The sequence below is a fragment of the Streptomyces sp. MAR4 CNX-425 genome (assembly GCF_048656465.1).
Classification (GTDB): domain Bacteria; phylum Actinomycetota; class Actinomycetes; order Streptomycetales; family Streptomycetaceae; genus Streptomyces.
The window spans coordinates 225,213-340,555 of the sequence record NZ_JBMDLF010000003.1; the positions used below are offsets into that span (position 1 = coordinate 225,213).

Sequence of the window (115,343 nt, forward strand, 5' to 3'; positions counted from 1 at the left end):
AGGTCAACACCCGCCCCACTCTGGCCGCCACGGCGGGCGGAACGCGCGGCTTCGCGAATATTTCGCCCCCGGGAGCCCGGGGCACCAGAGGTCAGGGCAACAGCCCGTGCGTCGGGAACACCGCCCGCCGCGCGGCCCGCACGGCACGGTCCAGCGCCGACCCCGGGTCGTAACCCGCGTCCCAGTCCGCCCAGGCGGCCTCACGCCCGTCCGTCATACGGAACGGCGCCTGCTGCCCGGTCCGCCGCAACGCCTCGGCCCGCCACTCCTCCGGCACCTCCGTCGCCGGAGCCACCGGCCGGCCCGCGGCGATGGCGCACAGATGGGCCCAGGAGCGCGGCACGACGTCCACGACGGCATAGCCGCCCCCGCCCAGGGCCAGCCAGCGCCCGTCCGCGTGCTCGTGCGCGAGAGCGTGACACGTCTCCATCACCGCACGCTGCGCGTCGAGGCTCACCGCGAGGTGCGCCAGAGGATCCTCGGCGTGCGTGTCGGCCCCGTGCTGCGACACGAGCACCTGAGGCCCCCAGGCGCCCAACAGCTCCGGCACGACGGCATGGAACGCCCGCAGCCACCCCTCGTCCCCGGTCCCGGCCGGCAGCGCCACGTTCACCGACTGCCCCTCGGCCGCGTCGCCACCGGTCTCCTCGGGCCAGCCGGTCTGGGGGAAGAGCGTGCGGGGGTGCTCGTGGACGGAGATGGTCAGCACCCGTGGGTCATCCCAGAACGCCGCCTGTACGCCATCACCGTGATGCACGTCCACATCGACGTACGCCACCCGCTCTACGCCCATCTCCAACAGCCGGGCGATGGCCAGGGCGGCGTCGTTGTAGACGCAGAACCCCGAAGCGGCCCCCGGCATCGCGTGATGGAGCCCGCCGGCGAAGTTCACGGCGTGCACCGCCGCCCCCTCCCACACGGCCTCCGCCCCCGCCACCGACTGCCCGGCGATCAGCGCGGACGTCTCGTGCATCCCCGCGAACGCCGGATCGTCCACCGTCCCCAGCCCGTACGTGGGATCGGCGTCCTCCGGCACCGCCGACGCCCGCCGCACGGCATCGATGTAGTCCTGCCGGTGCACAAGCCGCAACGTCGACTCCCCGGCCGCCGGCGCCGCGACAACCTTCAGGCCGTCGGCTCCATCGGCCCCGTCGATCCCCAGCTCCTCGACGAGACGCATGGTCAGCGCCAACCGAACGGGATCCATGGGGTGTTCGGGACCGAAGTCGTACGCGGTCATCGCCTGGTCCCACATCAGGTGCGCGCGGCCACTCATATCGGTCACCGTAACGCACGAAAGCCGCCCCCGGCGAAGAGCCAGGGACGGCTTTCATGAAGAATTGTTCGGCGGTGACCTACTCTCCCACACGGTCCCCCGTGCAGTACCATCGGCGCGGTCGGGCTTAGCTTCCGGGTTCGGAATGAGACCGGGCGTTTCCCCAACGCTATGACCACCGAAACACCATGAAACACACAACACGATGCCTCAAAACATCGGGTTGTTGTCTCAGAACCTACACAGTGGACGCAAGCAGCTATGGACAAGCCCTCGGCCTATTAGTACCGGTCACCTCCACCCCTCACAGGGCTTCCAGATCCGGCCTATCAACCCCGTCGTCTACAGGGGGCCTTAACCCCTACAAGGGGGTGGGAGTCCTCATCTCGAAGCAGGCTTCCCGCTTAGATGCTTTCAGCGGTTATCCCTCCCGAACGTAGCCAACCAGCCATGCCCTTGGCAGAACAACTGGCACACCAGAGGTCCGTCCGTCCCGGTCCTCTCGTACTAGGGACAGCCCTTCTCAAGACTCCTACGCGCGCAGCGGATAGGGACCGAACTGTCTCACGACGTTCTAAACCCAGCTCGCGTGCCGCTTTAATGGGCGAACAGCCCAACCCTTGGGACCGACTCCAGCCCCAGGATGCGACGAGCCGACATCGAGGTGCCAAACCATCCCGTCGATATGGACTCTTGGGGAAGATCAGCCTGTTATCCCCGGGGTACCTTTTATCCGTTGAGCGACGGCGCTCCCACAAGCCACCGCCGGATCACTAGTCCCTGCTTTCGCACCTGCTCGACCCGTCAGTCTCGCAGTCAAGCTCCCTTGTGCACTTACACTCACCACCTGATGACCAACCAGGCTGAGGGAACCTTTGGGCGCCTCCGTTACACTTTAGGAGGCAACCGCCCCAGTTAAACTACCCACCAGACACTGTCCCCGATCCGGATCACGGACCCAGGTTAGACATCCAACACGACCAGAGTGGTATTTCAACGACGACTCCACAACCACTGGCGTGGCCGCTTCACAGTCTCCCACCTATCCTACACAAGCCGAACCGAACACCAATATCAAGCTGTAGTAAAGGTCCCGGGGTCTTTCCGTCCTGCTGCGCGAAACGAGCATCTTTACTCGTACTGCAATTTCACCGGGCCTATGGTTGAGACAGCCGAGAAGTCGTTACGCCATTCGTGCAGGTCGGAACTTACCCGACAAGGAATTTCGCTACCTTAGGATGGTTATAGTTACCACCGCCGTTTACTGGCGCTTAAGTTCTCAGCTTCGCCACCCCAAAGGAATGACTAACCGGTCCCCTTAACGTTCCAGCACCGGGCAGGCGTCAGTCCGTATACATCGCCTTACAGCTTCGCACGGACCTGTGTTTTTAGTAAACAGTCGCTTCTCGCTGGTCTCTGCGGCCACCCCCAGCTCCGGCCGTAAAAGCCATCACCAGAAGCGGCCCCCCTTCTCCCGAAGTTACGGGGGCATTTTGCCGAGTTCCTTAACCATAGTTCACCCGAACGCCTCGGTATACTCTACCTGACCACCTGAGTCGGTTTCGGGTACGGGCCGCCATGAAACATCGCTAGAGGCTTTTCTCGACAGCATAGGATCATCCACTTCACCACAATCGGCTCGGCATCAGGTCTCACCCTCATGTTGCACGGATTTACCTGCACAACGGGCCACACCCTTACCCCGGGACAACCACCGCCCGGGCTGGACTACCTTCCTGCGTCACCCCATCACTCACCTACTACAAGCTCGGGTCACCGGCTCCACCACACCCCGCATCACCCGAAGGATCAACGAGGGGGCTTCACGGGCTTAGCATCACCTGATTCAATGCTGGGCGCTTCACAGCGGGTACCGGAATATCAACCGGTTATCCATCGACTACGCCTGTCGGCCTCGCCTTAGGCCCCGACTTACCCTGGGCAGATCAACTTGACCCAGGAACCCTTAGTCAATCGGCGCACACGTTTCCCACGTGTGTATCGCTACTCATGCCTGCATTCTCACTCGCGAACCGTCCACCACTACCTTCCAGTGCGGCTTCACCCGGCACACGACGCTCCCCTACCCACCCACACACCCGTTAAGGCTCTAGTGTGAGTGACACGACTTCGGCGGTACGCTTGAGCCCCGCTACATTGTCGGCGCGGAATCACTTGACCAGTGAGCTATTACGCACTCTTTCAAGGATGGCTGCTTCTAAGCCAACCTCCTGGTTGTCTCTGCGACTCCACATCCTTTCCCACTTAGCATACGCTTAGGGGCCTTAGTCGATGCTCTGGGCTGTTTCCCTCTCGACCACGGAGCTTATCCCCCGCAGTCTCACTGCCGCGCTCAACTTACCGGCATTCGGAGTTTGGCTAAGGTCAGTAACCCGGTAAGGCCCATCGCCTATCCAGTAGCTCTACCTCCGGCAAGCAACACACGACGCTGCACCTAAATGCATTTCGGGGAGAACCAGCTATCACGGAGTTTGATTGGCCTTTCACCCCTAACCACAGGTCATCCCCCAGGTTTTCAACCCTGGTGGGTTCGGGCCTCCACGACCTCTTACAGCCGCTTCACCCTGCCCATGGCTAGATCACCCCGCTTCGGGTCTAGAGCGTGCAACTCAACGCCCAGCTAGGACTCGCTTTCGCTACGGCTACCCCACACGGGTTAACCTCGCTACACACCGCTAACTCGCAGGCTCATTCTTCAAAAGGCACGCAGTCACGACCGAAGTCCCCAAAGGAACAACGGCGACGCTCCCACGGCTTGTAGGCACACGGTTTCAGGTACTCTTTCACTCCGCTCCCGCGGTACTTTTCACCATTCCCTCACGGTACTATCCGCTATCGGTCACCAGGGAATATTTAGGCTTAGCGGGTGGTCCCGCCAGATTCACACGGGATTTCTCGGGCCCCGTGCTACTTGGGTGGTTCACAACGAGCCGTACACGTTTCGACTACGGGGGTCTTACCCTCTACGCCGGGCCTTTCGCATGCCCTTCGCCTACACGTACGGTTTCTCACTCGCCGACCAGCCGGCAGACCGGTCACGTAAACTCCCACAACCCCGCATGCGCAACCCCTGCCGGGTATCACACACACACGGTTTAGCCTCATCCAGTTTCGCTCGCCACTACTCCCGGAATCACTGTTGTTTTCTCTTCCTGCGGGTACTGAGATGTTTCACTTCCCCGCGTTCCCTCCCAACTGCCTATACATTCAGCAGCGGGTGACAGCCCATGACGACTGCCGGGTTTCCCCATTCGGACACCCCCGGATCACAGCTCGGTTGACAGCTCCCCGGGGCCTATCGCGGCCTCCCACGTCCTTCATCGGTTCCTGGTGCCAAGGCATCCACCATGCGCCCTTAAAAACTTGGCCACAGATGCTCGCGTCCACTGTGCAGTTCTCAAACAACAACCCATAAGAGAAACAGACACTTGCGTGCCCGCGCTCTCAGATACCCAACAGTGTGCCGTGACGCGTAATCGATGTTCCACCCATGAGCTGGCCGTGCGGGACACTTGCCCGCATGCGGCACGGTGCTCCTTAGAAAGGAGGTGATCCAGCCGCACCTTCCGGTACGGCTACCTTGTTACGACTTCGTCCCAATCGCCAGTCCCACCTTCGACGGCTCCCTCCCACAAGGGGTTAGGCCACCGGCTTCGGGTGTTACCGACTTTCGTGACGTGACGGGCGGTGTGTACAAGGCCCGGGAACGTATTCACCGCAGCAATGCTGATCTGCGATTACTAGCGACTCCGACTTCATGGGGTCGAGTTGCAGACCCCAATCCGAACTGAGACCGGCTTTTTGAGATTCGCTCCACCTCACGGCATCGCAGCTCATTGTACCGGCCATTGTAGCACGTGTGCAGCCCAAGACATAAGGGGCATGATGACTTGACGTCGTCCCCACCTTCCTCCGAGTTGACCCCGGCAGTCTCCCGTGAGTCCCCACCACCCCGAAGGGCGTGCTGGCAACACAGGACAAGGGTTGCGCTCGTTGCGGGACTTAACCCAACATCTCACGACACGAGCTGACGACAGCCATGCACCACCTGTACACCGACCACAAGGGGGACCGTGTCTCCACGGTTTTCCGGTGTATGTCAAGCCTTGGTAAGGTTCTTCGCGTTGCGTCGAATTAAGCCACATGCTCCGCCGCTTGTGCGGGCCCCCGTCAATTCCTTTGAGTTTTAGCCTTGCGGCCGTACTCCCCAGGCGGGGCACTTAATGCGTTAGCTACGGCACGGACGACGTGGAATGCCGCCCACACCTAGTGCCCACCGTTTACGGCGTGGACTACCAGGGTATCTAATCCTGTTCGCTCCCCACGCTTTCGCTCCTCAGCGTCAGTATCGGCCCAGAGATCCGCCTTCGCCACCGGTGTTCCTCCTGATATCTGCGCATTCCACCGCTACACCAGGAATTCCGATCTCCCCTACCGAACTCCAGCCTGCCCGTATCGAATGCAGACCCGGGGTTAAGCCCCGGGCTTTCACATCCGACGCGACAAGCCGCCTACGAGCTCTTTACGCCCAATAATTCCGGACAACGCTTGCGCCCTACGTATTACCGCGGCTGCTGGCACGTAGTTAGCCGGCGCTTCTTCTGCAGGTACCGTCACCCCAAGGAGCTTCTTCCCTGCTGAAAGAGGTTTACAACCCGAAGGCCGTCATCCCTCACGCGGCGTCGCTGCATCAGGCTTGCGCCCATTGTGCAATATTCCCCACTGCTGCCTCCCGTAGGAGTCTGGGCCGTGTCTCAGTCCCAGTGTGGCCGGTCGCCCTCTCAGGCCGGCTACCCGTCGTCGCCTTGGTAGGCCATCACCCCACCAACAAGCTGATAGGCCGCGGGCTCATCCTGCACCGCCGGAGCTTTCCACCCCCAGGCATGCGCCCAGAGGTGAACATCCGGTATTAGACCCCGTTTCCAGGGCTTGTCCCAGAGTGCAGGGCAGATTGCCCACGTGTTACTCACCCGTTCGCCACTAATCCACCCCCGAAAGGGCTTCATCGTTCGACTTGCATGTGTTAAGCACGCCGCCAGCGTTCGTCCTGAGCCAGGATCAAACTCTCCGTAAATGCTTCAACAGAATCAAAGCACCACAGAACGAGTCTGCCTCGCTACTGCTGTAATGCTGTGTTTCACAAACACTTGGCATCGACTACTTGGCACACTGTTGAGTTCTCAAAGAACGGACACTTCCTTCAAAACCCTCACGGGCCTCTCCGGGCGTTTCCCTTCGGTATGCCTTAACCGTAGCGGATTGTTCCCGCGGCGCAAAATCCGGCCGCCCGCCGAAAAGAAACGGGCACACCGCTTCTGCCCCGGCGAAAGGGAGTCGATCACACGTCAGGTAGATGGCAGGAGCCGCCCCTCCGGGACGGCCACCGTCGCGCTGCGGAACCGAACGGCCCCGTGGCAACCCGAAGAACGTTACGGATCCGCTTGCCCCGTGTCAAGCGCGATCACGGGTCACTCCAGGTCGGACAGGCGTCCGCTCGCGTCGGGCTGGGCGTCCTCCACGCGGCGGAGGAGGCGGGTCAGGAGCTCGCCGAGGAGGGTGCGTTCGGCGGGGGTGAGGTCCTGGAGCAGGTCGGCCTCCCAGTCCGTGCCCATGCGCATGCCCGCGAACCACTTCTCGCGGCCCAGCTCGGTGATGCCGACGATGACGCGGACGCGGTTGGCCTCGTCGCGTTCGCGGGTGACCAGGCCCTCGGTGACCATGCGGTCGATGCGGTGGGTCATGGCGGCCGGGGTGAGGCCGAGGCGCTTGGCGAGGTCGCCGGGGCCGAGCTGGTAGGGGGCGCCGGCGAGGACGAGGGACTTGAGGACCTCCCACTCGGTGCCGTTGATGCCGATGTCGGAGAGGTGGCGGCCGTAGGCGACGGTCATGCGGCGGTTGAGGCGGCTGAGGGCCGAGACGATCTGCTCGACCTGGGGGTCGAGGTCGTGGAACTCCCGCTGGTAGAGGGCGATCTGCTCGTCGAGCGGGCTGAGTTCCTGCGTGGGCGTCCGGTCGGGGCCGGCGGCCGGGGCGTCGCTGTCGGACATGGCGCGCAGTATCCCACCTCTCTCGTTCGCGTCGAACTTCTCAGTCGTGTACTCTTTAGGTCTGAACTTTAGCTTCTAAGTCTTCGATCCGGTAGCTCGACGAGCCGCCGGGTCGCACGTGTGTATGGGTGGTGAGTAGTGACGCGCGAGACGGGCACCGTGGCTCTGCGCCGTATCCAGGTGGGCAACGCTCTGAGTGCCTTCGGCAACGGCTTCACGGTGCCGTACACGTTCCTGTACGTGTCCCAGGTGCGGGACCTGGGGTCGGCGACGGCGGGTGTCGCGCTCGCCGGGTTCGCCATGGCGGCGCTGCTGGTGCTGCCGTTCACCGGGCGGGTCATCGACCGGCGCGGGCCGCTGCCGGTGGCGTTGGCGGGGGCGGTCGCCGCGGCCGCCGGGGCGCTGTCGCTGGGGCTGGCCGCGACGGCTCCGATGGTGCTCGCGTCGACGCTGGTCATGGGGGCGGGGATAGCCGTCATCCAGCCGGCGCTGGCGACGATGATCGTGTGGTGCTCGACGCCGGCGACGCGGTCGCGGGCGTTCGCGACGCAGTTCTTCCTGAACAACCTCGGGCTCGGTGTCGGCGGTCTGCTGGGCGGGCTGCTCGTGGACGAGGAGCACGCCGGGTCGTTCGTGCGGCTCTTCGCCATCGAGGCGGCCATGTTCCTGGTGCTCGGCGCGGTGGTCGCCACGGCGCGGATGCCGCGGGGGGCGCGGACGGCGGCGGGCGACGTGCCCGGGGGCGAAGGGGCCCGGGGGCGGTGGCGGGTGCTGCTCGCGGACCGGGCGATGGTGTGGCTGTGCGTGCTGGGCTTCGTGATGTTCTTCGCCTGCTACGGGCAGTTCGAGTCGGGTCTGTCGGCGTTCGCGATCGAGGTCTCGGGGATATCCCCGGCGACGCTCGGGGTGGCGCTGGCGGCGAACACCGCGGTGATCGTCGTGGCGCAGTTCGCCGTGCTGCGGCTGGTGGAGCGGCGGCGGCGCAGCCGGGTCATCGCCGCGGTCGGGCTCATCTGGACGTTCGCGTGGCTGGTGGCCGGGGCGTCCGGGTGGGTCGCCGGCGGGCAGGCGATGGCGACGGCGGCGATCATCTCCACGTACGCGCTCTTCGGGCTCGGCGAGGCGATGCTGTCGCCGACCGTGGCGCCGCTGGTGGCCGACCTGGCGCCCAGTGCGCACATCGGTCAGTACAACTCGGTGTTCGCGCTGGTCAAGCAGCTCGCGCTGGCCATCGGGCCAGCCGTCGGCGGGCTGCTCGCCGGGGCCGGGGCGTACGGGGCGTACATCGCGATGCTCGTCGTGTGCTCGCTCGGCATCACGGCGATGGGGCTGCGGCTGGGGCGGCGGCTGACGCCGGTGCAGGACTGCCCGCGGCTCGCGGGCAGCGTGCCGGTGGCGGCGCACAAGCCGGCGGCGGCCACCGCGGCCGCCGCGGACTCCGCTCCCGTGCCCGCCGCCTGACGCGCGCCCGCGCGCGGCGGGTCCCGGCGGGCCGCGGCGGGACGGGTCAGCGGTTCGCCCCGCCCGGCAGGGCGAACTCGCACCACACCGCCTTGCCGCCGCCCAGCGTGCGGCGTGAGCCCCAGCTGGAGGCGATCGTGGCCACGATCGAGATGCCCCGGCCGTTCTCGTCGCCCGGCGCCGCCTGGCGGCGCCGGGGCAGGCGGTCGTCGCCGTCGGTGACCTCGACGATCAGCCTCCGGTCCGTACGCCGCAGCCGCAGCCGCATCGGCGGGGAGCCGTGCTGGAGGGAGTTGGCGACCAGCTCGCTGGCCGCCAGCACGCCCAGCTCGCGCAGCTCCGCCGGGAAGCGCCAGCTCGCCAGGACGCCGTCCGCGAACGCGCGGGCGCGCGGGGCCGCCTCGACGCCGCCGAGGAGATCCAGGGCCGCGCCGCGGAACAGTTCGGCCTCGCCGTCGTCGCGCAGCGGGTGCTCCAGCACCAGCACGGCGACGTCGTCGTCGTGCTCCGCGGTGACGCCGAGGGAGCGGATGAGCCGGTCGCAGACGACGCCGGGGGCGCCGGTGGCGCCGGCGAAGGCGGTCGCGAGCGCGGAGACGCCCTCGTAGATGTCCTGGCCGCGGCGTTCGATGAGGCCGTCGGTGTAGAGGACGGCGGTCGAGCCGGGCGGGAAGGGCAGTTCGGCGGAGGTGTGCGACCAGCCGCCGGCGCCGAGCGGCGGGCCGTTGGGCTCGTCGACGCGGCGGACGGTGCCCTCCGCGTCGCGGACGAGGATCGGCACGTGCCCGGCGGAGGCGTGCACCAGGCGGCCCTCGTGCGGGTCGTGGACGGCGTACGCGCAGGTGGCGATCTGGTTCGGGTCGATCTCGGCGGCGAGGCCGTCGAGGAGTTGCAGCACCTCGTGCGGCGGGAGGTCCAGGCGCGCGTACGCCCGTACGGCGGTGCGCAGCTGGCCCATGACGGCGGCGGCGCGGACGCCGCGACCCATGACGTCGCCGATGACCATCGCGGTGCGGCCGGCGCCGAGGGTGATGACGTCGTACCAGTCGCCGCCGACGGCGGCGTCGGTGCCGCCGGGCTGGTACTTGGCGGCGACCCGGAGGTCGTCCGGGTGCTCCAGCTTCTCCGGCAGCAGGCTGCGCTGGAGCGCGACCGCCGCCTCGCGCTGGAGCCGCTCGCCGGCGCGCAGCCGCTCCGCGGCCTCCACCTGGTCGGTGACGTCGGCGGCGGAGACGAGGACGCCGCCGCTCTCGCCGACGTCGATGGGGCTGCAGGTGAACGTGTACGAGCGGGTGTCGGGCGCGCGGCGGGCCTTGACGGTGCGCGGGGTGCCGCTGCGCAGCACCTGGTCCATCAGCGGCAGCAGGCCCAGCTCGGCCAGTTCGGGGAGGGCGTCGCGGGCGGGGGCGCCCGGGGAGCGGGCGCCGAAGACGGCGGCGTACGCGTCGTTGACGTAGGCGATGCGGTGGTCCGGGCCGTGGACGACGGCGACGGGGGCGGGCAGCCGGCCGAGGGTGGCGCTCACGGGCAGTTCCACGCCGGGGTCGACGCCGCGGTCGGCGCCGGGGTTCGCGGCGGGTGCCGTATCGGGTTCCGGGCCCGGGGCGTCCCCGCCGCCACCGCCGCGGCCCGCCGGGCCGGCGGGGTCGGCGTCCGGGTCGACGCCCGGGGGCGGTTCGGCCGCGGCGCGGCGGCCCTGCCGCCGGGCGGTGGGGACGGCACCGCGAAACCCCCGCGCGGCGGCGGTGCGGCGCGGGGATCCGGGGAGCCGGGGGCTCCAGCGCGTGAAGTTCAAGCGTGCCAGTCCCAGGTCCACTCGTTCGTCGTTCGTTTCGCTCCGTGCCGTTTCGTGCCCGTCCATGGTCACATGCCCCGGCTCAGTCGCCGTCAGGGCCGTGACCCGGCCGGGTGGCGAGTTCGCGCGCCGCCCGGGGGCGCCCGACCGGCCCGAGGGCGACGGTCTCCCGCTGGAACGGTCCGGCGAGCGTCCGCCCGGCGGGCCCGCGGGCCTTGCGGTCCGCGGAGAGCAGCTCGCCGGGGCGGTACGGACGATGCACGAGCCAGGCAGGGTAGCCCTTCGGGCGACGGCCGTACACAGAGGCGATGCCGCGGTGGCGGCCGGGGGAGGCGGCGGAGCCGGCGTGGCGGTGCCGGTGGCCGGGAGCCGGGCCGCCGCGCCGCCCGGCGCCCTCGGCGGGGATCCGGCGCAGGTCCGCGGGGCGTACGCCGGTGCGGGAACGGGTGGTGCGGCGCGCCATGTCTCCGCGCCCGGCGGGGGCTTGCGCGCCGGCGTGGCCGCCCCCCGTGAAGACGGGCGTGGGTACGGCCTCGCGGAGGGCGGGGCCGCGGGCCGCGGGGGCGGTGTCGCGCTGTTGGGGGATGTGGTTGCGCAGGCCGACCGCCTCCTCGGCGTAGGCGGTGCGGATGGGGTGGTCGACGGACGTCACCCGGGCGGCGATCAGCACGCGCGCCGGATCCGTCATGGCAACCTCCTGCGCTGGGGTCGGCGGCCTCGGAGCGCTCGGAACGCCCGGAACACCCATGACGCACCGCGTACGGACTTTTGTCCACAGGCGCGGGAAGGATTTCCGGCGCCGGGGGGGTCCGACCCGCGGCGGATCCTTATCCACAGCCCCTTCTCTCTTGACTTCTGCTGAACTATGTTCGTACGAGCCGGAGTGGCCCGACCAGACGCGCTCCGGTAAGCAGGGTGGGGAGTCTCCGGGGGGAGACTGTCATAACCGGGGGATACAGAGATGCAGGTTCAGAGCAGTCGTCTGTCAGCAAACATGACCGGATCGGGCACTTCGGGCGAACTGCCGCCCAACGGCCGGTCGGCGCTGCGAGTCGACGCGCAGCGCAATCTGGAGCACGTTCTGCGGGCCGCGCGCGAGGTCTTCGGCGAGCTGGGTTACGGCGCCCCGATGGAGGACGTCGCCCGCCGCGCCAGGGTCGGCGTCGGCACCGTGTACCGCCGCTTCCCGAGCAAAGAGGTGCTGGTCAAGCGCATCGCCGAGGCGGAGACCGCGCGGCTGACCGAGCAGGCTCGGGCGGCGCTCCAGCAGGAGGACGAGCCGTGGGCCGCGCTGGCCCGGTTCCTCCGCGCCTCCGTCGACTCGGGCGCCGGGCGGCTGCTGCCGCCGCAGGTGCTCGGCGTGACGGCGCACCCGCCGGAGGCGGGCGAGGAGGAGCCGCGGGTGCCGCAGCAGCGGCCCTCGCCGGACGGCACGGCGGCGCAGGTCGGCGCGCCGACGCAGGGCGGTCCGCAGGCGACCGCACTCGGCGGGCCGGGCTCGGCGGGGGTGGCCGCGGGCGCACCGGACGGCCTGGGCGCGGACGCCGCGAGCGTCGGCGGTACGGACGCGGCGGCCCTGCTCGACGTGGTCGGGCAGCTGGTCGCGCGCGCCCGGGACGCGGGGTCGCTGCGCGCGGACGTGTCGGTGTCGGACGTGCTGCTGGTGATAGCCACCGCGGCGCCGTCCCTGCCGGACCCGGCGCAGCAGGCGGTCGCGTCGGCGCGGCTGCTGGACATCCTGCTGGACGGGCTGCGGCCGCACGCGGAGGGGTGAGCACCGGCCGCCGGGCGGGGCTCTCGCTGCGCGGGGCGCCGCGCCCGGGGGTGCTGTGGCGTGCCGGGGCGTGCCCGGGGGTGTCCTCACGGGCGTCCCGGCGGGCTCCGGTGCGGTTCCCCTTGACGGGTGGCCCCGGCGGCGGTGGTGTGTGTTGACGGGGTCGCTCGTCAGGGTGCCTCGCCGCCCGGGGGCCGGGACGGGCCGGTGCGCCCGCCGCCCCGTCAAGCGAAAGGGACCCTTACCCCGAATGCGTGAACGTTAGTACGGGCCGTCCGCGAAAACCCTCCAACGGGTGGTTGGCCGTTCAACGCAGACGGCGGGCCGGTCCCGCTGTGGCACGCTCACCCGGACAACGGGGCGGACGAGTGTCTAACGGGAGCTTGCGGCATGGCAGTTGACGATCAAGACGATCGCGGGCGCGCCATGGACGACGGGACCTCCGGCGACTCGCCGCCCCCGGCGGGGCCTCCCGGCGGCGACGCCGACGGTGCCGGCGGTGCCGGCGGTGCCGACGAGGCCGTGGGCGCCATCCCGAGGCAGCGCGAACGGCGGGACGAGGGCGTCACCGGCGCGCTGCCCTCCGACACCGAGCTCGTCTCCCGGATGCGTACCGGCGACGACAGCGCGTACGAGGAGCTGTACGAGCGGCACGCCCCGGCGGTCCGCCGGTACGCCCGCACCTGCTGCCGCGACTCGCACACCGCCGACGACCTCACCGCCGAGGTCTTCGCCCGCACGCTGCAGGCGGTCCGCGGCGGCGCCGGGCCGGAGACGGCCGTACGGGCGTACCTGCTGACCACCGTGCGGCGGGTCGCCGCCGCCTGGACGAAGACCGCCAAGCGCGAGCAGCTCGTCGACGACTTCGCCGTCTTCGCCACCCAGGCGGCCCGGCCCGCCTCCGACGACGACACCCTCGACCTCGGCGCCGACGTACGGGCCATGCACGAGGCCGAGCAGTCGATGGCGGTGCAGGCGTTCCGCAGTCTGCCCGAGCGCTGGCAGACGGTGCTGTGGCACACGACGGTGGAGGACGAGTCGCCCAGCGAGGTCGCGCCGCTGCTCGGGCTCACCGCCAACGCCACCGCCGTGCTCGCCCACCGCGCCCGCGAGGGGCTCAAGCAGGCGTACCTCCAGGCGCACGTGTCCACCGCGCTCACCGCCGGCGGCGACTGCGCCCGCTACGCGGACCGGCTCGGCGCGTACGCGCGCGGCGGGCTGCGGATGCGCGCCGAGCGAGGGCTGCGCAAGCACCTCGACGACTGCGTGCGGTGCCGGATGGCGGCCGTGGAGGTCGCGGACGTCAACTCGCAGCTCAGCACGCTGCTCCCGGTCGCGGTCGTCGGCTGGTTCGCCTCGGCGGCGGCGGCGAAGGCCGCGGGGTTCGCGGGCGTGGGCGCGGGTGCGGGCGCGGCGGGTGCCGCCGGCGCGGGGGCCGCGGCGGCGGCGGGCGGCGCGGGAATCGGCACAGGGTCCGGCGCGGCGGGCGGCGCGGCCGGTGCGGCGGGCGAGGGCGTCGGGGCGCCGGTCAAGATCGCGGCGGCGGCGGGCATCGTCGTAGCGGCGGCGGCCGCCGCCCTGGCGCTGGCGCTGTCCGGCGGCGGCGGTGAGAAGGAGCCGGTCGCCAAGCCGCCCGCCACCGCGGCCCCGGCGCCGCCGCCGGAGTCGTCGCCGCCCCCCGAGGAGCCCGAGCCGGCTCCCCCGCCGCCGGCCCCGGAGCCGCCGGAACCCACGCCCACCCCGACCCCGGCACCCACGCCCAGCCCGACGCCCGAGGAGCCCTCCCCCACCCCGACACCGACCCCGACCCCGACGCCCACCCCGCCGCCTCCGCCGCCCGCCCCCGAGCCGTACCGCGTGGCCGGCCTCGACGCGGACGCCTTCGGCGACGGCACGGACCCGGAGATCGTGATAAACCGCAGCGGCTGGTGGTGGCAGCGCGACGGGCTGTCCATCGGCGGCCGGACGTACGGCCACGGCGTGACGGTGCACGCGAAGTCGTCGCTGCTGATCGAGCTGAACCGATCCTGCACGCACTACCGGGCGGCGGCCGGGATCGACGACACGATGCGCCGGCTGGGCGCGGCCAGGTTCAGCGTCTACGGCGACGGCACCCGGCTGTGGCGCTCGGACTGGGTCCGCGCGGGCGAGGAGGCGGCCGTGGTCGACGTGGGCCTGCCGGACGGCACCGAGACGATCCGGCTCGTGGCCGAGCCGGAGCACCCCATGTACACCGCGATGCTGACGGACTGGGCGGACTCGGTCATCAACTGCCGCTAGTCGCGGGGCCGCTCGTCACGGATACGCAGCCGTACGCCGGTCGTCAGCTTCTCCAGCAGCGCGATGAGCACGTCGCGTTCGCCCGCCGGCAGGTCGCCGACGAGGGCGGCCTCGCGGCCGAGGACGGCGTCGACGGACCGCTCGATGAGCGCGTGCCCGTCGGCGGTCAGCGCCACCTCCACCGTCCGGCGGCCGGTGTCCCCGCGGGCGCGGCGGACGAGGCCCTCGCGTTCGGCCCGGGCGACGCGCTGGGAGATCGCTCCGGCGGTCACCAGGGTGCGCGCGGTGATCTCCCGGGTGCTGAGCCGGTACGGCGGCCCGGAGCGGCGGATGACGGCCAGCAGGTCGAGGGTGGCCGCGTCGATCCCCGCCTCGCGCAGCACCCGGGCGCGGTCGTCGGCGAACAGCTTCGCCAGCCGCCAGATGGGCGTGACGATCTCGATGGACTCGGTGGGGGTGCCGGGGCGTTCGCGCCGCCAGGCCGCGGCGATCTCCGCGGCCGGATACGAGGGCGGGGCGTCCCCGGCCGCGGTGTCCCTGGCCGCGGCGGTGTCGTCGGTCATGGCGCGGTCCCCCTGCGATGGAGTACGTTTAGACCTAAACGTAGCAGGAGGAGGACCCTTGCCCCGCACCGTGCTCGTCACCGGAGGAACCAGCGGCATAGGCCGCGCCATCGCCGCCCGCTTCGCCGCCGACCGGGCCGACGTCCTCATCACCGGACGCCGTCCCGGCACCGTCGGCGAGGCCGCCGCGGAGCTGGGCGTGCGGGGCGTGGCCTGCGACGCGACCGACCCCGGCCAGGTCGCCGCACTCGCCGCCGAGGTCACCGCACTCGACGTCCTGGTCAACGCCGCCGGCGGCCTGCCCGCGCCGGCGCCCGACGGCGTACCGCCCCTGGAGGCCGTGCTGGCCCAGTGGCACGACAGCCTCGCCCAGAACCTGCTCGGCGCGGTCCTGACCACCGCCTCGGTACGGGACAGGCTCGCCCCGGGCGGATCCGTCATCAGCATCGGGTCGATCGGCGCCGAGCGCCGCGGCGGCTCGTACGGCGCGGCGAAGGCGGCCCTGGCCGCCTGGAGCGCCGCGCTGTCCGGTGAACTCGGCCCGCACGGCATCACCAGCAACGTCATCTCCGCGGGCTACGTCGCCGGCACCGGCTTCTTCCGCGGCGGGATGACCGACGCGCGCCACGACGCGCTCGTGGAGGAGACGCACAACAAGCGGCCGGGCGCGGTCGAGGACATCGCCGAGACGGCGTACTTCCTCGCGTCCCCGGGCGCCCGGCACCTCACCGGCCAGACCGTGCACGTCAACGGAGGCGCCTTCACCACCCGCTGACCCCGCCCCGGACCCGTCCCGCCCCGGACCCGCACCGTCCCGGTCCCGCACCGTCCCGGTCCCGTACCGCCCCCGACCCGTCCCCGGAGCGCGTCACGCGGGCGCGACCAGCAGCGGCCGCGCCCGCTCCCGCAGCTCCGCCACCATCGGCTCGTCCCCGTACGGCTCCAGCCGCGCCAGCAGGTCCTTCACGTACTCCGTCGTCCGCGCCGACGAGATCCGCCCCGCGACCTCCACCGCCCGCGTCCCCTGGGCGCACGCCGCGTCCAGGTTCCCCGACTCCAGCTCCGCGACCGCCGCCACGATCAGCCGCAGCCCGTGCGACCGTACGAACTCCTCCGTCGGCCGCGCGAGCGCCTGCTCCGTGAACCGCCGCACCTGCCGCGGCACCCGCAGGTCGCGGTAGCACTCGGCGGCGTCGGCGGCGAGCCGGTCGTACGCGTAGAAGCCGAGCCAGGCCGGGTCCGGGTCGCCCGCGCGCGCCCGCTCCAGCCAGCTCTCCGCCGCCGCCAGCGCCGTCCCGCACGACGCCTCGTCCTGCGCGCGGGCGTGCGACCGCGCCTCGACGAGGTGGAAGAAACTCATCGTGCGCGCCGTCGCGAGCCCCCTGTTGCGCTCGATCGCGGCCTGGGCGAGGTCCACGCCCTCGTCGGCGAAGCCGCGGTACGTGGCCTGCAACGACATCGACGCCAGCACGTACCCCCCGAGCGGCACGTCCGCCGCGGCCCGCGCGAGCCGCAGCGCCTGGATGTAGTACCGCTGGGCGGCCTCCTGCTGGCCGGTGTCGAAGGCCATCCAGCCGGCGAGCCGCGTCAGTTCGGCGGTGGCGCCGAAGAGCGAGCGCCCCACCTCGTCGGTGTACGCGCCGAGCAGCAGCGGCGTCGCGTCCACGCGCAGGCACTCCGGCACCATCGACGCCCGCCAGTCGCCGCCCCCGTACTTGGAGTCCCAGCGCCGCGCCTCCTCCGCCGCGTCGCGCAGCTTGGCGACGTCGCTGTGCCCCACCCGGCGGGGCCCGGAGGCGTCGTCGGCCGCGGCGGCGAGCGCGTGCTGCGGGTCGGCGGCGTCGAGGCCGTCGAGCCCGCCGGCCGCGCCGACGCCGTCGAGCCCACGGGCGACCGAGCCGTCGGCCGGCGTGATCAGCCACCGGGAGGCGGGCGTGGCGTACGCGCTGACGGCGAAGGACCCGGCGAGGCTCTGCCAGATGCCGCCGCTGCCGGCCCGCCGCCCGGCGAGGTCGAGCCGGTACAGCTCGGTGGCCGAGCGCACCGCCTCGCCCACGTCGCGCGGGAAGGCGAGGCCGACCTCGGGCGCCGGGTCGGTGTCGGCGAGACCTATCTCGTGCAGCGGCACGGGGCGGCCGAGCTTGCCCGCGATGGCGGTCGCGATCAGGTGGGGCGCGGCGCCCTGCGGCACCATCCCCTTCGTCACCCAGCGGGCGACGGACGTCTTGTCGTACCGGAGGGTCATCCCTCGCTGCGCGCCTAGGTCGTTGACCCGGCGGGCGAGTCCGGCGTTGCTGATCCCGGCGAGCGCGAGCATGTGGCCCAGCTTCTCGTTCGGCCCGCGTGGCGTCCTGGACATGCACACCCCTCGACCACCGACGGCTCCCGTCCGGCAGGTGGGGATCCGGCCGGGTCGCATATGCACCCAGCGTAGTTCGCTGGATCCCGACCGTTAAGGGGAATGTTTCCGGATGGCGGGATTACAGCGCGCGTGCTCCGGGGTCGTGTGGCGGTGCGCCGTACGTGCGCTCTGCCCGCGAAGGGCCCCGCACGCTTGGCTGGTTGTCCGTGGGTCGGCTCGCCGCGCGTGGGAAACCGGCGGGCCTGGGGAACTCCGCCGTCATTCATCCCCGCGGGCGGCGGCCTACGGTCCGGGGAGCGCGGGACGCTTCCCGGACCGCACAAGGGCCCCCGAGGGCCCGAAATCGGCCGGGATCGGGCCCGTCGAGAATGGCTGAATGACGCCCCTTGCTACGGGCGTAGATCCGGGCGTACGGGGCGGTTGCCCCGGAGTCCGGGCGCCCGGGCCGGGTTCCGGACGCCGGCCGGCGCCCCATCGGCCCGGCCCGTGCGGCCCGTCCGCGGCCGTGCCCGCGCGGACTCCTGCGCTCCCGCATCCACTCACACGCGCCCCTCTCGTGGCAGCATGGTCCTGACGAAGCGGCAGTACGCCCTGTGCGTGGCGGAGTTGACGCCGATCGCCCGGCTCCGCCCGGCTCGCCCGGCTCGCCCGGCTCGGCTTGGCATATGCCGGTACGTCCCCTGTTGCCCACGAGGAGGCGCGCATGCGGTGGTTGGTGGGGTGGAGCAGTTCCGCCGCCGCGCCGTCGTTCCTCGACGGCGCCCAGACGGCCGACGACTACGACCTCCACCCCGTCGGCGCCCAGCTCGTCTGGGGCGGCCCCGACCCGCTGTGGGCGGTCGGCGACTGGCGGCCGGACGAGATCCGGGTCGTCGGCGTCGCCCCGCTGATCCGGCTCGCGGTCTTCGGCGTCTGCGGCGCCGGCGACGAGCAGTTGCGGGTGGGCCTGCTCGCCGCCCGCGGCGGCGCCGTACGGCACCTGACCGCCTGGTCCGGCGGGTACACCGCGGTCGCCCAGGTCGGCCGCCGCACCACCGTCCTCGGCGACCTCGCCGGCGCCCGCCCCGTCTTCCACACCGCCTGGGACGGCGGCACCGCGTACGCCACCGCCGCGCTCCCCCTCGCCGACCTCGTCGAAGCCGAGCTGGACGTTCCCCACCTCGCCGCCCAACTCGCCTGCCCCGACGTGCCGGAGGCCCTCGGCGACGGCACGCCGTACGCCGGCGTGCACCGGGTGCCGCCCGGCCACGCGCTCACCCTCCGCGAGGGCGCGAAGGAGATCACCGGCTACGAACCGCGCGCCTCCCTCGCCGTCGCCGCGCCGTCCCTGGACACCGAACCGGCGGTGGAGGGCGTACGCGACGCGCTGGTGGAGTCCGTACGCGCCCGCCTGGCCGCCCCGCGGCACGCGCCCGAACCCGGCTTCGGCGGCCTCGACCCCGGCCCCGTACCCGGCATGGGCCCCGCCGACCGGCGCGCCGCCCGCGGCCCGGCGCCCGGCATCGGCGCCGACCTCTCCGGCGGCATCGCCTCCGGCACCCTCGCGCTGCTGGCCGCCGGGCTGCCCGGAGCGCCCGGCACGCCGCCGGGGCTGGGCCCCGGACAGGGCGAGCGGCTGCTCGCGGTGACGTTCAACGACCTGACGGCGCGCGCCGACGAGGCCGAGCTGGAGCGGGCCCGCACCATCGCCGCCAACCCGCGGCTGCACCACGTGGTGGTCGCCGCCGGCGAGTCGGCGCTGCCGTACGCGGACCTGGAGAGCATGCCGCTGACCGACGAGCCCGGCCCCTCGCTCGTCGCCGCCGCCCGGCACCGCCGCCGGCTGACCGCCGGCGGCGCCGATCACCTGGTGGGCGTCGGCGCCCGCGAGGTCCTCGACGCCCACCCGGCCCGGCTCGCGGACCTGCTGCTGGACCGGCGGCGGCGCTCGCTGTTCCGGCCCGTGACGGCGCTGGCGCGCGCGGAGGGGTCGGTACGGACGCCGCTGACCGTCTACCGCGCGGCCCGGCGGCTGGCCCGTACGCCCTACCCCGCGGGCATCGCCGAGGGCGCCGAGGCGCTCCTCGACGACCCCGCGGGCGGCCTCGGCGCAGACGGGGCGCACCGGGGCGGGCGGGGCGCGCTGGACGCCTCCCTGGCCGCGCTGAGCTGGTGCCGGCCCGGGCCCGCGGCGCGCTGGCTGACCGGCGAGGCGCTCGCCGAGGTGGCGGTGCGGCTGCGCGGCTCCGCGGGCACCGCCAACGGCGACGGCACCGGCCGCCCCGGCGAGCGCCGCGCCGCCGCCGCGCTGGCGCAGTCCGGCGCCGACTACCGGGTCTTCGAGCAGGCCGCGGAGGTCCGCTTCCAGCGGCTGCACGCCCCGTTCCTCGACAACCAGGTCGTACGGGCCTGCCGCGCACTCCCCGAGGCGCTGCGCGTCCAGCCGGGGGCGCGCGCCGCGGTGCTGGGCGCCGTGCTGGACGGCGCCGGCATCCGCGGGCTGCCGCCGGGCTGGGGCGCGACCACGGCCGCCGCGGCCGCCGCGGCGTCGGCGGAGCGGATCGGCCTGCGGCGCGCGGCACCGGAGCTGGCCGACCTCTTCCACCGGCCGCTGCTGGCGGACGCGGGGCTGGTGGAGGGCCGGGTGGTGCGCAAGGCGCTGCGGGCGGCGGCGGACGGCGCGGCGCTGCCGCTGGCCGGGCTGGCGGAGCTGGTGTCGGCGGAGCTGTGGCTCCAGCGGCTGATGCTGCGGCGCGGGTCGGTATGGACGGGCGACGCGGCGCCGCGGCAGCGGGCGGTGGCGGGCGGGGTGCCGCCGCGGCTGCCGCTGTAGCGCCGGGCGGGCCCCGGTGGGCGGTGCCCTCGTCTGGCGGTCTCCGGGGTCTGGCGGTGCCCTGATTTGGCGGTCTCCGGGCCGCGCGGGGGATGATGGGGGCTTCCCTGCCGGAGGTGCCATGGCCGACGACTGCGACGTCCTCGTGATCGGAGCCGGCATCGTCGGCCTCTCCACGGCGTACGCCCTCACCCGTGCCGCCCCCGGCACCCGCGTCCTCGTCATGGAGAAGGAACCCGGCCCGGCGCACCACCAGACCGGGCGCAACAGCGGCGTGATCCACAGCGGGCTGTACTACCGGCCGGGCTCGCTCAAGGCGCGGTTCGCGGTGCAGGGCGCCGCCGAGATGGTCGAGTTCTGCGCGGCGCACGGGCTGCCGCACGCCGTCACCGGCAAGATCGTCGTGGCCACGGAGCGGGACGAGCTGCCGCGCCTGCACGCGCTCGCGCAGCGCGGGCGCGAGAACGGCATTCCGGTGCGCGAGCTGGGACCGGCGCAGATCACCGGGTACGAGCCGCACGTGCGCGGGCTCGCGGCGCTGCACGTGGCGACGACGGGCGTGTGCGACTTCCGGGCCGTGGCGCGGACGCTGGCGGAGCTGGCGCGGGAGGCGGGCGCGGAGGTGCGGTACGGGACGGAGGTGCGGGCGATCGCGCGCGGCCCGGGCCGTACGGCTCGTACCGCTCGTACAGCTCGTACGAACCGTGCGCCCCGCGCGCCCCGCACGCCCCGCACGCCCCCGGCGCGCACGACCCGCCCCGCCCCCGCGGCCGCCCGCCCCGCACCGGCGGCACCCGCCGCCCCCGGCCCCGGCATCGCCGTCCGCACCGCCGCCGGGGACGTCGTCCGCGCCCGCGCCCTCGTCAACTGCGCCGGCCTGCACTCCGACCGCGTCGCCCGCCTCGCCGGCGACCGCCCCGGCCTGCGCATCGTCCCCTTCCGCGGCGAGTACTACGAACTCGCCCCGCACGCCGCCGACCTCGTCCGCGGCCTCGTCTACCCCGTCCCCGACCCCGCGTTCCCCTTCCTCGGCGTCCACCTCACCCGCGGCATCGACGGCGCCGTCCACCTCGGCCCCAACGCCGTCCCCGCCCTCGCCCGCGAGGGCTACTCCCGTACGAGCCTCAGCCCCCGCGACGCCGCGGCCACGGTCGCGTACCCCGGCAGCTGGCGCATAGCCCGCCGCCACTGGCGCTACGGCGCCGGTGAGCTGCACCGCTCGTTCTCCCGCCGGGCGTTCACCGAGGCCGTACGGCGGCTGCTGCCCGCGGTCGACGAGCAGGACCTGCGCCCGGCCGCGGCGGGGGTGCGGGCGCAGGCGGTGCTGCCGGACGGCTCACTGGCCGACGACTTCCGCATCGCCACCGGACCGCGGACGGTCCACGTGCTGAACGCGCCGTCCCCGGCGGCGACCGCGTCCCTGCCGATCGGCAGGGAGATCGCCCGCAGAGCGCTGGACCTCCTGTGACGGCGCGGGACGCGTCCTCAGTAAAATAAGGACACTGTGTCCGACCATTCCGATCAGCACGATCGTCCCCAGCCCAGGTTCCCCGACGGCCCCGCCCCCGCGCCCGCCGGGCCGCACCACGAGCGGCGCATCCGCTCCTTCGTCCCGCGCCGCAGCCGCGTGACCCTCGCGCAGGGCGCGGCCCTGGAACGGCTCTGGCCGAAGTGGGGCTTCGACATCGACGGCAAGCGCGTCCTCGACCTCGACGAGCTCTTCGGCGACCGCCCGGTCGTGGTGGAGATCGGCTTCGGCATGGGCGAGGCGACCGCCGAGATGGCCGCGGCCGACCCCGCCACCGGCATCCTCGCCGTCGACGTCCACACCCCCGGCCACGGCAACCTGCTGCGGCTCATCGAACAGCGGGGGCTGACGAACGTACGCATCGGAAACGGCGACGCCGTCATCCTGCTCCGCGAGATGCTCCCCCCGGCCGCGCTCGCGGGGATGCGGGTCTACTTCCCGGACCCGTGGCCGAAGAAGCGGCACCACAAGCGCCGGCTCATCCAGCCGGAGTTCCTGGCGCTGGCCGCGTCGCGGCTGGCGCCGGGCGCGGTGCTGCACTGCGCGACGGACTGGGAGCCGTACGCGGAGTGGATGCTGGAGGCGCTGGAGGCGTCGCCGTACTACGAGAACGCCCACCCCGGCGGCGGCTACGCGCCCCGGCCCGACTTCCGCCCGCGTACCCGCTTCGAAGGCCAGGGCCTCGGAAAAGGCCACGTCGTGAACGATCTGCTCTTCCGCCGCGTCCGCGATGTCGGCGGGAGTGGTTAAGGTCGAGGCGTGGAGGAAGACGGCGGGCAGCTGATGTCCCGGCCGCGGGAGCCCGAGGGGTTCGGTCCGCGCCCGGTGTACGACGACGCGCGCACGCGGCCCGCCGAGCCCGTCGAGCCCGCAGCGCCGCCCCCCGCCCGCCCGCGCTTCTGGCGCCGGAGAGGGCTGCGCCTGGGCGCGGTGGCGACGGTGCTGACGCTGGCGGGCGTGGCGATCCTGGCGCTGGTGTGGTGGGAGACGGGGACGCACGGGATGCTCGTCGGCGGCGGGCTGGCGCTGCTGCCGGTGCCGCTGCTGATCGCCGGCTTCCTGTGGCTGGACCGGGTGGCGCCCGGCCCCTGGCGCTACCGGATCTTCGCCTTCTCCTGGGGCGCCTTCGTCTCCACGCTCGTCGCCATGCTGGCGAACACCTTCGCCGCCCGCTGGATCGCCACCGGCCTGCCGACCTCGTCGTCGCGCGAGGCGGACCTGTGGGGGATGGCGGTCGTGGCGCCGGTGGTGGAGGAGTCGGCGAAGGCGGCCGCGATCCTGCTGCTGTTCCTCTTCCGCAGACACTACTTCTCCGGCCTGGTCGACGGCCTGGTGCTGGCGGGGATCACCGCCACGGGCTTCGCGTTCACCGAGAACATCCTGTACCTGGGCCGGGCGTACGACGAGGAGCAGGCGTTCGGCGACTCCGGACCGCTGGCCACGGTGACCGTCACGTTCGTGGCCCGCGTCGTCTTCTCCCCCTTCGCGCACCCGCTGTTCACGGCGATGGCCGGCATAGGCATCGCCCTGGCCGCGCTGACCTACCCCCACCAGCGAATACGCCGCGTGCTCCTCCCGGTGGCCGGGCTGCTCATGGCGATCGTGATGCACGGGCTGTGGAACGGCTCGGCGGTGATGAACGGCTACGCCTTCCTGGGCGCGTACACCTTCGTGATGGTCCCGGTGTTCGGGCTGCTGGTCTGGCTGGCGGTCTGGTCCCGCGGCGGCAAGCTCCGCACCGTACGGACCCACCTCCCCGCCTACGCCCACGCCGGCTGGCTGGTCCCCGCCGAACCGGTGGCCCTCTCGTCCCTGCGCGCCCGCAAGATAGCCCGCACCCTCGCGGCCCACGCCCACGGCGACGACGCCCGCCGCGCGGTCGCCGCGTACGAGCGCTCGGCGACGTCCCTGGCCCTCCTCCGCGCCCAGGCCGCCCGCGGCCGCCCGGCCCCGGACTTCGCCACCCGCGAACGCGCCCTGCTCACCACGATGTGGACCCACAAGGCGGTGGCCCAACCCGCCCTCACCAGAGCCGCCTACACCACCAACCCACCCCGCCCCCACCCCTGGCCCCCGCCCCACCCGCCACATCAACCGCCCCGGCTTTGATGGAGACATCGAAGACCCGGAAGGATGCCGGTCAGGGCTGCGCCCAGGAAGTACTCCAAGTCTGGAACACTGTCCTTAACAGGACCATGCTGGTCGTCCGCGCGGGCGGTCGGAGAGCAGCTGGTGGTGCCGATCGTTTGGGTCGTCGTGCTGCCGCCACCCCACGCCCCCTTCGGCCACCTGACCGCGACCCGTCGCCTTCGCGCGGGCCTGGCCCAATCCCAGCAGGGAAATCGGCGTCGCTAGACTCCAGAGACAATGAGCACATCCCGACGCAGCCCCGAGCACTGGACCCCGCCCGTAGGTTCGCGAGCCTCATCCCTGGGGAACCTGCGCAGCATGCGTGCCAACCGTGGTCGGGACACCTCCCCGGAGCGGGCCCTTCGCTCTCTGTTGTGGGCGTCAGGGATTCGCGGCTACAGGGTGTCCAAGGCCCCAGTGCGTGGGCTTCGGCGTACTGCGGACCTTGTGTTCGGCCCCTCGCGGGTCGCGGTCTTCGTCGACGGTTGTTACTGGCACCGCTGTCCGCTGCACTACACCGCACCGAAGACGAATGCAGCGGAGTGGCACAAGAAGGTCGAGCGTACTGTCGAACGAGACCGGGAGACAGATGCCAGGTTGAGAGAGGCAGGCTGGCTCGTGCTGCGATTCTGGGAGCACGAGGCGCCGGAGAAATGCGTCCCCATCGTCCGTGATGCCGTGGAGACCCGAAGACCGCGGCGGTCCAGGTGACAGTGGCAGGGAACGACCGCTTACGGTTTTAACCGGCCTGTCGGACCTCCATCAACACCTCATCCAGCAAACCCAGGCCCGGTACGTCGCTTCCGCCAAGGACCAGCTGCCGATCCAACAGTCGGTTTCCCGTCTCGCAGGAGGTCTCGCTCACCAGGCAGCATCCGTGACAAGCCGAGAGGTTCAGCTGTGAGGAGCCTTGTCGGTCACTCTCGATACACACGGGGTCGTTGGAGCAGAAGTCCGCGTCGTCCAGGGCTGCAACCAGGAGGGGGATCATCTTGTCAGGAGCCCCGAGTCTGACGAGGCCGCCCAGGGTCCCCTGTGCGTCGCCCGCTGCGGTGTAGATCAGAATCCCGGCTGTCTTGTCCGCGCGGTCCGAGTTCGCATAGATCCGCTCCTGTAGTGCGGCCGACGCGTAGCCGCTTGCGAACGCCAGTCGACGGATGAGCAGGTGGGCAATTGTATGAAGAGCCACGAACCTCGGCTCCGGCACGTCGAGGCGGTCGGCCCAGGAAGAGTCGGATCTCCGCTGCCTGAGAATTCCGGCCCGCGCTCGTACCTGCGGTTGCCCTTCCCATGCGGCAAGATGCTCCTCGTCGAATCTCAGGAATACTCCCTCGCCGAACAATTCGATCGCCGGGTAGGTAGGCCAACGCCGCCGGTCAGGACCAAGATCGGCATCGATCATGACGGCTTCGGCATGATGCCGCCGGAAGCCGCGTAGGGCACGGACCTCGCGGACGCGACGCACCTGTCCGATTCCGCTGATCTTGTCATGCAGACTCTGCGGGCCTGGGACATCCGCCACGATGCGTCCATCGACGACAAAATCGCCCACCGTACGATCCCGACCACCATCAAGCTTCTTCACGAACGCCGCCCACTCACCGTCCTTGAGATCGAGTAGCATTTCCCCTACGGAAGGCATAGAGCTGGCAGCAACGGCGAGGACCACCTCCAATGTTACACCGAGTTCGTTCGCAATGTGCTCAGCGGCCATCTCGGCCAGGGGGCCGCCGTTATCGGCCACGACCGTTTGAAAGTGTACGTGATCACGGATCTTGTCGGCCGCTCCACGGATTGTGGACGCTCCTCTGGGATATCGAGTGCTGAGATCTTCTCGGCGATGTAGTTCCCAGTGGCCCCACGCTGCACCGCGATCAAGGGGTGTGGACAGGACTTCTTGACCGAATCCTCTGACTGCCATGGCTGCCGACTCGCGCACTTCATCCCGTCACGCCTTAGCGCCCGCTTTTCTACAAGCTCGTTGAGGGGGCGCGAGTGCCCGCAGCCGTGGCACGTGACCACCAGGGATACAAGGCCCTCCCCACGATTGGACTTCTTCCGGAACCGGAGCCCCTTGTAGTCGCGGCAGAAGCGGATCGTATCACTCAGCGCCGCCTCTCGCCCACGATGCGCCCACTGGAACCAGTGGATGTCCTGGATGTGGCTGCCTCCCTCGCAGATGGCAACGAACCGCATCGGCACCAACAACCCTGCGCAGTCGCACCTGTTGGTGAACTTGCCCCGCTTCGTGCCGGTAAGCATCGAGAGCTTGTCGCAGCGCTCACAGAATCGCCACTGAGGGAAGCGCCAGTACAGCAGGGCAGGGGTTTCACTGCGGCTCGATTCGCGTGTGTCGGCGGCTGACGCAGCGAACCAGCGCCCAATCGATCCATCAGCCGGTCACAGCTAAGCGCATGGGCGTACTTCTTATCCCACCAGGACGTATCCGCGGCCATGAGGGATTCGCCCAGCACATCGGTGATTGCGCCGACACCGAAGGGCGAAATCGTCTCGAGAGGCGCAGGTCATGCTTGATCTTATCCACGGTGCACCTCCTCCAACGGCTCCTGGACCTCGACAGCCACGTTGGGCTCAACGGATCGCATGGAATCCGCGACGAGCCAGCCTTCCCCAGGCTGGCCGAATTTCTTCAACAGTGCCCTCTGGTCCTTTCCCGGCCTTCTCTCGTAGTACAACGGTTCCCCCGCTTCACGTGCCAGCGCCGCCCGATGGTCCCACTCGCCCAGCAGGTGCCGAATGGCTTCGCGGGTCTCCTCAGCCTCTACGGGGTCTGCGCGGGTCACATAGCCAAGGAACTTCTCGACGACCCTGTCGACGGCCTCGCGAAGCCGGTCGTCGTCCAGGTCGAAACATCCCGCCGCGTCGTAGGCCGCCAGCGGCGAAAACGACTGTCTCATTAGGGCGACGAGGGCACCCGCAAGTGAGCGATCCCGGGAGGACAGCGACCATGGAGTGACACTTGTGGGCTCAACACTGCGGTAGAGGGCTTCGTGGTAGCCACGGAATGTCTCGAAGTGCGACCGGTCGCGGGCCCTACTCGACCGGAAGAGCGCTACAATCACACCCTTGGTCTCGGATCGCCCGACTCGGCTCGTTGCCTGAATGTATTCGGCCGTGGTTTTCGGCTGTCCCACCATGAGCATCAGGGCGAGCCGCGGGATGTCGATGCCGACGGAGAGCATGTTCGACGAGAGCACGACGTCGACGGCGTCCTCGCCCTTGTCGACTCGGGTGCGCAGCGCGCGTAGGTCGTTCGGCAGCTCTTCCGCGCCACGGCGGCTGGTCAACTCCAAGACTTGGCCGGCTCTCACGGGGCGCATCGGCAGACCAAGCCGGTCGGCGCGCGTCTCCAGCCGGCCGTTAACGTCGTCGACGACCAGTGTCCCGCTACGACCCAGCTCACGAAGGCTGTTGTGGTACATGACCAACGTCCAGTAGGCGTCCCGTGACGTATTGAGGAGCACCTGCGGCAGCTCCAACAACGGTGTTGCTGCAGAGATGACGGCGGAGGGCTGCGAGACGGATTGAGGCATGATGCCGACATACAGCCGACCCTCGCCGCTCTCCACGGGTCGGGAGAAGAAGGTGCGGTCACCGTCAAGTCCCGACGGCGGGTAAAGTGCGACCTCACGCCCATAGAGCCCCGCCACTTGTTCTTCAGAGGCGCGGATCGTTGCCGTTGACGCAACGATCTTGGGGCTGGTACCGGAGCGGCTCAACAGAAGTTGGACGACGGCGTCGAAGAGAGCGGCGGTGGTGCCGAGCGGACCGGAGAGGAGATGCAGCTCATCCTGGATGATCATGGATGGCTGCTCAAACATAGTCCCGATCCCGAGTAGCCTGCCGGCCTCGGGGCGGAATTGCAGCCGCGCAAACTTGTCGACCGTAGCCAGCAGGATCGTGGGCGGCTCCTCGTACAACACCTGGTCCACAACGGCCAGCGGGAGCTCCTCATTGAACGGGCAGGACGCATCAAGGCAATAGAAAACGACGTCGTGTCCGGCAAGCTTCATGCCGTAGTCCTGTGGGCGGTGGCTCTTGGACTCTGGAACCAGCGAACCCAGGCACCACGGGCAGCTCTCCACTTGGAACTGGTTCGCCTCTCGCGGGCGTGCGGCTTTCTGAAGGCGCTCCAGTGCGAATCGGGCATCCGAGCGAGTGCCCGGAGTGACTTCGTTACCCACCCACAAACCGATTGAGAACGGGGCCATACCCTTCGCCCGCTCGTCGGTGAGACGCAGCCGTTCCATGGCACACACCAGGGCAGCGGCCCGCTGAAACTGCTGGGTGGTCAACAGTCGCAAGGTGTAGCGAGTCACTACGGCGGTACCAGCACCGGAAACTCCGTGGACGAGCCTGCGACGAAAGATCTCGATCGCTGCAAGGCCGAGATACGCCTCGGTCTTGCCCCCGCCAGTGGGAAACCAGATGAGGTCAACGCAGTCTCGGTGCTTGTGTCCCCGTCCACCGTGGACGCCAGCGAGATCAACAAAAAGCCGAGTTGGAAGGGACGCCACCGCGGTTCGGCGACCTGCTCCGCACGTGTCCCCTTGTTTATCTCTCCCTGCTGCATCTGTAGTCGCATGGCGGCCATCCCGAGCGCGAAGGCTGTGCGAAGACGCTGCTGTTCCGGCGCGCGAAGCAGGTTCACGCCCTCCCTCATCCGATCAGCCGCCTCCCGGGAACGTTCGGCGATGCGGATCGCCACGGCGCGGTCGGAGCCGAAGGTTTCGGCCTGTTCCAACTGGTCAGTGACCCAGGCGCCAAAGGCATCGACGAAGGCGTCCAGGGAGTGGAGTAGGCGTCGGGGTGCGTGTCGATCTGCTGAAGGTGCTGTAGTGTCAAAGAGCGCGCCTCAGCGGATCCCTTATTGAATCCGGTGGTCTCGATCGTGGGTACAACGAAGGCTGGAACCGGGTCCAGGTAAGCCTTGGTGCAGCGACCTTCGGTGAATTCCCAGTCCGCGGCCATGCCGTGCCCAACTGCGTACACCTTCCGGTTGCGGTACCGCAGGCGCAACTCTGCAGTGTCCGGGTCTACATCGAAGGTGCGGGTCGTGTCGTACTCGAGGATCTGCGCGTGGGGAGCCGGTACGACAGCAAGCTTTACTTGGAACAGCATTCCGGGGATGTCGTTCCTGTCGTCCCCGGTGGAGTCTGTCAGGACTCTGACATGTACCGTGACCAGCGCATCGCCCTTGTAGTGACGCCATCGGGATCCGATTTCGACATCCACATCGCCCACGATCAGTCTCACCGGGCCCTCGCCTCGCCGCATCGCCAGGCGGTCGACAGAGACGGGCTGCGCCGCCACCTCGGTGGTCCGTCCCCGTCGACGAGGACGTATGTGGCGCACGAGAAGTCGACTTCGATTGAGTTGCCGTCGGTGACGAACGAGATCGCAGCGGACGATGGCCGCCAATCCTCGGCGAGCGGGACACCGGCGCCGCCTTCTTCCACATCACCGTCAGGGACATCGGCGGAGACGTCGTCGCTCTTGTCCCGGCCGGCACCCGCAGAATCATGCGGGAACAGCATGCCGACGGAGTATTGCCGGTGCGGCTGGTTCGCCGTGACCTCCTCATCCCCCTGCTCAGGGCCGACATAGGACGCCCTGAGGTGATGTAGGGTCTGCAGCTGGGCCGCGGTGAGGTTCACATGCCCACCTGCTTTAGGATCAGCTCTTGCAACCGTTTCTTGTCATCGCGTGAAGCGACCACATGCAGCGTGACCCGAGCTCGCGTAACGGCCACGTAGAATGCGGCCAGGCCGCGATCGTCATACTGCTGTGGCAGATCGCAGACGACGACGTGCTCCGCTTCCAGCCCTTTGGCGAATCGTGGGCTGGTGACCAGGAAGCCCGCATCGGTTTGGTATGGAACGACGTCTGCGGCGGTGGTGATAATCCAGATATCCGGCCGACGAGCTCCGTTCTCTACTAGTTCGCGCGCCACAGCCTCCGCCGCGGAGATGTCCGCCTTCGGTCGCCAGCACCATTCGACCCTGTCACCGTGCACGATACCCGGGTCGCCCACATCGGCGCCGAGGTACTCCTGCACCACATGGACAATCGCCCTGGTATTGCGGACGTTCCGGTCGAGGTCGTATGAAATCGCCTCCTGTTCGATCAGTTCACAAACGTCGGGATCAAAGTCGCCGTCCACGCGCGCCTGGTTGTTGCGGTCCAGGAACATCCGCCAGCGACCAGCCTCGCGGCCCCCACGGATCACTGCGTCCAGAGTGTCCATACCAGCCGCGTTCATTAGGTCCTGTGCCTCGTCAACAAAGACCACGTCGTACCGCCGCCCTGGGCCAGGTCCGCGAAAGGCAGGAGAGATCGATGCCCCGTCCGGTAATCCGCGGGCGGAAGAAGTCAACCAGTGACGGGGAGTGAAACGTGATCAGAACCGACTTCCCCTCGCCCGCCTCCTGCTTCGCACCTTCCGAAAGCACCAGCGACTTACCGGTGCCAGCTCCGCCGGAGATCAGCATCCGCTGCACACGGGAGAGGCCCGCCAGAATCCGTGCCTGGCCGGCTGTCGCCAGATTCTGCTCCTCTACGACAGCACCGCGCTGCGCGTCGATCACCGGCATTCGTGAGAACTCACCAAACAGGTGATCCCGCAGTTTCTTCTGACTCGCTGGTCTGATCGCGCTGGCGGCGATCCGCGCAAGGGACTTGGTCATCCCGGCGATGCTCATGTGCTCCCTGGCCCACCAGTGGCTGTTCTTCCACTCAACAGCGGGCGGCGGGGCCTCGATGTCCGGGGTGATGACGACGGCCTCCGTCGCAAACCAACCCACGCCGTCTTGACGCATAATCTTCTGCAACGCATACATCGCCGATTGGGCCTGCTCCATCGGAGACTCGCGTAGCTTCTTCCAGTCGTCTCTGCGGTTGATGCTGTACCAGCGGCCCTCATGCTTGGTGACGCCGCCTCCTTTCACCTCCACTACAATCACCACACCATCCCACAGCACCAGGAAGTCCGTCTCCGCTTGCTGTTTGACTGAGTGGCTTCGCAGCTTGACGGAGTGAAAGGCGACAGCGTCCCGTGGGCCATCTACCTTGTCGAGCAGACGCGCCACCCTGCGCTCGGCCTCACTGTTGGTTGACGCCTCGATATCGGGCAGGTCCGGAATGAGGATCACGCTCGCTGCTCCAACCACAGGTGCTCGTACTCACGGTAGCCAAGGAAGTCGTTGCCCGCACCGAAGTTGTCGGCGACGTCGACGATCAGGCACTCCTCACTGCCACCGTTCTGAGGACCGCGCAGGCCACGGCCAGCCATTTGGATGTACGCACTCGGGCTGAACGTCGGCCGGGCGATGTACAGGGCCCGGACCCCTGGTGCATCAAAGCCCTGGATCAGCAGGTCGCAGTTCGCCAGTACTCTGACCTCGCCCTTCTTGAAACGCTCGATGTCGTCTCGGCGCTGCTGCCGCCCGGTCTGTCCACTGACCGCGGCAGCCTCCACATTGCGGTAACGCAGTGTTGCGGCGAGGACTTGGGCGGAGAGGACGTTCGGGGTGAAGACGAGAATGGGCCAGGTTGGATCCTGGGCCAAGATATGCTGTACGAGCGATTGCAAGCGGGATTGGTCGCCGCCGATACGGTCGAGCACTTTAGGCTCGAGTTTGCGCTGGGATTTGACCTTGGCCAGTTCGGCCGGGTTCAAGGCGACATCCGTGCCCGGCAGTACCTCGTGCCGGACCCTGGAGAGGATGCCGAGCCTCGACAGTTCCTCGTATGCGTTCCCCTCGAAAGCTTTGATCATCCTGGAGCCGAACCGAGCAGCTAGTTCCCTTGTTTGTTCGCCTTGCGCGACGTTTCCCTTGAAAGGCGTTGCCGACAGGCCAACAAGCGGCCGTTCCCAGCTGCGGCCGTCCACCCCGAGCCATCGCAGAATGCGGGTATATCGAGGTGATCCGCCAGCACGGTGCGCCTCGTCGACAAAGATGGCCGCGGCCTGCCGAAGCCAAGTGTACGCGGGGAGTCGACCACGCTCTCGTCGAGCTTCGCATCGGTGGCTACGATTACGCTGAATTGAGTATCGGGCTCGTGCACGGTGCTGTTGTCCCAGAGTCTGCCGATCGTCAACGGACGCTCGTCGCTGAGGCCGCGCCAGACAGTCTTGAAGGTCTGCACTGCCTGTTCACACAACTCGGCCGACTGCGCGATCCACAGTACCGTTCCGCTCATTCGCCCCTCGGTGAAAAGTCGCAGCACGGTCTGGGTGGCCACACGCGTCTTCCCGGCCCCAGTCGGCAGTTCGACCAGCCCTTTGAGCGCACGACCGTTGGGCTCCTGAAGCGTCAACACGTCCTCAAGCTGGCGGGAGATGTGTTTCTGGAAGTCATGCAAAGGATTGAGCTTTACGGCACCGGGAACCACGAACTCATTGTCCTGCCGTTGGTTACGCCGTCCCGCGTACTTGACACCGAAACCCATCTTCCTCAACCAGTCGATCGTCGGCGTTCGGCCCGCCCATTCTTCGGGAACGTCCGTGTACCCCTCGGCTTTGAATTCGCCAGCTAGGAATCTGATTGAATCACTGCCGTAGACGGTCAGGAACAGCTCCGCGACAGAGGTGGATCCGTCCACCAACTCCTGGGCTTCGAGCGCCTCCCAGAGCCCTTTCGGCAGGTTCTCCCTGAGGGTATCTGGCCCGAAGAAAACTTCCAGACGCTCGGCATCGGTAGCCGCCGCACGGGCCGCCTGGCGTTGACCTTCCAGTCGTTGGTCATACCCTTCCTGTAGAATCCTTTTCAAATCAGCGTTTGACAATCGGAGCTGAAACGCCTCGTTAAGCTCCGAGAGAATGCGCCGATCGTCGAGGTCGGCACGAACTACAAGCGTCAGCCCGTCCGGATGCGATTCAAGCGACTGGTCCTCGACGCCGTCTTCGGTGGTCACCCGCTTGACGATACGAACGGCTCTCACCACTGTCGCGTTCGTCACCTTGTCCGCTGCGAACGTGCTGCGAAGGCCGGTGTACCAATCGATAACGCGCTCTTCGTCATGACGGCCCTCGACCAGCAGGGAGAAGGAGAAGCTGTCCTCGAAGCGCCGACACCCGACTGCGTCGACAAGGGGACTAACCTGCTGCGGATCCGCTCGGAGGTAGGGCTTTTGCCGTCCTCTAAGGAAGGATTCCTGTTCGTCGGTCGTCGCCACATATACCGTGTCCGGCCGCTTGCTCTCGACAGTCCGCCCCACCCATGCCGGAATCGATCTCGGATGTCCCTGTGGAAACGCAACGCGTGCGGCGGTGACGACGAACGTTGTCAACACAGCGCCCTTGACCGGCTGCGGGAAGGCTGCCGCCTCGAGTGCTTCGCGCAACACCGTAGCAGGTACCTTCTCCAGATCCTTGGGCAGGGACAGCGCAGCTTCCACCGGGCGGGGTCCGCTGAAGAGCGGCAGTAGAGCGGCGTACTCGACGAGGGCCGCGGAGACGACCTGCTCCGGCTTTCGATATCCGCGGTTCGTCCTCAACCGACCTGCTCGCTGCACGGCCCACCGCACCGGGGACATAACCCGCTGGGTCTGGCCGGTGTCGAGATCCTCACAGGTCCAATAGGCGGTCTGGTCTCGCTGAAGGAGCTCGTTCGTCCACGTCTCCCGCACTTGGTCAGGTGCCCCGGCCTCCTCCAGCATGAGGAGCACCGAGAACGGTCCGGGTCCCTCGCCACGGTCCAGCTCGATCCGATCAATGGGACGCTCTCCAGGGCCGAGCCTCCGGTTAAGGTCCTCCTTCACCTCTTGGCAGTAGTCCGCGAAGTAGACCTCGTCCTCGATGGAATACGAGGAGACAGGCGCATGTACGACTCCAGCCGCGTACGCCACCTGCGGAAAGCACCTGTTCCTGTCCAAGAGCCGCTCCGGAGAGCGGTTTCCGATCCCCTCGATATCCAGGACATGACCGGGCAGCGACCAGCCGCCGTCGAGCGTCGGCACCTTGACCCGACCGTCGGAGGCGGCCCGGGCAACCTCCGTCTGCGCCTGCACCACGGGCACCCCAAGGACCGCATCCCAGAAGCTTTCCAACTCAGTGGCTTCGGCTGCGGGTGTCAGCTTGTCCAGCCGGGCTCGGAGGATGGCGAGCGGGTCAAGGTCCCGGAAGCCGAGTTCACGGAGCTTCCGCTCCACCCCCGGTATCGCCAGAAAGCCCGGGCGGACAAAACTTCCCCTTTCGAGGACGACGTCGTCCACACGTTGCAGGTAGACGTCGGTCTTGTCCCTTACAGCCCGCATCCCGTCAGTGGTCGGTACGACCTTCGCCGACCTGATGCCTTCTACCCTCGGATTGTTCAGGACGAAGTCGAGCGCGCTCACGGCCGAGGTCAGATCATCCCCTTCCGCCCACTCCCGCAGCCACGATTGGACGCCTCGCTTGGGCATCCGCGCCAGGGCCCTCATTTCATCCCGGCCCCGCTGATCCAGGGCGAATTGTGAATACCGGTGGACGTAGAGCTGCCGTAGCCGCGCGATGCGCTGGGCGTTGGCATAACAACGCGAGTGCGGAACATCATCGCCTGTGTTTGGCGACCTGCTCCACTCCTCGTAGTCACGCTCTGAGGCAGTGGTGACAGCGAGGTCAAGGGGGCGCAACTCCGTCGGCATGCAGAGCTGGCCGGTCGCATTAGGAATCAGTTCTGACGTGGAGGCGCGTCGGGGAACATGGGAGCAAAGGATCTCGTCGCCGAAGGAGTGCGCCTCGCGACCACGGGCCGGCATATAGTCCAGGTGCCCTGCCGGGTCGTCGACGGTCGAGAGCTTGGGCAGTATCTCGACGAACATCTCCGAGAGAGTGACGAGTATCTCACGGTTGTAAGTGTTCTCCAGCAGGGTCGTGCGGTCGTCGTTCATGCTCCAAGGAGCGTTGAAGAGGGCAGAAGCGGAAGTCCTGTCCTGCAGTGGGAAGTACGACCAGAACTCACCGGTCTTCAGCCGCCCGAAACGAACCGGCACCGCGGCCGTGACCTTCACCGAGTCTCGTGCCACCGCTTCCCCGACCTCGGCCCTCGCCTCGGCGCTCGGAGGGTGCATCCGATCCGCGACGTACCATTCTTCGTTGTCACCGTCCGGGCGCTCTAGACGGAACCTGCCCTCGCCGAGATCTCGGGATACATGCCGGGTCTCGAACCGCTCGCCCTCCCCCACCACACGGAGCCGGATCTCCCGAACTGCGTTCGCAAACAGCAGGAATTCCGAGCGGAACTCCTCGATCCTCCGCTTTAGGTGTTCAAATCTCCGCACCTGCGGCAACTTGACAACCGTCACCGCCCATTGCGCCAGTTCGGCCAGAGTCACATCTCTCTCGAACTCAACGTCAGCGTCAACACGTGTCGGTGTACGCAGCACCGGAAACCGCTTCGCCCGTGCCTCGATTGTTGCAAGCGCCGTCTTTGCCTGCGGCGAGTTGAATTCGAAAGAGATCGACTGGCTGAAGACTTGCGGGGCCTCGGTGACGGCGAGTACCGACTTGAATCCAAGCCCGAACCGCCCGATTTCATCCCCCGTTTACCGCTCAGGTAGGCATGGGCCAGGGCATTTAGGCCGTTTCGTGAAAAGGGGCGGCCTGCGTTGGCGCAGTACAGGGTCTGCCGGTCGACGTCGAGCACGATCTCGACCCGCCCGACGCCTTCGTCGTTCCCCTCGACTCCGGCCATGGCGTCGGCCGCATTCTGCACGAGCTCGAGCAGTGTGCGGTTCGCGTAGCCGCCGACACGGATGGACTCCTCGTGGTTGGCGTGTTCGGTGATCAGGTTCGGATCCTCGCGGTACGCCTTCAGTGTCCGCCCGGTGATCCCATCAACCTCGCTGGCCAACCCCGCATCGGGGACCCAGTCGGTCCACGCACTCGCCATCCGCATCCCCACCTGACCCGGCCCGCGGCTCTACACCGCGCTCCCGGAGGGGAGTCTACGGGGATTATGTACGGCGATCACCCCGTTCGGCGACAGTCCGGACGCATGGTTCGCCATCGATCGGGCGACTCAGAACCCGCCGTAGCCCAGGCGGACATCGTCGCCCGGATGGAGCCCCAGGGCTGCTGTCAGGATGTGGGCGGCGAGGAGCGGAGGGATGGCGTTGCCGATCTGGACACCGACCGAGGTCCCATGCCCCTGCCAAGGGTAGTTGCGAGGAAATGTCTGGAGAAGGGCGGCCTGTTGCGGTGTGACATGATCAATATAGAAGCCAGCGCTGTCGAACAGGCGGTTGCGGTCAAATCTGCTGGTGACAGTGAACGCTGGTTCGTTGTGGGCCCGTTGGCCCCGGTCATGCGGGACGCCGGCGGTGCCGTAGTTGGAGATCACCGTGAAGTCCTTGAGGCTTCTGTGGCTCAGTACACTTCCCATGGAGCGCCACGGCTTCAGCTGCTCCGGATGCTCCTTCCTGGACACCCGGCCGCGTCCCTTGCGGTAGCGCTGGTGAGTGGGCACAGGGAGGGCGGCTTCCTGACCCAGGCGGGCGATGAGGATGGCGCGCCTACGCGTCTGGGGAACGCCGTACTCCTCCGTGTTCAGTACGTCGACAGCAACATCGTAGCCACGTTTGCGCAGCACAGCGGCAACCTCCTCCCAGACGGGGCGGACGGCCACCACTTGTTCCAGGACGATCGCTTCGTAGGGCTCCCGCCTGGCCAGTGCCCAGCGGAGCGGCTCCAACACCAGGCCGGTACGTGGGTCGGAGAGGCAACTTAGGTCGTTGCGGACGTCGTCGCCCTCGGCCATTCGGTGAATGAAGGTCTTGACCTGGTCCAGGTTTCTGCGACCTGCGCCGGAGCCCGCGACGCTGAAGGTCTGGCACGGTGGGCCTGCCGCAAGGACATTGGCGGAGGGGAACTTTTCAGGTTCGAAGTCCCTCACATCACCCTCTTCTGTCGCCAGGGGCGCGGCATCCTCGGCCAGCGTCTTCTCGTAGGCGCGTCGGGTTCGGCAGGCGTCCGCGTCCAGCTCAATGCCGGTGACGGGTATCCCCAGACTGTGCGCGGCAACATCGAGTCCGCCAGGCCCGGCGAACAGGTCGATGATCTCGAAGTCGCCCACATATGCTCCTGTCAGTGCTGAGTCCAGGCTCCTCACCTGCAACATCGGTCGTCAGCCGCGCTAAAGATACCCGGTGGCTGGTTGTGGGAGACCCTCTTGGCGAAAGTGGTGGTGGGTTTTGCCCCCGCTTCCGGGGACGTGGCCGCCCGCGGCGGCCGGCCTCGCTCCGGCGCCACGGCGGGGCTTCGACGGACGTAGATGTTCGGGTTCGCGCGGGAGGCTCGCGCCACTCCATGCGCGAAATCTGCGCCCTATGCTGGGCGTTGACGACCCACAGCAGGGACGGGGTTCCCATGCCAGACTCTGCCCTCCCCGGCGACCGCCTTCGCGAACTCCGCCGGGCCCGAGGACTCACCCAAGAAGCGCTCGCCGAACGCGCCCAACTGAGCCTCGCCGTAGTGAAGAAGGTCGAACGCGGTGGAGGCGCCCGCCTGTCCACCTACCACTCCCTGGCGCGTGCCTTGCGGGTGACGACATCTGCCCTCTTCGACTCTGCCGGGCCCCACCAGCGACGCCGTGACGACGACGACAACATCGACCTCATGCCGCTCCGGCAGGCTCTTGCCCCGCCAGCCACCTTCACCGGTCGGCTGGAAGCGCCGGCAGCGGCCGACGTGCCGGACCTTGAAGACCTTCGCGCGGGTGAGCAGCGTCTTGCCGTGGCTTACCACCGCGACGACTACGACGAGGTCGCCGAACTGCTGCCTGGCATGGTCCACGCCGCGCACACCGCGGTCAGCTTCTTCGACAACGGTCCCGAACACACCGCCGCACTCCGGGTGCGCGCGAACGTGCTGCAGATGGTCGGCCGGTACCTGACTCAGGTGCGCGCATATGACCTCGCGCATCTGGCACTGCGCGACGCGGTCGACGACGCACGGGCTGCCGGCGCTCGCGACGTGGTCGCCGGCGCCGTGTACCAGCAGGGCTGGCTCCTTATGCGGCAAGGTCGCTTGGACGAAGCCGAGCAGGTCAGCGTGAGCACTGCGGAGGAGATCGAACCGCGGATCTCCCGCGCCACCTCGGCCGGCCTCGGCGCGTGGGGCAAGTTGCTGGTGCACTCCAGCGCCGCCGCGGCGCGCAACAACAGGCCCCTTGAGGCGCGCGAGATGCTGCGCATGGCCCGTACCGCTGGCACTGCGCTCGGTGGCACGACTGCGGTGGAGATGTCGAGCTGGGGCCGCTTCGACTGGCGCACCGTCGCCTACCAGGGCATCGAGAACCATCTCGTAGCCGAGCACCCGCACCGTGTGCTGCGCCTGTCGGAGCGGATGCCGACGCCGGAGGACCGGTCGTTCGAACGGCGCCATCTGCTGGACGTCGCACAGGCACACGCCATGCTGAAACAGCCGAGCGAGGCAACGGCCATTCTCGGCAGGCTGCTCTCGGACACCCCTGAGTGGCTGCGGCATCAGCGCATGGCGGGCGAGACATTCCGTGACGTGCTCAAGATCGGCGGGCGTCGGCTGACCCGTCAGCAACGGGACTTGGCGACGTTCTTCGGCGTCGCCTAGGTCGACGGAACGTAGCCCACACACCTGCCGCGTCCCGTGAAGGCTACGTTCCGTACCTGTTTCCCCCATGCCGCTCACTTACGGTCAGTGACGACCCGATCACCGACCATTTGGGAAGCGTCATGGACACTCCCGCCCCCGCGGCCTCACCCGGCCCACGCTGGCGTTCATCTACGACCGGCACGTCACCGTCACCACCGTCGCCCTCGGCGAGCGTATACAGCGGTGCCGCCGGTACGCCGTTGAGCACGGATGGGTGGTCGCTGGAGAGTGGGTGGACCGTGGGGATCACGCGCTCACGAGGCCGCGGCCGCAGTGGGAGGCCCTCACCTACGCCATGCGGCAGGCCGCCGCCCGCCCCGTGTGCCTCATCGACACGTGGGACCGCATCAGCCGGGAACGCGACGCGTCGGCGATGCTGCGCATGGCCGTCCACCAGGCCGGCGGGTATTGCGTCACCACCGCCGGGGAGGAGGACGTCGACGTGGGCTACGGGCAGGCCAGCGCCGCCGCCCCGCTGGCGCTCAGGGGGCAGCGGTGACCGCCGTCAGGCCGCCGGTGCCGTACGTGACCGCCTGGACCGGTGAGAACCGGCCTGCCGACCCCGTCGTGATCCGCACCGCGCGCGGAATCGCCTACCCGCACGAGCACCCCCACGACCGCGACACGATGGGCGTGCTGTGGTCCCGTCGGCCGCTGCGTCCGGGGATCGGCCGTCCCCGATTCGGCCATGTCCACCCCCAGCGGCAGCGCCGCGCGATGCTTCAGCTGCTCTGCCAGGTCTGCGGCCTGCCGTCGTACGAGGACGAGCTTGGCACGCTGTGGCTCCTGGAAGACCACCGAGCAGACGTGCCCGGCTGGCCAGAGGGCGCGGTGACCGTCCACCCTCCGGTGTGCGTCCGCTGCGCCGCGAAGTCACCGCAGTGGTGCCCGCACCTGCGCGGCACGGGCGCGGTCCTGGTCCAGGTGCGGTACCCGGACATCGACGGGGTGCACGGCCTGCGCTACCGCCCGGGCGGGCCGCTCGCGGTGCCGGCCGGGGCGGTGACCCTGGCGTACGACGATCACGCGATGCCCTGGGTCCTGGCGGCCCACCTGACGCGGGAGCTGCGCGGCTGCACCGTCGTCGAGCCCGGCCAGGTCGGCCGGCTCCGATCCTGAACTCCCGCCTCTGGCCGTTGCGACGGAAGGCGGCGGCCACGGGCGCGGCCGACGACGGGGCGTTTCCGTGTGGGATAGCAAGGCCCGGCGAGGAGTCCTCTGAGCGCGGGCTGACCTGGTGGGTAGCTCGTGGGGGTGAGAGTTATCCACAGGGGGAAGCGGAGGTGGGGGATCCGCGAGAGGGTGGGGGCATGACGGGGGAACGGAGGCCGCTGGGTGAGTTGGCGGCGCGGAACGGTGGCGTGTTGGTGTGTGCCGAGGCGGTGGCGGCGGGGTGGCCGGCTGAGGCGTTGCGGCGGAGGTTGCGGGGCGCGGGGTGGCGGAAGGTGCGGGCCGGGGTGTGGGTGGAGCCCGGGCGGGGGGATGATCTGCGGCTGCGGTTGCGGTTGGCGCAGGCGGGGCGGGCGGAGTTGGTCGTGAGCCACAGTGCGGCCGCCTATCTGTTCGGGATCGAGCTGCCGGCCGTGCGGCCCGAGTTCACCCACGTGCGGGGGCGCGGGCGGGCGCCTGAGGGGGCTGTGCTGCACCGGACCCCGGTGGGTGAGGGCGAGATCACGAGCGTCGCCGGGCTGCGGGTGACGACCGTTCACCGGACCCTGGTCGACCTGCTGCTCACCGCCGAGCGGGACGCGGCGATGGTGGCGGTGGAATCGGCGCTGACGCGGCGGCCGTTGGTGTTCGGGGAGGGGGAGCCGCGGCGGTGGCGGGAGCAGGTGACCGATCTGCACGCGGTCTCCGAGGCCCTCGCCGGCACCGGGCAGCGGCGGGGGGTGGTTCAGGCGCGGGAGCGGCTGGCGCTGGTCGATCCCCGCTCCGGGTCGCCCGCGGAGACGATCGCGCGGCTGCGGATGTACGACGCCGGGCTGCGGCCGCTCACTCAAGCGCCGTTCACCGCGCCGGGCGGGCGGCGGATACGGGTGGACTTCTTCTTCCCGGCGGCGGGGCTGGTCGTGGAGATCGAGGGGTACGGCTTCCACGGCGGCCGGGCGGCGCCCCTGGCCGACATCGAGCGCTTCAACGACCTCGGGAGCTGCCCCGACGTGCGGCGCATACTGCGGTTCACCGCCGTCGACGTCTTCAAGCGGCCCCAGCGGATGCTGCACACCATCCAGGCCGTCCTCGGCGAGATCGCCGACGGGGAGAACGTGGGGGTGGGGATGGTTCCCGAGCCTTCCGCCGCCGGGGACATCACCGCGGCCGCTTGAACGGGCGGGGGTCGCTCCCCCGGTTGTCCGCGTCCTGCGGTCTCCCGGGCTCCGGGTGTCGGTCGGCCGTGGCACCGTGACCGCATGGACGCCTATATCCGCAACATCGTGCTCGACTGCGCGGACGCCCGCGAGCTCGCCGACTTCTACACCCGGCTGCTCGGTATGCGGATCATCCGCGAGGACTGGATGGTGATCGCCAAGGACGAGGACAGCTTTCCACGGCTGGCGTTCGAGGAGGTGCCGGGCTACCGCCCGCCGCTCTGGCCCGACCTCGACCGCGCGTACCCCCAGCAGATGCACCTCTGCTTCGGCGTCGACGACTCCGCCGCCGCCGGCGAGCTGGCGCTGCGGCTCGGCGCCACGCGGCTCTCCGAGGAAGGGGGCAGCTGCCCGGTGTTCGCGGATCCGGCGGGGCATCCGTTCTGCCTCTGCGGGCCCGGGGAGTAATCCCGCCCCCGCCTCTCCCGGGAGTGGGCCGGTCTTCCTCTCCGGGCACGGAGCGGGCCCGGGGAGGGATCCGCCTCCCCGGGGGCGGGAGTGCGGTCCTCGCGGGGTGGAAAAGGCCGACGGCCCTGGTGTCGGGGGGTCGGCCACCAGGGCCGCCGGCGGTCTCGGCGCGCGCGCCCGGACGCCACGGGGGAAGGTGCGTACGGGCACGCCGGAGACGTGGGAGGTGGGCTTATGGGGGCTTGCGGTCCGTCGGGCGGCGGGGGGTTCCGTCCCGGCCGGTGGCGGCCGGGGGTCCCGCCGGCGTCAGACCGGGGCGCCGTTGTTGCGCAGCCAGGCCAGCGGGTCTATCGCGTCCCCGCCGCCGGGTCGTACTTCGAGGTGCAGGTGCGGGCCGGTGACGTTGCCGGTGGCGCCTACGCGCCCGATGACGTCGGCGGTCGTCACCTCGCCGGAGGACTGGATGATGGAGGACAGATGGCAGTACCAGATCTCGGTGCCGTCTTCGAGCGTGAGGACGATGCGGTAGCCGTACGAGCCGGCCCAGCCGGCCTCGGTGATGGTGCCGCCGTGCACGGCCTTGACCGGGGTGCCGGTGGAGGCGGCGAAGTCCTGCCCGGTGTGGCCCGCGGCCCACATGTCGCCGGACTCGCCGAAGGTCGAGGTGAGGGTGTAGCTGTCGAGCGGGGAGACGTAGCTGGCGGCGAGCTTCGCGAGGCGCTCGGCCTCCGCCTTGCGGCGGGCCTCCTCCTCGGCCTTGCGGCGGCGCTCCTCCTCCAGGCGACGCTGCCGCTCCTCCTCCGCCGCCTTCGCCTCGGCGGCCTCCTCGGCCGCCTGCTGGGCGGCCTCGGCCTCCGCCGCCGCGCGGGCCGAGGCGTCGGCCTGGGCCTGCTGCTGGTCGGCCTGCTCCAGGATGCGGGCCCGCAGGGCCTCGCCGGAGTCGGCGGCCGGGGTGGCGGTGTCCGAGCCGGAGGTGGCGGCGTAGCTCACCTGGGTGAGCGGCGCCGTGGTGACGACGGCGTCGTCGGTGGCGGGCTCTTCCTCGGTGGGCATCAGTTCGCCGACGCCCGGCAGGCTCTCGGCGTCCGGCAGTTGCGCGCTTATCTCGTTCGCGACGGCGTCGACCTGGTCGGGCATGGATATCGCGACCGGCGGCTTCTCCTGCGCCGTGGCCACGCTGCCCGCGCCGACGGCGGCGAAGACGCCCACGCCCAGGACGGCGCCGCTGCGCGCCATGCTGCCGCCGCGCTGCTTGGCGAGACGCCGGCGGCCGCGGGAGGGAAGGTCGTCCTCGGGAAAGACTTCGTCGACCGGCTCTTCGGCGGCGTAGCCCGGGGGCGCATATCCGTCGGGGGCGGTGCCGCCCGACGCATAGCCGTCGTAGCCGTAATCGTCATAGCCATGGCCGTAGCCAGGCCCAGGCCTGTAGGACGCCACGAAGGCGTACTCCTTTCCTTCCTTCTCGCCTACCGGGTTAGCTGACGGGTTCGGAGCAGGAAGGTCTCCTACGGGTCGCCCCCTGTGGGAGGTTGGCCCGATTCACCCCAAGGTGGTGGTTCCCCGGTTCCCTCGGTGTTTCCGTTGCTGCAGTTGTTCCACGTGCGGGATTCGGCGACGGCGCACGGAGCCGCCTCTTGCGGCGGCAGTGACGACCGCGCTGCGTTACCGCACGCTAGCGGACGTCGGCGTTCGATTCCAAGTCGTTCCCGTTATTCAGTTGTGCTTTGCCGCGGACGATACGGGCATGTACCAGCGGAATCGGACAAGTTGACGCGACGGCTACGCGGGGAGAGGTCCGGTCGTTAGCTGATCGTGCATCAGTTGTTATGCGGAGTGGCGCTGTTTCATTACGGAGCGTGTGCATCGGGAGGGGCGGCCGGAAGCCGGCGGAAGGAGGTGCCCGAGCGGGAGCGGGAGAGGGCGAACAGCGCCATGTCGTCCGCGACGCGCCCGCCGGTGTAGCGGGTCACGTCGTCCAGGAGCGTGTCCAGCAGCGCGTGCGGACCGTCGAAGACGCGGCCGTCCATCCGCGCCAGCGGGTCGTAGAAGACACCGGCGGCGTCCCGGGCCTCCGTCACGCCGTCCGTGTACAGCAGGAGCGACGCGCCCGGCGGGAACGCCACCTCCAGCAGCTCGTCCGGCCACGTGCCCAGGTCGCCCATGCCGAGCGGCAGCGCGTGCTCCCGCGGCTGGAGCAGCCGCGCCGCGCCGTCCGAGCCCAGCAGCAGGGGCGCCGGGTGGCCGCGGTTGAGCAGCCGCAGCGCGCCGCCGTCGCGGTCCGCCTCCGCCAGCACCGCCGTCGTGAACCCCTCCACCCGGTCCACCCCGCTGCGCCCCGTCTCCTCACGCTGAAGCGCCCGCTCCAGCCGCCGCGCGACCCCGTCGAGCCGCGCCTCCTGCTCGGCCGCCTCCCGGAAGCAGCCGACGACCACGGCGACGGACTCCACCGCCTCCAGCCCCTTGCCGCGTACGTCCCCGACGATGCAGCGCACGCCGTACGGGCCCTCCTGGACGGCGTAGAGGTCGCCGCCGATCCGGGCGTCGACGTCGGCAGCCTGGTAGCGGGCGGCGATCCGCAGGCCGCCGAAGCCGTCCGGCGGGTTCGGCAGCAGCGCGCGCTGCGCGGCGACGGCAACGTGGCGGGCGGAGGTGAACCGGCGGTAGTTGCGCTGGATGAGCACGTTCATGCCGATCGCCACGACGCTGAGCACGAGCTGCGACACCATCTGGATGACCGACCCGGAGTGCGTGACGGTGCCGTTGAGGACCTCCAGCATGACGAACACGAACAGCGCGGTGACCGCGACCGTCACGGTGCCGCGCAGGGTGAGCAGCACGGCGGCGACCATCGGGATGCTCTCGAAGACCGGTGACGCCCGCAAACCCTCCGGCGTGAACCCGTAGAACACCGCGGCGGCGACGATGAGCCCGGCCGGCAGCCAGCGCAGCACCGGCCCGACGCGCCGCTCGGCGGTGCCGGTCACCTCGTCGATCCGCGGCCGGGTGTCGCGCGCCGGGGCGCTGCTGCCGACCCGGTAGCCGCGGCCGTCCTTGTACGGCCCGGACCACCGGTTCCGGGCCGTACGAGGACCGCCGCGGCGGTCCGGCCGGCCGCCCCTCCCCGGGCCCCGCGCGCTGCCGCCCTGCTCTCCCGCATCATCCCGCACCGGCGGCACCTGCCCTCTCCAGCGCTGTCCCTCCTGCACGGCCGGCATGCGGGCCTCGCCGTCGTTCCCAGACTCCCGGGTGCCGGGCGGCGGGGCGACCGCACGAGGCCGGGCGGGTGACGGCGGGACCCGGGGAGGCGGGAGGCGGGCGGCGGGAGGTGGGCGGCGGGCGGTGGGCAGCGGGCAGGGGTCGGCTACCGGGGCCGTGGGCCCGTGGGCGTGCAGGCGCAGCACGCGCGGCAGACGCCGTACGCGCCGCACGCGCGGGCGCACCCGGCAGCGGCGGGCGCACCCGGCATCCGCGGGCAGCGCCTCCCGCCCGACGGGCGGGTCGGCTCAGGGCGCGGGCCGGGATGCCGCCGCCCCGGGCACGCCCCGCCGGGGCCGCGCCCGCCGCCCCGCCCCGCCCGCCGCCCCGCCGCCGTCAGGCGAGACGGACCGGGAAGGACGCCAGGTCGTTCTGGGTCAGCACCGGCAGGTTCCGGATCTCCTCCACCGGCACCGCCGCCCGCAGCCCCGGGAACCGCGCGAAGAGCGCCGGCAGCGCCACCCCCGCCTCCAGCCGCGACAGCGCCGCGCCCGGGCAGATGTGCGGGCCGTGCCCGAACGTCATGTGCCGGATCGGCGTCGGCCGCGTCACGTCGAAGGCATCCGCGTCCGTCCCGTGGTGCCCGGCGTCCCGCCCGATCGCGCGGTACGAGATGACGACTCCCTCGCCCTTCTCGATCACCGTGCCGGCGATCTCGATGTCGTCCGTCGCGAACCGCATCAGCAGGTGGGTCACCGGCGGGTCGTAGCGCAGCGCCTCCTCGATCGCCGTTTCCCACGTCACCGTGCCCTCGCGGACCAGGTCGAGCTGCCCGGGGTGCGTCAGCAGCCCGCGCACGGTGGTGAGGAGGAGCGAGATCGTGGTCTCATGCCCGGCCGCGATCATCGACTTCAGGTTGCCGACGACCTCCTCCTCGGTCAGCGGCTCGCCGCCCTCGTCGGCGAGGATCAGCGCGCTCGTCAGGTCGTCGACGGGCTCGGCGGCCTTCTGCCGCACCATGTCCGTGAACACGCGGTCCAGCTCCGCCATCACCGCGAGCCGCTCGTCCTGCGGGGTGAGCATGGAGAAGAACGCCTTCCACAGCCGCATCTGCCGCGGTATCTCCGATTCGGCGACGCCCATCAGCGCGCACACCACCCGCATCGGCAGCGGCTGCGCGAAGACCTCCTTGAGGTCCACCACGCCGTCGCCCGCGGCCGCCGCCGACTCCAGCGCGTCGAGCAGCTCCGCCGTCACCCGCTCGACCACCGGCCGCAGCGCGTCGAGCCGCCGCGGCGTGATGGCCTGGGCCGTCTTGGTACGCAGCCGCCGGTGCTCGGCGCCGTCGACGGTGAACATCGACCGGCCCGGGTCGACCATCCCGATCAGCGGCCACTCGGCGGTGACCGCGCCGGTCTGCCACAGCCGCCAGGCGCCGATGTCCTTGACCAGCCGGGCGTCGGTGAGCAGTTGCCGCGCCTCCGCGTGCCGCGTGACGGTCCACGCGGGCACGCCGAGCAGCTCGATGCGGGTGAGCGGGGCGGCGGCGGACAGCCGCGCGGTCTCGCCCGCGAGGTCGCGTACGAGGGGGTCGATGGCCAGCGGGGCCGTGTCGGCGCCGGCGGCGTGCGGGCAGTTCACGGGTGGCCTCCTGCGGCGCGTACGGGGGTGAAGGTGACCGGCAGGGCGGTCATCCCGCGCAGGAACGGGGACGGCCGCCGCACCAGCGTCCGGGCCGGTACGGACAGGTCCAGGTCGGGCAGCCGGTCGAGGAGCACCTCAAGGCCCGTACGGGCGATGATCTCAGCGATCTCCTGGGCCGGGAAGGGGCACCGGAAGTCGCCGTAGCCGAAGGCGAAGTGGGCGCTGTTGCCGGCCTGCGCCCCCGCGCCGCTGCCTCCGTACCCGCCCCCGTACCCGCCGCCGTGGCCCCCGCCCGTGCCGACGAGGGCCTGCTGGATCTGCGGGTCGTCGTTGGCGGCGGCGAGGCCGAGGAGCAGCAGGTCGCCGGCGCCGACGGGGCATCCGCCGAGCTGGGTGTCGCGCGCGGCCCAGCGGCCGACGAGGATCTGCGTCGGGGTGTCCTCCCACAGCACCTCGTTCATGGCCTGGCCGACGCTGTGCCGCCCGCCGCCGAGGGCGGCGGCGAAGCGGTCGTCGGTGAGCATGAGGCGGATGGAGTTGCCGATCCAGTCGGCGGTGGGCAGGAAGCCGGCGGCGGTGGTGTCCTTGAGGTCGAGCATGACCTCCTCGTCGGTGAAGTGCATGGGGTCGGCCAGCATGCGCGAGGCGACGTCCTGGCCGGGCGCGAGCCGCTTCGCGGCGACCAGCCGGGTCATGTGCCCGACGAAGGTCTCGTACGCCTTGAGCGCCCCGGGCCCGCCGTCCGCCAGCTCGTTGAGCACCTGCGCGAGCTGCCGCCCCTCGGCGTCGGGGAAGCCGATGAGCCGGGCGAGGACGAGGACGGGCAGCGGCACGGCGTAGTCGCCGACGAGTTCGGCGCTGCCGCGGGAGCAGAACGAGTCGATGAGCCGGTCCGCGAGCTGCTCGCAGTGCCGGCGCAGGTCGAAGGGGTCGACGCCCTCCAGCGCGGCGCCGACCATGACGGCGTGCCGGCGGTGGTCGGCGGCGGAGGCGGTGAAGTGGATGGACGGCATGACCTGGCCGACCATCGGCAGCAGCGGCCAGTCGGGCGGGATCTTCTCCCACTGGTTCCACAGCCCGCGGTCCCGGGTGAACAGGTCGGGGTCGGAGGTGACCTGGTGCAGTTCGCGGTAGCCGATGACGAGCCAGGCGGGGATGTCGCCGGGCAGCTCGACGGGGACGACGGGGCCGTGGTCGCGGCGCATCTCGCGGTAGAGGTCGCGCGGGTCGGTGTGGAAGCGGTCGCCGCTGAGGGGTACGGAGCCGGCGTGCGCCGGGCACGCGGCGGGGGGCCCGGCCGGCGCGGCGCCGGGTGCGCCGGCCTCGGCCGGGGTGTCCGGTGCGGCACCGCGCCCGGCCGGGGACGCCCCGGCCGGTGTCCCCGGGGCGTCGCTCCCCTCGCGTGCGGCCTGGTCCTCGGGGGTCGGGGTCATGTCGCGGTCTCCGGTGGGGTGGGGACGGTGGCGGCGGCGAGGCGTTGCAGGTGCTCGACCAGGGCGATGAGGACGCCCTTGCTGGACTCGCGGGACCGCGCGTCGCAGTCGACCAGCGGGACGTGCGGGTCGAGGTCGAGCGCCTCGCGCACCTCGGCGCGGGTGTACGGCGGCCCGCCGAAGTCGTTGCGGGCGACGATGAACGGCGTGCCGTGGTGCTCCAGCCGGTCGATGGAGTACCACGAGTCGGCGAGCCGGCGGTGGTCGACGAGCACGATGGCGCCGAGCGACCCGGAGAACAGCCGGTCCCACAGGAACCAGAACCGCTCCTGGCCCGGGGCCCCGAAGAGGTAGAGCACGGTGCGCTCGTCGAGGCTGATGCGCCCGAAGTCGAACGCGACGGTCGTGGCCGTCTTGCCGGGCACGGCGCTGCGGTCGTCGATGCCGCGGCCGGCGAGGGTCATCGTCTCCTCGGTGTTCAGCGGCCGGATGTCGCTGACGGAGCGGACCATGGTGGTCTTGCCGACGCCGAAGCCGCCGACGATGACGATCTTCAGCCCGTTGTCCGCCGTACGGGCCAGCGGGGCGCGCGCGTCAGAGGTCGCGGAGTCCAACGAGCACCTTCTCCAGAGTCTCGGGATCGGCGAACCGCACGCCGCCGGGGATGCGCGGGGGCGCGTACCGCGGATGGCGCGCGGTGATCCGCTCGGCGGCCAGCAGGTCGGACAGCAGGATCTTGGTGATGCCGACGGGCAGGCCGAGGTCGGCGGACAGCTCGACGACCGCGGTCGGGGTCCGGCAGATGCGCAGGATGGCCGCATGCTCGGACTGCATGCCCGGCCTCGGCTCGCACTCGGCGACCACCAGGGTGACGAGGTCGAACTCGTCGCTGGCGGGCCGGCTGCGCCCCCCTGTCAGGGTGTACAGCCGGTCCGGATCGTCGTCCCGGCCGGCGCGGGTCATTCCGCCGCGACCCCCTCGGCCGCGGGCACGGGCCCGCGGGGCGGCGCGCTGAGGTGGTCGCCGAGCTGCTCGACGAGCTCCAGCATGTTGTGCCCGACGAGCCCGGGGTCTGCGGTCTCCGCGGCGATGACGGCGACGTGGCTGCCGGAGCCGGCCTCGGCGATGAAGAGGATGCCGCCGTAGAACTCGGTCATCGACTGCCGTACGCCGCCGCTGCCGTCGCCGAACTCGACGGAGGCGCCGTGCGACAGGCTCTGGATGCCGGCCGAGATGGCGGCGAGCTGGTCGGCGCTGTCCTCCGACAGCTCGGGGGTGTGGCAGAGCTTGAGCCCGTCGCGGGAGAGGACCAGGGCGTGCCGGGCGCCGGGCGTGCGCTTCAGCAACCCCTCCAGCAGCCAGGTCAGTCCGGTGGCCTCGGCGGGGGATTCGGTCATCGGTTGTCCTCCGAAGGTGAAGCGGCGTTGCGTGCGGGGGGTGCGGCGGAGGAGTCGGGGGCGTCGCCGGACGTGGCGGCGTCGTCGCGCGTGGCCGTGTCGTCGGACGTGGCGGCGTCGCCGGACGTGGCCGTGTCGTCGCGCGGGGCCGCGTCGGCGGCGTCCCGCTCCCGCCCGGTCACCGCGCGCCGGAAGGCGCCGAACCGGGCGGCGGAGCCCGCGGGTTCGAGCTTGCGGTACGAACCGGTGTCCCCGTCGCCCGCGCCCTCACCCGCGCCGTCGTCGCCGCCGCCGCCGTCGCCCGTACCCGCGCCCGCCTCCGGCACGCCGCCCGGGTGCGCCCCCGCCAGGGTGCGCCCGCGCCGCCGCCGCGGCAGCGCGGCCAGCGCGAACGGGTCGTGCCCGGCGTCGTCGGCCGGCAGGTCCGCCCGCCGGTCCGCGTCCTCGCCGGCCGCGACGTCGCGCTGCCGCGGGACCGGCAGCGGCGTGCTGCCGGTGTCCTCCGTGGGCATCGGCAGGCCCGGCCGCCGTACCGGATCACCCGGCCGGGCGCGCGAGATCAGCTCCTGCGGGATCATCAGCACCACGCCCGTGCCCCCGATGGCGGAGGGCCGGAACGAGACGGTGAGCCCGTGCTTCTGCGCCAGGTGCCCGACGACGGGCAGGCCGAGCCGGGTGCCGGTGAGCGTGGACAGGTCGGTGGCGGTGCCCGAGACGGCGCGCTCGGCGCGCCGCTGCGCGGCCTCGCTCATCATCAGCCCGCTGTCCTCGATGGTGACGACGGCGCCGGCCGGCACCTCGGAGACGTAGACGTGCACCTCGGTGGTGGGCGGCGAGAAGTTGCAGGCGTTGTCGAGGAGTTCGGCGAGGGCGTGCATGACGCCCTCGGCGGCGTGGCCGGCGACCGCGGCCTCGGAGACGGCCCGCAGCCGGACCCGCTGGTAGCCGGCGATCCGGCCCATGGCGCCGCGCAGGATGGACTCCATCGCGATCGGCTTCGCCCAGCGGCGGCCCGAACGGGCGCCGCTCAGCACCGCGACGCTGTCGGCGACGCGCCCGGCCTGCGCGGTGCGGTGGTCGAGGTGGAGGAGGTCGCCGAGGACGTCGGCGTCGCCGTGCCGGTGTTCCATCTCGCGCAGGTCGGCGAGCATGCTCGTGGTGATCGCCTGCATCCGGCCGGCGGCGTTGGCGCAGGAGGCCATGGCGGCGGCGCGCCGGTTCTCGCTGCGCCGCGCCTCGTCGGCGACCTGCGTCAGGGCGCGCCGGTACGCCTGGTTGTCCAGTTGCGGGGCGGCGGCGAGCGCTTCGTCCACGGGCGCGCCGGCGGCGATCTTCGACAGCACCTCGGGGACGACGCGGTCGGCGAAGACCGCGGCGGCGCCGGCGGCCGCGGCGGCGCGCTCGTCGGCGCGGGCGGCCTTCGCGCGGTAGCCGGCCGCGGCGGCGACGGCCGCGCACAGCAGGACGGCCGCGGCGCCGCCGCCGTAGACGATCTGCCGGGTGTGGTCCTCGGGTCCCGCGACCGCCGCCGCGAGCACCGCGGCCGCGGTCGCGGGTGCGGTGACGAACAGGGCCCGCAGGGCGGCGGGCAGTCGGGAACGCGGGGCCCGGGCGGGGGCGGCTGCGTCCTGGTGCGCGGTCATCGACGGGCTCCTCCGGGCAGGTGGCCTGTCCCACAGGTCGGGTGTGCAGGTCGGGTGTGTGCGCCGGTCGAGCAATCTGCACACGGGTGCTCAAGTCGCCGACACTATAAGGAGTTTCCGCACCACACCAGCACGCCCAGAAGACCGTTTGCAGCACACCTGTGACAAGAAACGGCCGAAGGAAAAGCGGAGGAGAAGCGGATGCTGGAAGTCATCGGAGCGGGAGTCGGACGCACCGGAACGCTGTCGCTCAAGACGGCGCTGGAACGGCTCGGGTTCGGCCCGTGCCACCACATGCTGGGCCTCTTCGGGGACCCCGGGCAGATCCCGATGTGGCGGGCGGCGGCCCGCGGCGAGCCCGTGGACTGGGCGCGGGTGTACGCGCGGTACCGCGCGACGGTGGACTGGCCGGGCGCCCGGTTCTGGCGGGAGATCGCCGCGGCGTTCCCGGCGGCGAAGGTGGTGCTGACCGTACGGGACCCGGAGAGCTGGTACGCGAGCGCGGCGGCCAGCATCCACGCCGCGGCGGTCGCCCCGCCGCCCGCGGACGCGGAGGAGGAGTACTTACGGCTGCGCGACATGGCGGTGGAGGTGGTCTGGGACGGCGTCTTCGACGGCCGGTTCACGGACAAGGAGCACGCGCTGCGGGTGGTCGCCGAGCACGACGCGGCGGTGCGGCGGGGGATCGACCCGGACCGGCTGCTGGTGTACCGGGTGGGCGAGGGGTGGGGGCCGCTGTGCGAGTTCCTGGGCGTGCCCGTGCCGGACGAGCCGTTTCCGCGGAGCAACGAGCGGGGGCGGTTCCTGGAGGAGCTCAGGGAGCGGAGCGCGGCGGGCGGCGACGCCGGGTAGCGCGGGTCGGCGCCGGGCAGCGGCGGGTCGGGCGGGCGCGGTGACGCCGCCCCGGTCGCCGGCGTACCCGGTTCGTACGGTGACGCGCGCGTACGGGCACCCGGTCCGTACGCGCGCACCCCACCGGCGCGCTCCGCGCGCTAACGCAGCGCCCGTATCAGCATCAGCGCGATGTCGTCGTGCCGCGTGCTCATCCGCTCGGCCCGCCCCATCAGCTCGTCCGCCAGGTCGTCCATCGGCCCCTCCCCCGCCCGCGCCACCTTCTCCGCGACCTTCGCCGTCGTGCCGCCGATGTCCTCGCCCGGGGTCTCCACGAGCCCGTCGGTGTAGAGCGCCAGCACCGTGCCGGGCGGCAGCGGCACCTCGGTGGTGGGGTACCGGGCGTCGGGGTCGATGCCCAGCAGCAGGCCCGGGGGCAGCGGGAGCGCCTCGGTGCGCCCGTCGGGGTGGCGCAGGAGGGGCGGCGGGTGGCCGGCGGTGGCGAGGTGGGCGCAGTGGCGGCGCAGGTCGAGGTGGGCGTAGAGGCAACTGGTGAAGAGGTCGGTGTCGAGGTCGGTGAGCAGCCGGTTGGTGCGGGCGAGCACGTCGCCGGGCGGGGTGCCGGCGGTGGCGTGCGCGTGGACGGCGGTACGGACCTGGCCCATGAGCGCGGCGGCGCCGACGTTGTGCCCCTGCACGTCGCCGATGGCGGCGGCGGCCGACGTCCCGTCGTAGCGGATGAGGTCGTAGAAGTCGCCGCCGATGTCCATGCCGCGGCCGGCGGGCAGGTAGCGGGCGGCGACCTCCAGGCCCGCGATGGGCGGCAGGCTGCGCGGCAGCAGGCTGGCCTGGAGGCTGCGGGCCAGCTCCAGCTTCGTGTCGTACAGCCGCGCCCGGTCCAGCGCCTGCCCGATGAGCCCGGCCAGCGAGGTGAGCACGGCGCGCTCGGCGGGCGGGAAGGCGCGCTTGCGCCGGTACGACAGGGCGAGGGTGCCCACCATCCGGCCGGAGGCGATCATCGGCAGGAAGGCGGCGGCGGCCATGTCCTCCTGGCAGGCCACGGCGGGGTAGGAGCGGCGCAGCTCGGCGACGGTGCTGAAGAAGTGGGGCTGGCCGGTGGCCAGGGCGTGCGCGGCGGGGTCGTCGGCGGTCAGCTCCCGGGTGCCGGCGTCGGCGAGGAAACCGGCGGTGTGGCCGCGGTGGCCGATGGTGCGCAGCCGGCCCTCCTCGGCGGCCATCAGGAGCATCGCCTGCGGGCCGAACGCGGGCACGACGAGGTCGGTGACCAGGTCGGCCACCTCGCGCAGCCCGACCGCCTCGGTCAGCGCGGCGGCCACGTCCATCAGGTGATAGAGCGCGGATGCGCCGACGGGGTCGGGGTCGGCGGAGCGCGGGCGGCCGGGGGTGGCGGCGGTGGTCGGGCCGGTGGGGACGGGGGTGATGTGCACGCTGAGGCCGCTGGCGTCGGGGTACAGCTCGAAGTACAGCCGGCGGTCCGGCGGCCGTACGACGGTGAAGGAGGTGGGCCGCCGGGAGATGACCGCGGCCCGGTAGCGCTCCTCGCAGACGGGGTCGCGCAGCCACCCGGCCGTCTCCCAGGGGCGGGCGCCGAGGAGGTCCCCGATCTCGACGCCGAGGAGTTCGGAGCCGGCGGTGTTGCAGAACGTGATCCGCCCCTCCAGGTCCAGGGCACAGCACCCCAGGGGCAGCCGCTCCACGAACTCCACCACCGCCTGCGCCTCGGCGCGCTGCGGCGTCCGGGGCCGTACGGGCTCCAGCACGCGGGGCTCCTCGGCGGGGAGGAGGGGCTCGCCGCGTTCGGCGGCGTGCTTGAGCCACAGGGCGCAGCGGCGGCTGAAGGTGCCGAGGGCGGCGTGCTCGGACGGGCTGAGGCGGGCGGGGTGCCAGATCGGCCAGAGCATGACGAGGCCGCCCCACACGCCGGTGGTGGCGTCGCCGGCGATCGGGCGGGCCGCGAGGGCGAAGTCGTACGGCAGGATGTAGCCGACGCGCGGGAAGCGGCGGGCCATCTCCTCCTGCCCGACGAGCCAGACGAGCCGCCGCTCGCGCACGGCGTGCGCGACGGGGATCGGGGCGTCGAGGGGGATGCGCGTCCAGGGCGCGGCGAGCTTGCGGGAGGCCCCGGAGACGAGCGCGAGCTGGAGCACCCGCTCGTTCTGCGGCAGCACGTACAGCAGGCCGATGGAGGCGCCGGTGGAGCGCATGAGCCGTCCGAAGGCGGCCTCCAGCCATCCGAGGCCGCCCGTGTCGCCGCGGTCGGCGGGCCGCCGCGGTTCGCCGGCGGTTCGCGAGAGGTGGCCCATATACGGACGATACGCCCGTACGGAGGGTGCGGCAGCCGGTGAGGATTCCGCTTGGAGAGGGCCGCTGCGGCAGCGGGCGGGGGCCGATCACCCGCCGGGCCTCACCGCGGGGCCCGCGTCGCCCTCGCCGTGACGGTCAGGGCCGTGTACCGCATCGTGAACGACCCGCCCAGGGCGTCCACCGCCGCGGCCGTCGCGTCGAGCAGGGCCGTCCGCCGGTCGGGGGCGATACGGGCCATGCCGCCGCCGGTGGGGAGCTGGTCCACCCACTCCTCGCGGGTGTACGTGCGCTCCCACCCGTGGCGCCACTCCTCCGGCTCGCCGAAGGAGCCCGCGCGGCGGATGCCGTCGGCCGTCCTGTCGACGATCGCCGTGTGCCCGCCGAGGGCGGCGCGGCTCCAGGGGTTGAGGGGCGCGCCGGGCAGGGCGGTGCGGTACGCGGCGGCCAGGGCCTCGGCGACGTCGGGGGCGGGCTGGGAGACGTTCCAGAAGACGGCGAGCCGGCCGCCGGGGCGCAGCACCTCGGCGGCCTTCGCGGCGCCCGCGACGGGGTCGATCCAGTGCCAGGTCTGGCCGGCGGCGACGGCGTCGAAGCGGCGGCCGGCCGGGTCCCAGTCCTCGAACGGGGCGACCTCGACGTCGAGGCCGTGGCGGCGGGCGTACGCGGCCATGCGGGCGTCGACGTCCAGGCCCAGGACGCGGCAGCCGGCGGCGCGGAGCTGGCGGGCGACGATGCCGGTGCCGGTGCCGACGTCGAGCACGGCGCCACGGGAGCCGTCGGGGCCGTCGGGGCCGCGGACGGCCCCGGGGCCCGCCGCGATGCGGGCGATCAGCTCGGCCGGATAGCGGGGGCGTGTCCGGTCGTAGCGGTCGGGGTCGGTGCCGAACGACTCGGCCATGTCCCGGGCGCGGTGGGGCTCCGGCTCTTTCCCGGACGCTAGAGTGGGCATGCGCCCACTCTAGTGGGCACCTGCCCACTCAAGCCACCCGCACCGCGGAGGACCCCCGCCCCATGCCCACCGGCACCGCCATCCGCGACCCCCGCCGGCAGCTCTTCGCCGCCGCCGAGCGCGTCCTCCTCCGCTCCGGTCCCACCGCGCTGACCAGCCGCGCCGTCACCGACGAGGCGGGCTGCGCCAAGGGCGTCCTGCACCGGCACTTCGCCGACTTCGACGACTTCCTCGCCGCCCTCGTCCTCGACCGCATCGCCCGCCTCGACGACCAGGCCGCCGACCTCCGCGCCGCCGCCGACGCCGGCCGCGGCACCGTCGCCGGCAACCTCACCGACGCGCTGACCGCGCTCTTCGAGTCCGTCGCCGTCGCCGTCGTCGGCCTCGTCGTCTCCCGCGACGACCTCCGCGCCCGCCTGCGCCGCACCCGGCCCACCGGGGTGCCGCTGCTCACCGACGCCGCGGACGTGCTCGCCGGGTACCTCACCGCCGAGCGCGACCGCGGCCGCCTCGCCCCCGACGCGGACATCCCCGTCCTCGCCCCCACCCTCGTCGGCGCCGCCCACCTCCTCTTCGCCGACCGCGCCGCCGCCCCGCCCGCACCCGAGGCGGTGCGGAAGGCCGTCACCGCGGTCGTCGCCCCCGTCCTACGCGCCGGCGACCGACCGGGGTAGGGTGTACCCGTCGTTTCCGCTACGGGAGAAGCCACCGGGGAGGTGAGGTTGATGACCGCGCTCACGGGCACCGCGCCCGGCGTTCAGGTCGCCCTCGCGTCCACGTCCCGGGCCGTGGCCTGACCCTCGCCTCTCCCAGCGAACACGACCACCGAAACGGATCACCCTCTGCCATGGGCAACACCTGGATCACCCGCGCCGAGACGCGCGCCGACATCCCCGCCATCCGCGAGATCACCCTCGCCGCCTTCGGCCGGCCCCACGAGGCCGACATCGTCGAAGCGCTGCGCGCGGACCCGAGCGCCTGGCTCGCGGGCCTGTCCCTCGTCGTCACGGACGAGGCCGACGACACCGGCCACCCCGTCGGGCACATCCTGCTCACCCGCGGCCACATCGGCGACACCCCGGCGCTCTGCCTGGGCCCCGTCTCCGTACGGCCCGAGCGGCAGCGCGACGGCGTCGGCTCCGCGGCCGTACGGGCGGCCCTGGCCGCCGCCGCGGCGCACGGCGAGCGCTACGTCGTCCTGGTCGGACACCCGGAGTACTACCCGCGGTTCGGCTTCACGCGGGCGTCCGCGTACGGCATCAGCATCAGCGTCGACGCTCCGGACGACGCCGTGATGGCCCTCGCGCTCGACGAGGCCGCCCACCCGCTGCCCGGCGGGCTCATCCGCTGGCCGGCGGCGTTCGGGATCTGACCCGCGTGGGGGGGGCCGGGCCCGCGGGCCCGGTCCCCCTCAGGCCGGCGGCTTCCGCGCCTCGAACAGCGTGCGCGCGCTGTGCGCCACGAACGGGCCCTCGGACCGGATGCGTTCGTGCATCTCCCGCAGCCGCGGCCGGTACGCGGCCACCGTGAAGCCCGGCACCATCCACACCACCTTCCGCAGGAAGTACGCGACCGCCCCGACGTCGTGGAACTCCATCCGCAGCCGCTCCGTCCGCAGCCGCACGACCTCCAGCCCCGCCGCCTCGGCCGCCGCCCGCTCCCCCTCCGGGTCGCGGGCGCCGCGCGCGTCCTCCGGCTGCGGCCCGAGGAAGAACTCGACGACCTCGAAGGCGCTGGCCGGCCCGACGTGCTGCGCGAAGTACGTTCCGCCGGGCCGCAGGACGCGGGCGATCTCGCCGAAGTACGGCTCGACCGGGTGCCGGCTCACCACCAGGTCGAACGCGCCGTCCGCGAACGGCAGCGGCGGCTCGTCCGGAGCGGCGACGACCACCGTGCCGAGGGGGTGCAGCAGGGCCGTGGCCCGGGCGGCGTTCGGCGGCCACGCCTCGGTGGCGACGGACAGCGCGGGCCGCGCGGGCACGCCGGCGAGCACCTCGCCGCCGCCGGTCTGGATGTCCAGCGACGCCTCGGCCGCGGCCATCCGCTCGCCCATCAGCCGCTGGTATCCCCACGAGGGCCGCTCCTCGGTGGCGCGGCCCTCGAACCACGAGAAGTCCCAGCCGTCCACCGGGGCGGCGGCGGCTTCGTCCAGGAGGCGGTCGAGGCCGGGGGTCGTGTCCATGGAGGTGATCGTCGCAAAGGTGATCGGCGGAGGCGACCGGATAAACGCCGGGCGGAACGCGCGGCGCGTACCCGCGTTGGCTCGAAAGCTCCGCCCTCCCTTCCACGTCTTTGCCCGCGATATACCTCACGCAGCGCACTCCGGCGTGACAAATTGTCGTTACGCCGAAGTTCACCCCGACGTGGCGACGGCGCGGAACCATGGGCCTTTGAGGCCGACGCCGCCTCGCGGCAGATCCGTAGATCCGCTCAATGCAGGAGGCTCGCCGTGCATACCAACGAAATGGGAGTTTTCGGGATCTCCCCGGCGGAGGAGCACCTGTACCGGCACTTCCTCCGGCAGCCCGACTCCCCTTCCGAGGGCCTGCACGTGAAGCTCGGCATACCCCGGCACGAAATGGAACAGGCCATGACCCGCCTGGTCCGGCTGCGGCTGCTGAGACCCGGGGATCGGCCGGGCTGCTTCCTCCCCGTCGATCCGGAGCAGGTGGTGGCGCGGCTGACCGAGCTGCGGCTGCGCGAGATGTACCAGGAGATCCAGCGGATCACCCAGAGCCGGCACGTGCTGGCCACGCTGCGCGCGGAGGCCATGGCCTCCGCGGCGGCGTCCGCGGCCGCGGCGGAGAGCGGCCGTGGCGGCGCGTACGGCGGCGAGCACGGGGTGGAGGAGATCGACGACCGGCAGGACCTGAGCAACCGCATGGAGGAGCTGGTCTTCTTCGCCCGGGAGGAGATCGCGTCCGTCGAGCCCGGCGTGCACCTGATGTCCGAGGCGGTGCTCAAGCGGCGCACGGTCGAGTGGCGGGCGCTGAAGCGCGGGGTGCGGCGGCGGCTGGTGCTGCCCGCGGACACGCTCCAGCACCCGCGGGTCGCCGGGCACGTACGGGAGTTGCTCGCCCGCGGCGGGGAGGTGCGGGTGGTCGAGGAGATCACGGACCAGCTCGCCGTGTACGACGGGCGGGTGGCCCTCATGCCCAAGGACCCGAAGAACAGCGACCACGGCGCGCTGATGGTGCGGGGGCGGGGGCTGGTCAGCACGCTGTCCGGGCTGTTCGAGAAGGTGTGGGAGCAGGCCGAGGACGTCTCCGTCGAGCTGCGCGAGCCGGGCGAGGAGCCGGAGACGGAGCTGTCGGAGGCGGAGCTGCGGGTGCTGCGGATGATGTGCGAGGTGGGCAAGGACGAGACCGGCGCCCGGGACCTGGGGGTCTCGGTGCGTACGTACCGGCGGCACATCGCCGACGTGCTGCGCCGCCTCGGCGCCTCCACGCGCGCGCAGGCCGCGCTGCTCGCCCGTGAGCGCGGGTGGGTCTGAGGAGCCGTCCGGGGGCGGGCGGCCCCGGGGGCGGGCGGCCGGGCGGTCAGCACTCCACGGTCCAGCCCGTGCACGCGCGATGCGACAGGATGTCCCCCATCGCCCGCTCCGGCCCGGCCGGCGCGCCGTCCGCCGGCGCCGCGAGCGTGAGCCGGATCCGCTCCGACTCCACCCGCAGTTCGTGCGGCAGGTGGGCCCGCAGCAGCCACAGCAGCCGGACCGCCGTCGTCTCCGCGGGCGGGGCGTCGTAGTGCTGCCGTACGAAGGCCACCTCGTACGTCCCGCCCCCGCCGCTCATCGACCCGCCCCGCCGGCACCGGTGCCGCCGTCCTCGCCCAGCGCCCGCCGCGCCGCCGCCGCCAGCGCCTCGATCCCGGTCGGCAGCGCCGTCCGCAGATCCGGCGCGAACCGCGGCGAGTGGTTCCCCGGCACCGCCCGCCCGGTGCGCGCCGCTTCGCGGCGGGCCGACGCGGACACCGTGCCCAGCATCCAGTAGCCGAGCCGGACGCCGGGGGCGCCGTGCACCTCCGCGCCCGCGGGGCCGAACCAGGCGAAGTCCTCCGCCGCGGTGGCCGGTTGCCAGCGCAGCACCCGCGCCGGGGACAGCGCCGCGACGTGCGCGGACCGTAAACCGGCCGCCAGGTCGGCGTCCGGCAGCAGCGCCCGCGAGCGGGCCCGTACCGTCACCTCCGGGGGCCGCGGGGCGCCGGCCGCCGCCGCCTCGCCGGCCAGCACCCGGCGTACGCCCGCCAGCAGCCGGTCCAGGGTGCCCTCGTCGAACGCCCGCAGGCTGATGCCCAGTTCCGCGCGGTCGGGGATGACGTTGGCCTCGGCGCCGGCCGCGAGCCGGCCGACGGTGAGCACCGCCTGCTCCGCGGGCGCCCGTTCGCGGGCGACGAGGGTCTGCATCCGCAGCACGGCCGCCGCCGCCGACACCACCGGGTCCACCGTCAGGTGCGGCGCCCCGGCGTGCCCGCCGGTGCCGTGCAGCACCGCGTCGACCGTCGCCGTGCCGGCCAGCAGCGGGCCGCCGTCGGGGTGGGCGACGGTGCCGGCGGGCAGCGGCGCGGTGTGCTGGGCGAGGACGGCGTCGGGCGGGCCGGTGAGGTCATAGAGCCCGCCGCGCAGCATCGCCAGGGCGCCGTCGAGGGTCTCCTCGGCCGGCTGGCCGACGACCGCCACCGTGCCGCGCCAGCCCGCGGTGTCGCGCGCGAGCAGCCGGGCGGCGCCGGCGAGCGCGGCGAGGTGCAGGTCGTGGCCGCAGGCGTGGGCGACGCCGGGGACGGCGCTGGCGTAGGCGAGGCCGCTGTCCTCCGGCACCGGCAGCGCGTCGAGTTCGGCGCGCAGCAGCACGGTCGGCCCGTCGCCGCGGCGCAGCAGGCCGACGACGCCGTGGCCGCCGACGCCGCGGGTGACGGCGTAGCCGTCGGCGGCGAGCCGGCCGGCGAGCACGCCGGCGGTGCGTTCCTCGGCGCCGGCGAGTTCGGGGTGGAGGTGGACGTCGAGGCAGCACTCGACGGCGGACCGGAGGATATCCGCGGGTACGGCCATGCGCGCCACGCTCCTCGTGCTGGGGCCCCCGAGCCCTCCCAGCCTGCCCGACGCCGTGATCAGCGCGGACTCAGCCCGCTGTCGCCCGGTGTCAGCGAGGTGACAGCGAAACGGGGCCGGGGGTGGCAGCGCCGGTCGATTCAATGTTCGGGTCAAGAACCGGTTCCGCCGGTCGTACGGGCGGCGAACCCGCCCTCGATACGCAAGAAGGAGTTCCCATGGCTGACAAGGCGCTCTCCACCCTCGCCGACGAGATCCTGGAGCTGGAGTCGGAGACCTTCGAGATCTCGGACTACTCGGACCAGGCCGAGGTCGTCCTGGCCGGTTCGACCTCCTGCTCCTCCACCTCGACGTGCTCCAGCACCACGAGCACCACCTCGTGCAGCGCCTGACGCACCGTCGGTAGCGCCGCGCCAAGGGCAGCCCTCCCGGGACGGATCCGTTCTCCCGGGAGGGCTGCGGCACGTCCGGGGCGCCCACCGCGCTACGGGAACGGGTGCGGCACCGCGCGCGGCCCGCCCCCGGCCCCGCCCCGGCCGGCGGCCGCGGCGGACTCGACGGCCGCCAGCAGCCGCGGCATCCGCAGCGCCCGCTGCCGGTGCCAGCCGAAGTCCAGCGGCAGCAGCCCCGGCGCCAGCGTCGCGACCGTGCGCAGGCCCACCGCCCGCTGCTCCGGCGTCGTCTGGTCGACGGCCACGGCGTCGTAGCCGTGCACCGCCAGCGCGTCGACGAGCAGCCGCAGGTCGTCCCGGAGGTCCAGCGTCGCGGGGCGCACCTGCGCCCAGTCCGCGTACACCTCGGCCAGCGGCAGCGCCGGCTCGTCCGTCAGGAAGTCCCGCGCGTGCCCGGCCATGTGCGGCAGCCCGTAGAGCTGCGCGTGGTCCTTCAGCTGCCGTACCCGCCCGAAGTCCGCGGCCATTGCCTCCAGTTCGGCGCGCCGCTCGGTCACCTGGTACGCCAGGTGCGGGATGTACGTCAGCACCTCGCTGAGCGCGCCGGTCAGCGCGCCCGCCGGGTCCAGCCCGGCCGCGGCGCCGAAGGACAGCAGCCCGGGGCCGCCGTCCTCCCGTACCGCCACCGCGGTGATCACCGGGACGCCGTTGTCGCCGCGGGTGTCGAAGGCCCGCACGTCGTAGCCGAGGAGCGCCGCCCGGTCCAGCATGCCGCGCACCCGCGGGTCGCCCGTCGAGCGCGGGTCGACGCGGGTGCGCGGGCCGCGGCCGTACCAGGTGAGAAGGAAGGCGTCGCGCTCGATCAGCTCCAGCAGCCCGTACAGCGCGGCCTCCGCGAGGGAGCCGCCGGTGGCGCAGCCGTTGGAGCACTCGAAGACGAAGTTGTCGGACGGCAGTCCGGCGCTGTAGTGCACCAGCCGCGCCGGTACGAGCACGGGGTGGTCGTCGCGCAGGCAGTGGCCCCAGATCCAGGGGATCGGGCGGGCCGGGTCGAAGGGGGCGACCATCGGGTCGTCGCGGTACGTCTCCGGGGCGTAGAGCCCGGTGCGCCGCGGGTCGACGACGGAGTTCTCGCCCCACTCGGCGGCGAGTTCGTCGCGGGAGGCGGTCACGGGGCGCAGGCCGCGGCGGGGGTGGGTGCCGGCGTAGCGCTCCAGGCCCTCCAGGTACGCGAGGGTGCGGCTGGTGGCGTACGCGTCGGCCTGGCCGGAGAACGTGACGTCGTTGAGGCCGGCGTAGCCGCGGACGAAGGCGCTGCCGGAGATCGGCGCGGTGGTGGTGGAGGCGGGGTTGAGGTGGGTGGTGGAGCCGAGGGCGCCGCAGACGGGGTTGGCGAGGGCGGCCTCGGGGAGGTCGAGGGCCGTCAGCGGGGTGACGCGGTAGACGTCGGTGGCCGGCTTCGGGGTGGGGGCGAGGTACATGCGGCCGTGCTCGGGCGCGTCGTCGCCGGGGGTCACGCAGGACGGGCAGAGCGGCTCGGGCAGGAGGGGGAACGTGGCCAGCGCGAGGGTGCCGAGGTCGACGCGGGTGACGCGGGCGAGCCCGTCGGGCGAGCGGCGGCCGGCGGCCGCGCGGCACACGGCCCACACGGCGTCGGCGGCGTGGTCGGTGAGCACCGGCCACGCCGCGCCGCCGGCGGGCGCGAAGCCACCCTCCAGCGCCTCCCGTTCGGAGCGGGTACGGAGCCGCTGCCAGCGCATCGCCAGGCACCGGCCGCAGGCGGGCCGCGGTGCGGGCGGCCCGCCTGCCGCCGGTTCCCCTTCGGCGCCCCAGGGGCCGACGAGCACCGCGCGGGAGCTGAGGTGCACGGTGGCGCCGGGGCGCGCGTCCGGCCACGGGTCGCGGCCGGGGTGCAGGGCGTCGGCCGCGCCGAGGGGCACGACGACGGGGGGTTCGGGGAGGTTCCGATCGCGGGGGGCGGAGACGTCGCCGGGGCGCGCGGTGACGCCCTCGCCGGCCGCCCAGCGGGCGCGCAGCGCCTCCGCCAGCCAGGCGCGGGCCGCCTCGAAGGGGGCGGTGGGCTCGTTCCGTACCGCCGGGGTCCGCTCCGGTGCCGACTCTTCGGCCGTCGTCGCCGTCATGTCCGGTCGCTCCAGCGGAAGACGCGGAACGCCACGGCCCCGAACACCGCCGCGAACGCCGCCAGGCCGCCGCACGCCACCGCGATGTCCGCGCCGCCGCCCGCGTCGGTGAGCGCCGCCGACACCCCGTCGTTGAGGTGCCGCAGCGGCAGCACCCAGCTCATCGTCTGCATCCACGACGGCATGGCGTCCAGCGGGTAGAACGAGCCGGACAGGAACGCCATCGGCACCATCAGGAAGTTGGCGACCGCCGCCACCGCCTCCGGCGTACGGGCGTAGGAGCCGACGATCGCGCCCAGCGCCAGGAACGCGGTGACGCCCAGCACCAGCACCGGCACCGCCAGCGGCCAGCCGGCCGCCAGCTCCAGCCCCAGCACCGGCAGCAGCGCCACCGCCACGAACAGCACCGCCTGCACCAGCCCGATGCCCACGGCCAGCACGTAGCGCGAGCCCAGCACGGCGGACAGCGGCGTCGGCGTCATGCGGATGACCCGCAGGATGTCGTCGCGGCGCCACTGCATCAGCACGAACCCGACGCCGAAGACGGCCGCGTTGCCGACGCCCCAGGACAGCACCCCGGGGGCGATGTACGCGATGTAGGGCCGGCCGCTCTCCTCGACGTCCTGGCCGTGGAAGATCAGCCCGAAGACGACGAGGAAGAGCAGCGGGAAGGCGAAGGTGAAGAAGAGCGTGGTCTTGTCCCGGGTGTACGCCCGGTAGCCGGCCTCCGCCAGCGCGGAATAGGCGCTCATGTCACTCCTGTCCCGTGAGCTGGAGGTAGACGTCCTCCAGGCTGGCCGTGCGGGTACGCACCCCGTGCAGCCCGGCGACCTTCTCGACCGCCGCCAGCACCGGCCCGGCGTCCTCGGTGCGCAGCACCAGGGCGTCGGACTCGCGGGTGACCTCGGTGACGCCGGGCAGCACCCGGGCGTCCGCCTCGCTCAGCCGCTCGGCGGGCACCAGCAGCCACACGGCGGAGCCGCCGCGCGCGACCAGCTTTCCGGGGGTGTCCAGGGCGGTGACGCGGCCGTGGTTGACGATCGCGACGCGGTCGCACAGCGCCTCGGCCTCGTCGAGGTGGTGGGTGGTGTAGACGATGGTGCGGCCGGCCCGCTTCAGCTCCCGCAGCACCTCCCACAGGGCGCGCCGGGCCTGCGGGTCGAGCGCGGCGGTCGGCTCGTCCAGGAAGATCAGCTCCGGTCCGTGCACGAGCGCGGAGGCGATCGCGAGGCGCTGCCGCTGCCCGCCGGAGAGGTTCTCGACCCGCACGTCCGCCTGCCCGGTGAGGCCGACGAGGGCCAGCGTGCGGTCGGCGGCGGCGCGTTCGGCCCCGTACAGCGCGGCCATGGTCTTCAGGTGCTCGTACGCGGTGAGCCGGACGAAGAACGCCGAGCTCTGCGTCTGCACGCCCAGCCGCGGCAGCAGCTCCTTGTCCCGGGGCCAGGGCCGCCGGCCCAGCACCTCGACCGCGCCGCCGTCGGCCGCGCGGAGCCCCTCCATGATCTCGATCAGCGTGGTCTTGCCCGCGCCGTTGGGTCCGAGGAGGCCGAAGAACTCGCCGCGCCGGACCGTGAACGAGACCTCGTCCACCGCCCGCACGTCGCCGTAGCTCTTGCGCACCGCCGTAAGGCGGACGGCCGGCGGCGCTCCGGCGCGGTCGTCGGTGTCGGTCGTCACGGCGTTCTCCTCAGGAGATTCGGCATGCGGGACTCGGGCTCGGGTCATGGGCCTACGCCGCCAGCACCACGGCGCGTACGAGCAGCACCAGCGCCACCGCCAGCGCCGCCACCGTCAGCAGCGCGCCCGCCGCGTAGCCGGTGTAGACGGCGCGGGCGCGGCGCGGGTAGGCGGCGGCGTCGGGTGAGCGGCGCAGCGCGAGGGCAAGGTACGTACGGCTGGACTCGGCGAGCTTCAGGCCGCCGAGGAGCTGGCCGGCGATGGTGTAGCCGTCGAGCGGCGGCAGCGGCACCAGCATCGCCGCGGCCTGGAGCACGCCGAGGAACAGCAGCCCGGCGAGGCCGTCGCGGGTCGCGCCCTCGGGGGCGAGCAGCCACCAGAACCAGAACGGCAGCAGGAACAGCAGGTTGGCGACGGCCCCGGCGGCGGCGACGACGATGCGGGCCCCGCGGCCGGGGAGGTACGGGTAGTCCTCGACCGTGCAGTACATGATCACCACGGGCAGCCGCCAGCGCAGCCCGATCTCGCCGACCCGGCCGCCGTAGTGCCGCGCGGCGACGCCGTGCGCCAGCTCGTGCAGCGCGGTGGACAGCCACAGCGCGGTGGCCACGGCCACCAGCAGCACGGGCCGGGTGAACACAGCGGCGGCGCCGTCGGCCAGCTCGCCCGGGTGCAGGGCGAGGACGAGCAGCATCGCGCCGAGGGCCGCCAGCAGCACGGTGCCGCAGACGCGGCCGAGGAGGAAGCCGGTGGCGCGGTGCAGCCGGCCGGCGGTGGCGTGGGCGTCGGCGACGAGCCGCACGCTGCCGGCGAGGAGGCTCCGCGCGGGCCGGTCCGCGGACCCCGGCGCCGGGCCGGCGCCGGGGTCGGAGTCGGCGGCCGGGCGGTCCGGGCGCGGGGCGCCGTCCAGCAGGCCCTTGCCGCCGAGGAGCTGGAAGAGCCGGCCCCAGTGCGCCTCGCCGAGCCGCTTGCCGAAGGCGGCGGCGTACTCGCCGCCCAGCTCCGCGACCGTGCGGGAGCCGTCCATCCGTACCATCAGGAACCGCTCCCGCGGCCCCACCTCGAAGGACTGCCCGCTGTCGGTGTCCTTCACCAGGTGCACGGTGCGGGGCCCGTGCAGCAGCGCGTCGCTGACCAGCACCCCGGGCCGCAGCCGGGGGCGGTGGACGGCGAGCGACTCCCGGGTGCCGCTCACCGCGCGCTCCCGGGGACCGGCGCGGGGCCGGCGGCGCGCGCGTGCAGCGCCCGGGCGAGCACGTGCGAAAGGTACGCCTCGTCCTGGATCGTCACGTGCAGCCGGTTGTTGGTCATGTGCATGTACGGGGACAGCAGCCGCTCCAGCGCCTCGTCGGGGTCGTCGACCGGCTCGTCCTTCGTGCCGTCCCAGGACCGGAAGACCAGGTCGCCCCGCTCGGCCAGCGCCACCACCCGGTCGCGCAGCTCCCGGCAGTGCTCCGCCCAGCGGGCGAGCAGCGCGGGCAGGGTGCCCTCGCCGGCCGCGGCGGCGCGGATGCGGCCGTGCCAGGTGAGCAGGCCGGGGGCGACCTCGTCGGCCTTGCGCTCGTACTCGGCGCTGCCGATGAAGCCGGTGTCGGGGAACGCGCGGTGCCAGAAGGTGTAGTAGCGGTCGAGGAAGTCCGCGAGCCGGCCGTCGTCGGGGAGGAAGGCGGTGGACATGATCAGCATCAGCTGCGCGGACGTGCCGAGCAGCACGGTGCGCAGGTGCAGGTTCTTGCCGCGCAGCGCGTCGCACACCAGCTCGGAGGAGCGGGCGAAGTGCCACTCGGCGAGCGCGATGCCGGCCGGGCCGCCGTACTTGCCGTACTCGGGCTCGTACGGCAGCCAGGCCCGGGAGTTGTTCGGCCGCAGGTTCATGCGGCCCTCGGCGTCGGTGAACCCGGCGCGGTCCTCCGGCCGGAACTCGATGTCGAAGAGCTGGTTGTAGAACTCGTTGAGGAAGCCGGAGTCGACCTGGTAGAGCGCGGGGCGCTCGGCGAGGAAGGCGTCGACGGCGCACTCGGCGCGGGTCCGTACCTCCGCCTCCGCCCCCGGGGAGGCGGGGCGGAGACGGAGGCGGACGTGGGGGCCTTCGAGCCAGTAGTTGATGAAGAACCAGCCGGCCAGCAGGCCGTCCTGTTCCAGTTGCCGGACGAGCGGGCGGACGCACTGGAGGAGCAGCGGGACGGGGTTGGCGGCGTAGTAGACGTGGAGGGCCTGCCAGGCGCCGGGGGCCGCCCCGGCGGCGGACGCGGCGGGCGCGGGCTGGTCGGTCACGGGGTCTCCCCTTCTGCGGTGCCGGCCGCGGGGGCCGTCTCCACGGCGAGTTCCACGACGTGGCCGCCGTGTTCGGTCGTCAGGTACGGGCCGTCCTCGTCGGGCAGCGCCTCGCGGAACGTCACGCGCGCCGCGTCGCTGCGCAGCAGGCCCTCGAAGGCCAGCAGCGACAGCGGGCTGTCGAAGTCCACGTACTGCGGCTTGGCGCCGGTCGCGCCGCGCGCCGCGTCGTCCTTGACCATGGCGTACGCCCGCGCCGGCAGCCCGTGCCGGCGGCGCCAGCGGTGCCAGGCCAGCAGCCAGCCGCCGTCCCCGGTGCCGGTGGCGCGGGGCGGGAGGGCGGTCGCGGGGGCGCGCCAGGAGCGGCGGGCGAGCACGAGGCGGCCGTGGCGCACCCGCGGGCGGTGGGTGACGCCGTCGTCCGGCTCGCCCTCGGGGACGCCGGCCCAGACGTCGACCGGGGACATGGAGGTCGGGGAGAGCAGGAGCAGGGTGCGGGGGATCTCGGGGAGCGCCAGCGGGACGAGGTAGCCGAGGTAGACCGGCACCACCTCGCGGCCGAGCCGCGCGGAGCGCAGCACCAGCCGGTCGGTCGCGGGGTCGTGCGCGAGGCTGAGGTCGTCGAGGGCGATGCGGTTCTGCGGCGGGGCGGAGCTGGTCTCGCCGGGGCAGACGATCTCGTAGTCGGTCAGGCGGCCGTGCAGGTTGAGGTTGCTGGTCACGGGGCCGCCGGTGACCTCGGCGAACACGGCGCCGGGGGGCTGGAGTTCGCGGGCGCGGGCGCGCAGCTCGGCGGAGAGGCCGCCGTCGGCGGCGGGCGCGCCGGGGGTGCCGTCGAAGCAGTGGGTGAAGCGGCTGAACGGGAAGTGCAGCCCGCCGTACGAGCGGTTGAGCACCACCAGCGGCTCGGACCCGGCGAGCTGCACGTGGTGGCTGTGCAGCGCCGGCTCCGCCGGCAGCGCGGCCAGCTCGGCGGCGACGGCGTCGAAGAGGCCGTCGCCGAGGACGAGTTCGGCGCCGGCGTCTTCGTGGGCCGCCCAGCGGTCCCGTACCCCGGTGTGGAACGCCCGCCGCGCCGCGTCCAGCGTGCGCAGCTGCGGCAGCCCGAGCCAGTTCTCCTCCGGTACGTACTCCCCCTTGTCGTCGAACGGGGTGCGGCGCGCGGTGAAGGACAGGTACTGGTCGAAGAAGTCCTCGTGGAAGTCGTGGATGAGCTTCACCAGGTCCGTGCAGCGCCCGCCGGTGCCGTAGCGGGCGAGGAAGAACCCGCGCAGCGTGAGCCGCTGCGGCAGCGTCAGGTCGAACGCGGGCAGGACGCGCTCGACGGCCGCCAGCGGCCCGGCCAGCGCGTCCACCAGCCCGGCGGGGGCGGCCGCGCCCGCCGGCGCGGCGCGGGGGGCGGTCACCTCCGGCGCCGTCGTGTCCTCGTACAGCACCGTCCGCGGCACCCGCGGCTGCGCCACGCCCAGCTCCCGCTGCACGTCCGCCAGCCCCCGGCGCAGCCCGCCGAGCAGCTCGCGCCGCTCCGCGGGCGGGGCGGCGGGGTAGCGGGCGAGCAGGTCCAGCGGGGCCGTCAGCGCGGCGGCGACGTCGTCCGCCCAGGGCCGGTCCAGCGCGCGCAGCGCGCGCTGGAAGGCGCGCAGCGGGTCGGTGTCGTGGGCGCCGAGGTCGAGGCAGGGCACCCGGACCATGCCGACGTCGAGCAGCGCGGACAGGTACTTCTCGACCGCCTCGGGCTCGGCGTCCAGGTCGGCGCGGAGCCAGTCGGCCAGCTCCCCGTAGCGGACGGTCTCCTGCTTCTCCAGCAGCGCGAGCATCCGCTCCAGCACGCCGCTGCGGCGCAGGAAGAACAGCTGGTCCTTGACGGTGTCGAAGGTGACGGCGGTGTCGTCGTCGCCCGCGGTCACCCAGCGGCGCACGTAGCGCACCCGGTCCTCGTCGCGGCCCCAGCCGGGCGCGGGCGCGACGGGGAGGTCGGCGCGGCGGCGCGGGTCGGCGAGGACGGCGGCGGCGAGGCGGCCGACGGCGAGGACGTTGAGGCGGGGGTGGCTGCGGGGGGTGTACGGGCCGGTGAGGCGCAGGGCGGCGGGGTCGCCCGGGTCCGCCGGCGCCTCGTCCGTCAGCCGGCCCAGGGCGACGGACGTGAAGGCGGCGAACGGGCTCGTCTTGCACGCCGTGCGGTAGAGGTACGCGAGCAGCGAACGCTCCACCTTCCGCGTCCGCTTGTCGGCCCGCGCCGGGTCCGAGGCGGCGAAGGCGTCCAGCTGCGCGTCCAGCACGGGCGAGGCCAGCAGCACGCCGCCGCGCAGCCGGTCCTCGTCCAGCACCGCGCGCAGCGCGCCGCGGGTGCGGCGGAGTTCGGCGGCGAGCAGCTCCTCGCCGGCCGCCAGGTCGTCGTCCAACTGCCCGCGCAGCTCCAGCCAGCCGCGCAGCGGCTCGGCCACCTGCGGCGCTAGGCCCGCGACGAGCGCGAGCGCGGCGGCGGGGTCGGCGGGGCGGCGCCCGTTGAACACCTCCCGGCGCAGCCGCAGCAGGTCGCGCCGGGTCCGCTCGTCGGCGCGGCCGGCGACGAGGTCGTGCAGCCGGTCGCCGAGCGGCCCGCCGAGCGCGGTGAGCCGGGCCTCGGCGGCGAGCACGCCGTCGGCCCAGTCGCGCACGGCGGTGGAGCGCAGGGCCCGTACGGAGTCGGCGGGCATGCCGGCGATCCGGGCGAGAAAGCGCGGCCCGAGGCCGCCGCCCGCGGCGGGCGGGGCGTCGGCGGGGTGGTCGTCCTCCGGCCGCCGCGCGGGCCCGGGCGGGGTGCCCCCGGGCTCCGCTCCGCCGGGCGGCGGAGCGCCGGTCCCGGCCCCGTCCGGCCGTGCCGCGTCCGCGCGTACGCCCGCGGCGACGGGCGCCGTCTCCGTCTGCTTCCCGGTCATCCCCGCCCTTCCCGTCGTCCCCGTCGTCCCCGTCATCCCGGCCCCTCAGGCGATCTCGAAGCGGAAGTCGGACGCGCCGCGCCGCTCGTGGCCCAGCATCATGATCAGCAGCGGCATCTCGTCCGTCCCGGTCAGCTCGAACCGCTCCCGGTACGCGATGTTGTCGAAGCCCAGCGCCACCCCGCAGCCGACGCCGAGCGCGGCCGCGGCGGTGTACGTGGCCTGGGCGACGCCGCCGATCAGCGCGTTGACCAGGCGGTAGCCGCGGTCGCCGACCGCGTCCAGCACGCTGTGCGTGCGGACCGTGGGCACCAGGACCGCGCCGGCCTGCTCCAGGTTGTAGTTGGCGAGGAAGTAGTTCTCCTGAAGGAACTCGCCCGGCGGCTCCGCCGAGACCAGCCGCAGCGTGCCGGGGCCGCCGTCCGGCACGTACTCGTAGGTGCCGGGCTCCACCCCCGCCACGTGGTTGACCAGCGCGTACAGCGTCACCAGCCCGTCCGCGCCGGCCGCCGCCGCGTCCCCGCCGAGCCGCGCGCCGCCCGCGGCGGCGGCCAGACAGGCCGTCAGGTGCGGGCCGTCCAGCGGCCGTTCGGCCGCTAAGCGGCCGAAGCTGCTGCGCCGCGCGCGCAGCGCCCCCCGTACGTCCCGGGCCAGCGGCGCCCGCTCCGGCAGCGGCGTCTCCGGCCGCCGCGGCGCCGCGGACGCCGGGGCCGCCGGGGCCGCGGCGGCCAGCGCGCCGGGGGCGGGGCGGACGGCGGCGTCGGCGGCGGTGGCGTGCTGCATGGCGGTGAGGGCGTCGAAGGTGCGGACGGTGCGGGAGCGTTCGAGGTCCCGGTGGCGTACGGAGACCTCGGCGGGCGCGGCGGGCGCGGGTGCCGTGTCCGCACCGGCGCGGGCGCCGGCCGCGGTGGCGTTCCCCGCCCAGGGCAGCGGCACGACCGCGAAGATCCCCTCCTCCTCGCCCGCGACCCCCAGCAGCCGCGCCAGCCGCTCCTCGTCGAACCACAGCGCCGGCTCCAGCGCCGTCCCCCGCGCCCCGGCCCACATCCGCCAGGTGCCCAGCAGCGCGCCCACGTCCATGCTCACCGCGTGGAAGGAGAAGCTGTTGTACTTGAAGGAGTTCTGCCAGTACTTCACGCCCAGCACCAGGTACTGGTCCGTCTCCGGCCCCGGCGCCCCCTCCCCCAGCGCCTCCCGCACCGTCCCCGACACGTCCCCGGTCAGCAGCCGGCGCAGGGCGTGGTGGCGGGCGGAGTAGTAGTGCACGCCGGGCGGTACGGGCGCGGACGGGCCGCTGACCCAGTACACGGAGACGGGGTAGAGGCCGCCGCCGGAGGCGGTGCCGCGGGACCAGTTGGCGAGCGGGTAGAACGGCAGGGCGCCCAGGTCGGTGTTGGCCTGCACGCCGAGGCGCCGGCCCACCAGCCCGTACGAGTCCCGCAGCAGCCCGCCGAGGAGCCCGAGGTCGAACGCGGGCCCGCCGCCGCCCGCCGGGCCCCGCAGCCCGCGCTCGACGGTGGCGTACGCCGGGTAGGCGGGGCCGGCGGGCAGCGGCAGCCGGTCCGTGCCGGGGTAGTGCTTGGTCTTGCGGGGACCGTCCCCCCAGTCGGGTACGAAGTCCACCGGCTCCATCGGCACCCGGCCGCGATGCATGATCGCGGTCGCGTATCCGTGGGCGTATCCCATCGTCTGCTCCTTGGCCGGTGTCAGGGGAACGGGTGCGGTGCGGGGTTCAGGTCGGCGTCGGTGAGGTCGCGGTCGCGCAGCCCGGCCTCGCGCAGGCCGGTACGCAGCCGGGGCATGCCGAGCGCGCGCTGCCGGGTCCAGCCGAAGTCGATGGGCAGCAGCCCCGGTACGAGCACGCTGACCGTCCACAGCCCGCGTTCGCGCTGCTCGGGAAGGGTCTGGTCGACGACGATCACCTCGAACCCGGCCTCGCCGACCGCCGCGACGCACGCGGCGGCGTCGTCGGCGAGGTCGTCGGCGGCGGGCAGGGTGCGCGGGGCGCCGTAGCGCTCGCGCAGGGGTACGGGCCGCCGGCGCGGCTTGAGCAGGAAGTCGGCGTACGGGGCCATCTCCGGGAGCCCGTAGACGAGGGGGTGGTCGTGGAGGGCGGCGACCTTCCCGAAGTCCGCGGCCATGGCCCGCAGCCGGGCCTCCTCGCGCTCCGTACGGCCGGTGAGGTTGACGGCGTCGGTGGCGATCTCGTCGAGCGCGGACGCGAGCGCCGCCTCGGGGTCGAGGCCGGCGCCGGCGCCGAAGCACATGCGGCCGGGGCCGCCGTCGTACCGCTCGGCGACGCCGGTGACGACGGGGATGGGGAAGGTCAGGGAGGCGTCGAAGAACCGGGCCCGGTACCCGTACATCTCCAGCCGCGCGACCATCTGCCGGGTGGCCGGGCGGACGGCGGAGGCGGGGTCCAGCTCGGGGAGGGGCTGCTGCCCGTACCAGGCCAGGAGGAAGGCGTCGCGCTCGACGACCTCCATGAGGCCGTAGTAGACGGCCTCGGCGGCGGAGCCGCCGGAGGCGCAGCCGTTGGAGCTCTCCTGGACGAACCGGTCGGCGAGCCCGGGGGTGTGGTAGTAGGTCAGCACCTCGGGCACGAGGAGGGGGCGGTGGCCGGTGAGGGAATAGCCCCAGACCCAGGAGACCTCGCGCCCGGGTGTGAACGGGGGGATGCCCGTCGCCGCGTGGAACTCCGGGGCGTAGAGGCCGCAGCGGCGGGGGTCGAGGGCGGGGCGGCCGGCGGCGGTGAGCTGGTCGAGGCTGGCGCGGACGGTGGTCGCGCGGGCGCGGGGGCGCATGCCGGCGTAGCGCTCCAGGCCCTCCAGGACGCCGATGCGGAGGCTGTCGCGGAAGGTGTCGGCGTGGCCGCCCCAGAAGGTCTCGCGGAGGTAGTCGCCGGAGCGGAGCGAGAAGCAGCCGATGGTGGCGGAGGTGGAGGTGGAGGAGACGTCGAGGACGACGGTGGGGCCGAGGGCGCCGCAGACGGGGTTGGCGAAGGCCGCGGTGGGGAGGTCGTAGTCGGCGAGCGCGCGGGTCCGGAAGGAGCCGGGGCGGTGCTTGGGCGAGGGGTCGAGGGCGAGGACGGCGGCGTCGGCGGAGTCGCACTCGCGGGGGCCGCAGGCGGGGCACTCGGGGTCGGGGACGAGGGGGTAGCGGCGGACGGTGAGGTCGGCGAGGTCGAGTTGGTAGACGAGGGGGAAAGGGGTAGCGGCGGAGCCGGAGGCCGTGGTGGAGACGGCGGTGGCCGCAGTTGCCGCGGTGGTGGCACTCGCGCCGGAGGCGCCAGCGCCGGAAGCCGCCGGGGCGGCGGCGGAGGAGGTCGATCCGGTCGAGGTGGCCACGATGGCGTCGTTCGCTCCGGAGTCGCGGCGCCCGGCGGCGGAGACGGCACCGGCGACGACGGCGGCGAGCGCCCCGGCGGCGAACGGCGTCCACTGCGGCGGCACCCCCGCGGCGGCGGTCCCGGCGCCCAGTTCGAGGGCCTCCCGCAACGCCGTCGACCGCGCGGCCTGCCACCGCCGCTCCAGACACCACACGCACCCGCGAGCCCCGGCGCCGCCCCCCGGAACGGGCCCGACGACGGCGTGCCGCCCGTAGAGGCGAACGGGAACCGCCTCCGCGGGGGCGCCCGCGGCGCCGCCGGGCACGTCGGCCGCAGCCCCGGCCGGTGCACCGCGGTCGTCGGCAGCCGGGCCCTGTCCCTGCGGGACGGCGGAAGTCCGCGCCGCAGGCGCCGCGGAAGCGGCGTCCGCGTGCGGCGCGGCGGAGCGTGCGCCCGGCACACCGGCGTCGCCCCCCGGCTCCGCCGGGACGGCGGCCGCAGGCGCCGCGGATGCGGCACCCGTACGGCCGTGCCGCCGGCCGGCAGCGCCCGGCGGCACGCCGGCGTCCGCCGGAGCGGCGTCATCGGCGGACGCCGCATCCGTACCCGCCGCCTGGGCGAACACGCTTCCATCCGGCACTCCACCGGCTTCGCCGGGCTCCGCCGGGACAACAGCCCCGCGCGCCGCAAGCGCCAGCGCGCCCGGCGCCGCACCCGTACGGGCCGCCGGCGGGGCGAACGCGTTGGTCAGGCCCAGCGGGGCCACCTCCACCCGCGGGGGCGTGGCCAGCAGTGCCGCCAGGCGGGTTCTCAGCTCCGCCGCCAGCGCCGCGCACGCCTCGCCCCACGGGCCGGCCGCAGGCGGACCCGCCGGCGGGGCCTCGGGGTCAGCGATCGCCACCGCTGCCCTCCCTCGTCAGCAGCACCCGCGCCGTGTACAGCCCCGCCGACCGCAGGTCGACCGGCGTCGTGTCGCACCACAGCACGTCGCGGCCCGCGGCGCGCAGCCGCTCCAGCACCGCCGGGAACGTCACCTCCGCCGCGGCGCCGCCGTCCCCGTCCGCGTCCCCGGAGACCTGGACCGCCCCCGGCGCCAGGTCCGGCAGCAGCTCGTCGCCCACGTCCGGCGCCTCGCCGGTCTCCGCGGCCAGCTGCACCTGCCCCAGCAGGTCCCGCAGCGCGGCCACCGCCGCGCCCGCCGGCGTGAGCGCCGCGCCCACCGCCCAGCGCGCCGCCACCCCGGGCTCCCGGGCCAGCGCCACCGACACCCCGCTGTGCTCCGACTCGCCGAGGTCGAGCAGCTCCACGCCCACGCCCAGCGTCTCCGCCGAGCGGGTCAGGAACAGCCACTCGGGGTCGTCCCCCGTTGGCTGCGCGCGGTGCGGGATAGCCCCGTGACCACCCCGAACCGCGCGCAGCAACCCTTCGTGCGCCAGCGCCGACAGCAGGGCGTGCCCCGCCGCCTCGCCCGCGCTCTCCCCCGCGCCCGTGCCCCAGGCACCGCGCAGCACCAGCCCGTCGCGGTTGGCCGCCCCCGCCGGGTTCAGCGCCGCCGCGGGCACGGCGACCTCCTCCTTCGTCAGCAGCGACGTCGTCCGGGCCCACGCCGCCACGCCGTCCGCCGTGACGCCCGTGCCGCCGTCCGCGACCAGCGCCTCCGGCCCCAGCCGCCGTATCCGCGCGGGGAGTCCGGGCTGCGGCCGTACCGGCGCGGCGTGCTCGGCGTACAGCGCCGCCGCCGTGCGCAGCCCGCGCTGGCGGGCGCCGGCGAGGTGGTGCACGTCGAACGCCGCGACCGACCGCGGGCCGCCCGCGCCCAGCGGCACCTCGATCCGGCTCACCTTCAGCGGGGTCTGCGTCAGCTCCTCGTCCCGGTAGCGCGTGAAGACGCCCACGTGCGGCCGGATCAGCGCGTCGCCGAGCCGGTTGAGCCGGTTGACCAGCTCCTCCGCCTCCCGCGCCGTCTCCACGGTCACCGTCTCGGCCGCCGTCAGCTCCTCCGGCCGCGGCTCCGGGCCCTCCGCCTCCGCCCCCGCCGCGCACCGCGCGCAGCGCGGGTGCGGGTGCAGCGGCTCGGCGACGACGTCCAGGGAGTCGAGGTCCTGGACGAGCACCTGCCCCTCGGTCTCGGCGGGCAGCGCCCCGGTGACGGTGCGGAAGACCTCGTACGCGAGGAGGTTGCCGACCATCGCCGCCACCGGCCCGGTCAGCGCCCCGCCCGCCGGCGCCGCCGCCGGCTCGGCCACCCCCGCCAGCTCCGCGAGCAGCGCCGCCGCGCCCGCGGGGTCGACGCCGCCGCCGAGCCGCAGCAGGGCGCAGCCGAGGCAGCCGGAGGTCAGCCCGCCGGAGCGGGGGCCGACGACGACGCGGTCGCCGAACGTCCAGGCGGGGATGAGGAGCTGGCCCTCGGCGAGGCCGTCCCGCAGCAGGGCGTGGGTGCGGGCGGGCGCGTCGGCGCCGGTCACGACGAGGATCTGGTACGAGCAGAGCGCGCCCGCGTCGACGGTGCTGAGCACGGCCGGGGACCCGGCGGCGGTCAGCTCGTCGGCCTCGGCGACCGCGGGCTCCGGCCGCTCCTCGGCGGCGACTTCGGCCAGCCCGTTGCGTATCAGCCCCAGCACGCACCACCGCGCCGCCTCGCCCGTGCCCAGCACCGCCACCCGGGTCTCGCGGAAGCGGGCGAAGCGGGCGGCGGCCTCGTCCACGTAGTGGTCGACGTACGCGATCTGCGCGGCGAAGCGCTCCGCGACCGCCGCCGGCGGGCCGGGCGCCGCGGCCGGCGCGGCGTCGCGGGCGAAGTCCCGCTCCACCAGCGAGCCGACCAGCTCGGCGACCATCGCCCGCTGCGGCGCGCCGAGTCCGGCGCAGATGTCGGTGAGGGGGCGGCTGCCGTCGAGGTGCGGGACGATCAGGGAGGCGAAGCGGTAGGCCGTACGCCCCGTCAGGTGGAAGCCGCCGTCCGCGTTGTGGAACAGCACGCCCCCGGGGGTCTGGGTGAACAGCACGTCCCGGCGCAGCCTGGGCCGCATCGCGGCGAGGTCGTCGAACGCTCGTGGCATCCCTCTCACACCTTCTGTTTCGGCTGGCTGGTCCGGTTCTGCCGGGTCGGCGCCCCGGGCGCCCCGGGCGCCCCGGGCGCGCCCGGGCGGCGCCCCCGCGGCCGCGCGCTGCGCCGCGCGTGCAGGCGCAGCAGCGGATGCGGGTGGTACGGGCCCGGCGGCCCGTCCTCCAGCAGGCCCGCGTCGGCGAGCCGGTCGAGCACCGCCTCGCACTCCGCGGGGGCCCGCCCGAGCACGGCGGCGCAGTCCGCGGCGTCCCAGCCGGGCGCCGGCAGCGCGCCGAGCGCGGCGTACGCCTCGGCGAGTTCGGGGTCGAGCCGGTCCAGGGCGGCGTCGAACAGCTCCGCCACCGACATCCGCGGGTGGCCGTTGAGCGACAGCCGGCCCAGCGGGTCGTCGGCCAGCCAGCGGGCGCAGTCGCCGAGCCGCAGCGCCGGCCGGGTGCCGAGCCGCGCGGCGGCGATCACCAGCGCCAGCGGATGACCCGCGCACACCTCGGTCAGCTCCTCCGCGCCGCCCGGCTCGTCCGCCACCCGCTCCGCGCCGAGCACCGCCGTCAGCAACTCCCGCGCCTCGGCCGCGGGGAGGGCGCCGAGGCGGTGGGCCCGTACGCCGTGGGCGGCGACCAGCCCGGCGAGCCCCAGCCGGCTGGTGATCAGCACCCCGTGCCCGGGCAGCGCGGACAGCACGTCGCGCGCCTGCGCCGCGTCGACCACATCGTCGAGGAGCAGCAGCGCGCGTTCCCCCGGAGCGACGCGCGCTGCCAGCTCCTCGACCACCTCGGCGGCACCACGGGGGGAGCCGTCCGGCGCCGCCATGGGGGCCAGCGCCTGGCCGCCGGGGAAGTCGTCACGTACGAGGTGCGCCACCTGCCGGGCGAGCGCGGTCTTGCCGATCCCGGGCCCGCCGCAGACCAGTTCGGCCACCGGCGTGCCCGAGCCGTCGGGCGCGGCGGTCAGCCGCCGCCGCAGCGTGGCCACCGCCTCCGCGCGGCCGGTGAACCACGGCACCGGCGACAGCGCGGGCGGCGGGGCGGGGGTGGGCTCCGGCGCCGAGGCCGCGGGCGCGGCGGCGGCGGCCGCCGTGAGCGCCGCCCGGTCGGGCGTCTCGGTCGCCGGGCCCAGGTCTTCGCCGCGCAGGATCGACAGCTCCAGCCGTTGCAGCGCGGCCGAGGGCCCGACGCCGAGGCCGTCCGCGAGGTACGCCTTGAACCTGCGGTACTCCGCCAGCGCCTCCGTCTGCCGCCCGGTCCGGTACAGCGCCTCGATCAGCTGCTCCCGGAACCGGCCGTGGTCGGGGTGCGCACGGGTCACGCTCCACAGGTCCACCAGCGCCGGACCGCACTGCCCCAGCCGCAGCCGCAGGTCGCAGAGCTGCTCCACGACCCGCAGCCGCTCCTCCAGCAGCCGCGGCACCTCGTCGCGGTGGATGACCTCCGACCGCACGTTGGCCAGCACCCCGGTCTGCCACAGCCCCAGCGCCCCCTGGAGCGCCGCCAGCGCCGCCCCGGCCGACAGCCCCGGCTCCTGCGTGGCCCGTACCCGCTCGCGGAACTCCACGAGGTCCAGGGAGCGGGCGTCCGCGCTGATCCGGTAGCCGCCGGGCACCGCCTCGATGGGGGTGCCGGCCACCTCGTGCTTGGCGAAGAGCCGCCGCAGCCGCAGCACGCACGTCTGGAGCGCGGCCCGCGCGGTCGCCGGCTGCTCGTCGCCCCAGACCATGCGTTGCAGGTAGTCGACGGAGACGATGGCGCCCGCGTTGAGGAGCAGCGCGGCGAGCAGGTTGGCCGGCTTGGAGGGGTGCAGCACGACGGTCTCGCCGCCGTCGCTGATGCTGAGCGGCCCGAGCAGCTGGAACCGCACCGGGCTCACCCGCGGGTCCGGGGTTCTGCGGGGACGCGAACGGGACGGGACGGCGGGGTGGGAGGTGTGATCCGGGTCGTCATGCGGGCCACCTGTGTCCTGTGCGGGATCGGAAGGACGCGGGCGACGCTACCCACGGAAACAGCGCCCTGGCAGGCCCGGAGCTGTCATGAAGCTGCACCGCGGGGCGCAGCTTGCGGCCAGATCCCCCCGAAGCGGGACCGCCGCCAACCGCGCGCCAATCGACCGCCCACCGCGCGCCCACGGAACGACAGCTCCCGGACGCCTGCCCCCGGACGGCGGCCGCGAGGCCCCGGCGCGGGCGGCGCGGCCGGCGCGGGAGGGGTCCCGGGACGGCGGCGGTACAACCGTTGCGAAAGGCGAAAGGCGGAGGGCCAGGACGCGGAGAGCCGGCGGCCGGGAAGCCGGGAAGGGGGCGCGGGATGGCGGCACACCGGACGGCGGGGGGCGGCGCGGCGGGCGCGGCCGGTGCGCCGGGGCCGCTGCTGGCCCCCGGCCGGCGGGTCCACGACGGCCTGGTGGTCGACCGCCGGCTCGGCGAGGGCGCGTTCGCGGAGGTGTACCGCGTCCGCCACCACGTCCTCGGCTGGCAGGCGCTCAAGCTCTTCAAGAACGTGGCCTCGCTCGGCGCCACCTTCTCAAGGCTCGACGAGGCACGCATCCTCTCCACCCTCGGGCACCCCAGCATCATCCGGGTGTTCGACGCCGGCACCGTGGACACCGCCGAGGGCGTGCGCGGCTACTTCACCATGGAGTACGTCGCCGGGGGCAGCCTGGAGCGGCTGGTCGAGTCGCACGCCGGCGCCGTCCCCGTCGACCGGGTCGCCGCCGTGCTGCGGCAGGCCGCCGACGGCCTCGCCGTCGCCCACGGGCGGCGGCCGCCGGTGGTGCACCGCGACCTGTCACTGGCCAACGTGCTCCTCGCGTACGACGAGTCCGGGCCGCGGGTCAAGGTGAGCGACTTCGGGCTCGCCAAGGAGACGGACCCGGCGACCCGGGCGGCCAGCGCCCAGGGCACGGTCGCGTACATGCCGCCGGAGGTGCTGATCCGCGGCCGGGACTACTCCAGCGCCGGCGACGTGTGGGCCCTGGGCACGATCGTCTACTGCCTGCTCACCAACGCCTACCCGTACGGCGCCGGCGACCCGGCGCGGTCCTTCTCGGCGGCGCGGTTCGAGGACCCGCTGCGGCCGCCGAGCGCGTTCAACGACGGCGTGGGCCCGGAGCTGGACCGGCTCGTCGCGGACATGCTGCGCGTCGACCCGGCCGCGCGCCCGCCGATGCGCGAGGTCGCCGCACGCGCCCCGTACGCGACGGACCCCCCGCACCCGGCACCCCCGGCACCCGCTGAACCCGCGGCACCCGCGGAGCCCGAGCCGGAGCCGCCGGACGAACTCGTCCGGGCCGCCATGGCCCTCTCCCGCGTCCCCGGCCGCCTCGCGGACGCGGCCGACCAGCTCGAAGAAGTCCTCGGCCGCCACCCCCGCCTGCGGGAGCGGCACCTGACCCGGCTCGACACCTGGCGCAGAGGAGTAGTCGCGTGAAGGATTCTCCGGCCCGCTTCGCCGACCTGGCGGGGACGCGGCTGTACCGCAGGAACATCTTCGCCGTCACCGGGCTGCCCGTGGACGCCCAGGGCCGTGCCGTACGGCGGCAGCGGGCGCGCCTCGACGCCCGGCTGGCGGTCGAGGAGACCTGGCCGGGGGACGACGGCACGCCCGCCCCGGACGGGTACCGCAAGGAGGAGGTCCGGCTGGCGTTCGAGGAGTTCCAGGACCCCCGCGGCCGGCTCGTGGACGAGCTGCTGTGGTACTGGCGGGACGCCGACCTCGGCTGCGGCTGCGACCCCGTCACGCACCTGCGCCACGACGACGCCGTGGAGCGTCACAGCCGGGCGATCGAGGCGGAGACGGGCGCGATCGACCTCACCGAGGCGGAGCGCACCGGGCTCTGGGACGAGGCCGCCGCCTGCTGGGAGGACCTGCTGGACTCCCCCGACCTCCGCGCCCACATCGCCCGGCGCCTCACCGACCTGGCCGACCCCCGGCTCGACGGCTACTCCTCCGACGACTTCCTGCCCGGCTTCCCCCGGCTGCTGGTCTCCCCGTTCGCCGAACTCGCCGGCGACCGGGCCGTCCGGCCGCGCCTGGCGGCGGCCTGCGACCCCTGGATGACGTGCCCGGCCTTCGCGGCGGCGCTCCACGACACGTTCGAGGAGCCGGTGACGGAGGCGGTCGAACGGGTCGGCCAGGGGCTGCGGCTGGCCGCCGAGGAGCACCACGCGGACCGGAACTGGGACGCCCTGCAACTCCTCGGGGACCGGGTGCTGCCCGCCTTCGGGGAGCTGGAGCCCCTCAAGCCGTTCGCGTCCGAGTCGCAGTACGAGGAGCTGGCGCACACGGTCGCCGTGGCGGTGAACAACGTCGCGCTGTCGATCTGCGACGACAGCCGGCCCTCACGGGGCCAGAAGGACAAGGCGGTCGATCTGCTGGAGACCGCCTACGAGATCGCCCCGGAGCGCGACGAGGACCTCATCCACCAAAACCTCCTGGCCCTCTACGAGCACGGCGCGACCGGAAGCACCGGAGCGCGGCAGAACCCGGGCGGGGAGATGAGGACCGCCGAGTGCGCCGGGTGCATGTTCGGGATGGCGGCGCTCATCGGCGGCGTCATCGCGGGTGCGACGGCGGGCTGGAGCTGGGCGGTCGGCATCATCATCGGCGGGTTCGTCCTCATGGGCGTGTTCTCGTCATGAACGCACACCACGGACAGGGGAGGACCCCGATGACACCGCGCACCCGCCACCGGCGGTCGAGGGGGCGCGTCCGCGCCGCGCTCGGACAGTGGCGCCAGCCGCCCGAGTTCCGCGTCCCGCCGCCGGCCTTCGGCCCCGGCCAGGCGGCCTGGGTCGCGGGCGTGCTGGCGGAGGTCGAGGCGGCGGAGGCGCTGGCGGGGCAGGCCCTCGCGGAGGCCGCGGCCGCCGTCGAGGGCGCCGCGGTGGCCGCGGCCTCGGAGTCCGCCGCGGCCGCCGAGGCGGCGGCGAAGCGCGTCGGTACGGGCGCCGGCGCCCGCGCCCTCGTGGGCGCGGCCACCGGCCTGTGGCGCGCGCTGCGCAAGCTCGACCGGGACGTCGGCTCCCTCTCCGCCGCCGACCTGCGGCAGGTCCGTATCCAGGTGCGCGCCAGCCGGCAGGCGCTCGCCGACGACGGGCTGGAGATCCAGGACCACGACGGCGAGCCGTTCGATCCCAGCCTCTCCCTGGAGGCGCTGGTCTTCCAGGACGAGCCGGAGCTGACCCGCGAGGTGGTGCTGGAGACCGTACGGCCCACCGTCTACTTCCGCGGCAGCCGCATCCAGATGGGCCAGGTCATCGTCGGCCGGCCCGTGCCCCCGCAGACCCCCGACGAAGAGACGACCAAGGAGAGCCCCGCGTGAGCGAGACCATCGACTACGGCATCGACCTCGGCACCACCAACAGCGCGATCGCGGTGGCCGAGGACGGCGGCGTGCGCGTCCTGAAGAACAACGACGGCGCGGACACCACCCCGTCGGCGGTGTGGATCCCCAAGAAGGACGCCGTGTACGTGGGCAGGCGGGCCAGGGAGCGCACGGAGTCCGACCCGGCCAACGCGCACGCCGAGTTCAAGCTGGAGATGGGGGTGGCGGGTGCCACGCGCCGGTTCGAACGCGCCGGGCTGTCCCTGACGCCCGAGCAGCTGTCCGCCGAGGTGCTGAGGTCGCTGCGGCAGGACGCGGCGCAGGAGTCGGGGTTCCAGCCGGAGGCCGCGGTGATCACCGTGCCCGCGGCCTTCGCCCTCAACCAGAACAACGCCACCTCGGACGCCGCCGCCCTCGCCGGGCTCAGCGAGCACTGCCCGCTGGTGCAGGAGCCGACCGCCGCGGCCATCGCGTACGGCGTGCAGGACACCTCGGACTCCGCCCACTGGATGGTCTTCGACCTCGGCGGCGGCACGTTCGACGCCGCCGTGATGAGCAAGCGCGACGGCGAGCTGCAACTGATCCAGCACGCCGGCGACCCCTATCTCGGCGGGAAGCTCATCGACTGGGCCATCGTCGACGACCTGCTGGCGCCCGCGATCCGGCGGGACCTGGGGCTGCCGGACTTCACCCGGAGCAACCGCCGGTGGGTGGGGAACTTCGCCAAGCTCAAGATCGAGGCCGAGAACGCGAAGATCGAGCTGTCCCGGGCGGAAAAGGTCGACCTCATCGTCGACCTCGCCGACGGCGACGGCGGCTCCACGCCCTTCGAGTACACCCTGACCAGGGGCGCGCTCGACGACCTCGCGCTGCCCTTCTACACCCGGGCGGTCACGCTCTGCCGGGAGGCGCTCGCCGAGAGCGGGCTGCGCCCCGACCACATCGACGGGCTGCTCCTGGCCGGCGGCTCGACGCTCAGCCCCGGGCTGCGCGAGCTGCTCGCCGGCCCGGACACGGGGCTCGGCATCGCCGTGGACCACAGCCAGGACCCCACCACGGTGGTGGCCCGCGGCGCGGCGGCGTTCGCCCGTACCGTACGGCGGCCGCGGAAGGCGGTGACGGCGGCGCCGGGGGAGTTCGCGGCCGAGCTGAACTACCCCGTCCAGACCGTCGACACCACCGAGATCCCGGTCTCCGGCAAGCTGAGCGGCGGCAGCACCACGGTGGACTGGACGCGGTACGCGGTCGTGCTCGGCAACCCCGACGGGAAGCCGCCGTTCCGCGGGCCGCGTACAGCGCTCACCCCGGAGGGCACCTTCTACACCGAGGTCGCCCTCACCGCCGGCACCACCTCCCGCTTCACCGTGGAGCTGACCGACGACACCGGCACCCGGCAGCGGCTCGCCGGCGACACCCTGTCGATCACCCACGCGAAGGTCGTCCCCGGCGAGGCCGTGCTGACCGGCACCCTCGGCATCGGCCGCGCCGACGGCACGTTCGACCCGCTGCTCCGCAAGGGCACGACCCTGCCCGCCATGGTGACGAAGGTCTACCGCACCACCATCGCGCTGCACCGCTCGGAGCCGGACGCGGTGATCCGCATCCCGCTGCTGGAGGGCGAGCGGGGGCGCGCGGAGCGGAACACGCGGGTGGGGCTGCTGGAGATCCGGCCGCGCGACGTCCGTATCGACCTGCCGGCGGAGAGCGAGGTCGAGGTGACGTTCGAGATCGAGGCGAGCAGCCGCGAGGCCGTCGTGACCGCCCACATCCCGCTGGTCCAGCAGCAGTTCGAGGCGACGGTCAACCGCACCGAGCTGCTCGCGCCGGAGCACCCGGAGCTGGTCGACCGGCTGCACGGGCTGGAGCAGCGCGTCCACACCCTGACGGAGCGGGCGGACGACGCGTACGCGGAGCAGGCGCGGGCGAAGCTGGAGAACCTGGCCGAGCACCGGCCGCTCGCCCAGCTGCGCCGCGAGGTGGACGCCGCGGCCGTCGACACGGGCGCGGCGGTGACCAGCGACCGCCGGATCCGCGACCTGGAGGCGCAGCTCGACGACGTCGAGGACGCCATCGAGATCCCCGGTCTCGAACGGCAGCTGTGGGACCAGCTGAGCGGCTGCGAGGACATCATCCAGCAGGTCGGCGGCAGCCCCTCCGACCGGCGGGAGCTGGAGAGCCTGCGGGCGCGGGCGAGCGCGCTCGGGAAGGACGCGACGCCGGCTGACCTGCGGCGGCTGTCGAAGCGGGCCGGGGAGTTCCAGGTGGAGCTGCTGCGGCGTACCGACCAGTGGGCGTACCTGGTGTTCAACGCGCTGGTCGAGATGCGCGACCAGATGTACCCGCGGCACCTGGCGGACGCGGCGGTCCGCGACGGCCGGCAGGCGGTGGCCATGGGCGACATCGAGGCCCTCGGGGGCGTGAACGAGCGGCTGCGGCGGCTGCTGCCGCCGGACGTCGCGGACGTGGCGGAGCGGATCCCCGGCGGGCTGAAGTGAGCACGCGGGAGGAGGAGCCGGTGGTACGCACCGGGCCGGCGCCGGACGCCGCGGCGGGCGGGGACGGGGGCGGGGAGCCCGGCGGGGAGCCCGGCGCGGGCTCCGGCCGGGACTCCGGCGGGGACTCCGGCCGGGACTCCGGCGCGTCGGCGGCGCGCACGCTGCGTACGGCCCTGCTGGTCGCGCGCGTCCGCACGGCGGTGCGCGCGGGCGAACTGGACGAGGCGCTGCGGCTCCTGCGCGCGGCGGACGCCCGGGACGTGGCGGAACGCCGCGACCTGCTGGACCTGTTCGCCCGCGTGCACGCCCAGCGCGGCGAACTGGACGCGGCCGCCTCGTACTGGCGCCGCGTCCGGACCCGCCACCCCGACGACCCGGCCGCGGCGGCGGGCCTGGCACGCCTCGACCGGCTCAACCGCCGCGGCCCCCGCGCGTCGCTGGCCCGCCACCGGACCCGTACGGCGGCGGTGGCGGCGGTGTGCGCGGCGGCGGCCCTGGCGACGGGCGCGGTGGGGGCGGTGGCGCTGGTCGACGACGGGGACCCGGCCGCCGGGCCCGCGGCGGCCGCGGCCCCGGCGGCCGGGCAGATCGAGGAGCGGGTACGGAAGGAGCTGGCGGACGCCGCCGAGTCCGCCCGCACCCGGGAGGCCGCCCGCCGCGCGGAGGCGGCCCGGGACCTGGCCCGTACGCTCCGCTCCCCCGGCGTACGGGCGCGCGCCCGGGACGCCGCCGTGGAAGTGGCCTTCACCGACGGGGTCTTCTCGACGGGCGCCGAACTGACACCCGCGGGCACCGCCCGGCTGGCCGCCCTCGGCGCCGACCTGACCGCCCTCGACGCGGGCATCGCCGTCCACGGCCACGCCGCGACCGTCCCCGGCGCCCCGCGCCGCGGCGGGTCGGTGGTCGCGCTGTGGCGCGCGCTGGTCGCGGCCCGCGAGCTGAGCGCGGCGAGCGGCAAGCCGCTGACGGCGTTCACGACGGCGAGCGCGGACCAGCGGGAGGCGCCGTACGCGGAGGACGCGAAGAACCGCACGGTGACGGTGGTGATCACCCCGAGGTGAGGCCGCCCGCGGCCGGCGGCGGGACCCGGAACCGCCACCCGGCCGACGCGGCCGTCGCGGCGGAGGTCGAACACGCCGAACCGGAACTCGATCTCCGCGGCGCGCGGCTCACCGCAGCGGGGGCAGCGCTGCTCGGCGTCCAGGTAGTTGTACGTGCCCTCCGGCCGGGCCGCTAGCCGAGCTTCCGCAGCACGTCGGCGATGTTGTCCCGGTACGTCTCCAGCGACCGCAGCGCCGCCGCGTAGCGGCCGGGGTGCCGGGCGATGTCGGCGGCCTGCTTCCCGGCCTCGACGGCGTGCACGATCTCGGTCGTGCGGTGGCGGAGCTTGCAGGTGACGTCGGCCACGGCGGTGGCCCGCTCGCGCCGCGTGTGCCGGGTGTTTCCGTCGTCGCCCCGCCGCCAGGCGTCGTCCGTGTACGCCGCGACCGGCGTGGGGTAGCGCTCGAATCCCTGCTCGCCCATGCAGCGGGACCACGCGGCCCAGGCCGCGCGGGCCCGCGGGTCCCGCTCGACCGCCTTGTCGACGGCGATCGACCGCCGGCTCGGGTAGGCCCAGTCCCGCTCGACGTCGATCCCGCGCATCAGCCGCCGGCCGGCCGCGGCGCTACAGGCCGGGTAGTCCGCGTACTCGGCGGCGGTCATGCGGCGGCCCTGCGGCCGGACGGCCGGCGACTGCTCCGGGTCCCAGCCGTAGCCCCAGCGCCGGGCGTCGTCGAGGTCGACGGCGCCGGAGCCGGTGACCACCACCGCGGCGCCGACGACGGGGTCGTCGGGGTAGCGGGGGTCGAGCGGGAAGTCCGGGTGGCCGCGGTCCGCCATGCACCGCCGCACCAGCAGCGCCGTCGCCCGCTGGCTGCGTTGGTGGTCCTCCGCCGTGGTCTCGTAGCGCTCGGCCGGGAGCGGCCCGGGGTCCGGCACCGACCCGGCGCCCGCGAACTCGGAGCCGGAGGCGCAGACCGCGGCCAGCACCGCCGTCCCCGACACGGCCGCCAGCCGTAACTTCCGTCTCCGCATGCGAGGCGATGCTAGCGAACCGGCGAGGCCGGTCCGAAGGCGTCTCCGTCGCCGCCTGGCGTCCCCGCGGCGGCGCCCGCCCCGGCCGCTCCCACCGCCCTCCGCCCCGGACTGGCCTTGGATACCTCCAGGGGGTATCTTACACTCTCCACCACAACATACCCCCCAGAGGTATAGGAGACCGCCATGTCAACGCCCGAAGCAGCTCCCAACCCGCGGCGCTGGACAGCGCTCGCGCTCATCGCCCTGGCGCAGTTCATGGTGATCATGGACACCTCGGTCATCGGCGTAGCGCTCCCCGAGATGCAGGTCGACCTGGGCTTCTCTCAGGAGAACCTGTCGTGGGTCTTCAACGCGTACGTCATCGCCTTCGGCGGCCTGCTCCTCCTCGGCGGACGCCTCTCCGACCTCTTCGGCGCCAAGCGGATCTTCGTCCTCGGCTGGATCGTGCTGGCCGGAGGGTCCCTCACCGCCGGCCTCGCCGGCGAGGTCTGGGTCGAGCTGACCGGCCGCGCCGCGCAGGGCGTGGGCGCCGCGCTGATCGCCCCCTCCGCGCTCACGCTGCTGATGATGCTCTTCGGCGCCCGCCCGAAGGAGCTGACCAAGGCCCTCGCCCTGTACGGCGCCGCGGCGCCGGCCGGCGGCACCGCCGGCGTCTTCCTCGGCGGCGTCATCACCGAGTACGCCAGCTGGCCCTGGGTCTTCTACATCAACATCCCCATCGCGGCGATCGTGCTGGCGGCCACCCCGGCCGTCATGCCCTCGGCCCCCGCCCGCCGGGGCTCCGTCGACTTCGGCGGCGCGATCACCGTCACCGCGGGCCTGGCCGTCAGCGTCTTCGCCATCGTCCGGGCCCCCGAGGTCGGCTGGGACTCCGGCGAGACCTGGCTCACGCTCCTGGGCGGCGTGGTGCTGCTCGCCGCGTTCGTCGCCATCCAGGCCAGGCGCCGCGAACCCCTGATGCGCCTGGGCATCTGGCGGGCCCCCAACCTGGCCGGGGCGAACATCGCGCAGTTGCTGATGGCCGCCGCGTGGATTCCGATGTGGTTCTTCCTCAACCTGTACTTGCAGCAGGTGCTGGGGCTGGGCGCGTTCGAGTCCGGGGCGGCCCTGCTGCCCATGACGGTGGCGATCATGATCATGATGATCGTCCTGGCGCCCCGCCTGATCGCCCGGTTCGGACCCAAGCCCCTGATCGTCACGGGTCTGCTGGCGCTCGCGGGCGGCATGCTGTGGCTGTCGTTCGCCCGCGCCGACGGGACCTTCGCCGCCGACGTCCTGCCCGCCTCCCTGCTGGCCGCGGTCGGCATGTCGCTGGCGTTCATCCCCTCGCTGGGCACCGCCCTGTCGAGCGCCCGCCCGGAGGAGGGCGGCCTGGCCTCGGGCATCGTCAACACCAGCTACCAGGTCGGCTCCGCACTCGGCCTCGCCGTCATGACGGCCGTGGCCGCCGCGCACGGCTCCCGCGAACTCGGCAACCCCGTCGCCCTCACGAACGGGTTCTCCGCCGCGTTCCTGGGCGCCGCCGGACTGGCCGCCGCGGGCGCCCTCGCCTCGCTGGTCACGCTGCGGACCGCGCCCGCGGCGGAGCCGCAGCCGGTCAAGGAGCCGAGCGCCGGCGCGGACGCCGTCTGAGCCCGCCCGCGGGCAGAGAACCGCCCCGCTTGCGGCAAATACCGCCAGGGGGTATAAGAGAGAATCGACTCATCGATACCCACCAGGGGTATCGCGCACAGAGCTCACCCGGGAGGATCTCATGTCCAACTGCTGTACGCCCGACGGAAGTTGCTCGACGAGCGCGGCGGGCGCCACGACCGACGCGGCAGCCGCGCTCACCACGGTCTACGAGGTCACCGGGATGACGTGCAGCCACTGCGAGAGCAGCGTCACCCAGGCGGTCGGCGGCCTCGACGGCGTCCTGGGCGTGAACGTCGACGTCGCGTCGGGCCGCGTCAGCGTCACCACCGACGGCGAGCCCGACGACACCGAGGTCTCCAAGGCGATCCACGAGGCGGGCTACCAGGTCACGGGCCGGACCACCTGACGCCTCCCGCCGTACCGGCCGGGCCCCCTTCGAGCGGGGGCCCGGCACCCGGGCGGGGGCCTCGCACCGCTACGGCCCGAGCGGACGAGTCACTCACCCGAAGCCGCCGCGGGACGTGGGTCGCCGCCCGACCGGCCGGGTGCACGTGAGAGCAACGAACTCGCGGCAACACTCCCCGCAAAACCCCGCAAATCCCCCACCCGCCGCGACTTTCGCCCATCTACGTGCAAATGCCCGGCCGGTGGGGCGCTCCGGCCCGGGGCCGGGGAGCGCTTCACGCAGGCGGAGTGTCCTTCGGGGCCGACGCCGGGGGTTCCGGCCCGTCCGCCCCCCGCGCCGGCCCGGTCCGGTGCACCCCGGGTCCGGGTTTCCTCCGGCGGAGACGGCTCCGCACACCGTGCGCGAGGAGGAGGACCAGCGGTACGGCACACAGCGCCGCCTGCACGGTCACGGTGACCCAGAGGCCGTGAGTCACCCCGAACCACAGGACCAGCGGCGGCGTCGCCAGCAGCGCGGTGGCGGCGAGAACCAGGCCAACCCACCAGCCCAGGAGCTTTGTTCGACCTGGCGGAGGATGGGACTTGTGACTCCACCCGATGTCCAACAGAAAGTTGAGGGATAACACCAGGGGGATCGGCGTCCACTTCACCAGGACCACCGCCAGGCCGACGTCAAGGAGCAGGTGCAGCAGTCCCATACGGGAAGTGTCCTCCCCGCCACAGCGGCCCGCATGAGTACGCGTACTCACACCCCCGGCAGACCCGCCCCGCCCCGACGTCCGCCGCCGCGGCGGCCCGTCGCCACACCCGGCCCGCGACACGCGCAGGGTCAGCAGGGGACGTTCAGGCGCCCCTGACGCCTTGGGCCGCCATCCGTCCGGCCAGGGACGGGGCCCCGGAGCCGGGTCCGGCTGCTCCCGGCCTGGACACGGGGCGCCCCGCCTGCCGCCCACCCGGCGGGCGGGGCACCGCACCACCGCATCCACACCAACGGATCACGGAGGAGCACATGAGCACAGCACTGGAACCCGTCCGCACCGCGACCACCCATCGCGACCCGCGGGCACTGCTGGACGCGGTCCGACCGCGCATCAAGGATGCTGACGTACAACGTGCTGGAGTCCCCGGGCTCCGAGCAGGTCACGCTGTGGGAGCGGGAGATCAAGCTCCTCATGCGCGACGGGACCATGGTCCGCAAGATGGCCGAGCCGATCCTCGACAACGCGATCATGTGCCTCGTCACCGCCATGGAGCACCCCGAGGTCCACCTCGGCGTTGGGAAGACCGTCGACATCGGCGTGCACCAGATCATCCTCGACACCCCCGTGTACTTCGCGTTCTGCGAGGCGTACAACGGCGGCCGGTACAAGCACCACGCCCCGCTCATCGACCGCCACCGTGACGGCACCGTGCTGCGCACCGCCGACTTCATCCGCGGCTGCGGCTTCGCCTCGGACGAGGAGTTGTGGGCGATGGACGGCGCGGAGTGCTCGCCGTGCGACAACAAGGCCCCCGACAGCCACTGACCACCCCTACGCTGGCCCCGCCCCACACCCCCGAGGGGCGGGGCCGTCCCTTCCCCGAGCGCCCAAGGAGGCCCGGTTGCCCGCCCGTCACAACCTCGCCCACGAGACCGAACTGTGGGACGCCTACGCCGAGAGCGTCACCAAGGACATCACCGAGCCCGTCCTGAACTGGACGCAGTACGCCGGCCACGGCCCCGGCCCCGAACTCCTCGGCGACCCGAAGACGGCGCTGGAAATCGGCTGCGGCACCGGCCGCGCCGCCGTCCACCTCGCCTCCCGCGGCGTCGAGGTCACCGGCCTGGACCTGTCCCCGGTCATGGTCAAGCAGATCACCGCGCACTGGGCCGGCCGCCGCGTACCGGAGTTCGTCTGCGGCGAGGTGCTGGACTACCTCACGGGCACCGGCCGCACGTGGGAATCGGTGTACTCCATCTTCGGCGCCGGCTGGTTCACCGACCCTGTCAAGCTGCTCCCGCTCGTCGCCCAGCGCCTGGCCCCCGGCGGCGTCTTCGCCTTCTCCCAGCCGCCGCCCATCCCCGGGGCGTACGGACCGCAGGGCATGTACAAGGGCGGCTTCGCCGGGAAGGCCCTGTACACCTACCGCTACAGCTACACCCCGCGGAAGTGGCGGATCCTGCTGGAGCGCGCCGGCTTCACCGACATCACCGTCGACGTGCTCCAGGCACCAAAGCGGGACCACATCGGCACCCTCATCGCCCGCGCCGCCCTGGCGCCCTGAACGCCCGCGTATGGCGCCGTGGCGGCGGCTGCGCGCCTCCCGTCTACGGAAGGACGTGCGCGGGCAGAGGACGGCCCCGGGAGCGGATGCACGCTCCCGGGGCCGTTCCGTGCGCGCGGTGGGTGACGTGCGGGCGTGATCGCCTGCAGTTCGGCCGAGCATCGGCCGAACTGTCGATCTCCACGGGCTTCGGGAACAAGTTGGGGCCAGATCAGATGCGTTCGGACTCGAACCCACAACCAACGGACTAAAAGGCCAAGTCCTGACGTGATATCCGGTGCCAGTTCGCCCGGTCTTGTACTGTCTGTGCTGGTCAGCGGTGTTGCCCCATGCTGCTGGGTGTTATCCGATACCGGCTCGTCCCAAGGCGTCCGCGCTCCCCTTGCGCTCCCCTGAGGTCGCCCCCGGCGGCGGGGGCCGTCGGAGACGCCGATTCGCCCGTAGTCGAGACTCCACAAGTGCCGAACTGCCGGATCTCGGCAACTGCACATCGCCGAGGTGGTGCCGACGGTCAGACCTTCTTGACCAGGATCGTGCTGGGTACCAGCCGTTCCAGATCGTCGACATCCGAGGTGAAGACGGTGACCTGGCCGGGCTGTTCCCGCGCAATGACCGCGAGCACGGCATCGATCGCATGCTTGTGGCCGTGCATCTTGGCATCGGCCAGCAGGCGCCGAGCCTGTCGAGCGGTGTCCTTGCCCACGTCGGCGACCTTCATTCGCGAGAGGACCCAGTCCCAGCGGCGCTCCGTGGTCCGCCCGTCGTACGCCTCCACCAGCGTCATCGGAGAGGTCACCACATCGGCCTCACCTCGGGAGGCCAGCTCCAGACGGGCGATCATTCGCCTGTCGCCGCGTACGGCCAGCGACAGCGCCTCGCAGTCGAGCACGAAGACCCGCAGCGGCCGAACATCGCCGGCGGCGGAGCGCTTCTTCGTCACGCGGCCTCTCCCGGGTGCCCTTTGCGCGCATCATGCCGTCGACCGTGCTCCGCGTCCAGCTCGTCTAGCTCCGCAAGGGCGTCGGCCCGCTCGTCGTCGGTGACCGGGCCGTGTTCCTCCTGCAGCCAGTCGACCAGCTCACGCAGCCGGTCCCGATCGCGCTGGGCCCGCAGCGCCTCCGCGACATACGCTGACAGGCCGCGTTCCGCGGCCTCGGCCCGGATGTCGTCCAACAGCTCCTCGGGGATCGTGACCGTGACTTTCCTCGTCGCCATACTTCTCACCATACTCCCCATACCTCGAAGAGGGGAGTGTTTGCCGACGAAGTACGGGAACCCCATTGACAGACCCCCGGCGCCCTCCGGGACTCGCGCCGTCTCGTCGACGAGGCTGGCGTAGTCGGAGCCGGTCAAATCGTGCAGCCAGCCGGTTACGGCGCTATAGGCTGCCATGCCGGCCGCCGGTAGTACGTGCCCGCGAGGGCGTCGTGAAGTTCCCCCGCGAGGACGGCAACCCGCTGCGCCCCGACGATGTCAGCAAGCTGTTCGCCGACCTGGTCGACGAGGTGCGTTTCGACGACGACGCGCACCTGCCTGACGAGGAGCGCCGGCGCCTGCGTCGCGTACGGCTTCACGACCTGCGCCACGGGCAGGCGTCGCTCATGCTCGCCGCCGGCGTCGACATGGCCACCGTCTCGAAGCGACTTGGCCACTCCTCCATTTCGATCACGTCGGACACATACTCGCACCTGCTCGGCGGCGTTGGCCGAGACGCTGCGGACCGCGCCTCGGCCCTCGTACCGCGTCGCCGTCGCGCCGCGTCCTCTGCACCGACCGATGGCGAGCGTGACCGCTCTGTGACCACCTCGCCTACAGATTCGCCGGACGAGATCGCGCCGGAATCGACGGAACCCCCGCAGGTGCAGGTCAGCGGGTGTTCGGATGCCGGTACAACCGGTAGGCCGCGTGGGACTCGAACCCACAACCAACGGATTACTCGAACCCACAACCAACGGATTAAAAGTCTCCGAGGCTGCCAGACCACCATGTTCCGACGACTCCCGCGGCGTTCCGTCGGATGCCGGATACTGCCGCTTCCCGCTGGTCAGCGTACCGACCGGCATGCCGTGAGCGCCTGTCTCGTGCCGGGTAGTTCCGGCTACTTCCGAGACGTTCGGCCGAGCATTGGCCGAGCAGAAAGGCCCTCGCCACCTGGGGTGATGAGGGCCTGTTGAAGGTGCTGTCACTCTATCGTCCAGGCATGGCTGCGGCCATGTCACCTGATCGGGTGAATCGTCAACACGGGATGCTGCACAACCTCGTTGCGGCAATATCGTCTGTCCACCTAACAGGACAGAGGAGCAAGGGGGGCTCGTGGACCTTACTGAGGTCGAGCAGGCCGTCGAGGCTGGCAGCGGGTATGCCGCCATCTCGGTGAAGACGCTCAGGGACGCTTTCGGTGCCCAGCGCGCCAAGAGCAACGTTGTTCAGCAGATCTCCGCGGGCCTCCGGGCTGGAGGCTACGGGCACGTTCCCTTCAACATTCCAAAGCGCCAAGACCGGATGGTGCTCGTGTACCGCCTCGATGGCTCTCGGGGATCCGCCCTGCTCGCGCTCGTCGAAGCCGCGCACGGCGATGGAGAGCAAGCCAACGGGTCGGCGTGGCTACTGTCGAACATGCTGACGAACATCGACGAGTAGGGGACCTGACGCACTGCTAAGGGAGGGCAGGAGTCGAGGGGGGACGCCTTCGCGCCCGGGGCACCACCGCGGCGGCGCGCTCCGCGATATCCCGGTCCACCTGCGGCAGCAACGACGTGTAGGTGTCGGACGTCAGGGTGATCGTGGAGTGCCCAGCATCTCCTTGATCGCGTGGAGATCCGCGCCGGCCGCGTGCTGCACGGTCGCCGCCACGTGCCGTAGGTCCCGCAAATTGATGGGCGGCAACCCGGCCTTGTCGGAGAGCTGCCGGAAGACGCGGCTCAGGCGGAGTCGGCGGCCTGCCAGTACCTGTCTGACTGGGTCGCGACGAAGAGCCGGTGGGCCCTGGCCATCGACGAGGCTGAGCGGGCCGCGCTCGTCGACCGCGCCGGGCAGTGCCCGGGTCTCGAAGTCGAGTACGAGCCCGCGCCGTAACAGCGCACAGAGCGCCCCCTGCCCTGGCCACACGGCCGGGGCAGGGGGCGCTTTCGTGTGTCTGTAGGGCGAACACGCGGGTGTCACCCGGTTCCTGCGACCTCGCGTGCGGTGTCCGCGAGCCAGGATGGGGCGTCCCGGTCGATGGCGCGGAGGGTGGAGCGGAGACGGACGCGGGTCCGTGACGAGGTGACCGTGCGCAGGATCGGTTCGAGTCGGAGCAGCGGGGCTTCGGCTTCCCGCCACGAACCGAGTCGCACCAAGGCGGTCAGCTCCGCGAGCACGTTGCCGAACTCCCGGCGTTCGCCGCCGCCTCTGGCGGCTTCCGAACTGCGCTGAAGGTGCGGCAGCGCCGCGTGCGGGTCTCCGAGGCTCAGCAGCGCCTCGCCCGTGTGCAGTTCGACTTCGGTGGTGTCGATCCACCAGGTGAATGCCGGGTCGTTGGCGTGTATCGAGTCCTGAAGCGCTCCAGTGGCCCGCTCCAGGGCGTCCAGGGCGCGCGTCCGGTCTCCCGCCTGCGCAAGGCTGCGCGCGCGTCGCACGCGGGCCATCAGGGCCACCCGGCCGGGCACCTCCCGTCCTGCCAGCATCTCGTCTGTGATCACCATAGCTTCACCAGCGCGGCTGGTGTGCACGTCGATCATGGCGATCAGATCCAGGACGAACCACTCCAGCGGGCTGTCTCCGGCGAGGCGGGCCAGGGTGTGCGCCTCCGCGAGCGTGGTCCGCGCCTCACGGAACCGGGCGGCGTCGTGGAGCAGCCACCCTGCTACCTCCCCGATCTCCGCCACCTGGGCGAGTTGCTTCTTGGTCTCGCCGGTGATCCGACCGCGTTCCGCCTGCCACACCTGTACGGCGGCGTCCGCCACGTGGTCCCCGCCGTGGCGGTTGTCGTGGGCGAGCAGCCACCCCACGGCGTCTTGTACGTAGGTGTCGGGCTCCTGGTCGGTGCGGTCCGGCAGCTCAGCTTCCCCCCGAGCTTGCGCAGCTTTCCGCTCCAGTTCGTCCAGAGGCACGCCGAGGGTCTGCGCCAGCGGCGCCAGCCACGCATCCGGTACGCGCCCGCCGCGCTCCCAGCGTGAGACCTCGTTCCGGGTCACGGAAGAGACCCCCGCGGCGAGACACAGCTGCGCGGCGACCTGCCGCTGGCTCAGGCGGGCGGCATGGCGCAGCCGCGCCACGTAGGCGCCGAACTGCCGCTTCCGCTCTGTGCTCACGCTGGCCCCTCCCTCTCTCAGTCTGGCCCCTCCCTAGCCCCCTGTGTGGCTCCTCCCCACGAACGGAGGCACCGATTCGATGAACGGCAAGACCCCCGCGACCGCGCGAACGGTCCGGGGGCGTGGGCAACGCTACGAAGGAGCGTCGACATGCGCGAGTCTACTGGGCCCGGGGTCGGGGAGAAGCCCGCCCGCCCGCTTCTCACGTTGCGCGTATCCCGCGACAGCGGCAGGACGTGGGGGCCGGTGCGGCGCTTCTATGACCGCGACTGCAACCCCCCTCTCCTCTACGGCACCTACCCGCCCTGCCAGTGCCCCCGCCACCGCGGGAAGGGGTGACCGTGACCACCAATGCGCCGCGGGCGCCCGGCCACCGCACCTCCCCCTCACCGCCCGTGGGCTCCCCCGCCCACCTGCACCCCGGGCGCTGAACTCCGTCCCCTGGCCGCCTCGGACACGTCGAGCCAGGGGACGGGCCCCCGGACGGCCGACCGGTTCCCCGGCCGCCCGGGGAAGGCCCTGCCCGCCGTGAGGCCGGCTTCGGCGGGCGGGGCACCTACGCAGCCCCGGCCGTGCTCTCCCCCGACGCGGCCGGGGCCCCAGAGCAGCCCCGCCCGCCCGCCGGCCGTCCGCAGACGTCAACCTGGCGGGCGGGGCGTCGCACCACCGCCCCGGGCGGTCCGGGACGGCCCCCGAGAGGAGACAGGCCGATGCGCCGCAGAACCCCCAGGAGCACGCCCACGGTCAGCGCCAGCGAAGTCGCCGCCGCCGCGGCGGCGGTGTTCCTCGTGCTGTCCGTCCTCGCCGTCCTGGCGCTGCTCGTCGCCGCCGAGATGAGGGCCGTGTGATGGGCTCCCCGCCGCTGGCGTTCGCCGCGTTAGAGATCACCGGGCGCTGTCAGCAGACGTGTTTCTTCTGCTACGCCGACAGCAGCCCGAAGGGCACCCACGGCACCATGCGGCTGCCCGACTGGGAGCGCACGATCCGGCAGCTCGCCGAGCTGGGCACGCGCACCGTGCAGTTCATCGGCGGCGAGCCCACCCTGCACCCCTACCTCGGCCGCCTCATCGCCTACGCCCACGACACCGGCCTCGACGTCGAGGTGTTCTCCAACCTCGTCCACGTCCGCGACGAGCTGTGGGGCATCTTCCGCACCTGCGGCGTGCGCCTGGCGACCACCTACCTGAGCGACAACCCGCGCCAGCACGACCGGATCACACGCCTGCCCGGCTCCCACCGTCGCACCCGCGTCAACATCCAGCGCGCGAAAGGACTGGGCATCCCGGTACGCGCAGGCGTCATCGGCGTGCACACCAGCCAGCGCGTACAGAACGCCGCCGACGACCTGCGCACGCTCGGCGTCACCCAGGTCACCACCGACCGGACCCGGTCACTCGGACGGGCGGGCCGCGCAGGCGGGCAGACGGTCGACGCGCTGTGCGGACAGTGCGCCCACGAACAGTGCGCCATCGGCCCGGACGGCTACGTGTGGCCGTGCGCCATGGGCCGCTTCCTGTACGCCGGGAACGTCCTGCACACCCCCCTCGCGGACATCTGGCACGGCGCGCGCATGGCCGAGGTCGCCGCCGCGATACGGGACGTGCACGGGCCGCCCGGCGCCCAGTCGTGCACGCCGCCGCAGTGCCTCCCGTGGTGCGGGCCGTGCCAGCCGTGCGCCCCACAGGCGGGCAGGCACGCGGATAGCATCGACGGGCCCGACTGACACCAGGGAGCGGACATGGACGACCACGGGGACGACTTCGGCGCCTGGACCGAGGCCGACGCCAACGGACCGGTGCAGCGGACCGACGAGCAGTGGGCGCTCATCGCCGGCTACGTCCGCCACGCGGCCAACAAGCTCGGCGACGACCTGCCGGTGTGCCTCCCCGGGGAGCCGAAGGAGTGCGGGCGGCCCGCGCAGCAGCACGTGCTCGCCTGGGCTGCCGAGTTGAAGGCGCGGGCGCACCACCTGATCGAGACCTCGGCGCCGAGCGAGGAGCACGCGGCGCACGCCGCAGGCCCGCTGTACCGCCGCCGGCTGGAGGAGCTGCGCGAGCGGCCCTGACCGCGGGCAGAGGGCGGCCCCGGGAGCGTGCGTGGATCCGCTCCCGGGGCCGTTCCGTGCGCGCGGCCGTCCGGGCATGATCGGCCGCAGTTCGGCCGAGCACTGGCCGAACTATCGATCTCCACCTGCCCAAAAAAAAACGGGTCGGGGCCAGGTCAGATGCGTTCTGACCTGGCCCGGAAGAGTAGGCCGCGTGGGACTCGAACCCACAACCAACGGATTAAAAGTCCGGTGCTCTGCCAATTGAGCTAGCGGCCCGCCCGGCCAGCATAGCCCGGACCTCCCGGTGCTCCTGAGCGGATATCGGCCGGGGCGTGGCCCCTCCCGGGTGGGAGGGGCCACGGGTGGGTGTGTCAGAGGTCCGGGTTCTCCCAGGGGAAGCTGATGAAGGTCAGGCGGTCGTCGGGGAGGGCTCCGGTGTAGGTGCGGAGTTCGTCGACGGCGGCGGTGGCGGGGGTGGTCCAACCGGTGGGGGTTCGGGCGCGGCCCAGTTGGAGGCCGGTGGTGGCGGGCCAGGCGGCGGAGTCGGGGAGGGGGAGTTCGGCGGCCTGGGTGCCGTCGGTGTAGAGGCGGATGCGGTCGGCGGGGTCGTCGTGGACGACGGCGAGGTGCTGGCCCCAGGGGTTCGCGTACGCCTCGGTCACCGTGTGCGTCGCGGTCGGGGTGTCGGCGTCCGCGACGACGAGTTCCCACATGGTGGTGTCCGCTTCGTAGCGGAGTTCGATGGCGTTGGCGTGGTCGCCGGGGAGGGACAGCAGGGTCATGTCCCGGGTGGGCAGGTCGTTGCCGAAGCGGACGTGGGCGGCGACCGTGTAGCTGCCGCGGGTGTCGACGGGCGGGGTGGCCGTGGCGGCGTAGCCGCCGTTGCCGGTGAGGTCGAGGTGGCCGGTGCCGGCGATCGGGTCGGTGTCCGTGATCGCCGCGCCGTCGAGCAGGGTGAGCGGCTGGCCGCCGGTGTACTCGGGGCTGGCGCCGGCCGGGGCTTCGTTGAGCTGCCAGTAGCCGGTGCGCTGGGCCGTGCGGGCCGCCAGTGCCGTCGCTTCGTCGGCGACGACGACGCGGTCCCAGACGCGGACGTCCGCCAGCCGGCCCTGCCAGTTGCCCGTGTGGCCGGCGGCCGTGCGTACCCGGCCCAGTTGCAGGTCGCCGCCGGCGGGTCCGGGGGTGACGCCCTCCGCGGTGGCGGCGGGGCGGCCGTCGACGTAGAGGCGGGCGGTCCGGGCGTGGGTGTCGTACACGGCCGTGAGGTGGGCCCACTTGCCGGTCGCGGCGGGGCCGCCCGTCGCCCGGACGAGTCCGTCGGCCTCGTCCGCGACGGCGAAGGACCAGCGGCCGTCGTGTACGCCCAGCGCGAACGACGCGGGTATGGCGCCGCCGTCCTGGCTGAGCACGGTCATGTCGTCACCGGCCGCGTTCTCCGGCCGCGCCCAGGCGGCGACCGCGAAGGACCCCGGGGTGTCCACGACGGCGGTCTGCGGGGTGAGGTAGGCGTCCGGGGTGCCGTCGAGGGCGGCGGCCGTTCCGTACGCCGTGCCCTCCGGGCCGGCGGCGCCGAAGGTGACGCCGGCGGCAGCCGTGGCCGGCGTCGCGCCGTTCGTGGGCGCCGCCTCGCCCGCGCCCGCGGCGTCGCCGAGCGCCCAGCCCGCCACCGGGGAGCGGCCCTCACTGACGCGGATGGTGTACCTGGTGGGCTCGGACACGGCGCCGGACCTGCTCACGGACTGCGCCGACACGATGTACACCCCCGACCGCTCGGGCATCCAGGTGACGGTCGCGGGCTCGCCCGGGGCGGGGAGGTCGATGACGTGGAACGTCGAGCCGTCGAAGGAGTAGCGGTACGCGACCGCCTCCTCGGCCGGCGCGTCGAAGGTGAAACGGCCGGGCACACCGACGCCGTCGGTCCAGCCTTCGGGGTCCTCCGGATAGTCCGGCGAGGAGATCACGGGCGGCGCGGGCACCGTGGGGTCGTACACGAACTCGCAGTGCCCGGCGCCTCCTCCGGAGCTCCACGGGCCCCACGCCGTGCCGTCCCAGCCCCGCACCCGCCACCGCAGCACGGTGTCCTCGGGGATGTCCTCCTCCAGATGCCAGGAGAACGCGGAGCCGCTGCGCTTCGAGGTCGTCGTCGGCCGGCGGGTCTGCGGCTCACCGGACGGGTCCTGCCAGCTCAGCTCGAACTGCGCCGCGACCGGGTCGCCGTCCGGGTCGTGCAGGACGGCGCGGAGGGCCGGCGCATAACGGACGTACGGTCGGTCCGCGCCCGCGGCGCAGGGCTTGGACTCCGTGCTGAGGTCGGCGGTGGCCGGCCGGTCGGGCGGGGCGTTCTCGGCGGCGGCCGCCGCGAGGGGCGTCGCCGCCAGCGTGGCGGACAGCGCCGCGCTGACGAGGGCGGTACGGACACAGGCACGACGGGCCAACGTGACCCTCCTTGGTGAGAACCGACGGGTTTTCTCCGGACGGAGGGTGTGGGGCCCCTCAAGGCACTCTGGTCATCCAGAGTAACAACCCACGGTGACATCTCACCTACGGGTTGTTCCGGTACGGGGGCCCGGGGATGCGCGTGGGCCCCCTCCGGTGGTGCGTGGAGGGGGCCCGGTGGGGTTCGTGCGGGTCAGCTCTTGCGGTTGTTGCGGTCCTGGCGCTTCCAGCGGGGCTTGTCGGCGCGGCGGTCGTCGGAGGTGCGGCGGTCGTGGCCGTACGGGCGGCCGTCGCGGCGGTCGCGGCCGGCGGGGCGGTCGCCGCCGAAGCGGGTGCGGTCGGTGTCGCGGCGCTCGTACGGGCGGCGGTTGTCGCGGTCGTACGGGCGGGCGCTGCCGCGGTCGTCGCGGCGGGGGTACTGGCGGGTGCCGCGGTCGTACGGGCGGGTGCCGCGGTCGTCGCGGCGGGGGGTGTCGCGGCGGTCGTACGAGCGGGGCTCCCGGGTGCCGTAGGCGCGGTCGTCGCGGCGGTCGGTCCGGTAGTCGCGGGTCTCGCGGCCGTCGCGGCCGTCGCGGCGGGGGGAATCGCCGCGGTCGTTGCGGCGCTGGTCGCCGGACCGGTCGAACGACCGGAAGCGCTGCTCCCTGCGGTCGTGCCGCGTCGCCCCGCGGTTGTACGGGCGGTCGTCGCCGTCGTCGCGGGCCGTGCGGGCGCCGTACGGGCGGTCCTCCGACCGGGGCTCCGGCGGCGCCGGGGCGGCGTCGGTGTCCTGCCCGCCCGGCTCCGCCGCCGCCGGCGGCTCCGGTGTCACGCCCGCGCGGGTGGCGAGTCGCGTGGCCTCCGCGCGCAGCTCCGTCGCGTGCTTGCGGGCTCGCTCCAGCTGGGCCTCCAGCTGGACCACGTCCCGCTCCGCCGCCGTCGCCGCCTGGGCCGCCGAGTCGGCCTGGACCTCGTCGATGGACCGGGCGCCGGTGATCCGCGCCACGTCCGGGTCGAACGCGCCGCGCCCGCTGATGATGTGCCGCGCGGCGTCGACCGCCGCGTCCTCCAGCAGCCGGAAGACGGTCCGGCGCTGGTGGGGCAGGGCGAGGGAGACGACGGTGCCGGATTCGCCGGCGCGGGCGGTGCGGCCCGCGCGGTGCAGGTAGTCCTTGTGGTCGCCGGCCGGGTCGACGTTCAGCACCAGGTCGATGCCGTCGACGTGGATGCCGCGCGCGGCGACGTCCGTCGCCACCAGGGCGTGCACCCGGCCGTCCTTGAAGTCGGCGAGCGTGTGCGTCCGCGCGCCCTGTGTCATGCCGCCGTGCAGCGCCGCGGCGCGCACGCCGGTCTCGCGCAGCTGGTCGGCGACGCGGTCGGCGCCCAGCTGGGTGCGTACGAAGACGATGGTGCGGCCCTTGCGCGCCGCGATGGCGGCCGTGACGGGCGCCTTGTCCCGCGGCTTCACGACGAGCACGTGGTGGCTCATCGTCGTCACCGCGCCCGCCGAGGGGTCGACCTCGTGGCTGACCGGGTCGACGAGGTAGCTGTCGACGAGGGTGCCGACGCCCTTGTCCAGGGTGGCGGAGAACAGCATCCGCTGCCCGCCCGGCGGCACCTGGTCGAGCAGCTCGGTGACCTCGGGCAGGAAGCCCAGGTCGGCCATCTGGTCGGCCTCGTCGAGCACGGCGATCTGCACCCGGTCCAGGGAGCAGGCGCCGCGGTCGATGACGTCGCGCAGCCGGCCGGGGGTGGCGACGAGCACGTCGACGCCGCGCTCCAGCGCGCCGATCTGGCGGCCCATGGACGTACCGCCGCAGACGACCTTCATCGACAGCCGCAGCACGTCGCCGTACGGCTGGAGCGCGTCGGCGACCTGCATGGCCAGCTCGCGCGTCGGGGTGAGGATCAGGCCGCGGGGGCGCTTGGGGTCGGTGTGGCCGCCGGCGAGGGTCGCGAGCAGCGGGAGGCCGAAGGACAGGGTCTTGCCGGAGCCGGTGCGGCCGCGGCCGAGGACGTCGCGGCCGGCGAGGGCGTCGGGGATGGTGGCGGCCTGGATCGGGAACGGGGTGGTGACGCCGTAGTCGGCGAGCTTGGCCACGACGCCGCGGGGCAGGCCGAGGTCGCCGAACGTCGGCTCGGCGGGGGTGTCGGGGGTGTCGGGGGTCTCGGGGGCGGGCGTCCTCCCGGACGTCTCCGCCTCGTCGAGGGCAGGGTCGAGCACAGGGGTTTCAGACATGAACGAGCTAAAGCCTTCCGCAGTCGTCGGCACGCGCCACGACTCCGCGGCGGATGTACGCCGACCGCCTCTTGCGGTCTGCCACGGCAGGGAAGGGAACGCGCCACACACGGCGCGCTTCGGTGGGGCGCCGGGCAAATGGGATCAAACGATCTACCAGAGTACGCACCCGGTGGGGCGGCTGGCAAATCAGTTCCGCGGGCCCGGCCCGGGGAGGGGTGCCCGAGGGCGCGCGTGGCGGGTACGCGCCGGTCCGCGCGCCTCGTGGCGCGCCCCGTGTCCTCCGCGGGCGCCGGGGAGTTGAGCGTACGACACGTCCGGAAAGGGGCTCCCCATGCCTGAGCCGACAGCCCGTGCCGCCCTGAGGATCTCCGCCGCCACGATGGCGGTGCTGGCGCTCGGCGGGTGCATGACGGTCTCCGGTACGGGCGGCCGCCCCGGCGGGCCGCACGGGACCGGCTCCGACCGCAGCGGCACCGAGCCCGACGGCGGCGTACGGGTCAACGAGCTGCCGTCCGCCGCGGCCGGCGGCGCGGACACCGGCGCCGTCGACGGGCCCGGCGCCGCCTCCGGCCGGGCGGACGGCGGCGCCGGGGACGCGCGGGGCGGCGACGCGGGGGACCCCTCCGCCAGCGGCGGGCCGGGCGGCGGCACCGCCGGATCCGCGTCCCCGTCCCCCGGTACGGGCTCCGGCGCGGGCGGCGCCGACGCCACCCCGGACCCCCCGGGGCCGACCGCACCCCACCCCCGCCCGACGAGCCCGTCGCCGACGCCCACGGCGCCCTCCCCGACCCCCACGCCCACCCCGACCGCGACACCCACCGGCGACACGGCGGGCGGGGGCGCCGGGGGCGCCGGGGGTGCCTCCCCCCTGCCGCCCTCCGCCTGACCCCGGCGGCGTCGCCCGCTCCTCCCCTCGGCCTCCGCCCGACCCGGGCCTGGCCAGTACCCTTGCTCGCATCCTGAACACTTGTTTAGCATGCAGAACATGCGTTCAGTCGATCGGACAGGACTTGGGGGGAGCTGGTTCTACGGCCTCGGCTCCACCGGCGCCGAACGCCGGACGGCCAACCTCGCCGGGCTCTTCGGCGTCGTCGCGCTGCTGACCACCGCCGGGGACCCGGCGTGGCCGTGGTGGAAGTACGCGATCGGCGCGGTGGTGGCGTTCGACCTGGCGGGCGGGGTCGTCGCCAACGGCCTGGACGCCGCCAAGCGCTTCTACCACGGCCCGCTGCCGCTGCCGCCCACCCGCCTGAACCGCTTCCTGCACCACGAGGTCGGCTTCGCGGCCGTCCACCTCCAGCCGGTCGTCGTCGGGCTGGTCTTCGGCGGGCCCTGGTGGTGGGGGCCGCTCTGGTACGCCTGGGCGCTGGCCGGGGTCGTCGCGGTCAGCCGCTCACCGCGCCGCCTGGCGCGCCCCGTCGGGCTGTTCGCCGTGCTCACCGGGCTGATGCTCGCGCCCGCCCTGGACGGCCCCGCCGGCTTCGCCTGGCTGCCCGCCGTTCTGCTGGTCAAGCTGGCCCTCGCGCACGCCGTCCCCGAAGAGCCCGTCTCCGAGGGGCCCGCCCCCGAAGGGCCCGCATGCGACGAGCCCGCATCCGACGAGCCCGCCGCGGCCGGGACCCGCCGCCCCGCCCGGGGGACGCGCGCGGGCCAGGCGCCTCCGCCCGCCGGCCCTGGCTGACGGGCGGCGCACGTCGTACGCCCCCGCGCCCGGCTGCCGCCTCAGCCGTAACCCAGCGCGTGCAGCCGCTCGTCGTCGATCCCGAAGTGGTGCGCGATCTCGTGCACCACCGTGATCTCCGTCTCCGCCACCACGTCCTCGCGCGACTCGCACAGCCGGAGCGTCGGCCCGCGGTAGACCGTGATCCGGTCCGGCAGCACCCCCGCGTACCACTCGCCGCGCTCGGTCAGCGGCGTGCCCTCGTACAGCCCGAGCAGCCCGGGGTCGTCCGGCGGCGGCTCCGGTTCGACGAAGACCGCGACGTTGTCCATCAGCCGGGTCAGCTCGGCCGGGATCCGGTCGAGGGCCTGCGCGACCAGTTCCTCGAACTCCTCGTTCGACATGTCCAGCACATGGCCCATTCTGCGGCAGGCCGCCGCATACCGGCGGGTCGCGCCGGGCGTACGAGGTGAATGGCCCGCGAAGTGCCTTTTGCCGCCTCCCCCGCGCGTCTCAACGGACGGCGCCGAAGGGGCGGACGCGCCGCCCGCGCCCGGCGCGGACTCTTGACAGGTCTCGGTCACAAGAATTAACTCAACCAGACGTGAACCAACAGAGTGCAACACGTCAGTTCAACGGCTTTCTCCTGCTCATCCGATGTGTAAGGAGCACCCGTGGCCCTCTTCGGCCCGCTGGGACGGCGGCCGGCCGGCATCCTGCTGACCGCATTCGCTGTCCTGGTCACCGCCTGGCTGTCGCCCGCCGCGGCGACACCCGCCCCTGACTCCCCCAACCCCGCGGCCGCCATCGCCGACACCTCCGATGGCTGGCGCGTGGCCGCACCACAAGCCAACAAAGATCAACTCACCGCCGACGTCGTACGCGACGACTCCACCGGCGCCCTCACCCTCACCGTCCGCCGCGGCGGCGACGAGGTCCTCCCCGACTCCCCCCTCGGCCTCGTCACCGAGGACGCCGACCTGACCCGCGGGCTCGACGTCCTCGGCCGCGACGACCGCCGGGTCGTGGAGCGCTACGAGATGACCACCGGCAAGCAGCGCCGGATCACCTCCCCCATGACGGAGTCCCGCTTCGCGCTGCGCGGCGAGGGCGGTGTCCGGATGGACCTCGTCGTCCGCGTCGCCCGCGACGGCGTCGCGTTCCGCTACGAGCTGCCCGACTCGGCGGGCACCGTCGTCACCGGCGAGGCCAGCGGCTACCGCCTGCCCACCGCCGCGCCCGCCTGGCTGCTGCCGCACACCTCCTGGTACGAGGAGGTGCGTACGGAGACCACCGCCGGCGCCGCCCCCGCCGGCGACTACGGCTACCCCGCGCTCTTCGAGACCGCCACCGACGAGTACGTGCTGCTCACCGAGTCCGGCATGGACTCCACGTACCCCGGGAGCAAGCTCGCGCACCCGGCCGGGAGCGGCGCGTACGACGTCGCCCTCGCCGAGGCCGAGGTCGTCTCGCCCGGCGACCTGAGCACGCCGTGGCGCACCGCGATCGTCGGCGACCTGGCGACGGTCACCGAATCGACGCTCGTCAGCGACCTCGCGCCGGACGCGGAGTTCGCCGACACCTCCTGGGTCCGGCCCGGCACCGTGTCCTGGTCCTGGCTGGTGGAGCACGACAGCCCGCGGGACTTCGAGCGGCAGAAGGACTACGTCGACTACGCCGCCGCGCACGGCTGGGAGTACACGCTCGTCGACGAGGGCTGGAGCCGCGAGTGGGTGCCGGAGCTGACGCGGTACGCGCGCGCGAAGGGCGTCGACATCCTGCTGTGGTTCCGCTGGTGGGAGGTCGACACGCCCGAGGAGATGGACACCGTCTTCGGCGAGCTGAACGACTGGGGCGTCAAGGGCGTCAAGGTCGACTTCATGAACAACGGCGGCGGCGAGCCCGAGGGCGTCGGCCGGCACGCCTGGTACGAGGACGTGCTCGCCGCCACCGCCGAGCACGAGCTGCTCGTCAACTTCCACGGCGCGACGCTGCCGAAGGGCCTCCAGCGCACCTGGCCGCACCTGATGACGTACGAGGCGGTGCGCGGGCACGAGTACTACTCCTTCGACCAGCCGCTCACGCCCACGTACAACACGATGCTGCCGTTCACCCGGAACGTCGTCGGCTCCGCCGACGTCACGCCCGGGACCTTCTCCATGACCAACAGGGCGCACACCGACGCGCACGAGCTGGCGCTGCCCGTCGTGTACGAGTCGGGGCTCCAGCACCCGGCGGACAGCCCGGAGACGTACGCCGGGCTGCCGGAGGCCGAGCGCGTCCTCGACCAGCTGCCGACGGTGTGGGACGAGACCCGCTACCTCGGCGGGCGGCCCGGCGACGACGCGGTGCTGGCGCGGCGCGCCGGCGAGCGGTGGTTCGTCGGCGGCATCCACGCGGGCGCGGCCGGCCGGGCCGAGGTGGACCTCGGCCGGCTCGGCGCGGACGACGGCGAGCGGCTGCTGGTGGAGCTGGTGACGGACGGCGCGGACGGGCTGGCCCGGGAGACCCGCACGGTCGGCGGCGACGCGCGGCTGACGGTGCCGGTGGCGGAGAACGGCGGGTTCGTGGCGCTGGTCTGCCCCGCCGGGGACGGCCGTACGACGTGCGACGAGCCGGTGCGTACGACGCCGGCGACCGCGCTCGACGTCACCCCGGAGTCGGCCGTCGCGCAGCCCGGCGACGAGATCGGGGTCACCGGCCGCTTCGCCGCCGCCGGCGACGAGTCCGCGACGCTGCGGAACGTCACCCTCGGCGCCCGGCCGCGGGCCGGCTGGACGGCGTCGGGCGACGACGTGGCGCGGCCGGTGCTGCGGCCGGGGCAGGCGCTGTCGGGCAGCTGGACGGTGACGGTGCCGCCGGACGCGGCGCCGGGGTACGTGGACGTGCCCGTCGTCGCCGAGTACCGCGCGCCGGGCGCCGGGCGGTCGCAGCCGCCGGTGCACGTCGAGCAGGCGGTACGGGTCCTGGTCGCGCCGCCGGTGCCGCGGGGCGAGGCGTACGTCGGCGACCTGCACCTGCTGACGGCCACGAACGGCTGGGGCCCGGTGGAGATCGACACCAGCGTCGGCGACGACGGCGCCGGCGACGGCGCGCCGCTGACCATCGGCGGCACGACGTACGACAAGGGCCTCGGCGCCCACGCGCCGTCCCGGGTGACCGTCTACCTCGGCGGCGCGTGCACCTCCTTCGCCGCGCAGGCCGGCGTGGACGACGAGGTCGGCGACCGCGGCACGGTCGGCTTCCGCGTCCTCGGCGACGGCGCGGAGCTGGCGGCGACCGGCACCCTGCGCGGCGCGGACGCCGCGGAGCCGGTGACGGCGGACGTGGCCGGAGTCGACCTCCTCACCCTGGAGGTGACGGACGGCGGCGACGGCATCAGCTACGACCACGCCGACTGGGCGGACGCGAAGGTGTCCTGCGCCTGACGCGCGTCCGGCACGGAACGAGCGCCGCGGTCCGGCCAAGGGCCGCGGCGCTCGTCCGTCTTCCCGTGCGTACGCGCCGGGGATCGGCCTCCGGGCTCGCGCACGCACATGGGGGTTGAATGAGACGCGGCCGGTACGACGAGGAGGCCCGCTGCGCTCATGACGTCCGAGGAGATCCTGACCGGCGTCGGGCTGATCGCCGTGCTCGCGGTCGGGGCGCAGATCGCGGCGTCCCGGCTGCGCCTCCCGGCGATCGTCCTGCTGCTGCCCGCCGGCTTCGCCGCCGGCGCCCTCACCGACGACGTCGACCCCGGGCGGCTGCTCGGCCCCGCGTTCCCGCCGCTGGTGTCGCTGGCGGTCGCCGTCATCCTCTACGAGGCCGGTCTCGGCCTGGACCTGCGCCGGCTGACCGGCGACACCCGCCGGGCGGTGATCCGGCTCATCTGGCTCGGCGCCCTGCTCACCCCGGTGCTCGCCGGGCTCGCCGCCGCCCCGCTGCTGGGGATGTCCGCCGCCGCGGCGGCCGTGCTCGGCGTCGTGCTCGTCGTCTCCGGGCCCACCGTCGTCGGCCCCCTCCTCGCCTTCGTCCGGCCCAACGAGCGGCTGCAGCGCATCCTGGTCTGGGAAGGCTCCGTCATCGACGCGGTCGGCGGCATCCTCGGCGCGCTCCTCTTCCACGCCGTCACCACGGACACCCACCACGGCCCCGTACGCGCCGTCCTCGGCCTCCTCGCCGGCACCGGCGTCGGCCTCGCCGGCGGCGCCGCGGGCGCCGCGCTGCTGTGGCTGCTGCTGCACCGGATGCGGCTCGACGAGGTGCTGGCCGCCGCCGCGCAGCTGGCCGTGGTCGTCGGGGTGGCGGCGGGGTGCGACGCGGTACGGGAGGACACCGGGCTGATCGCGGCCATCACCATGGGGATCGCGGTCGCCACCCGCCCGGAGTTCGACGTGCCGGCGCTCCGCCCGTTCTTCGAGACGCTGGTGTCGCTGACCGTGGGACTGCTCTTCGTCTCCCTGTCGGCGACGGTCACGCCCGCCTCGCTGCGGCACGTGGTGCTGCCGGCACTGGTGCTGGTCGCGGTCCTCGTGCTGGTCGCCCGGCCGCTGGTGGCCGCGCTCGCCACGGTACGCACCAGCCTGCCGCGCGCCGAGCGGGCGTTCCTCGGCGCGCTGGCGCCGCGCGGCATCGTCGCGGCCTCGACCGCCTCGACGTTCTCCGCGGGCCTGGTCGCCGACGGGGTCGACGGCGCGCGGAAGATCCTGCCGGCCACGTTCGTCGTCATCGTCGCGACGGTGCTGCTGTACGGGCTGAGCGCCGTGCCGCTGGCCCGCCGCCTCGGCGTGACCCGCCCCGCCCGCTCCCGGCCGCTGCTCGTCGGCGGGGAGCCGTGGGTCGTCGACCTGGCCGTGACGCTGCGGGCGGCGGGACCCGACGTGCTGATGTGGGCGGGCGGGGCGGCGGAGCGGGAGCGCATCGCGCGGGCGGGGCTGGCGCTGGCCCCCGGCGAACTGCTCGCCTCGGCGGCGGGCACGGGGGCGGAGCTGGAGGGCATCACGGAGGTGTACCTGCTGACCGCGGAGGACGACTTCAACGCGCTGGCGGGGGCGCTGCTCGCGGGCGGGGACCGGGGGGTGCCGGTGTACCGGCCGCAGCCGCCGGCGGGGGGCGAGGGCGTGGTGGCGCCGTTCATGGCGGGCGAGTCGCTGTTCGCGACGGGCCTGACGGGCGCGGAGGTGGCGCGGCGGCACGCCGCGGGCGCGCGGTTCGCGCTGCGCGCGGCACCGGGAACGGAGGCGCCGGCGGGGGCGGCGGTGAAATCGGCGGCGGGCGCGGCGGCGGGGGCTCCGGTAGGCGCGGAGGCGGAGGCTCCGGCGGGTGCGGCGGGTGCGGCGGGTGCGGCGGAGGCGGCGGCGGAGGCGCCGGTGGGGGCGGGGGACGCCGGTGACCTCGTGCTGTTCCACGTGACCGCCACCGGGCGGCTGGTGCCGGTCACGACCGCGTCCGCACCGCCCGCCGGCGCCGGGCAGGTCGTGCTGCTCACCGCCGAAGGGCGCGGGTGAGCGCGGGCCGCGTACGGCCCCGCACCGGCGTCGCCGTACGGCGAATCCCCTCGCCGCACACGGGGGTTCAGGAGGGAACGACCGCGCTGGCGAGCACCACGTGCACCGCCGTGCCGCCGAGTATCGACACCAGCACGTTGCGCCGCCACAGGTGTACGGCCACGGTGGCGGCCAGCGCCAGCAGCGTCGGCCACGCGGCGGCCGGATCGCGCGGGGTGAGGTGGCGCAGGGTGTAGGCGGCGAGGATCACCATGACGCCGACGGGCATCGCCGCGCCCAGGTACGCCACGAGCCGACTGGCGCGCAGCGGCGCCAGCGCGGCGAACGGCAGGGCGCGCAGCGCCCAGGTGACGGCGACGGCGACCGCGACGGCGGCGAGCAGATAGCCGGTGGCGGGGGCGTCAGACACGGGTGGCCTCCTTACCGCGCCGGCGCCGGGGCCGGGGCCGGTTGCGTACGACGGCGTAGTGGCCGAGGAGCCCCGCCGCGAACAGCAGGAACGCCACGAAAAGCTGCCCGCCCGGCACCGCGAGCCGGGCGGCGAGCGCGCAGCCCAGCGCCAGCGCGGGCACGGCGGGCGCCGGCCGGGCGCGGAAGGCGTCCAGGGCGAGCACGGCGAAGAGCGCGGTGACGGCGAAGTCCAGGCCCTCGACGCCGGCCGGGACGGCGGCGCCGAGCAGCGCGCCGGCGGTGGCGCCGCCGGCCCAGTACAGGTGGATGAAGACCTGGAGCCACAGCACGCGGCGGCCCGGGTAGGACCGCGCGGCGGGGCCGGCGGTGACGGCGTACGCCTCGTCGGAGAGCGCGAAGGTGCTGTACGCCCGGGCCGCGCGGCCGCGGACGCGGTGCAGCGGGAAGGACAGGGCGTAGAAGACGTGCCGGAAGTTCACGGTGAACGCGGTCAGCGCGACCTGCCCGAGCGGCGCCCCGGCCAGCACCAGCCCGAGCAGCAGGAACTCCAGCGAACCGGCGTAGATCAGGCCGGAGAAGACGCTCGCCCACCACCAGTCGAGGCCCGAGTGGACGACGAGGACGCCGAAGGCCACGCCCATCGGGAAGGCGCCGAGTCCGACCGACCCGGAGTCGGCGAGCGCCCGGGAGAGGTCGGAGCGCAGCCGGCGCCCCGCGTGCTCCGTATCCATGGGTCGATTCTAGAAAGATCCGCGCCTCATATGGTTGCCGATTATGGCGCTAGAGTGACCTGATGAGCAATGAAGTCAAAGTCGATGAGATCGATCGTGAAATTCTGCGTCAGTTGCAGCGGAACGGCCGGATGTCGAACGTCGAGCTGGCGCGCCGGGTCGGCCTGACGCCGCCGCCGTGCCTGCGGCGGGTGAAGCGGCTGGAGGACGCCGGGGTCATCACCGGCTACCGGGCGCGGGTGGACGAGGAGCTGGCCGGGCGCGGCCTCGAGGTGATCGTGTCCATCGAGGTGTCGGTGAGCGACCTGGAGACGCTCTCCGGCCTGGAGTCGGCGATCGGGGCGTACGACGAGGTGGTGGAGTTCCGGCGGGTGTTCGGCACCCCGGACTACTTCCTGCGGGTGCTGGTCGCGGACTACGCGGCGTACGAGCGGTTCCAGACCGACAAGATCATCGGCATCCCCGGGGTCGCCCGGGTCATCTCGCAGCCCACCATGAAGAAGATCAAGGTCGTCGACTGACGCCGGCGGGCGAATTTCGGCGGGCCCCTTTTCGTCAAATAAATGGCCTGACAAAAACCGGAGTTAGGAAATCGAATTCCCTCACCCGGATCCATTGCCAGGCGCCCGCGGCCCGGCTACGTTACGGCTCGCGTCCCTTGGCGCGGCGCCTTTCGCCGCCGCCGGGAATACCCCCACCGCAGGACCGAGCGTAAGGAAATCCTCCGTGACGATCTCAAGGCGCAAGCTCATGGTCTCCGGCGCCGCCGCCTCCGCCGCGGCCGCCGCCGGCGGCGTGTTCTCCACCCGGCTCGCCGGCGCCGCCGAGGAGCCCGCGCAGGCGGCCGCCGGCCCCGTCGGCGACGTGGTCGGCAAGGTCACCGTCGGCTACCAGGGCTGGTTCGCCTGCCCCGGCGACGGCGCGCCCATCGGCGGCTGGTGGCACTGGAGCCGCGACCGGAGCCGCCCCCCGTCCCCCGACAACACGACCATCCTGTCGTGGCCGGACATGAGCGAGTACGAGCACACGTACCCCACCGACTACCGGGACCTGAACGGCGGCGGGCCGGCCACCCTGTTCTCCTCCTGGGACGACCAGACGGTCGACACGCACTTCCGCTGGATGGCCGAGAACGGCTGCGACACCGCCGCCCTGCAACGCTTCAACCCCTTCGGCGCGGAGGGCCCGACCCGCGACGGCATGGCCGCGAAGGTGCGCGCCGCGGCCGAGAGGCACGGCCGCAAGTTCTACATCATGTACGACGTCACCTCCTGGACCGAGATGCAGTCCCAGATCAAGGAGGACTGGACGGCGAAGATGAGCGCGTACACGTCGTCCAGCGCGTACGCGATGCAGAACGGCAAACCGGTCGTGTGCATCTGGGGATTCGGCTTCAACGACGACGGCCGCCCCTTCGAGCCCGGGCCGTGCCTCGACGTCGTCAACTGGTTCAAGGACCGGGGCTGTTACGTCATCGGCGGCGTGCCGACGCACTGGCGCAACGGCGACTCCGACTCCCGACCGGGGTTCCTGGACGTCTACCACGCCTTCCACATGCTCTCGCCGTGGATGGTGGGCCGCATCTCCGACGTCGCCGGCGCCGACCACTTCTCCACCCACGTCAACGGCCCGGACAAGGCGGACTGCGACGCGCACGGCATCGACTACCAGCCCTGCGTCATCCCCGGCGACCTGCAGAGCGGACACCGCGCGCACGGCGACCTGATGTGGCGGCAGTTCTACAACCACTGCCGGCTGGAGGTCGCGGGCCTCTACATCTCGATGTTCGACGAGTACAACGAGGCCAACCAGATCGCCAAGACCGCGGCGACCGCGGCCGACGTGCCCGCCGGCTCGGGTCTCCGCGCGCTGGACGAGGACGGCACGGCGTGCTCCCCGGACTACTACCTGCGGCTGACCGCGGACGGCGGCCGGATGCTCAAGGGAGAGCTGGCCCTGACCCCCGACCGGCCCACCCCGCCGCAGGGCTGACCGCCCGCCTCCCGGCCCGCCGCACACGAGGGGGACGGCTGTCAGGCGGTTGTTTTCCACAACGGCGCCCGCCGTCCCCTCCCTCCGCCTGACAATTCACCAGCGCCCTTGGCGACCAGCAAGTGAAAGAGGTATTCGGGGCGTTGACTTGATAACACACGTGGTTTTGCATGTCCGGCACGAGCCGGAAAGGCCGGACAGGAAGGCCACGTATGAACCCCCACCAGCCGGCGACCGTGACCGGTCCCGCCGCCGCCCGGCCGCCCCGGCCCTCCCCCGAGGACGCCGGACTGCTGCGCCGCTGGGCGGCGGAGGGCGGGACACTCGAACTGCGGGCGCGGATCGTGCTGCTGGCCGGGCAGGGCATGCGGGACACCGACATCGCCCGGCGGCTCGGCGTCTCCCGGCAGACCGTGGGCACGTGGCGGCACCGGTGGGCGGACGAGGGCATCGCCGGGCTGCGCCACCGGGCCCGCCCCGGCCGCCCGGCCACCGTCGACGAGGCGGAGGTCATCTCCCGTACGCTCCTCGCCGGCGACGGCGCCGCCTCCCGGGCCGTCGGCCGCGAACTGGGCCTGTCCCACGCCACCGTCGCCGCCATCCGGCGCCGCTGGTCCGACCACCCGCCCGCGGAGCCGCCGCTGCCCGGCTCCGACATCTGGGTCGTCGGGCTCTACGCCGACGCCCACGGCGCGGTACTGCTCGCCGGGGCCCGTACCGGCGCCGCCGCACGGCCGCGGCGCCCCGCCGGCGCCGGCGGCGCGGTCGGCGCCGACGTGCTCGCCCGGCTCGACCGGGCCTGCGACGTCCTGCCGGGCGCCGTCGCGGACAGCCGCCCGCCGGCGCCGCAGCGGGCGCTGGCGGCGTTCCTGGCCGAGGCGCGGCGGCGGCATCCGCGGATCGAGCTGTACGCGCTCACCCTCTGGACCGCAGACGCCACCCCGGCCCCCGGGCCCGGTCCAGCGCCCGGCCCTGTGCCCGCACCCGGGGCTGTGCCCGCGCCCGGCCCCGCGCCTGCGCCCGGCCCTGTCCCCGCACCCGGTCCCGCACCTGCGCCCGGCCCCGCGCCCGCGCCCGGCCCCGCGCCCGCGCCCGGCCCCGCGCCCGCGCCCGGCTCCGCGCGTGCGTCCGGTCCAGCGCCCGGCCCCGCGCCCGCGCCCGGTCCCGCACCTGCGCCCGGCTCCGCGCGTGCGCCTGGTCCAGCTCCCGGTCCAGCGCCCGCGCCCGGTCCTTTGCCCGCACCCGGCCACGCGCAGCCCCACCCCGCCATCCGCCCCGAGTCCTCGCCCCCCGCCACCCTCCACCGCATCCCCGCCACCTGCACCTGGCGCAACTACCTCCGCGCCCTCGTCGCCCTCGACGCCGGCCGCCACCCGGAGTCGTCCCGGCGCGTCTACCTCGACCTCGCCGCCGCCGTCGAGGCGTACGCCCGGTGCCCGTCCGGCGAGCCGCTGCGGTGGCTCCGCGAGTCGATCGCCAGCCACGCCGCCCCACCCCGCTCCCTCCCCCGGGCCCGCCCCGGCGGCGCCGGCGGCGGCCCGGGGGGCGGCGCGAACCACATCGACCTGGGCTCGTTCAACGAGTGCGTCGTCATCGAGGCCGTACGCCTCGCCGGCACCGTCACCCGCGGCGAGATCGCCCAGCGCACCGGCCTCACCCAGCAGTCCGTCTCCCGGATCGCCCGCTCGCTGCTGGCCCGCGGCATCCTCGTCGAGGAGCACCGCCGGCAGGCGGCCTCCTCCGGCAAGCCGCGCACGCCCGTGCGGCTGCGCGGGGAGGCCGCGCACGCGGTCGGCATCCACATCGACCCGGAGGTCTGCACCGCCGTCGTCATCGACCTCGACGGCGCGATCGTCGCCGAACGCACGCGGCCCGTACCCCCGACGTCCGACCCCGACGTGCTGGTCCGGCAGGTGGTCCGGCTCGGCCGCGGCGTGCTCGCCGACGCCCGCGGCGCGGTACGGCCCGGGGGCTTCCTCGGCATCGGCGTGGCCGTCCCGGGGCCGGTGGACACCGCCTCGGGCACGGTGCTCGACCCGCCGCTGATGTCCGTGTGGACGGACCTGCCGCTGCTGTACCTCCTCGGGGACCACTTCCGGTGCCCGCTGATCATCGAGAAGGACGCGACCGCCGCGGCGGCGGGCGAGCGGTGGATCGGCCGCGACCGGCGCGCCCGCGACTTCGCGTACGTCTACCTCGGTACGGGCGTGGGCTCCGGCCTGTACCTCAACGGCGACCTGCACCGCGGCACCAGCGCGAACGCGGGCGAGTTCGGGCAGCTGTGCGCCGTCGCCCTCGGCCGCACCGGGCCCGGCGGCCGGCCGGAGGTGCTGCCCGAGTGCAACCCGCCGCTCGGCCTGGCCCGCCTCGCCGCCCGGCACGGCCACCCGCTCGACGCCGCCCTCGCCGGCACCGCCGCCGGCTACCGCGCCGTCACCGAGGCCGCCGCCGCCGGCCGCCCGGCCGCCACCGCCGCCGTACGGGACCTGGCGCGGGCCGTCGGACAGGGCACCACGAGCCTGGTGGACCTGCTCGACATCGACCTCGTCGTCCTCGGCGGCCCGTTCTTCACCGACGCGGCCGCCCCGCTGTACCTGTCCCACATCGGCGAGATGGTCAACGACTTCCCCACCGCGCGCCGGCTGCGGCACGTCGACGTGGAGCGGTCGGTGCTCGGCCCGGAGGCGGCCGCGGTGGGCGCCGCCTCGACGATCTTCCACGCCGCGTTCACCCCGCGCCTGCGCGGGGCGGGGCGGCTAGCCGCCCTGTAGCCCGGCCGCGGGCCTCATTCCGCCGCCGCCAGCGCCGCCAGCAGTTCCCGCTCCCGCTCGGGGCTCAGCCCCGCGCGCCGGGGGCGGTCGAGGCCCTGCTCCCGCTCCCACGCCAGCGTGTCCGCCAGCATCTCCGCGCGCGGCCGGTGCCGCAGGCCCGCCGCCTCCGCCGCCGCGCCGCTGCGCGCCGCGAAGCCCTCCCAGCCGGGCTCGTCCAGCCACATCGCCAGCGACTCCGGCCCCATGAACGGCTCCACGCCCTGCCCGCGCAGCCACGCCGAACCAGCCGCCGCCACCGGCCCGGTGTGCCCGCCGACCTCCCGGGACAGCCGGATCCACGCGTCCAGCGAGAGCACCGGGCCGACCGCGTTGTACGTGCCGGTGGCGCCGGACTCCGCGCTGTCGAGCAGCCAGGCGGTCAGGTCGCGTACGTCCACGACCTGCGTCGGCAGGTGCGCCCCGTGCGGGACGAGCAGGGGGCCCTCGGGGTCGCGCGCGGCGCGGGCGACCCAGTAGCCGGTGCGGCCGGAGTGGTCGCCGGGGCCGCCGATGAGGCCGGCGCGGGCGATGACGAGCCGGTCGCCGACCGCCTCCCGGGTGGCCTGCTCGCAGGCCGACTTGGCCTCGCCGTACAGCTCGCGGCCGACCTCGTCCCGCTCGGTCGGCTCCAGCAGCGGCGCGGACTCGTCGGTGCCGGGCCGGTCGTGGGCGGCGTAGACGTTGCCGGAGGAGACGTACGTCCAGTGCCGGGCCCGGTCGGCGAGGGCGGCGAGGGCGCCGCGGACGAAGCCGGGCTGCCACGAGACCTCGACGACGGCGTCCCAGGGGCGTTCCGCGGTACGGGGCGGCAGCGCGCCGTACGCACCGGGATCCCGGCGGTCCGCGGCCACCAGCTCCGCGCCGTCCGCCACGCCGCCGCTCTCGCCGCGCGCGAGGCACGTCACCCGGTGCCCCCGCGCGAGCGCCAGCCGCGCCACCTCCCGGCCCACCCAGGCCGTACCGCCCAGCACGAGAATGTCCATCCCCGCACCCAAGCACCGATCCCGCCCCGGCGCAGCACCGCTACGCCGACGGCAGAGGCCGCCCAGCGGGCGGGCATCGCTCAGCAGGTCTCGCGTACGTATCCCGCCGCGCCCTGCGGCGCCACCGCGCGGTCCCGGCGGACGACGCTCAGCCGGTCCGCCCACCGGCCGCACGCCGCCGCGAGCCCGCCGCGCGTGTACTCGACGACCAGCACCCGGTCGTCGAACGCCGCGGCGTAGGCGGCGCACTCGCCGTACTCGCCGCACTCCTCCGCGACCGCGAAGTCCATCCCCGTGCGGGCCCGGTCGGGCGCCAGCTCCACGGTGTTCTTCTGCGCCACGGCCAGGCCGCGGGCGTGGGCGCGG

The 115,343-nt window shown here is 73.3% G+C and carries 91 protein-coding genes, 1 tRNA gene, 3 rRNA genes, 2 pseudogenes and 1 riboswitch (2 of these 98 cut by a window edge); of the genes and pseudogenes, 40 read left to right on the top strand and 57 right to left on the bottom strand.

What is annotated here, in order from left to right; translation table 11 throughout:
- The 6 genes from ACHZ99_RS10715 to ACHZ99_RS10740 all read right to left on the bottom strand — a co-directional run.
- Positions 1 to 10: the start of a phosphatase gene (locus ACHZ99_RS10715; protein ID WP_420304230.1), read on the bottom strand. Its footprint begins 809 nt before the window's first position; 10 of the gene's 819 nt are visible here — the first part of the coding sequence; it begins with the start codon at positions 8 to 10; the stop codon falls past the left edge of the window.
- Positions 11 to 91: 81 nt separating this feature from the next.
- A complete protein-coding gene (locus ACHZ99_RS10720; RefSeq protein ID WP_420304231.1) occupies positions 92 to 1,276 on the bottom strand; it encodes an acetoin utilization protein AcuC in 1,185 nt (394 codons plus the stop codon).
- A gap of 66 nt (positions 1,277 to 1,342) precedes the next feature.
- Positions 1,343 to 1,459 (bottom strand): 5S ribosomal RNA (rrf, locus tag ACHZ99_RS10725).
- Between the two features lie 78 nt (positions 1,460 to 1,537).
- Positions 1,538 to 4,666, bottom strand: a 23S ribosomal RNA gene (locus ACHZ99_RS10730).
- Between the two features lie 172 nt (positions 4,667 to 4,838).
- A 16S ribosomal RNA gene (locus ACHZ99_RS10735) occupies positions 4,839 to 6,371 on the bottom strand.
- The 16S, 23S and 5S rRNA genes sit together here, the layout of an rRNA operon.
- A 394-nt stretch (positions 6,372 to 6,765) precedes the next feature.
- On the bottom strand, positions 6,766 to 7,344 hold the full coding sequence (locus ACHZ99_RS10740; RefSeq protein WP_420304232.1) for a MarR family winged helix-turn-helix transcriptional regulator: 579 nt from the start codon (positions 7,342 to 7,344) through the stop codon (positions 6,766 to 6,768).
- Between the two features lie 138 nt (positions 7,345 to 7,482).
- Here ACHZ99_RS10740 and ACHZ99_RS10745 point away from each other — a divergent pair, with 138 nt between their 5' ends.
- The gene (locus ACHZ99_RS10745) at positions 7,483 to 8,805 is read left to right on the top strand and encodes an MFS transporter (protein ID WP_420304233.1); all 1,323 of its coding nucleotides are present in this window, start codon (positions 7,483 to 7,485) and stop codon (positions 8,803 to 8,805) included.
- A 46-nt stretch (positions 8,806 to 8,851) separates the two neighbouring features.
- Here the strand turns inward: ACHZ99_RS10745 and ACHZ99_RS10750 are convergent, their stop codons facing one another.
- Positions 8,852 to 10,600: an ATP-binding SpoIIE family protein phosphatase gene (locus tag ACHZ99_RS10750; protein WP_420304234.1), complete on the bottom strand. Its 1,749-nt coding sequence runs from the start codon at positions 10,598 to 10,600 to the stop codon at positions 8,852 to 8,854.
- Positions 10,601 to 10,682: 82 nt separating this feature from the next.
- Positions 10,683 to 11,288: a hypothetical protein gene (locus ACHZ99_RS10755; RefSeq protein ID WP_420304235.1), complete on the bottom strand. Its 606-nt coding sequence runs from the start codon at positions 11,286 to 11,288 to the stop codon at positions 10,683 to 10,685.
- 306 nt (positions 11,289 to 11,594) lie between these two features.
- Here ACHZ99_RS10755 and ACHZ99_RS10760 point away from each other — a divergent pair, with 306 nt between their 5' ends.
- Together ACHZ99_RS10760 and ACHZ99_RS10765 are read left to right on the top strand one after the other, a co-directional pair.
- Entirely contained in the window at positions 11,595 to 12,374 is a 780-nt protein-coding gene (locus ACHZ99_RS10760; RefSeq protein WP_420304236.1) for a TetR/AcrR family transcriptional regulator, read from the top strand.
- 390 nt (positions 12,375 to 12,764) lie between these two features.
- Positions 12,765 to 14,654: a sigma-70 family RNA polymerase sigma factor gene (locus ACHZ99_RS10765; RefSeq protein WP_420304237.1), complete on the top strand. Its 1,890-nt coding sequence runs from the start codon at positions 12,765 to 12,767 to the stop codon at positions 14,652 to 14,654.
- Here ACHZ99_RS10765 and ACHZ99_RS10770 read toward each other — a convergent pair.
- Positions 14,651 to 15,217, bottom strand: coding sequence for a MarR family winged helix-turn-helix transcriptional regulator (locus tag ACHZ99_RS10770; protein WP_420304238.1), 567 nt, complete (start codon positions 15,215 to 15,217; stop codon positions 14,651 to 14,653). The genes ACHZ99_RS10765 and ACHZ99_RS10770 overlap by 4 nt on opposite strands.
- Positions 15,218 to 15,275: 58 nt before the next feature.
- Between ACHZ99_RS10770 and ACHZ99_RS10775 the strand changes: the two genes are divergently transcribed.
- Entirely contained in the window at positions 15,276 to 15,992 is a 717-nt protein-coding gene (locus ACHZ99_RS10775; protein WP_420304239.1) for an SDR family NAD(P)-dependent oxidoreductase, read from the top strand.
- Positions 15,993 to 16,085: 93 nt separating this feature from the next.
- On the opposite strand, the gene ACHZ99_RS10780 is transcribed toward ACHZ99_RS10775, so the two are convergent.
- Positions 16,086 to 17,576 (bottom strand): MFS transporter, encoded by a 1,491-nt coding sequence (locus ACHZ99_RS10780; RefSeq protein WP_420304240.1) that lies wholly within the window; start codon positions 17,574 to 17,576, stop codon positions 16,086 to 16,088.
- Between the two features lie 706 nt (positions 17,577 to 18,282).
- Between ACHZ99_RS10780 and ACHZ99_RS10785 the strand changes: the two genes are divergently transcribed.
- The 5 genes from ACHZ99_RS10785 (at position 18,283) to ACHZ99_RS10805 (ending at position 24,760) form a co-directional block, all read left to right on the top strand.
- Positions 18,283 to 20,391, top strand: coding sequence for an asparagine synthase-related protein (locus tag ACHZ99_RS10785; RefSeq protein WP_420304241.1), 2,109 nt, complete (start codon positions 18,283 to 18,285; stop codon positions 20,389 to 20,391).
- Between the two features lie 121 nt (positions 20,392 to 20,512).
- Positions 20,513 to 21,859 carry an L-2-hydroxyglutarate oxidase gene (lhgO, locus tag ACHZ99_RS10790; RefSeq protein WP_420304242.1) on the top strand — a complete coding sequence of 449 codons (1,347 nt, stop codon included), beginning with the start codon at positions 20,513 to 20,515 and terminating at the stop codon, positions 21,857 to 21,859.
- 36 nt (positions 21,860 to 21,895) lie between these two features.
- Positions 21,896 to 22,669 carry a tRNA (guanosine(46)-N7)-methyltransferase TrmB gene (gene trmB / locus ACHZ99_RS10795; protein ID WP_420304243.1) on the top strand — a complete coding sequence of 258 codons (774 nt, stop codon included), beginning with the start codon at positions 21,896 to 21,898 and terminating at the stop codon, positions 22,667 to 22,669.
- A gap of 9 nt (positions 22,670 to 22,678) precedes the next feature.
- Complete coding sequence (locus tag ACHZ99_RS10800; protein WP_420304244.1) at positions 22,679 to 24,028, top strand: PrsW family intramembrane metalloprotease; 1,350 nt, start codon at positions 22,679 to 22,681, stop codon at positions 24,026 to 24,028.
- 339 nt (positions 24,029 to 24,367) lie between these two features.
- A complete protein-coding gene (locus ACHZ99_RS10805) occupies positions 24,368 to 24,760 on the top strand; it encodes a very short patch repair endonuclease (protein WP_420304245.1) in 393 nt (130 codons plus the stop codon).
- 28 nt (positions 24,761 to 24,788) lie between these two features.
- On the opposite strand, the gene drmB is transcribed toward ACHZ99_RS10805, so the two are convergent.
- From drmB to ACHZ99_RS10855, 10 genes are all read right to left on the bottom strand, one after another.
- Entirely contained in the window at positions 24,789 to 25,793 is a 1,005-nt protein-coding gene (gene drmB, locus ACHZ99_RS10810) for a DrmB family protein (protein WP_420304246.1), read from the bottom strand.
- 793 nt (positions 25,794 to 26,586) lie between these two features.
- Positions 26,587 to 28,365, bottom strand: coding sequence for a helicase-related protein (locus tag ACHZ99_RS10815; protein WP_420304247.1), 1,779 nt, complete (start codon positions 28,363 to 28,365; stop codon positions 26,587 to 26,589).
- 364 nt (positions 28,366 to 28,729) lie between these two features.
- Complete coding sequence (locus tag ACHZ99_RS10820) at positions 28,730 to 29,326, bottom strand: hypothetical protein (protein ID WP_420304248.1); 597 nt, start codon at positions 29,324 to 29,326, stop codon at positions 28,730 to 28,732.
- Entirely contained in the window at positions 29,323 to 29,727 is a 405-nt protein-coding gene (locus tag ACHZ99_RS10825; protein ID WP_420304249.1) for a hypothetical protein, read from the bottom strand. The genes ACHZ99_RS10820 and ACHZ99_RS10825 overlap by 4 nt, the downstream gene beginning before the upstream one ends.
- Positions 29,724 to 30,317 carry an ATP-binding domain-containing protein gene (locus tag ACHZ99_RS10830; protein ID WP_420304250.1) on the bottom strand — a complete coding sequence of 198 codons (594 nt, stop codon included), beginning with the start codon at positions 30,315 to 30,317 and terminating at the stop codon, positions 29,724 to 29,726. Before ACHZ99_RS10830 ends, ACHZ99_RS10825 begins: the two co-directional genes overlap by 4 nt.
- A gap of 31 nt (positions 30,318 to 30,348) precedes the next feature.
- On the bottom strand, positions 30,349 to 31,221 hold the full coding sequence (locus tag ACHZ99_RS10835; RefSeq protein WP_420304251.1) for an NERD domain-containing protein/DEAD/DEAH box helicase: 873 nt from the start codon (positions 31,219 to 31,221) through the stop codon (positions 30,349 to 30,351).
- Entirely contained in the window at positions 31,218 to 31,847 is a 630-nt protein-coding gene (locus ACHZ99_RS10840; protein WP_420304252.1) for a DEAD/DEAH box helicase, read from the bottom strand. The genes ACHZ99_RS10835 and ACHZ99_RS10840 overlap by 4 nt, the downstream gene beginning before the upstream one ends.
- 20 nt (positions 31,848 to 31,867) lie before the next feature.
- Complete coding sequence (locus tag ACHZ99_RS10845) at positions 31,868 to 35,356, bottom strand: DEAD/DEAH box helicase family protein (protein WP_420304253.1); 3,489 nt, start codon at positions 35,354 to 35,356, stop codon at positions 31,868 to 31,870.
- A gap of 26 nt (positions 35,357 to 35,382) precedes the next feature.
- Positions 35,383 to 35,943, bottom strand: coding sequence for a hypothetical protein (locus ACHZ99_RS10850; RefSeq protein ID WP_420304254.1), 561 nt, complete (start codon positions 35,941 to 35,943; stop codon positions 35,383 to 35,385).
- A gap of 129 nt (positions 35,944 to 36,072) precedes the next feature.
- Positions 36,073 to 37,125: a DNA cytosine methyltransferase gene (locus ACHZ99_RS10855; protein ID WP_420304255.1), complete on the bottom strand. Its 1,053-nt coding sequence runs from the start codon at positions 37,123 to 37,125 to the stop codon at positions 36,073 to 36,075.
- A gap of 293 nt (positions 37,126 to 37,418) precedes the next feature.
- On the opposite strand from ACHZ99_RS10855, the gene ACHZ99_RS10860 reads away from it, so the two are divergent.
- The 5 genes from ACHZ99_RS10860 to ACHZ99_RS10880 all read left to right on the top strand — a co-directional run bounded on the left by ACHZ99_RS10860 (position 37,419) and on the right by ACHZ99_RS10880 (position 41,455).
- Positions 37,419 to 38,639 carry a helix-turn-helix domain-containing protein gene (locus ACHZ99_RS10860; protein WP_420304256.1) on the top strand — a complete coding sequence of 407 codons (1,221 nt, stop codon included), beginning with the start codon at positions 37,419 to 37,421 and terminating at the stop codon, positions 38,637 to 38,639.
- A 169-nt stretch (positions 38,640 to 38,808) separates the two neighbouring features.
- Positions 38,809 to 39,180, top strand: a complete 372-nt coding sequence (locus ACHZ99_RS10865; RefSeq protein ID WP_420304680.1) for a recombinase family protein — start codon at positions 38,809 to 38,811, stop codon at positions 39,178 to 39,180.
- Complete coding sequence (locus ACHZ99_RS10870; RefSeq protein ID WP_420304257.1) at positions 39,177 to 39,800, top strand: hypothetical protein; 624 nt, start codon at positions 39,177 to 39,179, stop codon at positions 39,798 to 39,800. The genes ACHZ99_RS10865 and ACHZ99_RS10870 overlap by 4 nt, the downstream gene beginning before the upstream one ends.
- 416 nt (positions 39,801 to 40,216) lie before the next feature.
- On the top strand, positions 40,217 to 41,005 hold the full coding sequence (locus ACHZ99_RS10875; RefSeq protein WP_420304258.1) for a hypothetical protein: 789 nt from the start codon (positions 40,217 to 40,219) through the stop codon (positions 41,003 to 41,005).
- An 84-nt stretch (positions 41,006 to 41,089) separates the two neighbouring features.
- Positions 41,090 to 41,455, top strand: a complete 366-nt coding sequence (locus ACHZ99_RS10880; protein WP_420304259.1) for a VOC family protein — start codon at positions 41,090 to 41,092, stop codon at positions 41,453 to 41,455.
- A 306-nt stretch (positions 41,456 to 41,761) separates the two neighbouring features.
- Here ACHZ99_RS10880 and ACHZ99_RS10885 read toward each other — a convergent pair whose 3' ends face one another.
- The 8 genes from ACHZ99_RS10885 to ACHZ99_RS10920 form a co-directional block, all read right to left on the bottom strand.
- Entirely contained in the window at positions 41,762 to 42,892 is a 1,131-nt protein-coding gene (locus tag ACHZ99_RS10885) for a M23 family metallopeptidase (protein ID WP_420304260.1), read from the bottom strand.
- Positions 42,893 to 42,903: 11 nt separating this feature from the next.
- Positions 42,904 to 43,079, bottom strand: a riboswitch (cyclic di-AMP (ydaO/yuaA leader).
- A 223-nt stretch (positions 43,080 to 43,302) separates the two neighbouring features.
- On the bottom strand, positions 43,303 to 44,631 hold the full coding sequence (locus ACHZ99_RS10890) for a PP2C family protein-serine/threonine phosphatase (protein WP_420304681.1): 1,329 nt from the start codon (positions 44,629 to 44,631) through the stop codon (positions 43,303 to 43,305).
- Between the two features lie 415 nt (positions 44,632 to 45,046).
- Positions 45,047 to 46,291 (bottom strand): cytochrome P450 family protein, encoded by a 1,245-nt coding sequence (locus tag ACHZ99_RS10895; RefSeq protein ID WP_420304261.1) that lies wholly within the window; start codon positions 46,289 to 46,291, stop codon positions 45,047 to 45,049.
- Entirely contained in the window at positions 46,288 to 47,727 is a 1,440-nt protein-coding gene (locus tag ACHZ99_RS10900; protein WP_420304262.1) for a cytochrome P450, read from the bottom strand. The genes ACHZ99_RS10895 and ACHZ99_RS10900 overlap by 4 nt, the downstream gene beginning before the upstream one ends.
- Positions 47,724 to 48,341 carry a GTP-binding protein gene (locus ACHZ99_RS10905; protein ID WP_420304263.1) on the bottom strand — a complete coding sequence of 206 codons (618 nt, stop codon included), beginning with the start codon at positions 48,339 to 48,341 and terminating at the stop codon, positions 47,724 to 47,726. Before ACHZ99_RS10905 ends, ACHZ99_RS10900 begins: the two co-directional genes overlap by 4 nt.
- Entirely contained in the window at positions 48,322 to 48,690 is a 369-nt protein-coding gene (locus ACHZ99_RS10910) for a DUF742 domain-containing protein (protein WP_420304264.1), read from the bottom strand. Before ACHZ99_RS10910 ends, ACHZ99_RS10905 begins: the two co-directional genes overlap by 20 nt.
- The gene (locus ACHZ99_RS10915; protein WP_420304265.1) at positions 48,687 to 49,124 is read right to left on the bottom strand and encodes a roadblock/LC7 domain-containing protein; all 438 of its coding nucleotides are present in this window, start codon (positions 49,122 to 49,124) and stop codon (positions 48,687 to 48,689) included. The genes ACHZ99_RS10910 and ACHZ99_RS10915 overlap by 4 nt, the downstream gene beginning before the upstream one ends.
- Positions 49,121 to 50,767, bottom strand: a complete 1,647-nt coding sequence (locus ACHZ99_RS10920; protein ID WP_420304266.1) for an ATP-binding protein — start codon at positions 50,765 to 50,767, stop codon at positions 49,121 to 49,123. The genes ACHZ99_RS10915 and ACHZ99_RS10920 overlap by 4 nt, the downstream gene beginning before the upstream one ends.
- Positions 50,768 to 50,968: 201 nt before the next feature.
- Here ACHZ99_RS10920 and ACHZ99_RS10925 point away from each other — a divergent pair, with 201 nt between their 5' ends.
- Positions 50,969 to 51,619, top strand: a complete 651-nt coding sequence (locus ACHZ99_RS10925; RefSeq protein ID WP_420304267.1) for a sulfotransferase family protein — start codon at positions 50,969 to 50,971, stop codon at positions 51,617 to 51,619.
- A 140-nt stretch (positions 51,620 to 51,759) separates the two neighbouring features.
- Here ACHZ99_RS10925 and ACHZ99_RS10930 read toward each other — a convergent pair whose 3' ends face one another.
- Both ACHZ99_RS10930 and ACHZ99_RS10935 read right to left on the bottom strand, forming a co-directional pair.
- Positions 51,760 to 53,922: a SpoIIE family protein phosphatase gene (locus ACHZ99_RS10930; RefSeq protein ID WP_420304268.1), complete on the bottom strand. Its 2,163-nt coding sequence runs from the start codon at positions 53,920 to 53,922 to the stop codon at positions 51,760 to 51,762.
- A gap of 101 nt (positions 53,923 to 54,023) precedes the next feature.
- Complete coding sequence (locus ACHZ99_RS10935; RefSeq protein ID WP_420304682.1) at positions 54,024 to 54,821, bottom strand: class I SAM-dependent methyltransferase; 798 nt, start codon at positions 54,819 to 54,821, stop codon at positions 54,024 to 54,026.
- A 113-nt stretch (positions 54,822 to 54,934) separates the two neighbouring features.
- Between ACHZ99_RS10935 and ACHZ99_RS10940 the strand changes: the two genes are divergently transcribed.
- Positions 54,935 to 55,546: a TetR/AcrR family transcriptional regulator gene (locus tag ACHZ99_RS10940; RefSeq protein WP_420304269.1), complete on the top strand. Its 612-nt coding sequence runs from the start codon at positions 54,935 to 54,937 to the stop codon at positions 55,544 to 55,546.
- Between the two features lie 173 nt (positions 55,547 to 55,719).
- Positions 55,720 to 56,244, top strand: a complete 525-nt coding sequence (locus ACHZ99_RS10945; RefSeq protein ID WP_420304270.1) for a GNAT family N-acetyltransferase — start codon at positions 55,720 to 55,722, stop codon at positions 56,242 to 56,244.
- A 39-nt stretch (positions 56,245 to 56,283) separates the two neighbouring features.
- Here ACHZ99_RS10945 and ACHZ99_RS10950 read toward each other — a convergent pair whose 3' ends face one another.
- Positions 56,284 to 57,054, bottom strand: coding sequence for a class I SAM-dependent methyltransferase (locus ACHZ99_RS10950; protein ID WP_420304271.1), 771 nt, complete (start codon positions 57,052 to 57,054; stop codon positions 56,284 to 56,286).
- A 267-nt stretch (positions 57,055 to 57,321) separates the two neighbouring features.
- Between ACHZ99_RS10950 and ACHZ99_RS10955 the strand changes: the two genes are divergently transcribed.
- Entirely contained in the window at positions 57,322 to 58,365 is a 1,044-nt protein-coding gene (locus ACHZ99_RS10955; protein WP_420304272.1) for a hypothetical protein, read from the top strand.
- 46 nt (positions 58,366 to 58,411) lie between these two features.
- Here ACHZ99_RS10955 and ACHZ99_RS10960 read toward each other — a convergent pair whose 3' ends face one another.
- Entirely contained in the window at positions 58,412 to 58,663 is a 252-nt protein-coding gene (locus ACHZ99_RS10960) for a hypothetical protein (RefSeq protein ID WP_420304273.1), read from the bottom strand.
- Entirely contained in the window at positions 58,660 to 59,916 is a 1,257-nt protein-coding gene (locus ACHZ99_RS10965; protein WP_420304274.1) for an amidohydrolase, read from the bottom strand. The genes ACHZ99_RS10960 and ACHZ99_RS10965 overlap by 4 nt, the downstream gene beginning before the upstream one ends.
- A gap of 218 nt (positions 59,917 to 60,134) precedes the next feature.
- Between ACHZ99_RS10965 and ACHZ99_RS10970 the strand changes: the two genes are divergently transcribed.
- A complete protein-coding gene (locus tag ACHZ99_RS10970; RefSeq protein ID WP_018840305.1) occupies positions 60,135 to 60,308 on the top strand; it encodes a thiazolylpeptide-type bacteriocin in 174 nt (57 codons plus the stop codon).
- Positions 60,309 to 60,400: 92 nt separating this feature from the next.
- Here ACHZ99_RS10970 and ACHZ99_RS10975 read toward each other — a convergent pair whose 3' ends face one another.
- The 10 genes from ACHZ99_RS10975 to ACHZ99_RS11020 all read right to left on the bottom strand — a co-directional run bounded on the left by ACHZ99_RS10975 (position 60,401) and on the right by ACHZ99_RS11020 (position 77,567).
- Positions 60,401 to 62,449 carry a TOMM precursor leader peptide-binding protein gene (locus ACHZ99_RS10975; protein WP_420304275.1) on the bottom strand — a complete coding sequence of 683 codons (2,049 nt, stop codon included), beginning with the start codon at positions 62,447 to 62,449 and terminating at the stop codon, positions 60,401 to 60,403.
- On the bottom strand, positions 62,446 to 63,201 hold the full coding sequence (locus ACHZ99_RS10980; RefSeq protein ID WP_420304276.1) for an ABC transporter permease: 756 nt from the start codon (positions 63,199 to 63,201) through the stop codon (positions 62,446 to 62,448). Before ACHZ99_RS10980 ends, ACHZ99_RS10975 begins: the two co-directional genes overlap by 4 nt.
- Position 63,202: 1 nt before the next feature.
- A complete protein-coding gene (locus tag ACHZ99_RS10985; RefSeq protein WP_420304277.1) occupies positions 63,203 to 64,126 on the bottom strand; it encodes an ABC transporter ATP-binding protein in 924 nt (307 codons plus the stop codon).
- 52 nt (positions 64,127 to 64,178) lie between these two features.
- Positions 64,179 to 65,321, bottom strand: a complete 1,143-nt coding sequence (locus tag ACHZ99_RS10990) for a peptidase M50 (RefSeq protein WP_420304278.1) — start codon at positions 65,319 to 65,321, stop codon at positions 64,179 to 64,181.
- Complete coding sequence (locus ACHZ99_RS10995; protein ID WP_420304279.1) at positions 65,318 to 66,400, bottom strand: lantibiotic dehydratase C-terminal domain-containing protein; 1,083 nt, start codon at positions 66,398 to 66,400, stop codon at positions 65,318 to 65,320. The genes ACHZ99_RS10990 and ACHZ99_RS10995 overlap by 4 nt, the downstream gene beginning before the upstream one ends.
- Complete coding sequence (locus tag ACHZ99_RS11000) at positions 66,397 to 69,318, bottom strand: lantibiotic dehydratase (RefSeq protein WP_420304280.1); 2,922 nt, start codon at positions 69,316 to 69,318, stop codon at positions 66,397 to 66,399. The genes ACHZ99_RS10995 and ACHZ99_RS11000 overlap by 4 nt, the downstream gene beginning before the upstream one ends.
- A gap of 45 nt (positions 69,319 to 69,363) precedes the next feature.
- Positions 69,364 to 71,004 (bottom strand): nitroreductase family protein, encoded by a 1,641-nt coding sequence (locus ACHZ99_RS11005; RefSeq protein ID WP_420304281.1) that lies wholly within the window; start codon positions 71,002 to 71,004, stop codon positions 69,364 to 69,366.
- Between the two features lie 20 nt (positions 71,005 to 71,024).
- Positions 71,025 to 72,971, bottom strand: a complete 1,947-nt coding sequence (locus tag ACHZ99_RS11010) for a TOMM precursor leader peptide-binding protein (protein WP_420304683.1) — start codon at positions 72,969 to 72,971, stop codon at positions 71,025 to 71,027.
- Between the two features lie 562 nt (positions 72,972 to 73,533).
- Complete coding sequence (locus ACHZ99_RS11015; protein WP_420304282.1) at positions 73,534 to 75,705, bottom strand: TOMM precursor leader peptide-binding protein; 2,172 nt, start codon at positions 75,703 to 75,705, stop codon at positions 73,534 to 73,536.
- Positions 75,706 to 75,710: 5 nt separating this feature from the next.
- Positions 75,711 to 77,567: a BTAD domain-containing putative transcriptional regulator gene (locus ACHZ99_RS11020; protein ID WP_420304283.1), complete on the bottom strand. Its 1,857-nt coding sequence runs from the start codon at positions 77,565 to 77,567 to the stop codon at positions 75,711 to 75,713.
- A gap of 443 nt (positions 77,568 to 78,010) precedes the next feature.
- On the opposite strand from ACHZ99_RS11020, the gene ACHZ99_RS11025 reads away from it, so the two are divergent.
- The 5 genes from ACHZ99_RS11025 to ACHZ99_RS11045 are packed head-to-tail and all read left to right on the top strand — an operon-like array spanning position 78,011 to position 84,582.
- Complete coding sequence (locus tag ACHZ99_RS11025; RefSeq protein WP_420304284.1) at positions 78,011 to 79,132, top strand: serine/threonine-protein kinase; 1,122 nt, start codon at positions 78,011 to 78,013, stop codon at positions 79,130 to 79,132.
- Positions 79,129 to 80,343 carry a hypothetical protein gene (locus ACHZ99_RS11030; protein WP_420304285.1) on the top strand — a complete coding sequence of 405 codons (1,215 nt, stop codon included), beginning with the start codon at positions 79,129 to 79,131 and terminating at the stop codon, positions 80,341 to 80,343. The genes ACHZ99_RS11025 and ACHZ99_RS11030 overlap by 4 nt, the downstream gene beginning before the upstream one ends.
- A gap of 29 nt (positions 80,344 to 80,372) precedes the next feature.
- On the top strand, positions 80,373 to 81,023 hold the full coding sequence (locus ACHZ99_RS11035) for a hypothetical protein (protein ID WP_420304286.1): 651 nt from the start codon (positions 80,373 to 80,375) through the stop codon (positions 81,021 to 81,023).
- Positions 81,020 to 83,521, top strand: coding sequence for an Hsp70 family protein (locus ACHZ99_RS11040; RefSeq protein WP_420304287.1), 2,502 nt, complete (start codon positions 81,020 to 81,022; stop codon positions 83,519 to 83,521). Before ACHZ99_RS11035 ends, ACHZ99_RS11040 begins: the two co-directional genes overlap by 4 nt.
- A complete protein-coding gene (locus ACHZ99_RS11045) occupies positions 83,518 to 84,582 on the top strand; it encodes a tetratricopeptide repeat protein (RefSeq protein WP_420304288.1) in 1,065 nt (354 codons plus the stop codon). Before ACHZ99_RS11040 ends, ACHZ99_RS11045 begins: the two co-directional genes overlap by 4 nt.
- Positions 84,583 to 84,754: 172 nt before the next feature.
- Here the strand turns inward: ACHZ99_RS11045 and ACHZ99_RS11050 are convergent, their stop codons facing one another.
- Positions 84,755 to 85,597 carry a hypothetical protein gene (locus tag ACHZ99_RS11050; RefSeq protein ID WP_420304289.1) on the bottom strand — a complete coding sequence of 281 codons (843 nt, stop codon included), beginning with the start codon at positions 85,595 to 85,597 and terminating at the stop codon, positions 84,755 to 84,757.
- A 186-nt stretch (positions 85,598 to 85,783) separates the two neighbouring features.
- Between ACHZ99_RS11050 and ACHZ99_RS11055 the strand changes: the two genes are divergently transcribed.
- Positions 85,784 to 87,232, top strand: a complete 1,449-nt coding sequence (locus ACHZ99_RS11055) for an MFS transporter (protein ID WP_420304290.1) — start codon at positions 85,784 to 85,786, stop codon at positions 87,230 to 87,232.
- Positions 87,233 to 87,353: 121 nt separating this feature from the next.
- Positions 87,354 to 87,641: a heavy-metal-associated domain-containing protein gene (locus ACHZ99_RS11060; RefSeq protein ID WP_420304291.1), complete on the top strand. Its 288-nt coding sequence runs from the start codon at positions 87,354 to 87,356 to the stop codon at positions 87,639 to 87,641.
- A gap of 274 nt (positions 87,642 to 87,915) precedes the next feature.
- Here ACHZ99_RS11060 and ACHZ99_RS11065 read toward each other — a convergent pair whose 3' ends face one another.
- Positions 87,916 to 88,338, bottom strand: coding sequence for a hypothetical protein (locus tag ACHZ99_RS11065; RefSeq protein WP_420304292.1), 423 nt, complete (start codon positions 88,336 to 88,338; stop codon positions 87,916 to 87,918).
- Positions 88,339 to 88,649: 311 nt separating this feature from the next.
- Here ACHZ99_RS11065 and ACHZ99_RS11070 point away from each other — a divergent pair.
- A pseudogene (locus ACHZ99_RS11070) lies at positions 88,650 to 89,166 on the top strand (hypothetical protein).
- A gap of 76 nt (positions 89,167 to 89,242) precedes the next feature.
- Complete coding sequence (locus tag ACHZ99_RS11075; RefSeq protein ID WP_420304293.1) at positions 89,243 to 89,905, top strand: class I SAM-dependent methyltransferase; 663 nt, start codon at positions 89,243 to 89,245, stop codon at positions 89,903 to 89,905.
- Positions 89,906 to 90,416: 511 nt separating this feature from the next.
- On the opposite strand, the gene ACHZ99_RS11080 is transcribed toward ACHZ99_RS11075, so the two are convergent.
- Together ACHZ99_RS11080 and ACHZ99_RS11085 are read right to left on the bottom strand one after the other, a co-directional pair.
- Positions 90,417 to 90,845, bottom strand: coding sequence for a hypothetical protein (locus ACHZ99_RS11080; RefSeq protein WP_420304294.1), 429 nt, complete (start codon positions 90,843 to 90,845; stop codon positions 90,417 to 90,419).
- Positions 90,842 to 91,120: a CopG family transcriptional regulator gene (locus tag ACHZ99_RS11085; RefSeq protein WP_420304295.1), complete on the bottom strand. Its 279-nt coding sequence runs from the start codon at positions 91,118 to 91,120 to the stop codon at positions 90,842 to 90,844. The genes ACHZ99_RS11080 and ACHZ99_RS11085 overlap by 4 nt, the downstream gene beginning before the upstream one ends.
- Before the next feature lie 212 nt (positions 91,121 to 91,332).
- Here ACHZ99_RS11085 and ACHZ99_RS11090 point away from each other — a divergent pair, with 212 nt between their 5' ends.
- Together ACHZ99_RS11090 and ACHZ99_RS11095 are read left to right on the top strand one after the other, a co-directional pair.
- Positions 91,333 to 92,079, top strand: coding sequence for a tyrosine-type recombinase/integrase (locus ACHZ99_RS11090; protein WP_420304296.1), 747 nt, complete (start codon positions 91,333 to 91,335; stop codon positions 92,077 to 92,079).
- A 139-nt stretch (positions 92,080 to 92,218) separates the two neighbouring features.
- Positions 92,219 to 92,545, top strand: a complete 327-nt coding sequence (locus ACHZ99_RS11095) for a hypothetical protein (RefSeq protein WP_344287379.1) — start codon at positions 92,219 to 92,221, stop codon at positions 92,543 to 92,545.
- Between the two features lie 16 nt (positions 92,546 to 92,561).
- On the opposite strand, the pseudogene ACHZ99_RS11100 reads toward ACHZ99_RS11095, so the two are convergent.
- Together ACHZ99_RS11100 and ACHZ99_RS11105 are read right to left on the bottom strand one after the other, a co-directional pair.
- A pseudogene (locus ACHZ99_RS11100) lies at positions 92,562 to 92,830 on the bottom strand (tyrosine-type recombinase/integrase); the annotation flags it as partial.
- 233 nt (positions 92,831 to 93,063) lie between these two features.
- Positions 93,064 to 94,197, bottom strand: a complete 1,134-nt coding sequence (locus ACHZ99_RS11105) for a helix-turn-helix domain-containing protein (RefSeq protein WP_420304297.1) — start codon at positions 94,195 to 94,197, stop codon at positions 93,064 to 93,066.
- A gap of 710 nt (positions 94,198 to 94,907) precedes the next feature.
- On the opposite strand from ACHZ99_RS11105, the gene ACHZ99_RS11110 reads away from it, so the two are divergent.
- From ACHZ99_RS11110 to ACHZ99_RS11120, 3 genes are read left to right on the top strand one after another with little or no spacing between them, the layout of a single operon-like run.
- The gene (locus ACHZ99_RS11110; RefSeq protein WP_420304298.1) at positions 94,908 to 95,045 is read left to right on the top strand and encodes a hypothetical protein; all 138 of its coding nucleotides are present in this window, start codon (positions 94,908 to 94,910) and stop codon (positions 95,043 to 95,045) included.
- Positions 95,045 to 95,920 (top strand): radical SAM protein, encoded by an 876-nt coding sequence (locus tag ACHZ99_RS11115; RefSeq protein WP_420304299.1) that lies wholly within the window; start codon positions 95,045 to 95,047, stop codon positions 95,918 to 95,920. The genes ACHZ99_RS11110 and ACHZ99_RS11115 overlap by 1 nt, the downstream gene beginning before the upstream one ends.
- Positions 95,921 to 95,935: 15 nt before the next feature.
- Positions 95,936 to 96,262: a hypothetical protein gene (locus tag ACHZ99_RS11120; protein WP_420304300.1), complete on the top strand. Its 327-nt coding sequence runs from the start codon at positions 95,936 to 95,938 to the stop codon at positions 96,260 to 96,262.
- A gap of 185 nt (positions 96,263 to 96,447) precedes the next feature.
- Here ACHZ99_RS11120 and ACHZ99_RS11125 read toward each other — a convergent pair.
- From ACHZ99_RS11125 to ACHZ99_RS11135, 3 genes are all read right to left on the bottom strand, one after another.
- Positions 96,448 to 96,520, bottom strand: a tRNA-Lys gene (locus ACHZ99_RS11125).
- Between the two features lie 95 nt (positions 96,521 to 96,615).
- Positions 96,616 to 98,679, bottom strand: coding sequence for a LamG domain-containing protein (locus ACHZ99_RS11130; RefSeq protein WP_420304301.1), 2,064 nt, complete (start codon positions 98,677 to 98,679; stop codon positions 96,616 to 96,618).
- Between the two features lie 194 nt (positions 98,680 to 98,873).
- Positions 98,874 to 100,898, bottom strand: coding sequence for a DEAD/DEAH box helicase (locus ACHZ99_RS11135; protein WP_420304302.1), 2,025 nt, complete (start codon positions 100,896 to 100,898; stop codon positions 98,874 to 98,876).
- A gap of 334 nt (positions 100,899 to 101,232) precedes the next feature.
- Between ACHZ99_RS11135 and ACHZ99_RS11140 the strand changes: the two genes are divergently transcribed.
- A complete protein-coding gene (locus ACHZ99_RS11140) occupies positions 101,233 to 101,787 on the top strand; it encodes a hypothetical protein (protein ID WP_420304303.1) in 555 nt (184 codons plus the stop codon).
- A gap of 99 nt (positions 101,788 to 101,886) precedes the next feature.
- Positions 101,887 to 102,582, top strand: a complete 696-nt coding sequence (locus ACHZ99_RS11145) for a hypothetical protein (RefSeq protein WP_420304304.1) — start codon at positions 101,887 to 101,889, stop codon at positions 102,580 to 102,582.
- Positions 102,583 to 102,623: 41 nt separating this feature from the next.
- Here ACHZ99_RS11145 and ACHZ99_RS11150 read toward each other — a convergent pair whose 3' ends face one another.
- Positions 102,624 to 102,974, bottom strand: a complete 351-nt coding sequence (locus ACHZ99_RS11150) for a metallopeptidase family protein (RefSeq protein WP_420304305.1) — start codon at positions 102,972 to 102,974, stop codon at positions 102,624 to 102,626.
- Positions 102,975 to 103,235: 261 nt separating this feature from the next.
- Here ACHZ99_RS11150 and ACHZ99_RS11155 point away from each other — a divergent pair, with 261 nt between their 5' ends.
- Both ACHZ99_RS11155 and ACHZ99_RS11160 read left to right on the top strand, forming a co-directional pair.
- Positions 103,236 to 105,989: a glycoside hydrolase family 97 catalytic domain-containing protein gene (locus tag ACHZ99_RS11155; protein ID WP_420304306.1), complete on the top strand. Its 2,754-nt coding sequence runs from the start codon at positions 103,236 to 103,238 to the stop codon at positions 105,987 to 105,989.
- A gap of 159 nt (positions 105,990 to 106,148) precedes the next feature.
- The gene (locus tag ACHZ99_RS11160; protein ID WP_420304307.1) at positions 106,149 to 108,050 is read left to right on the top strand and encodes a cation:proton antiporter; all 1,902 of its coding nucleotides are present in this window, start codon (positions 106,149 to 106,151) and stop codon (positions 108,048 to 108,050) included.
- Between the two features lie 67 nt (positions 108,051 to 108,117).
- Here ACHZ99_RS11160 and ACHZ99_RS11165 read toward each other — a convergent pair whose 3' ends face one another.
- Together ACHZ99_RS11165 and ACHZ99_RS11170 are read right to left on the bottom strand one after the other, a co-directional pair.
- The gene (locus ACHZ99_RS11165; protein WP_420304308.1) at positions 108,118 to 108,459 is read right to left on the bottom strand and encodes a branched-chain amino acid transporter permease; all 342 of its coding nucleotides are present in this window, start codon (positions 108,457 to 108,459) and stop codon (positions 108,118 to 108,120) included.
- Positions 108,452 to 109,192, bottom strand: coding sequence for an AzlC family ABC transporter permease (locus ACHZ99_RS11170; protein ID WP_420304309.1), 741 nt, complete (start codon positions 109,190 to 109,192; stop codon positions 108,452 to 108,454). The genes ACHZ99_RS11165 and ACHZ99_RS11170 overlap by 8 nt, the downstream gene beginning before the upstream one ends.
- A gap of 62 nt (positions 109,193 to 109,254) precedes the next feature.
- Between ACHZ99_RS11170 and ACHZ99_RS11175 the strand changes: the two genes are divergently transcribed.
- The 3 genes from ACHZ99_RS11175 (at position 109,255) to ACHZ99_RS11185 (ending at position 113,955) form a co-directional block, all read left to right on the top strand.
- The gene (locus ACHZ99_RS11175; protein WP_420304310.1) at positions 109,255 to 109,713 is read left to right on the top strand and encodes an Lrp/AsnC family transcriptional regulator; all 459 of its coding nucleotides are present in this window, start codon (positions 109,255 to 109,257) and stop codon (positions 109,711 to 109,713) included.
- A gap of 229 nt (positions 109,714 to 109,942) precedes the next feature.
- Positions 109,943 to 111,184: a glycoside hydrolase family 71/99-like protein gene (locus ACHZ99_RS11180; protein WP_420304684.1), complete on the top strand. Its 1,242-nt coding sequence runs from the start codon at positions 109,943 to 109,945 to the stop codon at positions 111,182 to 111,184.
- A 212-nt stretch (positions 111,185 to 111,396) separates the two neighbouring features.
- Complete coding sequence (locus ACHZ99_RS11185) at positions 111,397 to 113,955, top strand: ROK family protein (protein WP_420304311.1); 2,559 nt, start codon at positions 111,397 to 111,399, stop codon at positions 113,953 to 113,955.
- Positions 113,956 to 113,969: 14 nt separating this feature from the next.
- Here the strand turns inward: ACHZ99_RS11185 and ACHZ99_RS11190 are convergent, their stop codons facing one another.
- Positions 113,970 to 114,977 carry an oxidoreductase gene (locus ACHZ99_RS11190; RefSeq protein ID WP_420304312.1) on the bottom strand — a complete coding sequence of 336 codons (1,008 nt, stop codon included), beginning with the start codon at positions 114,975 to 114,977 and terminating at the stop codon, positions 113,970 to 113,972.
- A gap of 80 nt (positions 114,978 to 115,057) precedes the next feature.
- A protein-coding gene (locus tag ACHZ99_RS11195; protein WP_420304313.1) for an endo alpha-1,4 polygalactosaminidase crosses the window boundary here: on the bottom strand, positions 115,058 to 115,343 show its 3' end. 554 nt of this gene lie beyond the right edge of the window; 286 of the gene's 840 nt are visible here — the last part of the coding sequence; the start codon falls outside the window, past its right edge; its stop codon occupies positions 115,058 to 115,060.

Bases quoted from the DNA above. Each gene is read 5' to 3' on its own strand.
- ACHZ99_RS10720 (WP_420304231.1), bottom strand. From the start codon at position 1,276: ATGAGTGGCCGCGCGCACCTGATGTGGGACCAGGCGATGACCGCGTAC.
- ACHZ99_RS10740 (WP_420304232.1), bottom strand. From the start codon at position 7,344: ATGTCCGACAGCGACGCCCCGGCCGCCGGCCCCGACCGGACGCCCACG.
- ACHZ99_RS10755 (WP_420304235.1), bottom strand. From the start codon at position 11,288: ATGACGGATCCGGCGCGCGTGCTGATCGCCGCCCGGGTGACGTCCGTC.
- ACHZ99_RS10760 (WP_420304236.1), top strand. From the start codon at position 11,595: ATGACCGGATCGGGCACTTCGGGCGAACTGCCGCCCAACGGCCGGTCG.
- ACHZ99_RS10765 (WP_420304237.1), top strand. From the start codon at position 12,765: ATGGCAGTTGACGATCAAGACGATCGCGGGCGCGCCATGGACGACGGG.
- ACHZ99_RS10770 (WP_420304238.1), bottom strand. From the start codon at position 15,217: ATGACCGACGACACCGCCGCGGCCAGGGACACCGCGGCCGGGGACGCC.
- ACHZ99_RS10780 (WP_420304240.1), bottom strand. From the start codon at position 17,576: ATGTCCAGGACGCCACGCGGGCCGAACGAGAAGCTGGGCCACATGCTC.
- ACHZ99_RS10785 (WP_420304241.1), top strand. From the start codon at position 18,283: ATGCGGTGGTTGGTGGGGTGGAGCAGTTCCGCCGCCGCGCCGTCGTTC.
- lhgO (WP_420304242.1), top strand. From the start codon at position 20,513: ATGGCCGACGACTGCGACGTCCTCGTGATCGGAGCCGGCATCGTCGGC.
- ACHZ99_RS10805 (WP_420304245.1), top strand. From the start codon at position 24,368: ATGCGTGCCAACCGTGGTCGGGACACCTCCCCGGAGCGGGCCCTTCGC.
- ACHZ99_RS10830 (WP_420304250.1), bottom strand. From the start codon at position 30,317: ATGGACACTCTGGACGCAGTGATCCGTGGGGGCCGCGAGGCTGGTCGC.
- ACHZ99_RS10840 (WP_420304252.1), bottom strand. From the start codon at position 31,847: ATGATCAAAGCTTTCGAGGGGAACGCATACGAGGAACTGTCGAGGCTC.
- ACHZ99_RS10850 (WP_420304254.1), bottom strand. From the start codon at position 35,943: ATGGCGAGTGCGTGGACCGACTGGGTCCCCGATGCGGGGTTGGCCAGC.
- ACHZ99_RS10860 (WP_420304256.1), top strand. From the start codon at position 37,419: ATGCCAGACTCTGCCCTCCCCGGCGACCGCCTTCGCGAACTCCGCCGG.
- ACHZ99_RS10880 (WP_420304259.1), top strand. From the start codon at position 41,090: ATGGACGCCTATATCCGCAACATCGTGCTCGACTGCGCGGACGCCCGC.
- ACHZ99_RS10900 (WP_420304262.1), bottom strand. From the start codon at position 47,727: ATGACCCCGACCCCCGAGGACCAGGCCGCACGCGAGGGGAGCGACGCC.
- ACHZ99_RS10910 (WP_420304264.1), bottom strand. From the start codon at position 48,690: ATGACCCGCGCCGGCCGGGACGACGATCCGGACCGGCTGTACACCCTG.
- ACHZ99_RS10915 (WP_420304265.1), bottom strand. From the start codon at position 49,124: ATGACCGAATCCCCCGCCGAGGCCACCGGACTGACCTGGCTGCTGGAG.
- ACHZ99_RS10920 (WP_420304266.1), bottom strand. From the start codon at position 50,767: ATGACCGCGCACCAGGACGCAGCCGCCCCCGCCCGGGCCCCGCGTTCC.
- ACHZ99_RS10925 (WP_420304267.1), top strand. From the start codon at position 50,969: ATGCTGGAAGTCATCGGAGCGGGAGTCGGACGCACCGGAACGCTGTCG.
- ACHZ99_RS10930 (WP_420304268.1), bottom strand. From the start codon at position 53,922: ATGGGCCACCTCTCGCGAACCGCCGGCGAACCGCGGCGGCCCGCCGAC.
- ACHZ99_RS10935 (WP_420304682.1), bottom strand. From the start codon at position 54,821: ATGGCCGAGTCGTTCGGCACCGACCCCGACCGCTACGACCGGACACGC.
- ACHZ99_RS10940 (WP_420304269.1), top strand. From the start codon at position 54,935: ATGCCCACCGGCACCGCCATCCGCGACCCCCGCCGGCAGCTCTTCGCC.
- ACHZ99_RS10945 (WP_420304270.1), top strand. From the start codon at position 55,720: ATGGGCAACACCTGGATCACCCGCGCCGAGACGCGCGCCGACATCCCC.
- ACHZ99_RS10950 (WP_420304271.1), bottom strand. From the start codon at position 57,054: ATGGACACGACCCCCGGCCTCGACCGCCTCCTGGACGAAGCCGCCGCC.
- ACHZ99_RS10960 (WP_420304273.1), bottom strand. From the start codon at position 58,663: ATGAGCGGCGGGGGCGGGACGTACGAGGTGGCCTTCGTACGGCAGCAC.
- ACHZ99_RS10965 (WP_420304274.1), bottom strand. From the start codon at position 59,916: ATGGCCGTACCCGCGGATATCCTCCGGTCCGCCGTCGAGTGCTGCCTC.
- ACHZ99_RS10970 (WP_018840305.1), top strand. From the start codon at position 60,135: ATGGCTGACAAGGCGCTCTCCACCCTCGCCGACGAGATCCTGGAGCTG.
- ACHZ99_RS10975 (WP_420304275.1), bottom strand. From the start codon at position 62,449: ATGACGGCGACGACGGCCGAAGAGTCGGCACCGGAGCGGACCCCGGCG.
- ACHZ99_RS10980 (WP_420304276.1), bottom strand. From the start codon at position 63,201: ATGAGCGCCTATTCCGCGCTGGCGGAGGCCGGCTACCGGGCGTACACC.
- ACHZ99_RS11000 (WP_420304280.1), bottom strand. From the start codon at position 69,318: ATGACCGGGAAGCAGACGGAGACGGCGCCCGTCGCCGCGGGCGTACGC.
- ACHZ99_RS11005 (WP_420304281.1), bottom strand. From the start codon at position 71,004: ATGGGATACGCCCACGGATACGCGACCGCGATCATGCATCGCGGCCGG.
- ACHZ99_RS11015 (WP_420304282.1), bottom strand. From the start codon at position 75,705: ATGCCACGAGCGTTCGACGACCTCGCCGCGATGCGGCCCAGGCTGCGC.
- ACHZ99_RS11025 (WP_420304284.1), top strand. From the start codon at position 78,011: ATGGCGGCACACCGGACGGCGGGGGGCGGCGCGGCGGGCGCGGCCGGT.
- ACHZ99_RS11035 (WP_420304286.1), top strand. From the start codon at position 80,373: ATGACACCGCGCACCCGCCACCGGCGGTCGAGGGGGCGCGTCCGCGCC.
- ACHZ99_RS11050 (WP_420304289.1), bottom strand. From the start codon at position 85,597: ATGCGGAGACGGAAGTTACGGCTGGCGGCCGTGTCGGGGACGGCGGTG.
- ACHZ99_RS11055 (WP_420304290.1), top strand. From the start codon at position 85,784: ATGTCAACGCCCGAAGCAGCTCCCAACCCGCGGCGCTGGACAGCGCTC.
- ACHZ99_RS11060 (WP_420304291.1), top strand. From the start codon at position 87,354: ATGTCCAACTGCTGTACGCCCGACGGAAGTTGCTCGACGAGCGCGGCG.
- ACHZ99_RS11065 (WP_420304292.1), bottom strand. From the start codon at position 88,338: ATGGGACTGCTGCACCTGCTCCTTGACGTCGGCCTGGCGGTGGTCCTG.
- ACHZ99_RS11085 (WP_420304295.1), bottom strand. From the start codon at position 91,120: ATGGCGACGAGGAAAGTCACGGTCACGATCCCCGAGGAGCTGTTGGAC.
- ACHZ99_RS11110 (WP_420304298.1), top strand. From the start codon at position 94,908: ATGCGCCGCAGAACCCCCAGGAGCACGCCCACGGTCAGCGCCAGCGAA.
- ACHZ99_RS11115 (WP_420304299.1), top strand. From the start codon at position 95,045: ATGGGCTCCCCGCCGCTGGCGTTCGCCGCGTTAGAGATCACCGGGCGC.
- ACHZ99_RS11120 (WP_420304300.1), top strand. From the start codon at position 95,936: ATGGACGACCACGGGGACGACTTCGGCGCCTGGACCGAGGCCGACGCC.
- ACHZ99_RS11135 (WP_420304302.1), bottom strand. From the start codon at position 100,898: ATGTCTGAAACCCCTGTGCTCGACCCTGCCCTCGACGAGGCGGAGACG.
- ACHZ99_RS11140 (WP_420304303.1), top strand. From the start codon at position 101,233: ATGCCTGAGCCGACAGCCCGTGCCGCCCTGAGGATCTCCGCCGCCACG.
- ACHZ99_RS11145 (WP_420304304.1), top strand. From the start codon at position 101,887: ATGCGTTCAGTCGATCGGACAGGACTTGGGGGGAGCTGGTTCTACGGC.
- ACHZ99_RS11160 (WP_420304307.1), top strand. From the start codon at position 106,149: ATGACGTCCGAGGAGATCCTGACCGGCGTCGGGCTGATCGCCGTGCTC.
- ACHZ99_RS11170 (WP_420304309.1), bottom strand. From the start codon at position 109,192: ATGGATACGGAGCACGCGGGGCGCCGGCTGCGCTCCGACCTCTCCCGG.
- ACHZ99_RS11175 (WP_420304310.1), top strand. From the start codon at position 109,255: ATGAGCAATGAAGTCAAAGTCGATGAGATCGATCGTGAAATTCTGCGT.
- ACHZ99_RS11180 (WP_420304684.1), top strand. From the start codon at position 109,943: ATGGTCTCCGGCGCCGCCGCCTCCGCCGCGGCCGCCGCCGGCGGCGTG.
- ACHZ99_RS11185 (WP_420304311.1), top strand. From the start codon at position 111,397: ATGAACCCCCACCAGCCGGCGACCGTGACCGGTCCCGCCGCCGCCCGG.
- ACHZ99_RS11190 (WP_420304312.1), bottom strand. From the start codon at position 114,977: ATGGACATTCTCGTGCTGGGCGGTACGGCCTGGGTGGGCCGGGAGGTG.